Here is an 89,065-nt window from a genome sequence, read left to right as displayed (position 1 = left end):
GTGCCTCGACGCCGCGGGGGCCGGTACCGCCAACGGCACCCTGATCCAGCTCTACACCTGCTCGAACAGCAGCAACCAGCGCTGGACCCGCACCTGATGAGCCCTGCGGCACACGGAAGGGCAGCCATGACGGCCTGACGTGAGCCTCTCTGCGCCCTCGGGAACACTCCTTTCCCCCCGGGAGTACAGCGCAGGTCTGCGCCGGGGCGCCGTCGTGACGACGGCGCCCCGGCCGGCCGCACCAGCCGTACTGGCCAACGACTCCAACGGACAGTTGGGCAACTATGACGTTGCGGTGCGGCGGATCCGGAACCTGCTCACGCCTGCTCCTTGACGGGGACCGGTGTGATGCCGAGGCGCCCGGCGAGTTCGTCGGCGCCGATGCCGTACGTTTCCCGGATCCGGACGCCCTCCGGGCCGACGTCGAAGACACCGTGGTCGGTGTAGACGCGGCTGACGCAGCCGACGCCGGTGAGCGGGTAGGTGCAGCGCGGTACGAGCTTGGGTTCGCCGGAGCGGGTGAAGAGGGTCATCATCACGTAGACGTCCTTGGCGCCGATGGCGAGGTCCATGGCGCCGCCGACGGCGGGGATGTCGTCGGGTCTGCCGGTGGTCCAGTTGGCGAGGTCGCCGTCGAAGGCGACCTGGTAGGCGCCGAGGACGCAGACGTCGAGGTGGCCGCCGCGCATCATGGCGAAGGAGTCGGCGTGGTGGAAGTACGCCGCCCCCGGCAGCTCGGTCACCGGGACCTTGCCGGCATTGGTCAGGTCGGGGTCGATCGCGTCGGCCTCCGCCTTCGGGCCCATGTTGAGCATGCCGTTCTCGGTGTGCAGCACCACTCCGGAGTCGGCGGGCAGATGGTCGGCGATCTTGGTGGGCTGCCCGATGCCGAGGTTGACGAAGGAGCCGGCCGGGATGTCACGGGCGATGACGGCGGCGAGTTCGTCCATGGAGAGCCGGTGGTCGGCGGCCACCTGGGCGGTTGAGGTCGTGGTCATCGTGCCCCCTGCACGGTGTAGTGACGGGCCGTCACCTGAACGATCCGGTCGACGTAGATGGACGGGGTGACGACGGCCTCGGGGTCGAGCTTGCCGGCGTCGACGACCTGCTCGACCTGGACGATGGTCGTCGTCGCGGCCGTGGCCATGACGGGGCCGAAGTTACGGGCGGTCTTGCGGTAGACGAGGTTGCCCAGCGTGTCCGCGACATGGGCGCCGATCAGCGCGTAGTCGCCCTTGATCGGGTATTCCAGCAGGTAGGTGCGGCCGTCGATCTCACGGACCTCCTTGCCCTCGGCCAGCGGGGTGCCGACCGCCGTCGGGCAGTAGAAGGCGCCGATGCCGGCCCCCGCGGCGCGCATCCGCTCGGCGAGGTTGCCTTGGGGTACGACCTCCAGCTCGATCTTGCCTGCGCGGTAGAGGTCGTCGAAGACCCAGGAGTCGGCCTGGCGCGGAAAGGAACACAGCACCTTGCGCACCCGGTCGGCGGCGAGCAGTGCGGCCAGGCCGACGTCGCCGTTGCCGGCGTTGTTGGACACGATGGTGAGGTCCTTGGCGCCTTGCCGGATGAGCGCGTCGATCAGGTCGAACGGCATTCCGGCCAGGCCGAACCCGCCGACCAGGACGGTGGAGCCGTCCTCGATCCCGGCGACCGCGGCATCGGCGCTCTCGACGATCTCCGCCCGGCTCATCGGGTGGCCTCCGTGGTGTCGCAGTTCTCCAGTACGACGGCCAGGCCCTGGCCGACGCCGATGCAGATCGCGGCGACGCCGTAGCGCTGCCCCGTCTCGCGCAGCACCTTGGCCAGCGTGGCGAGGATGCGTCCGCCCGAGGCGCCGAGCGGGTGGCCGATCGCGATGGCACCGCCCTTCTGGTTGACGAGGGCGGGGTCGATCTTCCACGCGTCGACGCAGGCCAGCGACTGCACGGCGAAGGCCTCGTTGAGCTCGACCGCGCCCACCTGGTCCCAGCCGATCCCGGCCCGTGCCAGCGCCCGGTTCGCCGCCTCCACGGGGGCGTAGCCGAAGGCCTGCGGCTCAAGTGCCTTCACGCCGCGACCGGCGATACGGGCGATCGGGTCGGCCCCGATCGTGGCCGCCGCCTTCTCGCTGCCCAACAGCACCGCTGAGGCACCGTCGTTGAGCGGGCTGGCGTTGCCCGCGGTGATGGTGCCGCCCTGCTCCGGGGTGCGGAAGACCGGCTTGAGCCTGGCCAGCACCTCCGGCGTGGATGTAGGCCTGATGCCTTCGTCGCGGGTCAGCTCGACGCCGTCGACCGGCGCCACCAGGTCGTCGTAGAAGCCCGACTCCCAGGCGGCGTGGGCGAGTTGGTGGGAGCGGGCGGCGAACTCGTCCTGCCGCTCGCGGGAGATGCCGAAGCGCTCCTGGAGCTGCTCGTTGGCCTCGCCGAGGCTGACCGTCCACTCCTTCGGCATCCGCGGGTTGACCAGCCGCCAGCCCAGGGTGGTGGAGACCGCGGTGACGTCACCGGCGGGGAACGGCTTCGCGGGCTTGGGCAGCACCCACGGTGCCCGTGTCATCGACTCCACGCCACCGGTCAGCACCACTTCCGCGTCGCCGGACTCGATGGTCCGGCTGGCCGTCATCGCCGCGTCGAGGCTGGAGCCGCACAGGCGGTTCACCGTGGTGCCGGGCACGCTCACCGGGAGGCCGGCGAGCAGCGCCGCCATGCGGCCGACGTTGCGGTTCTCCTCCCCGGCGCCGTTGGCGTTGCCCCACACCACGTCGTCGATGGCGGTGGGGTCGAGGCCCGGCACCGTCGCGAGCGTGGATGTGATCGCGGCGGCGGCGAGGTCGTCGGGGCGGACGCCGGCCAGCGCGCCGTTGAAGCGGCCGAACGGTGTCCGGGTCGCGGCATAGAGGAAAGCGCTCATGGCAATGACGCTAATTCCTGGCCGCGATATTCTGAAGTACGTATATGGCGGCTGATTGATATGGGCAGGATATGGATCTGCGGCACCTGCGGTACTTCGTGGCGGTGGCCGAGGAGCGTCACTTCGGCCGCGCCGCCGAACGGCTGCACATGGCGCAGCCACCGCTGTCCCAGCAGATCCGTCAGCTGGAGACGGAACTCGGCGTCGAGCTGCTGCACCGCACCACCCGGCGCGTGGATCTGACCGAGGCCGGCCGGGCCTACCTGGAGCGGGCGCGCGCGATCCTCGCCGAGGTCGACGAAGCCGCCCACCACGCACGGCTCGTGGCGGCCGGCTCGGTGGGCCACCTCGTGATCGGGTGTGTCGGCTCGGTGACCTACAGCCTTCTGCCCGCGCTCTCGCGCCGGCTCACGGAGGAACTCCCGGGTGTCGACTTCTCCTTCCGCGGCGAGATGCTCGCACCCGACCAGGTCGAGGCGCTGCGCACCGGCGCGATCGACGTCGCGCTGCTGCGCCCGCCCGCGGCCGACCTCTCCCTCACCGTGCACACCCTGCGCCGTGACCGTCTCGTCGTCGCCGTGCCGGTCGACCATCCGCTCGCCCGCCGGAAACGGCTGCGGGTCACAGACCTCGCCGGTGCCGACCTGATCGTGCACTCCGCCGACCGCCGGTCGGTGATGTACGACGTGGTGCTGGGCCTGCTGCGCGACGCCGGCATCGAGCCGCGCATCCGCCACGAGGTCGGCGAGACCTCGACCCTCATCACGCTCGTGGCGGGCGGCCTCGGAGTCGCCGTCGTACCGGAGCCGGTCACCGCGCTGGCGCTCGACGGTGTGGCCTACCTTCCACTGGCCGGGGCCGGCGCACGGGTGGAGCTGGCCGTCGCCCACCGAGCCGATCGCGCCGAGCCGCATCTGGTACGCACAGTGGGCATCATCCGGGCGACGATGAAAGAGCCGCGTCCCCCCGGTGCCGGCGGAATCGCGTCGCCTACGCGACGATCTTCGTGACGGAATCCCGGGCCTGCTGCGCGATGCGGTCGTCGGTCACGGGAGCACGCGCCGCCAGGACGGGGAACGGCCAGGGTCAGCCGCCTGTCCGTCCCTGTGCTTCGTCCGTCCACGAACGGAACACGGCGGCCTGACCGTGGTGGGTGCCGTCGGCGTCCACCAGATTCCACATGGTGACGTCCTCGATCCAGAAGCGTCGGCCGGACTTGGCGATCCTGAGACCTCGGTATCCGGACGCGTAGCCGTGTTCCGTCACCGATCGCACGAACTCCTCCCGGTCGTTCTGTCCGTCCGCCGCCGCGGACAGTCGGGACGGGAGCCCCATGAACTCCGACCAGGAGTATTCGAAGCACTGTTGGGCGGTTCTGTTCGCATAGATGAAGACCGGGTCTGCGCCGGTGCCGTGCGCGAGCAGTCCGAAGGGAGCGTCCTCGTAGAGCCGGCGGGCCGTGTCACCGCCGGGCTCCAAGGGCCACAAAGGGGTGCCGGTCAAACGTCGGTGACTGGACAGGAGGAGTTCGGCGAAGGCGTCGTTGTGGAGGAGCGTGGTCATCGAGGCATGCCTCTCGTCCGTCCGGGGGAGGGGAGTGGATCACGGGTGCACGGCTGCCGCCCAGTATGCGATCGCGCAAATCCGCCGCCTGCACCAGGGGCCGGATCCGCACCCACGACCCCGCACCGACGGCCAAGGCGGCGCTCTTCGGCTTCGCCCGCTCCCTCGCCCGCGAACTGGGTCCTTCCGGTGTGACCGTGAACTCCGTGGCGCCTGGCCTGATCGACACCGACATCACGCAGGGCAAGCTGGACGAGGAGCGCAGGGCGGCCATGATCGCGGACGTTCCGGTCCGCCGGATCGGGAGCGTGGGGGACGTGGCAGGACATCGCGCCGACCCTCCAGCGCATGGTGCCCGGCATCGAACGCCTCGTCACCGCCGAACGCACGGCGCCCATCCCGCTGGACGTCCTGTTCTTCGCCGTCATCCCGCCCGTCTCGGGGATGCTGGACGCGCCCAGCGCTGCATGCCGGTTCGCGGCAAGGCGGCGGCGGGCGGAAAGGTGCCTGTGCCGTCCAACTTCCTTACCGAAGCCGGTTTATGACGGAGAACGGCATGGCAGGTACATGACCTAAAGGTCTTCGGGGGCATACCATCGCAAGGCTTCGGAGGGGCGGTCGACGGTGTGTCCGGCCGGAACGGACTGCCTGTGCCGCTCCTTCGCGTACCCGGCCCCGCCGGGGCCGGAATCCCCCCACGGATGAAGGAGCAGCGATGCCCCTCGGCACATGGTTCAAGTCAGGCACCTCGGCCGCGGCGCTCGTTCTCGCCATGGCGAGCGCCGCGACTGCCGCCCCCGCGACTGCCACCGCCGCGAGTGAACCGCCCACCGCCCAGGCGGCGGTGACCCTGCGCTACGACGACAGTCGCGCCGGAGGCTGGGAGACCGCGATCGCGGCCGGAGTCGCCTCGTGGAACGCGAACGTGAGCAACGTCAGACTGGTCGAAGCGGCACCCGGCACCAGTGCCGAAATCGTGATCGTCGCCACCACGGGCTGGCCGCAGGCCACCCTCGGCCCCGTTCGTCCCGGCCGGCAGGTCCGCGTCGAGCTCGGCAGCCAGGCCGTGAGCCAGGGGTACGACAAGACCCGGATCGCCGCCCACGAGCTGGGCCACAGCCTCGGCCTGCCGGACACCAAACCCGGCCCCTGCTCACAGCTGATGTCGGGATCGAGCGCCGGCACGGCCTGCACCAACGCCGTACCCGACGCGGCCGAACGGTCCCGCGTCGAGTCCGCCTACGCAAACGGCGTCACCGCCCTTGTACCCACCGCGGGCCGGAACCTCATCGACGCACCCTGAGCACACTCCCAAGAAGCGCCGGCACTTCCGGGGGTCTCGACGAGACCCCCGGGACGTCGTCCCTTGAGGTGACCGCGGCCGGAAAGCCGGGACTCGCCGGAAATCCGGGACTTGGAGGGGGAAGCCGCCCCTGCGGTCCTGCTGATCGCCGTCAGGGACGGAGGCGGCGTGGTACGTGCCGTAGGCGGGTGTCGCGATCCGGTCGCTCTCGGCTCAAGGATCGGATCGGAGACGGTGATGGTGGCCCTCCGCTGGCGCAGACCGGGATCGCGCACGGCGGCGCCGCCGGAGAAGTGAAGCAGGGCCGGCACGTTGACCTGTCGGCCTCCGGCGCCGAGCGCGCCGCGACACCCGGGACGCGACGGATCGCGAACTGCCCACCGACAGAACGCTGTCGGTGGGCAGTGGCACCCCGCACGGGCCGGACCACCCTGGTGCTCCACATCCCGTGAGCACAGGACTGCCCTTGGCGGCCGCAGCGCTCAACGCCGGACGCAGCATCGGCGGTGCCTTCCTCGACACCGATCTGGACGACGAACTCTCCCTGGTCTCCCTGAACGTCACCTCCGTCGTCCACCTCGCCACGTACGCCGCCCGCCAGATGGCCACCCACCACACGGGCAAGATCCTCATCACCTCGTCGCTGTCCGCGACCCTGCCCACCCCCTACGAGACGGTGTACGGCCCCTCCCGCGCCTTCACCCGGATGTTCGCGCTCGGTCTGCGCGAAGAACTCAAGGAACACGGCGTCACCGTCACCACCCTCATGCCCGGAGCCACCGACAGCGACTTCCACACCAGCGCCGGCATGGACGACACCGCCTTCGGTACCGGAGCGAAGAAGAACAGCCGCAAGGAAGTCGCCCGCCACGCCACGAAGGCCAAACCGCGTCCGTAGGGTTCCTGACGTCGTTGCCCCTTGCCGTCTGGAGCTTCGGCCCGCTGAAGGCAGCGGAACGACCGGTAGGGCTGGACCGCCATCATGAGCAGCATCGCGGACATGGTCCCGCCCATCCCGTGGTGAGCCGCGAGAGCGGCTCCGCGGTGGCTCCGGTCCTGCGCCGTCGGCTGGCGCGGTGATCTTTCTTCGGCGCACGGGCCCTGTCCCAGACGGCGAGGCTCAATGACGTCAGGAACACGACGATCGTGTGCGGCATCGTGAGCAGCCAACGGCCCCAGCCGCGCCGCCGGCCTTCGCGGCCGCCGGCGAGACCGTTCCGACCGTTTCGGTCGGTGCTGCGGACGCGTGCTCTCACCGACGCGGCGATCGACAGCGGGAAATAGACGGCGAGCGTGGCGATCACGAAGCGTCACAGCGAGGACGACGCCGCCTCGCTGTCGACGGCGGCCGTGTGGGCGCCCATGCCGGTCATGCCGTTCGCGTTGTCCATCCCGGCCATCCCGGCTATCCCGGGCATTGCGGCCATGGCGGGGCCGTGACCGTGGTCGAGCGCGAGCACCGGACCGGACGATGTCGTGGTCATCGCCAATGTCATGATCACCATGCCGGCGCTGCCCACGATGAGGTGGATCCAGTGGCGACCCTGCTTCCAGCCTCGTGTGCGCGTGTTCCCGCGCCTGCGCGCTCCCTTCAGTCATGGCTGTTCCCCTGGCTGATGCGGCAGCGAGCGCATGGAGGACTCTGCGTCCCCCTACTCCCGTACGTCCGCGTCTGCCTGGCCCAGGTGGGGCCGGTCGCGAGGCGGACGTCGTATCGCTGTCGCAGAGGACGCACCGGCAGGGCCGCGCCGGTCGTCCCCGGCGCACACGAACTGCGGCGCCGGGTGGAGAGTCTGGAACCTCATGCTCCGGTTCTTCCGGCACCTGCGCCATGCCTCGGGGCGCGGGCGACCGACCGGGTACCTGCCGCCCCGGAGTCGGGACAGCGTCCACATGTGCTCTCGTCCGTCATTCAGTGGAACGCAGGTGCTGGGACACGGCGTCGGCCGTGGCGGACACCGGGGGGAGCAGCTTCGCCAGGTGGAACGTGGCCGCCGGGGCCACCACAGCCACCGCTGCCAGCACGGCCCCGTCGGCGGAGCGCACGGGGAACGCGACGCTGCTGATGTCCGGTTGCAGCGTGCGCTGGGCCACCGCGTAGCCCTCGCGTCTGACCTTTGCGAGGGTCTGCCGCAGGGCGGCGCCCTGGTTCAGGGTCGCCGACGTGTACGCGCGCAGCGGCCCGGCGCAGACCTCGTTCTGGACGGATTCCTCGGCATGGGCGAGCAGCACCAGTCCCGCGGCGCAGGCGTGCAGGGGCATGCGGTCCCCGGACTCGATCCAACTCATCAGGGTGTCGCTGCCGTTGACCACGAACGAGAGACAGACCCCTTCGACACGGTCGCGGATCATGAGGTACGCCCCGGCCGATGTGCGCGTGTGAAGTTCCATCAGGTACGGCTGCGCCGCCTCGGCGAGCGGTGAGCAACGGGGTGCCAGCGTTCCCGTCTCCCAGAGTCTTAAGCCGATGCTGTAGCTGCCGTCCCCGTTTCTGTCCAGCGCTCCCCAGCTGTGCAGCTTGTTCACGATGCGATGTGCTGTGGCGAGTGGGAGGCCCGACCGCCGACTGATGTCACTCAAAGTCAGAGTGCGGTTCTGTCGGTCGAACGCTCCCAGAACGCTCAAAGCGCGGTCGACGACCGAACGCTCCGGCGTGCCGGAATGAGGCATGGTCATCCCGTCTTGTTCCTTTCGTGTGCGCACAAGGCGAGTGAACTCGACTCGTGCGAACGCCAGATGGGATCTGGCGACGGGCGGCCACCTCTATGATTAAACCTTCAAGAGATGCGAGAAAGGTTGATTCCGGAAGTCCTATGGTCGATTTCGACTCCTTGCCGATCCCTGTTGTGCCCTACGCCCCGGTGTGCCGACCGGGATCCGGTATCACGGTGACCTCTTTCCAGGAACTGCTGAGCTCGGTTCCCCGGGAGTTCCTCGCCTCCCCGCACCGGTTGGAATTCCATCAGCTCCTGCTGGTCACCCAGGGGACCGGTACTTTCTCGCTCGACTCCACGCGCTTCGAGTGCCGTCCGGGAAGCCTGCTGTGGATCCGGCCGAACCAGGTGGTCCAAGCCGCGCCGCAGCATGATCTGGCGGGCGAGCTCATCATGTTCACCGAGGCGTTTCCCCCGCGCATGAGTGCGCGCTTCGGGATGCTCGACGATGTGCTGCGGCCCTCGCACTGGCGGCTGGGCGAGAGTGAACTGGCCGACCTCGGACGGATCCTGTCCCTCCTGCGAGAGGAATTCCGGCGGCCCGAACGGGGGTGGGGTGAGGACGTCCTCAAACACCTGCTGGCGGTCTTACTGTTGAGTATCGATCAGATTTGCAGGTCGAACCGTGAGCACGGAACCCCGCTCGTCCCTGTTGGCGACAACGTCTGGGGGGAGCTGTTCGTGCGGTTCCGGAAGGAGCTGGAGCGCTCCTACCGCGTCTCGCGCCAGGTGGAGGACTATGCCGCCGCGCTGAATTGCACGACCCGCGCCCTGTCCCGTGCGTGCCGGGCGGTCGCCGGCACCACCGCCAAGAACATCATCGATGCCCGGGTGGCACTCGAAGCGCGTCGCCTGCTGATGCATACGCGTCTGCCCATCGGAGCCGTGGCCCGTCAGCTGGGGTTCACCGAGGTTACGAACTTCACCAAGTTCTTCATCCGTCGGGTGAATATGACGCCGGGGGCTTTTCGGCGGAGCAGCGGCACGCTGATTGGGCCACCGGCAAACGTCACCGATGGCCCTGAGGTGGTGTTACCGCCCAGTTCTAAACCGGGCGGTAACCAATTCGAAGAGAGTTGTACCGAGAGTCAATTGCGATCGGCTTTCCACTCTCCGGAAGGGTAGTTGATCTAGTTCAGTCTTCTGGAGACACTGGCGTTCGAGTGCGTCGGGCGGCCACTCCCGACAGCAGACCGGTCAGGCGGCTTCCGCGGATCACACCGTGCGGAAGGCGAGCACCACGTTGTGACCACCGAAGCCGAACGAATTGTTGAGGGCGGCGATCGGCCCGTCGGGCAGCGCCCGTGGTTCGTCGCGCACGATGTCGGCCTCGACCTCCGGGTCGAGGTCGTCGAGGTTGATGGTCGGCGGGGCGAGCCGGTGATGCAGGGCCAGGACCGTCGCCACGGTCTCGACACCGCCGGCTCCGCCGAGGAGATGCCCGGTCATGGACTTCGTGGCCGACACCGCCACGTGGTCCATGGCGTCGCCGAGGACCTTGCGCAGGGCCTTCACCTCGGCCACATCGCCCCGGGGTGTCGACGTCGCGTGTGCGTTGACGTGCACGACCTCGGCCGCGGTGAGGTCGCTGGAGTCCAGCAGCGCGGTGAGCGCGGCGGCGATGCCCCGGCCCGTCGGTTCGGGCTGGGTGATGTGGTGGCTGTCGGCGGAGAGTCCCTGGCCGACGGCCTCGGCGTAGACGCGCGCGCCGCGCCGTCTGGCATGCTCCGCCGACTCCAGGACGACCACACCGGCACCCTCGCCGATGACGAAGCCGTCGCGGGCCGAGTCGTACGGCCGTGAGGCGGCGGCCGGATCGTCGTTGCGCTTGGACATGGCCATCATGTTGCCGAAGCCGGCCATGTTCAGGGGATGGATCGCCGCCTCCGTGCCGCCGGCCACGACGATGTCGGCCCGGCCGGCGCGGATCATGTCGATGGCGTATCCGACCGACTCGGCGCCCGAGGCGCAGGCGCTGACGGGCGAGTGCACTCCGGCCCGGGCGTTGAGGGCCAGTCCGACGTTGGCGCCCTGTGTGTTCGGCAGCATCATCGGGATGGTGTGGGGAGACACCTTGCGGAATCCCTGGTCCCGGAGGATGTCGTACTGCTGGAGCAGGGAGGTCACGCCGCCGATGGCGGAGGCGACGACCACGCCGAGCCGGTCCGGGTTGACGGAGGTGTCGACACCCGCCGGTGCGGTGAAGCCGGCGTCGGCCCACGCCTCGCGTGCCGCGATCAGCGCGAACTGGGCGGAGCGGTCGAGCTTGCGGGCCTCGGTTCTGGAGAGGCACTCGGAGGGTTCCACCGCTATCTCCGCGCCTATCTTCACGGGGGTGTCGGCGGCCCAGGCGTGCGTCAGCAGCCGCACGGCGGAGCGGCCCGCCGTGAGTCCGTGCCATGTGGTGGCGCTGTCACCGCCCAGCGGTGTGGTCGCTCCGACGCCGGTCACGACCACCTTGCGATCAGTCGGTTGCATGAGGATGACTCCCAAGTCGTCAGTGGTGGGCGAGGATGTAGTCGATGGCGTCGCTCACGGTCTTCAGACGGCCGGCCGCCTCGTCCGGGATGGTCACCCCGAACCGCTCCTCCGCCGCGACCACGACCTCGACCATGGACAGGGAGTCGACGTCGAGGTCGTCGGCGAAGTACTTGTGGGGGAGCACCTCCTCGTGCGGGACCCCGGTGATCTCGTTGACGATGTCGGCCAGACCGCTGCGGACTTCTTCCTGTACGGCGTTCATGTGCGTCTCCTCGTGCGCGTGACGGCGTTGCTGTCGGCAAGCCGGTGTCCGGGGGAGGGGCAAGGGGCGTGCGTGGGATGACGGAGGTCGCCTTCGCGGGCGTCCGGCGATGCCGGCTGCCGGGTTCTATGCGCAGGCGCCCTGGGGTCGTTGAGCGCGGGAGCTCGCCCTGCGTGGGGGCGGCACCGCGCCGCCACGCGGTGTCCGGCGGTCGGCGAGGGACCGGGAGATTCGCCGGGCGGCCGCCAGCAGGGGACCGACGGCGTCCGGGACACGGGCGGTCGCCGTACCGACGGTGATCAGGCCGATTGCGCCCAGGACGGCTCCGTCGCCGTCGTGGATCGGCGCGGCGATCTCCACCACGCCGTCCAGCAACTCGCCGTCGGACACGGCGTATCCCTGCCGCCGGGTGTGTTCGACGAGGTCACGCAGGACGGTGGGGGTGTGGACGGTGCGCTTCGTGTACGTCCGCAGGTCGCCGCGGTAGAGCTCCTCGTGGACGGTGGTGTCGGCGGCGGCGAGCAGGACCCTGCCGCAGGCCGTGGCGTGGAGGGGGAAGCGGTGTCCTCGGGACCACGAGCGGTGCAGGGGCCGGGCGGTGCCCGAGACGCTTTCCAGGCAGATTCCCTCGGTGCCGTCCCGTGCGGAGAGCAGGACGGCGCAGTGGGTCATGGAGCGCAGTTGGAACATGGCGGGGACGGCCGCTGCGCGGAGATCGCCGTGCCGGGGAGCCAGGAGGGCGACCTCCCACAGACGAAGGCCGATCGTGTATTTGTTGTCCTCCGCGCGTTCCAGCGCCCCCCAGGAAACGAGTTTCGAGACGATGCGGTAGGTCGTGGCCACCGGTAATCGTGACCGCTTGCTGATCTGGCTCACCGTCAGACTCACATGAGCGGTGTCGAAGGCGCCCAGGACGCCCAGAGTACGTTCGACGACGGAACGGTCCGCCGGGGTGTGCGACGTGGACATTCGACAGGATCCCCTTTCTGTTCGCGAAACGGTGCTTGTCGTTCAGGCGGTGCGGTATTGCGGTCGGGGATCTCCCATGGGTTTCTGTGCTGCCGAATTAACTGATCGGCGTCACCGGGAATTTCACATTCGGTCCGCCCGGCGCGGTGCCGGGCGGACGGGAGGAATTCAGGAGGATGTCGCCGCCGGCTGCGCGCGGCGCGGGTGGCGGGGCCGTGCCGCGGGATCGACGGTGGGATAGCCGACCCGGAAGAAGACCAGGGGCCGCTCTTTGCCTTCGGCTCCGCACAGGCGGGTCAGTTCGCCGACCGTGTCGGGGCAGTCGATGACGTGGCTCTGCGGATGGACGTAGATCCCGTCGTGGAACAGGTCCAGCCACAGCCGTGTCACCAGCCGGCCGGCCTCGACCTCGCCGGCCGGGTCGTTGCCCCGGCCGAGGACAACCATGACGATGCCGTCACCGCTGGTGGCGCTGGAGGACAGGGTGGTCAGCAGCCGGACCAGCCCCAGCGGCCGCAGCGCCCGGTACACCGCGGGGGCGAAGAACGTCCGCATGGCGGCGGCCTCGGCCTTGTTCAGGACCAGCATCACGTCGTTGAGTCCGTCTTGCCGGTAGTCGGGGTGGCGGGGGGAGAGCCTGGCCCAGGCCAGCAGCTCCCGGGCGATCCCGGCGTGGCCGAAGAACCAGTGGTAGGCGCGGATCAGGAGCGGCCGGGCGGCGTCCGTGGGGACGACGGCCACCCGGAATCCGGCTTCCTCGGCGGTCTTGAGGCAGCGGTCGACCACCGCCTGGGGCACCTGTTGCGAGGTCCAGGCGCCTCGCCACACGCGTCGGGCCTCGATGTCGGCCACCGACCGGGAGTTCTGTTCCGGCCATCCGCCGGGCACGATCCGCCCCACGCGAGCGGCGGCGGCGTCGTAGTCGGGCTCGAAGCGCATAGCCATCCCGGCCTCGGCGGCGCTGATCAGCAGGGTCTCGAGGTAGGTGCCCAGCGACAGCCTGAGGTCGCGGTGCGAGGGGTCGCTGGGGCCCAGCGCGTACTCGGTGCGCCAGCCCAGCTCGACATGATCGGGGCGGAAACGCAGGTCCCAGGGCTGGGTGTTGTGGGCGTTGGCCGCCCGGGCCGCCGTCTCGGCGACTCTGCGCAGGCGGTCGAGGGGGTAGGTGGGGGTGCTCTCGGTCTCGGTCACGGCCGTGATCCCGTCGTCTGGGGCTCGGTGGCGGAAGTGAGGTGCTGGGGCGCTGCCGGTGCGGGCTCCACCTCGGCGGATTCCTTGATGCCGAACCGGCGGTGGAGTGCCTTGAGAGGGGCCGGGGCCCACCAGTTGTAGGGGCCGACGGCCCGCATGAAGGCCGGCACCAGCACCCCTCGCACCAGGACCGCGTCGAGCACGATGGCGAGGCCGGTGGCCATGCCGTACATCTTGATCAGGGAGACGCCCGAGGTGAGCATGGCGAAGAAGGACACCGCGAGGATGGCTGCGGCGGCGGTGATGACGGGGCCGCTGGCGCCGAGTCCCTCCCGTACGGAACTCTCCAGCTGGCCGGTGCGGTCGTAGCGTTCCTTGATGCGGGCGACGAGGAAGACCTCGTAGTCCATGGACAGGCCGAAAGCGATGCAGAACACCAGGACCGGCATCGACACGGCGAGCGGCGACGGGGTGAAGCCGAGCAGGCCGGAGAGGTGGCCGTCGACGAAGACCCAGACCGCGACGCCGAGGATGCCGACGAGGCTCAGGCCGTTGAACAGCAGCGCCTTGAGGGGCATCAGCACACTGCCCGTCAGCAGGAACAGGAACAGCAGGCTCAGGACGCTGATCAGGACCATGGCCAGGGGCAGCTTGCCGGCGATGGAGTGGGTGATGTCGACCAGCTGGGCCGCCTGACCGCCGACCAGGACCTCGCTGCCGGCGGGCGGATCGACCGCACGGACGGCGCGGGCCAGGTCACCGCCCTGGTCGGAGTACGGGACCACGTCCGTCTGCACCTGGAGGCGGACCGCGTCACCGTCCCGGAAGGCAGCGGCCGTGCGCGGGTCCAGCGGGGTCAGACGGGAGCCGTCGCGGAACACCCCGGCGGCGCTGACGACCCTGGTGACCGCGTCGGTCTCGGAGAGGTCCGCGGAGTAGCGTGCGAGATCGGCGTCGGTCCCCTTCCACTGCTCGGAGACCACGTTCAGCGCGCGGTCGTCGCCGACGCCGAAGTCGTCGCGCACGGCCTCCGTCACCATGCGGCTCTCGGTGTCCGTGGGCAGCACCCGCTCGTCCGGTACACCGAACTGGGCGCCGGCGAAGGGCACCGCCATGAACAGCAGCAGGGCGATCACGGGGGTGGCGAGCAGGGCGGGGCGCCGGAAAGCGAGGCCGGCCATCCGGCCCCAGAAGGTCTCGGCGGCCGGGGCACGCCGAGTGCGCCGGCGGCGGCCGAGGGCGTCGATCCGGTCGCCGAGCACGACCAGGGACGCCGGCAGCAGGTACAGCGAGCCGAGGACGGCCCACAGCACCACGGCGATGCCCGCCAGCGCGAAGGAGCGCAGGAAGTACTGGTCGAAGACCAGGAGCGTAGCGAGGGCGGCACCGACCACGGCACCACTGACGGCCACGGTGCGCCCGGCGGTCGCGCGGGTGACGCGCAGGGCGTCGGCGTTGTCGCGGCCGGCCTCGCGTTCCTCCCGGTAGCGCGTGACGATCAGCAGGCTGTAGTCGACGGAGAGACCCAGTCCCAGCGCGGTGATCAGGTTGACGGCGAACACGGACACGTCGGTGAACTGCGCGGCGACGTTGACGGCCGCGAGCGCTCCGACGATGGTGAGGACGGCCAGGAGCATCGGCAGCAGGGCGGCGATCAGACCGCGGAAGACGATCACGAGCAGCAGCAGGGTGATCGGGATGGCGATGCTTTCCGCCGCGATGATGTCCTTCTCGACCTGCTTGTTCATGTCGTTGTTGATGGCGGTGATGCCGCCGAAGGAGACCGAGACGGCACCGTCCGGGTCCGACAGCTTCTCGTGCAGCGTGTCGGCGGTTCGCATGCTCTCGTTCTCGTCGCCGTCGACCCGGACGAGGATCAAAGCCGCGTTCCCGGAGCGCAGGCTCTTGTCGCCGCTGTCGAAGTAGGAGGCGACGACCCTGGTGCCGGCGGTGCCGGAGACCGTTTTGTCGATGGTTTCGGCCTCGGTGCGGGCCGCGGCGCTGCCGGGTCCGCCCTTGGCGTCCTTCACCAGGATGACGAGGTTGGGCTGGCTGCCGGGGAACGAGCGTTCCAGCGCCTCGGCGGCGGCCACGGAGTCGGAGGCGGGGTCGTCGAACCCGCCCGACTTGAGACGGTCCAGCACCCCGGAGGTCGCGGCGCCGGCGACCAGTAGGAGGAGGAGTCCGGCGAGAAGGGTGAACCAGGGGCCGCGACGTTTCTTTCGGTCGCTCCCGGACGGCACCGAAGTGACCATCACGCTGAGGTCCTTTCTTCAGCTGTGCCCACGGGCCTGCCAGCGGTCGGCCGGGGCTGGATGGGTGGAACGGGGAGAGCGGTGGTGCGGGGCGGGACAGTGCAGCCGCTGACCTGGGCAAACACAAACGTGACACGTGCTCTGGTTTGAGAGCGGTGCTCTTGCCGGATGTAGTTTTACAGCGAGCACCGCTTCAGCGCAAGAGCACTGCTCTCAACTGGAGAGCAGTGCTCTGATACTTGGACAGTGCTCTCGGCAGTGGCAGACTGTCGTCATGGATGTCATCCAAGGAGCCAAGGAGAGAGTCCGCGCCGAGGTCGCCGCCGCGATCAAAGGCGAGGCCCGCAGGCAGCTCGCCGCCGAGGGTGCGGCGCGCCTGTCGCTGCGCGCCGTGGCCCGCGAACTGGGCATGGTCTCGTCGGCGCTTTATCGCTACTTCCCCAGCCGGGACGACCTGCTCACGGCGCTCATCGTCGATGCCTACGACGCCCTCGGGCAGGCCGCCGAGGGCGCCTTCGCCGCCGCGGGCAACGCCGACCCGCTGCAGGCCTGGAGGGATGTCTGCCGTGCCGTGCGCGCCTGGGCGCTCGAGCATCCGCACGAGTACGCGCTGATCTACGGTTCACCCGTGCCCGGCTACGCCGCCCCGCAGGACACCGTGGTCCCGGCGTCCCGGGTCGCGCTGGTCCTGCTCGCGGTGGCGGAGACGGCCCATGATGCCGGCGCCCTCGCCGAGTCGGACCTCGCAGCGGCGGACTGTGACTCGGTCGTCGCCGAGGAGATCCGCCTGCTGATGGAGCAGCCCGACCGCACCCTCCCGGGGTCGGTCGCGCCCCGCCTGGCCGCCGCCTGGGCGCAGCTCTTCGGTCTGATCAGCTTCGAGGTCTTCGGGCAGTTCAACGGGGTCATCGACGACCGCGACACCCTCTTCGGGAAGGCGGTCGTCGCCCTCGCCCAGCAGGTGGGCCTGCGTCCCGCGGGGAGCAGCGCACAGGCCTGACGCAGACGGCCGCCCGGTCGGCGACGCTTGTTCGCGCGCCCGGTTCGCTCGCGTGTCCTCGCGAGGGGACCGGGCGGCGGCATGAAGGGGCGATTTCGCGTTCTGTTCGTCTCTTCAAAACCTGCATTCTCACTGACCGGAAAGCGTCAGGTCAATCGAATCTCCAGGTTTCGTCATGCTCTCCACAAGCCGTTCACAGGTTTTCTTCCACTGGTTGAGAAGGTCGCTTGCGTACGCTCCGCAGTCGCGGTCAAGCTCTCCGTTGTCGACGTCAGTGGCGGACACACATACTTTTACCGCCGCCTTCATCTCCTGGCGTCGAGCCATTTTCGCAATCGATGTCGGATCGAGGTAGCGTTCGTGGCTGATATGGCTATCGTCGGCATGTCGTGCCGATTTCCCGGGGCCGCCGATATCGGCGAGTTCTGGAGAATGCTGGTAAATGCCGAGTCGCAGTTCTCGGCGGTCCCCGCGAGTCGCTGGGACCATTCCGCCTACTATCGGCCGGGCGATTTCAGGGAGCCGCACGGCGTCTACACCGACCAGGTAGCGTTCCTGCCCGAGGTCGATCGCTTCGCCCCCGCCCACTATGGGATCCCGCCACGCCGGGCCCGCACGATGGACCCGCAGGCCAAGCTGTTCGTGGACCTGGCGCGCGAGGCGCTCCAGGACGCCGGCTGGGAGCGCACCGGCTTCGACCGGTCCCGCACCGGCGTCTTCGCCGGGGTGACCTCGCTCGATCACCGGGACATCAGCGTCTCCCGCATCACCGCGAACCTGCTGGCGGACGGATCCTTCCATGACGGGCAGAGCGACCCGGAGTTGCTGGACCGGCTGCACGAGGCGACCGACTCGTCGCTGATGCCCATGAACTCCTTCACCATCCCCGGGGCTCTGGCGAACATGGTTCCCTGTACCGTCAGCGAGGTCCTCGACCTCGGCGGTCCCTCCATCTCGCTGGACGCGGCCTGCTCCTCGGCGCTCGTGGCCCTGGACGCGGCGGTGCGCAGCCTGCGCTCGGGCGCCTGTTCCATCGCCCTCGTGGGAGGCGTGTACATCGGCCTGTCCCCGACGGCCCTGGTCGGCTTCGCCCGGTCCGGCGCACTGTCCCGGCACGGGGTGTGCCGACCGTTCGACGAGCGCGCCGACGGATTCGTGCTCGGCGAGGGGGGCGCCATCCTGGTGCTGCGTCCGGTGGAGGACGCCGTCGCGGCCGGGGACCGCATCTACGCCGTGGTCAGCGGGGTCGGCTCCGCCAACGACGGCCGGGGCGGCGGCCCGATGACACCGCAGGCGCAGGGCCAGCTCGCCGCGCTGCGCGCCGCCTACCGTGACGCCGGGATCGACCCCGGGCAGATCGACCTGCTGGAGGCCCACGGCACGGGCACGCCGGTCGGCGACCGGACCGAGATCGAGGCCATCGGGCTGCTGCGCTCGGAGTCCGGCTCGACCCAACCGTGCTATGTCTCCTCCTCCAAGGCGCTGATCGGGCACACCCTGTCCGCGGCCGGGGCGGCAGGGCTGGTGAAGGCCGCGCTCGCTGTGCACCACGGTGTCGTACCGCCGCAGCCCGCGGAGATGCAGGTCAACGGTGCCCTGGACCTGGAGGTCGCGGGGCTGCGCGTGACCACTGCCGCGCAGCAGTGGCCGCACGAGGGCGTGCGTCGGGCGGGCGTCAGCTCCTTCGGTTTCGGCGGCACCAACGTGCACGCGGTCCTGGAAGGCGCTCCGGCTGCCGAGCCGGATCCGGCCGACGGTCAACTCCCCGACGAGCCCTGGCTGTTCCTGCTGTCCGCGGGATCCGTGGCGGATCTGGCCCGGCACGCGCAGGACATCCGCGCATCGGTCGCAGCGGACCCGGACGCCACGCCCGCCGAGGTGGCCCACACCCTGGCCCTGCGCGATCTGCTCACCGCCCGCCTCGCGTTCGCCGCCGCCACCCGGGAGGAACTCCTCGACCGGCTCCAGCTCGCCGCACAGCGACTGGCGGACGGCGCCGTCGGGGAACTGGCCCCCGGCATCCACGCGGCGGCGAAGCCGTTGCCGGAGCATGAGCGCCGGATCGCCTTCGCCTTCCCCGGGCAGGGCTCGCAGCGGCCCGGCATGCTGGCGGACCTGGTCCGGCGGTTCCCCTCGTCCGCCCACCGCGCGGCCGAGCTGGCCGCTGTGACCGCTGAGGAGTCCGACACGGTGCCCGGCACGCTGCCCGGACTGCTGTGGGAGGCGCACGACGCCGACGACAGCGACGCGCAGGCGGCCCTGATGGTGACCGACATGTGCCAGCCCGGCCTGGGCGTCACGGGTGCCACCACCGTCGAACTGCTCGCCGCCTGCGGCATCCGCCCCGATGTCGCGGTCGGCCACAGCGTCGGCGAGTTCCCCGCCGCGGTCGCGGCCGGGGCGTTCACCGCATCCGATGCTGTCAGGTTCATGACGCGCAGGGGTGCGGCGCTGGCCGCCGCCGTACCGTCCGGCACCGGCGCCATGCTCGCGGTCCAGGCCCCCGCCGCCGAGGCCGAACGCCTCGCCCTGGCCGTCGAAGGTGTCTGGCCCGCCTGCTACAACCACGAGGGCCAACTCGTCTTCAGCGGCGGCATCGAGAACGTGGAGGCACTCCGCACCCACTGCGCCGCGCAGGGGGTGGCCGCCGTCCGGCTGCGGGTGTCGCACGCCTTCCACTCACCCCTGGTCGCGGCCGCCGACGAGGTGATGGCGGAGACGATCGCGGGCCTGCCGCTGACCGAGCCCGCATGCACCTTCATCTCCGGCGTCAGCGGTCGGGAATGCCGGGAACCCCAGGACATCAAGGACCTGTGGGCCCGTCACAACACCGCCCCCGTACGGTTCACCGACGCGGTGCAGTCGCTCGCCGCGACCGGCACCCGCTTCCTCGTACAGATCTACGGCGGCGACACCCTCCTGCGCATGGCCCGGCGCAGCGTCGCGGGAGCGGACCTGGAACTCGTACCCCTGACGACGAACCGGTCCGACGACGGCCGCGCCTTCCTCACCGCGCTCGGCCGGCTGGCCGTGGCCGGGGCGCCGCTGAACCCGGCCGCGCTGTTCCCCGCCGACGCGGGCCGGCTGCTGTCCCTGCCGCCGTCGCCGCTGCACACGGCGGTGTACACCGTCCGTACCGGCACCGGCCGCTCCCAGCACCGCACGGTGATCTCCAGCCCGGCCGCGACGGCCGCACCCGAACCGTCCGTGGCCCGCGCCCCCGAGCCGAGCCTGCGCACGGTCATTCCCTCCCCCCACGCCACCACCCCGATCGGAGAGCCGAGGATGAGCGGTCTCATCGAGTTCCTGCACGCCCAGGTGTCCCTGCTGCAGTCCTTCGACCCGGCCGGCAAGCCCCTGCCGTACGCAGCCGTCCCGACGATCACCGGCTCCGTCCAGGAGCCGCGGCAGGAGCAGCTGCCCGAAGCCGCCCGTGCGGGACACGTGGCGCAGGCCCCCGCCCTCGCACCGGCCGTATCACCGGCGGGTGTCGGGACCGAAGAGGTGCGGGCGGCCGTGTACGCCGGTATATCCAAGGTCAGCGCCTACCCCGAGGACTTCCTGCAGCCCGAGCACGTCTTCGCCACCGACCTCGGATTCGACTCGATCATGCTGGTCGAGCTGGCCGCCCGGCTGCGCGGCAGGTGGCCGCAGCTGGAGATGAAGGCCGCCGAGATGATGCGCATCGCCACGATCGGCGACCTCATCACCACCCTCGGGGACCGCCTCGGCCCAGCAGCGGCGGCGCACCCCACCGCACCGCCGCCGGTCGCGGAACCGGCGCCGGCGCCCACCGCCGTCGCTCCGGTACCCGCCGAACAGCCCCGCAGCACCCAGGACCGCCGTGCAGCCGCCGACGTCCGGGTGTTCCCCGAGGTCCTGGCCTCGCTGGAGCGCAAGCGGAGCATCGAGTCCTCCGGCGTCGTCAACCCCTACTTCCTGCCGCACGAGGGCACCATCCGCGACACCACCCGGGTGGCCGACCGCGAGCTGATCTCCTTCTCCAGCTACAACTACCTCGGGCTGTCCGGACACCCGGCGGTCGCCGCGGCCGTCCAGGAAGCCGTCGAGCGCTACGGCTCCTCGGTGTCCGCCGCCCGCATCCTGTCCGGCAACCGTCCGCTGCACGTGGAACTCGACCGGGGCCTCGCCGACCTCGTCGGCGCCGAGGACGCCGTGAGCCTGGTCAGCGGGCACGCCACCAACGTCACCGTCATCGGGCACCTGATGGGCCCCGAGGACCTGATCCTGCACGACGCCCTCGCGCACGACAGCATCATCCAGGGGTGCCGTCAGTCCGGCGCCGCCCGCCAGCCCTTCCCGCACAACGACCTGGTGGCCCTCGACCGCATCCTCAGCCATGTGCGCGACGGCTACCGCAGGGTGCTGATCGTGGTGGAGGGCGTGTACAGCATGGACGGCGACACCGCGGACCTGCCCGCGCTCATCGCCGTCAAGCAGCGGCACGACGCCCTGCTCATGGTGGACGAGGCCCACAGCATCGGTGTGATGGGCAAGACCGGCGGCGGCATGGCCCAGTTCTCCGGCGTCAACCCCGACGACGTGGACGTGTGGATGGGCACCCTGTCCAAGTCCCTCGCCAGCTGCGGAGGTTACGTGGCCGGCCGGCACGAGCTCATCGAGCACTTCCGGTACACCCTGCCGGGCTTCGTGTTCAGCGCGGGACTGCCGCCGGCGTCCGCAGCCGCCGCTCTCACCGCCCTCCGGCTGATCCGCGAGGAACCCGAGCGCGTCACCCGGCTGCACGACAACGCGGCCCTGTTCCTGCGGCTCGCGGCCGAGGCCGGCGTCGACGTGGGCACCAGCGAGGGCACCCCGGTCGTGCCCGCCATCACCGGCGACTCCGCGAAGGCACTGCTCCTCGCCGACCGCCTCTACGCCCGCGGCGTCAGCGCCAACCCGATCCTGCACCCGGCGGTCGAGGAACGCCTCGCCCGGCTGCGGTTCTTCATCACCTCCGAGCACACCGAGGAGCAGATCACGACCGCGGTCCGCATCCTCGGCGAGGAACTGGCCGCACTGTCCTCCTGATCCCACCCCGCACGGCACCGGGGCGGAACCGGTCAGTTCCCCCGTCGACGGCTCCGCCCCGGTGCGCCCCGCACCCGCACCCGCACCCGCCCCCCGTCCCTCCCCAGACGAGGAAGAACCATGACCGAACCGATTCGTGTAGGTGTCATCGGCGCCGGTACCGAACGGGGCTGGGCCAAGACGGCCCACCTGCCGGCCCTCACAGCCCTGCCGGAGTACAAGGTGACGGCGGTCGCAACGACCCGCGCCGGCAGCGCCCGCCGCGCCGCCGAACACTACGGCGCCGCCCATGCCTTCACCGACCCGGCCCGGCTCAGCGGCCATCCCGAGGTGGACCTGGTGGTCGTCGCCGTGAAGACACCGGACCACGCCGACCTGGTGCTGCCCGCCCTGGAGGCCGGCAAGCACGTCTACTGCGAATGGCCGCTCGGCCGCACCACCAAGGAAGCCGAGGTGATGGCCGAGGCCGCCCGGCAGGCAGGTGTCCACGCGGCCGTCGGCCTCCAGGCACGGCACGCGCCCGCCGCCCGCCACGCCCGCCGGCTGCTCACCTCCGGCGCCATCGGCCGGGTCACGGCGGTCAACGTCTTCGCCACCCGCGCCAAGGGAGCCGGCGGCACCATCACCTCCGACGCCGTCTACACCCTGGACCGGCGCAACGGCGCCGGAACCCTGGAGGTCGCCGGCGGGCACACCCTGGACCTGCTGGAGTTCCTGTGCGGATCCGTCGGCAGGCTCGCGGCGTCCCTCTCCGTCCAGCAGCCCCGGCTGACCGTCTCCGACACCGCGGAGAGCGTCGGCGTCACCAGCGCCGACCACATCGTCATCGGCGCCTTCCTGGTCACCGGTATCCCCGTGTCGGTCCATCTCCACGACGGCAAGGCCGGACACGCCCGCACCCGCCTGGAGTTCTCCGGCACCCGCGGCACCCTGACCCTCGTCTCCGAAGGGCCCGCCGCGGGACACGGCATCCAGATCAGCGACATCCGCCTGTACGAGGACAAGAGCGCCGCCACCGGCGGCCGCCGGGAGGTGGCGGTGCCGCCGGACTGCCGGACCGCCGTGGACGTGCCCGACACCGCCGTGCGCAATGTGGCGGAGCTCTACGCCGCGCTGTCCCGCGACATCCGCAGCGGCTCGCGCACCGTGCCCGACTTCGAGACCGGCCTGCGCCTGCACCGGCTCCTCGACACCGTCCGCTCCGCCGACCAAGCCGCGGCGAGCCAGGTCCGGGAGGCATGAGATGACCGTCCAAGTCTTCGCGCAGCGCCCCACGACGCAGCCCTTGACGCAGCCCACGAAGCAGGTCGCGACGCAGCCCGCGGCGGCCTTCCTGACCGCCCTGACCGGCGGCGCCCCGTCCTGGGACACCTGGCGTGACGCGTTGGCGCCCGAGCGCGTCGAGCAACCGGCCGAGGTGGCGCGGCTCCTGGCCTTCCTCGACACCGAGGTCGACCCCGACGCCATCGACCGGGAGGGAGAGATCCCGCCGTTCGTGATCGCGCGGCTGCGCGACCTCGGCGCCTTCCGGCTCGCGACGGGCGAGGACCTCGGCGGGCTCGGACTGACGCCGTACGCGCTGTTCCGGACCGTGGAGGCGGTGGCCTCCCGCTCCGTGGCGATCGGCTTCATGCTCGCCGTCCACAACGGCATCGGGGTCGCCACCTCGCTGCTGCCGACGCTGCCGCACGGCTCACTGCGCGACCTGATCCGGCGCCGCAGCCGCGAGGGCATGATCTCCGGCTTCGCCGACGCCGAGCCCGCCGGACAGGGCAACCAGTGGCCGCGGACGAAGGCTGTCCCGACTCCCGACGGCTCGGCGTACGTCCTCACCGGCGACAAGCTGTTCATCAGCAACGGACCCGTCGCCGACCTCCTGGGCGTCACCGTGACCGTCCGCGACGAGGACGGCCCCCGCGTCGGTCTCGCCGTCGTGGACACCCGCAGCCCCGGCTTCGAGGTGCGAGCCGGCCTGGAGTACCTGGGCGTACGGGGTCTGCCCAACGGCTGGCTGCGCCTGAACGGGGTGACGGTCCCCAGGGACCACGTGGTCACGTCCGCCCAGGGCGACCCCCGCCGCACCCCGGAACGGACCTCGGCCTTCCTGACCGCGCGGATGCTCATCCAGGCGGCCCCGGCCCTCGCCCTCGCCCGCAACTGCCTGCGCTGGTCAAGGGAGTTCACCGCCCGCCGACGCATCGACGGCATCGGGCTGGGGGAGTACGACCTCATCCAGCGCACCCTCGCCGCCAACGCGGCGGACGTACGCGCCATGGACGCCGTGGTGCGCTGGAGCCTCGGCGGCCCGGCCCCCGGCGACCGCTGGTTCGAGCGCATGATCGCCCGCAACTTCTGCACCGAGGCGGCCACCAGGGTCGTGGACCGTACGGTCTCCCTCCTGGGCGCCGAAGGGCTGGAGACCGACCGCTCCAAACGCCGCCGCGGGGCACCGTCCGTACCGCTGGAGCGGGCCTACCGGGACATCAGGATGCTGCGCACCGCCGGCGGCGTGGACGACCTGATCGACGTCCAGGCGGCCCAGGCCCTCCTCACGCACTGCGCGGACACCGCGCCGACCGGCCTCCTGGACAACGGCCTGCCCGGCGCCCTCCCGGCCACCGAGAACTTCTTCCCGCGCAACGCCCGTCATCTGTACGACCTGCACGAGGACCTGGCCCGCTTCGCCGCCGTCTGCCATGACGTCGCCGCCCGCCCGGCGGGGGAGCGGCAGCGACGCTCCGGGCAGTACCCGCTGCTGCTGCTCGGCCGTATCGCCCGCGAACTGCTGGGCGCCGCGGCCGTCCTCGCCACGGCCGAACAGGACGGCCACCAGCGGCTCACCGACGTCCACTGCACGGCCGCCCGGTCCCGGCTGCGTGACCTGTGGGCACAGCTGGACGCCCCGGACCAGCCGGACCACGCCGGCATCGCCCGCGCCGTGCTGTCCCGGGACCGGCACGTCGACGACCTGCTCGGCCTGTGACCCCGACCACGGACCTGACAGGAGGCCCGTCATGCACACCGCCGCCCCACACCCCGATCCGTACTTCGCCCCGCTGTCCCCGCCCGCAGACCCCGATCGCACGGCAGCCCTGCTTCCGCCTGCGCTCCTGCTCGCCTCGCACGAGATGTTCCACCGGATGATGGCCGCTCCCTGGGCGAACCGCCCGCCCGCCCGTGGCGACGCCACGAGCTGCCCGTGACGGCTCCGGCCGGAACCCGGCGGATCGTCGCCACCATCGACGACTGCCTCGGGCCCGGCGAGGACCGCTATTTCGGTGCCGGCTTCCGCCGCGTGCGGCACCGGCTGGAGGCCATCCAGGTCTCCCGCCGGCCCGACTCCACCGAGGCGACCGCCCGCGCGTCCGTGACGTACCCCGCCCACTGGTCCGCGAAGGGCACCGGTCAACTCGTCCCTCACCTCAGCAGCATCGACAGTCTGGCCCTGGTCGCGCAGCTCGCCGAGATCCTGCTGGGCCAGGCCTACGGCCTCGACGCAGGTGCCCGCTCACGCATGTGGCTGCGCGCGGTGCACCTGCGGGCCGGCGTCCATCCACAGGAGGACCTCGACCACATCCCGGTGCACGGCGTCGTCCGCCCCGCCGAGTCGACGCACGTCGCCGACGGCCTGCTGGCCTCCTCCCTGCACACCCGCATCGGCTCGATGGAGGTCCGGTGCGACATCCAGCACGAGGCGGCGGGCGGATACCGGCCCGGCCGTGCCGGAGCCCGTCACCGAAGCGCCGAGGACGTTCTGGGCGAGCCGCACCGGCGGTACTTCGCCGACCTCTTCCGCCACCGCGACCAGCAGGTCACCCACCTCATCGTCGACCGGGACGCCGGACGCGTGGACGCCACCGTCCACATCACGCCCGCGCCCGGCGAGAGCCACCTGCGGCCCACCGGACTGGAGTCCGCCTATCTGCCCAGCGCCTCCATGATCGACGCGATCACCGTGACGGGCCAGCTCGCCCAGGTCCTGCTGTACGAAATCGACGGCATCGACCGCGGTGACAGCGACACGCTCTGGCTGCGCAAGGCGGCCCTGTCCACCCGTATGCCGCTGAGGACGCTGGAGCACCCGTTCTCCGCGCATGTGCGCATCGAGGACAGCCGCCTGCTGATCATCGCCGACGACACCTGGCGGGTCTGCGATTTCGGCTACGCCTTCCACGGCATCACCGGAGGGTTCTCCGTGGCACACCGACTACCCGACCAAGGACCGCGATGACGACCACAGTCCCCACGCCCGCGCGCGCGGAACGGAACCGCACGTCCATGCGGCGCCTGGCCATCTCCGGTACGTACAGCACGGGCAAGACCACGACGACCATCGCCCTCGCCCACCTCACGGGAGTACCGCGCACCCATGCCCGGACCATGCGCGAGATCCTGGCCGACGTCCTGCCGGGCAAACGCCTGGAGGAGTGCACGGCCGCCGAACTGATCCAGCTGGGCGTCCACCGGTTCACCGAGCGGGCTGTGCACGAGTCACACCTGCCCGACGGCTTCGTCTCCGACGGCTCCTCCCTGCACGAGTGGGTGTACGGCAAGGTGCGCGTGCGAGCCGGTATCCATCCCACCGACGGCTACGAGGCCGGCGGGTCGGCGCCGGACTTCTACGAGGAGGTGATCGACGCCATGGGAGCGGTACTGAAGGATCACGCGCGCCGCGCCTACGACGTCTTCATCCATCTGCCCGTGGAGTTCGACCTGGTCGCCGACGGGCACCGCCCGGTCTCCGAGCGTTTTAGGGGCATGTCCGACGAGTTGCTGCGCGGCACACTCGATGAGCTGCGCATTCCGTACCACGTCGTCGGCGGCAGCCTTGAACACCGCCTGGCCACCATCGTGGACATCTTCGGCCTGCCCGCGCGCATGAGCCTGGAACACGCGGTGGAACTGGCCCGCCGGGACATCGCCGACGCCTACCGGCGGACCGCGCAGGCCGCCGAGCGCCACTCCGCCTGAGAGCCCGCCGGGGGAGCGGCCCGACCGTGTGGCTCCGGACCCCGGCTCATTGATCGTGCGCTCCAGGCCACGCAGCCCCGCCCCTTGACTTCTGATGACCTCCGCACCCGAGGGAGCCCTCCATGCCCGCCACCCCCGTCCCGGCCCCCCGAACGACCACTTTCACGCCCGGCTCCGTCCCCGACGTGGCCCCCCTGTTCCGCCCCTTCACAGTCGGCGGGCTGCATCTGCCCAACCGCGTCCTCATGGCACCGATGACGCGGAATTTCTCGCCGAACGGCGTTCCCGGCCCCGAGGTCGCCGAGTACTACGCGCGACGGGCCCGGGGCGGCGTCGGCCTCATCGTCACCGAGGGCACCGTCGTAGGCCACCCCGCGGCGGCCCCCGCCACCACCGTGCCGCGCTTTCACGGCGAGGACGCCCTCGCGGGCTGGGCCCGGGTCGTGGAGGCGGTCCACGCCGAAGGCGGTCGCGTGATCCCGCAGTTGTGGCACGCCGGCCTGGAACGCAAGGGCGACGCCGTGCCCGACCCGCAGGTGCCCGCCGCCGGGCCCGCCACGCTCTCCGAGTCCGACATCGCCGAGGTGGTCGACTCGTTCGCCCGGGCCGCCGCGGACGCCAAGCGCCTGGGCTTCGACGGTCTCGAGCTGCACGGCGGACACGGCTACCTGATCGACCAGTTCCTCCGCCCCGAGACCAACACACGCACCGACGGATACGGCGGTGACCTCGGCGGCCGCACCCGCTTCCCGGCCGAGCTGGTGGCGGCGTGCCGGGCCGCGGTCGGCTACGACTTCCCCATCTTCCTGCGGATCTCCCAGTGGACCGTCGGTGACTTCGGCGCCCGGCTGGCGGCCACCCCCGACGAGCTGGAACTGATGCTGGGCCCGCTGATCGCGGCGGGCGTCGACGTCATCGACTGCTCGACCAGGCGCTTCTGGCTGCCGGAGTTCCCGGGCTCGGACCTTTCACTGGCGGGCTGGGTGAAGAAGCTGACCGGCCTCCCGACGGTCGCCGTCGGCTCGGTCGGGCTCGACGACAGCGAGTTCCTGAGCGCGCTCATCGAGGGCAAGGGCGCGGCGAACGGTTCTCTGGACCGCTTGGTGGAGTGCATGGAGCGGGACGAGTTCGATCTCGTGGCCCTCGGGCGCCTGCTGCTCTCGGACCCGGAATGGGTGGCCAAGATCCGCGACGGCCGTCAGGGCGAACTGCGCCCGTTCTCCGCCGAGGCCTTGCTCAGCCTGGACTGAGTGGCGGACACCGAGTCGGGACAACCGCCTTGCGGCGCTCAGGGCTGATCACTACTCGGCCTCGCGGGAGAGGGCTGGATCATCGCGCGAGTGTCTCCGCCACCGGGTGGGGGTGGTGCCGTAGGTCTGCTGGAAGCGGCGGGAGAAGTGCGCGGGATTGCCGAAGCCCCAGGAGCGGGCGATGGATTCGTTGGTCCGGTGGTCCTGATCGGTGGCGGCCAGGTCGTCGCGGGCACCTTCCAGACGGTGGCGGATGATCCACTGTTCGAGGCTGAGCCCGTTCTCCTCGCACAGCCGGTACAGGGTTCGCACGGAGATGCCGTGTGCCCGGGCGACCCGTTGCGGTGTGAGCTCCGGTTCGGTCAGGTGGGCGTGAAGGTAGGCCAGGACTCGGGTGAGAAGCGTTTCATGGGCCACTGCCCGTCGCGTGGTGTCGTTGCCGGCGACCGAGACGATCAGGGCGCGGGTGAGTTGTACGGTGGCGGCGGCAAGTGCTTCGGCCTCGGGTCCGGTGCTGAGCCGGTCCGCTTGCAGCCGCAGTCCGCGGATGTGCTGCAGCAACAAGGATTCGACGGGACTGTGCTGCAGCAGTGGGACCGCCGCGCGCACCGTGTCGACCGGTAGGGCGAGATGGGCGATGTCGACGCTGAACGCCAGCGAGCTGCCGGCCCCCGCCCATCCGTACTCGTGCGACGCGACCATGTGCGGCGTCAGCCCGATACCGTCCGCTCCCAGCTGCCGCTGGTATCCGTCGCAGCCGAAGGCGGCCGTGCCGAACCCTTCGGCCTGCGCCATGACCGAAACGTTGTCCAGCAGTTCCCGACGCGCCTTGCGGAACGAACGCACGAAGCGCACGCCCGTGCCACGCGTGTCGAACAGGGTGACGGGCCCGAAGTGCCAGACTTCGAGCCGCTTCCACATGTCGGCTGCAGGTTCGTGTTCCTCGGCCGAGGAGATGCCTCCTTCCTGGGCGACCACCGCGTGCAGTGCCTCGAGCCGGTCGGCGGCGGGAAGGTCGTTCGTGTCGAGCACCAGCACAGCGCCTCCTCGTCTGCGGCAGCGGCTCGTCGCCGTTGCTTCCCCGATGGGCAGTGTCCGTGGCCGCAGATATTCATGACAAAGGTGTGTGTAGCGGTCATGCGGTTCGGCCGCGTCGGCGCGGGGCTCGGTCCGTCGTGCGAAGACGCCTTGGACAGCCGTGGCACACAGGGTTCGGACTTTGGCACGCACAGCAAAGGCGGCGGTGTCCGCCCATGCCATGCTCCCTTGCACAAATCGCTGCATAACGGCTGGTCATGGCAAGGGCGAAGGTCCGTTGACGCGGCCCTTGCGTGCCCGTTGCACGGCGGGGGGTGTTCCGAATGCGTCCGAAAGGCCGATCCCGAGAGCACGGACAACTCGATCGCCTTCTGGCCGATCTGCGCCGGGGGCTGAGTGGTGTCGTGCTCTTCAGGGGCGACGCCGGTATCGGCAAGACCGCACTGCTCGACCACGCGGCCGGCGAGGCCGCCGATCTGCGGGTGCTGCGGGTGGCGGGCGTGGAGGCGGAGGCCGGTTTCGCGTTCGCCGCGCTGCAGCGGTTGCTCGTGCCCTTCCTCGACGACCTCAAAGAACCCGGCGTCCTGCCCCCGGCCCAGCATCAGGCGCTGCGGGTGGCCTGCGGGCTGGCCGACGGTCCGCCCGCGGACCGGTTTCTCGTGGGGCTCGCGGTCCTCACCGTGCTGGCAGAGGCCGCAAAGCAACGCCCCTTGCTGGCGTGCGTCGACGACCTGCAGTGGCTGGACAGGGATTCCCTCGACGTGCTGGCCTTCGTCGGCCGCCGGGTGCACGCCGAGAGCATCGGTCTCGTCCTCGCCCTGCGCACGGGGTTCGACGCTCCGGCGGGCCTGCCGGTCACCGAGGTCGCCGGCCTGACAGAGCCGCACGCGCTGGAGCTGCTGCGCTCGGTGGCCGTCGGGCCACTGGACACGAGGGTCGGGCTGCGGATCGTGGCCGCGACCGGCGGCAACCCGCTGGCGCTGACCGACCTCGGGCGGGAACTGTCCGCGTGGCAGCTCTCCGGTGCGCTCGCGCTGCCCGAGCCCCTCCCCGTCGGCAGCCGCCTGGAGGAGCACTATCTCCACCAGGTACGCGGACTTCCCGCGCCCACGCACACCTGGCTGCTGCTCGCGGCGGCCGAACCGGCCGGCGCTCTGGGCTACATCGTGGCGGCGGCCGAGCGTCTCGGGATCGGCCTCGACGCGTCAGGACCGGCCGAGGCGGCGCGGCTGGTGGTGGTCCGTGCCCGTGCCGAGTTCCGGCACCCACTGGTGCGCTCCGCGGTGTACGCGGGCGCCACCAGCGTCGCGCGACGACGTGTGCACCGCGCCCTCGCCGAGGTGACCGATCACCCGGCCGACAGCGACCGGCGCGCCTGGCATCGCGCCGCGGCCGCACCCGGCCCCGATGCCGCCGTCGCCGACCAGGTGGAACAGGCGGCCGACCGGGCGGGTGCGCGCGGCGGCCACGCGGCCCGGGCCACCTTCCTGACCCGGGCGGCCGAGCTGACGCCCGACGACGGGGTACGCGCCGGACGGCTGCTCGCGGCGGCGGAGGCGGCCTTCACCGCCGGCGCGCCGCTGCAGACGAAGGCGCTGCTGGACGCCGTGGACACCGCCTTGCTGGACGGTGTGGCCACCGGCCGCGCCCTGCTGGTGCGCGCCGGTGTCCTCAACAGCCTGGGTGAGCCCCGTTCTCACGCCAGGGCAGCGGCCCTGTGCCTGGCCGCCTCGTCGGCCATCGGGGCACAGGACCCGGAGCTGACCCGCGAGGCACTGCTGCGAGCGGCGCAGTGGACACTGACCGCGCGGCACCGGGCTCCGGCGGCGACGGCGGCCCAGATCGCGAACGCGATACTGACCCGGTCTCCGGCCCCCGGCCCGTCGACACCACTGGACCATCTCCTGCGCGGATTCGCCGTCCTCGCCTCCGGCGGCTACGAACAGGCTGTTCCTCAACTGCGCAAGGCACTCGACGCACTGCTCGCGCCGGACACCCCTGACGACGTGGTCCTGCGCGGCTACCAGCTCGGAGTCTGGTACTCCACCCTCGTGTGGGACCACCGGGCCCGCAGCCGTCTGCTCCGGCGCGCCGCCGCCGTCGCCCGCCGCAGCGGAGCCCTGTGGCACCTCAACACCATCCTCTTCTGCGCCGCCATGGCCGAGACCACGCTCGGCCACCTCGCCACAGCGGACAGCCTGGTGGCCGAGAACCAGCAGATCCGTACGGCGATGGGTCTCAGCGCCGCGCAATGGGAGATCTGCCAGAACCCCGAGCTGCTCGCCTGGCACGCGGACGGAGACGAACCAGGCGACAGGCTTCGCCAGTCGCTGAAGACGGCGTGCGCGCTCGGCAACGGCGCGATGGAGTCCCTCGCGCAGAGCGGCGAGGTGGTTCTGGCGCTCGGCAACGGCGACTACGCCAGGGCCCAGCCCGTCGCGCACGAGCTGATCCGGCACGATGCGCTGGGGCTGCACTCCCGCCTCCTGCCGTCCTTGATCGAGGTGGGCGTCCGCGGCGGCGACCGCGTACTGGCCACCGCGACCCTGCGTACGCTCGCCCGCCGCGCGACGGCCGCCGGCACTCCTTGGGCACTGGGTGTGCTGGCACGCTCCCAGGCCCTGCTCGCTCCGGCAGACGGCGCCGAGGCACTGTACCGCCGGGCGATCGAGCTGCTGTCCGGTGCGGACACCGATTCCGACCTCGCCGTCGCGCACCTGCTCTACGGCGAGTGGCTGCGCCGCCGAAAGCGCCGCAAGGACGCTCGCGAGCAGCTGCGGAGCGCCCTGACCATGTTCCGTGAGATGCGGGCCGCGGCCTTTGCGGCACGCGCCGCCCAGGAACTGGCCGCCACCGGCGAACACGCCGGTCCGGCACGAGCCGGGGCCAAGAGCCCACTGACCCCCCAGGAACTGACGATCGCCCGGCTCGCCGCAGACGGTGCGACCAACGCCGAGATCGCCGCCCAGCTGTTCATCAGTGCCAACACCGTCGACTACCACCTGCGGAAAGTGTTCCGGAAGCTGGACGTGACTTCCCGCCGACAGCTCGCCCGCGCCCTGGAGCGGTGGGAACGGTGACGTGGATCGGAGGCGGAAGCTACGGTTTGTGGGTGACCCAGAGCAGTTCCGCCGGCCAGCGGTGTGCCCAGTCGGGTGGGTCGGTTTCGTTGTAGCCGTTGGGTGTTGCGGGTTCGGGCCGCGGCTCGATGAGGTCGTCGATGACGAGACCCGCGCCGCGCAGGACCCTTACCCAGTCGCCGTAGGTGAGCTGATAGCTGGTCGCGCCGTCGTCTTCGGCGATGGTGTCGAGCCCGAAGTAGTCCTGCTGCAAGGTCGTGGTCACGCGGCCGGCGGCTTCGTCGTAGCAGGCTTCGAACCACGGGCTGGCGACGTTGAAGACCAGGCGCCCGCCTCGGCGCAGGACGCGGGCGGCCTGTGGAACGGCCAGCTGCGGGGGTGCCCAGCTGAGCCCGCCGAAATCGCAGAACACCAGGTCGAAGCTGTCGGCGGCGAAGGGGAGGTGTTCGGCGGCGCCTTGCACCAGCGGGTAGCGGGATGCTCCCATCGCGCGGGCCGCCGCGGCGAGTTGGGCTTCGGACAGATCGACCCCGACCACGGCGGCCCCCTCGGCGGCGAGCGCCCTGGACCACTGCCCGGCGCCGCAGCCGAGTTCGAGGACGCGCTTGCCGGTGACGTCGCCGAGAGCGCGCAGGTGCGCGTCGGGGATGGAGTACATGCCCCACAGCCGGGGTGCGGCGCCGATGTGCGGGTCGTGCTCGTGCTGGTAGGCGCTGCTGATCCGGTTCCAGAACCGCCGGTTGGCGGGGATGCTGTCCACGTGCCGACTCCAGCACTGCCCGCCGGGCGCGGTCAACATGATTAGGGTTGCCTGGGGCCGGCTGCACGGCCGTTGCGTACACCGTCTCGCCGGCGGACTGACGGTGCGACGCCGGCACCGTACCCGGCGCAACGCGGGCCTGTCGTCGGTCAGCCGACCGTCGGCGGGAGGGAGACCTGGGCGGCGAGGAACTTCGGAGCCATCTCGCGGTAGCTGTCGGTGATCAGTTCGCTGATCTCGGTCCAGTCGGTGTGGTCACCGAGCACGGCGGCGACAACGTTGTGCCCCCAACCGGCTCGCAGGAACGGGAATCCGGCGGAGGTCAGGCCGAGCAGGTCGTCGACGGGTACCCGAAAGCTCATCACGACGAGTTCCTGATCCGCCGTCGCATACGGGGCGTAGACCGGGAAGCGCTCCACGTCCGGCGCGTAGACGTGGGCAAAGGTCCGCGTGCGGATCCGCCAGCGCACACCGATCCAGGCTGGTTCCTCGTAAGACTCGGGCAGCTGCCGGCAGATCGGCCGCAGCCGGTTCAGGATCTCCGGCGGCACGTCTCCAGGACTCGACATAGGTCGACACTAGCGACCGCCGGTGGAGCGGCAGGACCGCGTGCGTGATTTCACCTCGGTGGTGCTCGGACAGGTCTCCGGTCGTAGGGCACCGGCGCGGAGCCGGGCGTCGCTGAGCCTGGGCGGAGAACCCCTCGCACGGCAGGCACCTACTAGGTACCATCGAGCGCATGCCATCCCTGAACGTGTCGTTCACCGACGAGGAGCTCGAAGGCGTGCGCGCGGCCGCGGCCGCCGAGGGCAAGAGCCTCAAGCAGTACCTGCATGATCTCGGCGTCCGAGAGATGCAGCGCAAGGAGTTCATCGCGGGTGCGAGCCAGTGGGCCGACCGGCTGCGCGCGGAGTTCGACGACGCCTTCCCCGACGAAGTGCCCCCTGCCGAACGTCCGGGTGGAGCCGCGGCCGCCTGATGCACCTGCACATCGACGTCTCCTGGCTCCTCGACGTCCAGGAGGCCGCCCTCGGCACCGGCGAGGACATGTCCGTCGCGGACTATTCCGCCCTGGTCGCCGCGGTCGCCCGGCACAAGACCAAGCTGCCCACCCTTCACGCCGCCGACCCCGATGTCGCATGGCGTGCCGCGGCGCTCATGCACACCATCGTCCGCCTGGAGCCCCTCCCGTACCGCAACGGCCTGTTCGCCGCGTTCGTCACCGCCCAGTACATGAGCCAGTCCGGCGAGGGCATCGACCCGCCGTACGGCGCCCTGTCCGATCTCGTTCGCAAGATCCGCGACACCCGCCTGCGCGTTCCCGAGGTCGCCGACCAGCTGCGCTCCTGGAAGATCTGACCGGTCCATGGGCCCCTCACTGGAACGGGCAGGGTCGGACGGCCGCGTCGCTGTGCCGCCCGTTGAGGATCATGGGCGCAGGACTGATCGAGCCGCCTGAAGTCGGATGCGTGCCTCGTACCGCGGTACGACGTCCGCACCGCAGTTCAGCCCTCGGTGCGACCGGATCCGGGCTTCTCCCTTCCTAACGTTGCCGGTGAGGCACCCGACGGGTGTCCGAGGCCGAGGGAAGGCACGCGCTGATGATCGAGGCACAGCTACTGACCAAGAGGTACGGGGAGAAGACCGCGGTGGACGGGCTGGACTTCACCGTGAAGCCGGGCACCGTGACCGGCTTCCTGGGACCCAACGGCGCGGGGAAGTCCACCACGATGCGCATGATCGTCGGACTGGACGCCCCGACGAACGGCTCCGTGACCGTCAACGGCCGCCGCTACGCCCGCCACCGGGCTCCGCTCCAGGAGGTCGGCGCTCTGCTGGAGGCGAAGTCGATCCACCCGGGCCGCTCGGCCTTCAACCACCTCAACGCACTCGCCCTGACGCACGGCGTCCCCCGCAGCCGCGTCGAGGAGGTCATCGACCTCGCGGGCCTCGGCAGTGTGGCCAAGAAGCGGGCCGGGGCCTTCTCCCTCGGCATGGGGCAGCGGCTGGGCATCGCGGCGGCGCTGCTCGCCGATCCGCAGACGGTGATGCTGGACGAGCCGGTCAACGGCCTCGACCCGGAGGGCGTGCTGTGGATCCGCAACCTGCTGACCTCGCTCGCGGCCGAGGGCCGGACGGTGTTCATCTCCTCGCATCTGATGAGTGAGATGGCGCTGGTGGCGGACCATCTGATCATCGTCGGTCGAGGGCGGCTGCTGGCCGACACCACCGTGGCGGATCTGGTCCGCGAGGCGGGCGGCGACACGGTGAAGGTGGCGACCCAGGATCCGACGCGGCTGCGGGACGTCCTTGCGGGACCGGGCATCGACATCACCGGCCAGGTCGGCTCGGAGGAACTGCATGTCACCGGGATCACCGCACGCGAGATCGGGCTGAAGGCCGCTGACCACGGGATCCCGTTGTTCGAACTGACCCAGCGGACGGTGTCGTTGGAAGAGGCGTTCATGGACCTGACCAGGGACGCGGTGGAGTACCACGGCGCCACCGGCATCGACACCCTCGGGAGCGCGGCATGAGCACCCTCACCACGATCGCGGAATCCCGGCAGGAGCCGACCGCTCCGTCTCGCCCCGACTACAGGGTGAGCGGATGGCGCGTCCTGCGCTCGGAGTGGGCCAAACTGTGGTCGCTCCGCTCGACGTGGATCACGCTGGCCCTCGGCCTGCTGTTCCTGCTGGTGTTCGGCCTGATCACTTCCTGGCAGTTCGGCGCAGGCAATCTGGACGGGGACTTCGACGGCTCCAAGGCCGTGGACCTGTCCCTGTTCGGTGTGTCCTTCGCACAGCTGGCGCTCGGTGTCCTCGGCGTGCTGGTGATGGCGGGGGAGTACTCGACCGGAATGATCCGCTCAACGCTTGCCGCGGTGCCGCGCCGGCTGCCGGTGCTGTGGTCCAAAGCGGGGCTGTACGGGCTGGTGGCGGCGCTGGTCGGCACAGTCGGCGCGTTCGCGACCTTCCTGATCGGCAACCAGATGGTCTCCGGCACCTCGGCGGCCCAGAGCCTCTCGGACGCGGGCGTCGCCAGGAGCCTGCTGGGAGCGGGGCTCTACCTCGGCCTGATCGGGGTGATCAGTGTGGGACTGGGTGCGTTGCTGCGGTCGGTGGCGGGCGCCATCTCGGTGCTCGTCGGCGTGCTCATCCTGGCACCCGGGCTGACCTCGCTGCTGCCCAGCTCCTGGGAGAGCAACATCAGCCCCTACATGCCGAGCAACGCGGGCGAGTCGATGTTCGCCCTGACCCACGATTCCTCCACGCTGTCCCCGGGGGCAGGTCTCGCCGTCTTCCTCGGATGGACCATCCTGACACTGGCGGGAGCGGCGTACCGGCTCAAGCGCAACGACGTCTGACCGCCTGGACCACAGACAGGTGACATCCGTGAGCATCGACGACACCGGCAGCATGGGCGTCCTGGTCGCCCGGCTGACCCGCGGCGGCCAGCGGCTGCGGCAGGCCGACCGGGCCCATCCCTGGGTACTGGACATCACCGTGGTCGTGGCGGTCGTCGCGATGTTCTGCCTGCCGGACCTCCTGCCCGAGGGCTCGGACCACGAGGACGGCCCGCGCAAGCTGATTCTCTCGCTCACCCGACTGCCCCTGGCGGCGACGATGGCGCTCCAGGCCGGACTCGTGCTGCCCCTGCTGTGGCGACGGCGCAAACCGCTGATGGCCTTCGGCGCCATCACGGCCGTGTTCGTTCTCCAGTGGTCACTGGGTGCCGGGCTGCGCGCGGACATCGCCCTCTTCATCGCCCTGTACAGCGTGGCCCTGCACGGAAGGCTTCCGCAGTTGCCGTGGGCCTGCGGCGTCATGGCGGGCGCGATGGTCCTGGTCGCGCTCCGCGTGTCCGGGGCCGTGTCCTTCTGGGCCGCGCTGTTCTTCCTCCTGAGCACGGCGACCGCGGCCCTGGCGCTCGGTCTCATGATCAGGATCCGCCGGGCCCAGCTCGCCGTGCTGCGGGAGCGGACCGCCCAGCTGGAGATCGAGCGCGACCAGCGCACCAGGCTGGCGACCGCCACCGAACGGGCCCGGATGGCCCGCGAGATGCACGACATCGTCGGACACAACCTGGCCGTCATCATCTCGCTCGCCGACGCGGGCGCGTACGCCTCCGACACCGCACCCCGACGCGCGAAGGAGACTCTGAACCTGATCGGCGACACCGGCCGCCAGGCCCTGCGCGAGCTGCGCAGGGTGCTCGGCGTGCTGCGCGAGGCGGCCGACACCACCTCCTCCGGCCCCCTGCTCACCCCACAGCCCGGCATCGTGGACATCGGCCTGTTGTGCGCGGGCGTACGGGCCGCAGGACCTGAGGTCGTCTACCGTACGGTCGGCGACATGGACACCCTGGACACCGGCGTGCAGCTGACGGCGTACCGCATCGTCCAGGAAGCCCTCACCAACACCCTCAAGCACGCCGGCGCCGACACGCGGGTGACCCTGTCGCTCACCGTCGACGAGACCCGACTGGAGATCCGGGTGCAGGACACCGGCCCGCCCGGCCGGACGGCAAAGCCACACGAGGAAGGACACGGCCTGGTGGGCATGCGGGAAAGAGCGGCACTGCACGGCGGCACGGTCAGCGCGGGACCCGCGCCCGACGGAGGCTGGAACGTGGAGGTCACCCTCGACCTCGCTCCGCAGGGAGGCGACTGGTGACCACCGTACTCATCGTGGACGACCAGCAGCTCCAGCGCTATGCCTTCCGCCTCCTGCTGGAGTCCGCCCCCGAGACCACGGTTCTCGGTGAGGCCGCGCACGGCACCGAAGCGGTCCGCCTGACGGCGGAACTGCGCCCCGACGTGGTCCTCATGGACATCCGCATGCCCGGCATGGACGGCATCGAGGCCACCCGGCGCATCGTCGCCGCGGGCGACCGCTCCCGCATCCTCGTGCTGACCACCTTCGACCTCGACGAATACGTTCACTCCGCCCTCCGGGCGGGTGCCAGCGGCTTCCTCCTGAAGGACGTGCGTCCCGAAGAGCTCCTGGCCGGTATCCGGGCCGTCGCCGCCGGCGACGCCGTCATCGCCCCCGCCCTCACCCGTCGCCTGCTGGACGAGTACGCCCAGCACGTCCCGCAACCCGTCGACGCCACGGCCCAGGAAGCGAGACTGAAGGCGCTCACCGAACGGGAGCGGGAGATCCTCGTCGCCATCGGCAGAGGCTGGACCAACAGCGAGATCGCCGCCCACTTCGTCGTGGCCGAGTCCACCGTCAAGAGCCATGTCCGCAGCATCCTGGCCAAGATCGGCGCCCGCGACCGCATCCAGGCCGTGATCTTCGCCTACGATCTCGGACTCGCCCGCCCCAAGACCGGTTGAGCCGTCCCGGGACGGCTTTCTTGCGTCGAATCCAGGAGCTTGAGCTCCGGCATCGACGTCAGGGCCCTGTCAGCCACCGGACCGGGCGAGCCCGGCTCTCGGGCGACCACGAGACACACACCGCCGCGCTGTCGAGCCCACCCGCACCTCGTTGACGACGCTCACCAGCCAGGCGGCCTCACCGTGCCCATCACGCGGGTCACGGTGATCTCGATGACCACACGCTCTGGGTTGGGGCGGGGCTGCCGGTAGCGCTCGGCGTAGCGCCGTACGGCCTCGGCGACGGACCGGGGGTCGTCCTTGACTCGGGCGGTGCCTTCGAGGGTGCACCAGCGTCGTCCATCGACCTGGCTGACCGCGACCTGCGCACCGGGGCCGGCCGCCCGGACGTTGCGGACCTTCTTGCTTCCGGCGCTGCTGATGACACGTGCGATGCCGGCCTCGGGATCAAAGGTGACACCCACCGGGACAAGGTGCGGACTGCCGTCCGGACGGTGGGTGGTGAGGAAGCAGATCCGGCGCTCCTGCCAGAAAAGGTCGTCCTGCGCCCCGGGCGGAGGTACGTCGACTGTCATGTTGGTCCTTCGTGGCACAGGGCGAGCACTGTCTGATGCGGAACCCTACGTCTGCGCGCCGCCGCGAGCAGCGTCGGGCACGTCTTCGCACAGGCGGTCGGGAAACGGGACGAGCAAGGCCGGTTGCCGCCGTTCTCCCTGAGCGGGGAGGCCAACCGCCGGTTCACCCGGACCCGTTGAAAGCCTCGCTCATTCATCCTGTGGGAAGATCGCGGGATGCTACGACTCACCGACTTCATCATCGATTGCCCGGACACGATGAAGCTGGCAGCCTTCTACTCCGAGGTGCTGGGGCTCCCGGTCAAGGAGGGCAGCGACGAGAACTGGGCCGGCATCAAGTTCGGCGAGCTCGAACTGGCCTTCATCCGGGTGGATGACTACCGCGCCCCGCAGTGGCCCGACAGCGAGCACCCCAAGCAGTTCCACCTCGACTTCGAGGTCGACGACGTCGAGGCCGAACAGCGCCGCGTACTGGCCCTCGGCGCGACCCTGAAACGGGACTGCATCGGCCCCAACGGCTACGGCTTCCGCGTCTACGTCGACCCCGTCGGCCACCCGTTCTGTCTGTGCCGCAACAAGGGTGTCGTCTGGACCGACCAGGGGCTCATCTGGCCCAAGGGCGACTAGCGGTCCGTGTGTCGAAGCAGCGGGAATCATTCCTTGATGCGCAGGAAACGCCGCCTCTCAGCTCGCTTCGGCACACGTCCTGTCACTCCGGTGCCCCGCAGTCATCGAATCGCCGTCACCACGGCGAAGCCGGTCAGGAGAGGGCGCCCTGTTCGCAGACACGGCGGGCGACCTCGCGGAGCTTGATGTTGTTGGCCTGGGAGTAGCGGCGCAGCACGCTGAACGCCTCTTCCTCACTGAGGCGGTGGCTGCCCATGAGGATGCCCATGGCCTCGCCGATGGCATGGCGGGTGGTGACGGCCTGTTCCATCTGGGCGTGGGTGCGGGCGGCGGAGAATGCGACCGCCGCGTGGGAGGCGAGCAGCCACCCGGCGGTCTCGCTGTCGGGAGTGAAGGCGCCGGGCTTGCGCGAGTAGAAGTTCAGCGCGCCGAGGTCCTCGTCGTCGGTGAACAGCAGGAAGCCCATCATGCTGCCCACCCCCAGCTGGTGGGCGCGGGGAGCGTAGGCGGGCCAGCGCTGGTGCTCGGTGGTGAGGTCGGCGATGCGGAAGACGCGGTCGCCCTGCGAACTCCGGGCGGCGTCAAAACAGGGTCCTTCGCCCATCCGCTGCTGCAACTCGTCACTTTCGGTGACGAAAGGGTCGGTGGGTGCGAGGGATTCCACCTCCGTGCCGTGCAGGACGAGGATGCCGGCGGCATCGCAGCCCTCGACCAGCTCGGTGGCCGATGCGGTGATCCGCTCCATCGTCGCGTCCACCGAGTCCTGAGCCAGCAGGTCCCGTGCCATCGACGCCATCTGCTGCGCGAACCGTGCCCAGTCCACCTTCGCCCTCCACTGCTCTCATCCGGCCTGGACAAGCCTCATACCCAGCTTTTCACGCGACCTTCACCAAGCCCAAGGGGAGCTGATCCGGACGACGGCCGGGCGAAGGGCACCCGCCACGCGGATCTCGTCCGGCGCGCTCGCACACCATTGCGGGCGGCGGAACTGGGCCGTGACTCGTCAGGACCGGAGAACGGCAAGAACATGCTCGGGCGGATTCTGGTGCGCACCCGTAGCCAGTCGCGTGCTGAACTCGCCGAAGCGTGTCCGACGAGCCACGTAGCCGTTGTCCGGGGTGCGCAGTTCCTGGGTGAAGCGCGCCCCCCTTCGCCCTAATGGCCAGACGGTGCAGGGCTTTAGCCTCGGCATATGGACACGGACAAGGACCCCGCAGCAGAGAACGCTCTGGGAGGCTTCCTCCGCGCACGGCGTGCCCGGTTGCGCCCCGAAGACGTCGGAATTCCGGCCTCGCACCGACTACTACATGCGCCTGGAACAGGGCCGTGAACGGCACCCGTCGCGGCAGATACTCGAGGCCGTCGCGCGGGTTCTGCAACTGGATGACGAAGCGGTGGCCCACCTGCATCGCGTGGCCGGACCGAGCACCCGCCGTACGCGCCGCGTGCCGCGTGCGGAAAGCATCGCCCCGCACCTGCGGCTCCTCGACACGTGGGGCGACACTCCTGCCTTCGTCCTGGGTTCCGCCTTGGACATCCTGGCCCGCAACCGGCTCGCGAGCGCCCTCCACGCCGGCTTCGCCCACTCCGACAACCTGCTGCGCATGATGTTCCTGGACCCGGCCGCGCCGAACTTCTACCGCGACTGGGACCGGGCCGCGGAGTCGACCGTGGCCACATTGCGGCGGGCGGCCGGGATCGACCCCGAGGACCCGCGGCTGAGCCGGCTCGTAGGCGAACTGTCCATGAAAAGCACTGCCTTCCGCGTTCTGTGGGCGCGCCACGACGTACGCGGCAAGACGCGCGAGTCCAAGCTCTTCCACCACGCCCAGGTCGGAGACCTGGAACTGCACTACGAGTCCTTCACCGTCAACAGTGCTCGCACCCAGCAGCTGGTCGTCTACCAGGCCGAACCGGGCACCGCCTCCGCCGATGCTCTCGCCCTGCTCGGCTCGCTCAGTGCCCGTCCCCTGCTCGGGCAGCATGCGGCGTCGGATGCTGTCTCCGGCTGAGAGAGGTGTGCCGAAGGGTTTGCGGCGGCGTGCCGGGACCTTCCGGTGAGGCAGCGACCACGCTGCACAGCTCGGACCGGGCCCCCGCGACCTCGATCCCGTAAACGGCGGACTGCGCGGGCGCGGCATGGCCGAACACGGGGAGAGCTTCGTCCACCGACGGCCGGCTTTCCTCTGCACTAGGTTGGGGTCATGAGCGGCAGCACTCCTTTGGGAGACTTCCTCAGAGCACGGCGCGAAGCCCTCAAGCCGCAGGACGTAGGCCTGTCGGAGCACGGCCGCAGGCGGGTGCCGGGGCTGCGCCGTGAGGAGGTCGCCATGCTCGCGGGGGTGAGCGCCGACTACTACATGCGCCTGGAACAGGGCCGGGAGACCAGTCCGTCGCCCCAGGTGATCGACGCGATCGCCGCCGCCCTCCACCTCGACGACGAGGCGCACGACCACCTGCGCAGACTCACCAGGGCGCCCCAGGAGGGCCGGAGCGTTCCCGCCGCTCACGACAGGATCAGTCCCCAGCTTCTGCAGCTGATCGACAGCTGGCCCGACACCCCCGCCTTCATCCTGGGACGGGCCCTGGACATCCTGGCGCACAACGCGCTTGCCGCAGCCTTGCACAGCGGATTCCAGCGGTTCGACAACCTGGCCCGCATGGTCTTCCTGGACCCGGCCGGGCATACCTTCTACCGGGACTGGGACAAGGCCGCGAACTCGTGCGTGGCCGAATTGCGCGCGGCCTATGGATACGACCCGGATTCCCCGCGGATCACCGAAGTCGTCGACACGCTCTGCGTGAAGAGCTCCGAATTCGCAGAACTGTGGACGCGGCACGAGGTGAAGGGCAAGACCCAGCAGGCGAAGAGCCTCGCACACCCCGAGGTCGGCGCTCTGGAGGTCCAGTTCTCGGCCTTCACCGTCAACGGTGCCCCGCACCAGCAGCTGGTCGTCTACCAGGCCGAGCCGGCGAGTGCCACCGCAGCTGCCTTCGTTGAACTCCGCTCCCGTTCCGATCAAGGAGAGTCCCCGCGAGTGGTGGAGGAGGAATTCGGCGGGACTTTCAGCGACACCTGACTTCTCAAGTCCTGTCCCACAACAGCCGTCCAGCCGTCTCATCGACGGCTTCGTCTTCCTCGTCAGGCAGTACGACCATTCCTTCTCGGCTCACTCAAGAATGTCTGTGTGCCCTTCGCGGTCATGTGCCTCCCTGCCCGGCGTGCTTGTTGCCCTCGCGGTAGAGCACCAGGTGCTCGTGGAAGAGGACGCCGTCGCGGATGTCGCCGGTGGCGGTGAAGCCGGTGTCGTCGACGTAGTCGATGTGGTTGCCGGTGACGGTGTAGCGGCCGGTGTAGGCGCTTTGACGGTTTCCGCGGGCCTCGTCGTAGCGGCCGTTCGGGAGTAGCTCCTGGCGGATGAATCCGTCCGCGGTCACCCACATGCCGACGTACGGGTGAGCGGCGCGGCGCGTGTCGTTGCTGGTCATGGATCCATGGTCGGCCGGGAGACCGATGGGAACCAGGCCGCCGTCTCCCCAGGTGTGGGTGTCCTGGGTGCGGTGCACCCACCGTCCCGAGCGGAACAGCGCGGGGAGATCAGGGTTCGGAGCGGTCTTCGGGTGCGGTGAACCCGGAACGTCCGAGGGCCGTGCCCGCCCTCTGCCCGCTGGTGGCGGTGCACCTGGGACACGGCGGCCTGGTGGCGATTGCGCCGCGCGACGAGCCTGAGGGGCACGCAACTGCTGGACGCAGAGCGGCTGTTGTCTTGAGTCACGGTGGTTGTTGTGTCCTGTCCGCCAGCGCCGGGAGCGTGACGATGGACCCGCCGGTCGACAGATGTCGTGTGGGCACCCCAGCGCCTCGGCCCGATCTCCGCGCATGCAGCCCACGGACGACCTGCTCCAGAACCGCGCGTCGTGGATGTCCCGCTCCTGGGTGCGTGACACCTGGGGAAACGGCGGCCTGGTTGTCGTGGCCGGGGCGACCAAGCCTTGAAGCGGAGCAGCACTGGCGTCATCCGCAGCTCACCACCCCTCCCCGACGTACGGAAAGAAGAACCCTCATGAACGTCCGCGACACCACCAGCGCCACCGTCCTCGAACAGCTGCGGCGCCGCCCCGCGGAGGAACGGCGCATCCTGTTCACCGGCGCGACCATCGTCACCATGGACCCCGACCTCGGCGTCATCGACCGCGGTGACCTCCTCGTCGAGGGCGACACCCTCACCGCTGTCGGCCCTCACCTCAGTGCCGGTGACGCAGTGGTCGTCGACGCAACCGGCACCATCCTCAGCCCCGGCTTCGTCGACACCCACCGGCACGCCTGGGAGACTCAGCTGCGCCGGATCATGCCGGACGTCGACGACCTCGGCGGCTACGTCATGGCCACGCTGGCCGGCTACGCCACGGTCTACCGGCCCGAGGACATGTACATCGGTACGAGACTGGCCGCCCTCACAGCGATCGACAGCGGCATCACGACCATGCTCGACTTCTCGCACAACTCCCGTACCCGCGCGCACACCGATGCCGCTGTCGAGGCCCTTCGTGATACCGGCATCCGCGGTGTGCATGCTTCGATGGGCCCGCACTTCGGTGACTGGGACCGGCAGTGGCCCGGTGACCTGACACGGGTCAAGGACCAGTACTTCAGCAGCGACGACCAGCTGCTGACGCTGCGCCTGGCGACGCTCGCCACCGACGAGATCGCCGGGCCGGGGCTTGCCTACGGTCCTGAACTTGCCCGCGTTGCCAAGGACTTGGGTGTCGGTGTGAGCGTCGACGCCGTCTTCGGCACCTCCTCCTCCGAGGCCGTCCTGCGCTGGGCCAAGGACGGCGTCCTCGGCCCCGACGTCACCCTCATCCACGCCACCGGGCTGACCCCGGAGGCATGGAAGGCGATGGGGGAGACCGGCACCAGCGTCGCGCTCGCCCCCACCTCCGACGCCCAGATCGGCCTGGAGACCGCGATCCCCGCCGTCGACGAGGCCCTGTCCGTCGGTATCCGCCCCGGACTGAGCATCGACGTCGAAGTCGCCCTGGCCAGCGACATGTTCACGCAGATGCGGGCCCTGCACGCCATCCAGCGGATGCGCGCCGTCAACGCCGCCTACGGCACCGACCGGCAGCCCCACCGCATCACCACTCGGGACGTCCTGGACTTCGCCACCCTCCAGGGCGCCCGCACCAACGGCCTGGCCGCCGTCACCGGCTCACTCACCCCGGGCAAGAAGGCCGATCTGCTGGTCATCCAGGCCGAGGACCTCAACAACATGCCGCTCAACGACCCGATCGGCACTGTCGTACTGGGTTCCGACGCCCGCAACATCAGCGCCGTCCTCATCAACGGCGAGCCCCGCAAATGGAACGGCCACGTCCTCGACGTCGACCTGTCCGCCCTGCGCCGCGATGTCCACGCCTCGCGTGAGCACGTGCTGAACACACCGGCTGCCTGAGCCCTCCACGTCATCCCCAGCCGACCCCGCCCCGGCCGAGGGCGCCCATTACCGATGGTGGTCATGAGCGCTGCCTCTGCATGCGGCGTCGTGCTCCGTCCGCACGGAGTTCCGGCGAGGTCAGCGGGCGGTGACGTTCTCCGCGGCCCCGGTCTCGGGTGCTGCCTCGGCCTCGGACGGGAGGGGCGCGGGGTTCTTCTGGCCGCGCAGGGCCACGTAGAGGAGCAGGGCGGCCATGACGGCGGCGCCGACCCACATGGATCGCTGCCAGCCGTCGACGAACGACTGCTGCGCGGCGTGGATCAGGTCCCGGGCGTGCCTGCCGGTGGTGGGGGCGACCTCGATGGCGTTGGCGATGCCTTCGCGGGCGGTGTCCGCGGCTCCGTTGGGGATGCCGTCGAGCTTGCCGTCGATGGCGCTGCGGTAGCCGTTGGCCAGGAGCGCGCCGAGCAAGGCGACGCCCAGGGCGGTGCCGAACTCACGGGTGACGTCGTTGAGTGCGGAGGCGACGCCTTGCTTGGTGCGGGGCAGGGAGCCGGTGATGGCCTCGGTGGCGGGTGTCATGGACAGCCCCATGCCGATGCCCATGGCGAGCATGCCGGCCAGGATGGACAGGTAGCCGCCGTCGACGGATACGAACAGGGCCATCAGGACCAGGCCGAGCGTGGCCAGGGCGACGCCGACGGCCATGGTGGAGCGGGCGCCGATCTCGGCGGCCATCTTGGGGGCCAGTCCGGAGGCCATCATCATCATGACGGCCATGGGCATCATCGCCACGGTGGACAGCAGTCCGGACCAGCCGAGTACGGCCTGGAAGAAGGGGAAGAGAACGACGGCGATGCCGGCTTGGACGCCGAAGACGACGAGCAGGGTGAGGGAGCCGGAGGCCATACCGCGCTCCCGGAAGAGGCGTACGTCCAGCAGGGATGCGTCGCGGCGGCGTAGTTCCCAGGCCACGAAGGCGATGGCGGCGACCATGCCGACGGCCAGGCTGGTCAGGGTGATGGGGGCGGTCCAGCCGCGCTCAGGGCCTTCCTGCAGGACGAAGATGAGACCGGTCACGGCGATGGTGGAGACCAGTGCTCCGACAGTGTCGAACGAATGCGGGGAGCGTTCGTGGGAGTTGGGCACCGACTTCAGTGTCATCGTCAGCGCGACGACGACCAGGACCACCGGAAGGACGAACAGCAGGCGCCAGTCGGCGACGTCGACCAGCAGGGCGGAGAGGAACATGCCGAGGATGCCGCCGCCTCCGGCGACTCCGGTCCACACGCCGATCGCCTTGCCGCGCTCCTCCTCGGGGAAGGTGGAAGTGATGACAGCGAGAGTGATCGGCATGATCACGGCGGCACTGATGCCGGCGGTCACGCGCGCGGCGATCATCACCCCGGCGGACGGGGCGAGTCCTGCGAGGACACTGGCGGCGCCGAAGATGACCAGGCCGGTGATCAGCATGGGCTTACGGCCCAGCCGGTCACCGATCGCGCCGAGCGGCAGCAGCAGCGCGGCCAGGGCGAGGGTGTAGACATTGATGATCCACAGGACGGTGTTCTGCGAGGCGCCGAACTCGACGGCCATGTGGGTCTGGGCGACGTTCAGCCCGGACACGGAGGCGATGACAGCCATCAGCGCGATCGAGACGGTGATCAGGATCGCGCGCAGCTGACGCGCATCCGGCGCGCCCTCGCCGCTTGCGTGCGCGGCCGCCGCCTGAGGAAGCTGATTGGTACTCATGGTTTCCTTCCGGAAAGGGCATGCAGGATCGGCGCCGGTACAGGGCCGGTCGCCAGGTCAGTGAGACAGGGGCTTGCTCACCGCGCGACCCGCTGGATGGCGGTCGCGTGGTTCTTCGGTTGCGGGACTGATGTGTCAGCCGGTGGTCTTCTGTGCGGCGGCGAGCGCGGCGTCGGTGTCCGCAGCGGCGAGCAGGGCGTTGATGCGGGAGCCGGCCAGGGCTCCGGCAGCAGCAGAGGCTCCGGCCTGGGCGGTGAGGTCGGTGGCGTTGCCGGCCCCCCCCCCACGCCCGGGATCTCGGTGGTGTCGGAGATGGCAGGGGTGAAGCGGAGACCCATGTGGTCGGGCAGGACCTCCATCGGCAGCTTCAGCCCGTCCAGGCCCTCGGTACGGGCCTGCATCGGTGTGGCCACAGCCGGAATCCGCCGTCCCGAAAGGGCCGTTGGTCAGGCGGACGCCTGCGAGGGCGCCGTCGTCGCGTCATTGACGACTTCGCTGACGTCGGTCTCGACGATGCGGATGTTGCAACCAGCAACGCGGGGTGGACGGAGGCCGGACCGGTCGCGAGGATGCCGATCGGCTCATCGCGACCTCATGGCCATGGCAGATGCTGAACCGCAGGTCGCCGTCCGTGGAGGGCGCGGCGGGTTCGGCCGTGGGCACTTCCCGGAAGATGTTCCGGCCGCCGTGCTGGCGTACCTGCCGGCGTCTGTGCTCGAGGATCTCGGGACGCGGGGCGCCGTCCGGGACGATGAAGGCGTGCATGGCCGCTGCGGGGGCATTGCGCGGGGTGCCGCTGTCGATCACGACGACAGCGCGGCGCGAGTGGGCCGGCATCGGCACGTCGTTCCGGCCCGGGGGCGCCGCCGCCGAGCACCACTACATCCTCGGTCTCGGTGGGAGGCGGGTCGCTCTCATAGCGGGAAGTCTGCGCAGGCATGTCGAGCCCTTTCGTCGTACGTGGCCCGTGCTGGACCGTCTCCGTTCGACGCTAAGCCCACGTTGCGCAGAAGGCATACCATGTTGCCTATGACGCAAGAAGATGGGCAGCTGGACAGCCTCGTACGCAAACGGATCCGCGCCCTGCGCGTCGCACAGGGCTGGTCCCTGGAGGAACTGGCCACCCGAGCCAACCTCAGCCAGTCCTCACTGAGCCGCATCGAGAACGGGCAGCGCCGCCTGGCCCTGGACCAGCTCGTCACCCTCGCCCGCGCCCTGGACACCACCTTGGACCAGCTCGTGGAGAACGCCGCCGACGACGTCGTCATCAGGCCGATGATCGACGGCGCCCACGGTCTGATGCGCTGGCCCGTAAAGGGCGACCCCGGCATGAGTGTGATGCGTCAGCGCATCACCGACCCGCCGCCCGACAACCCCGCCCGCATGCGCGCCCACCCCGGCCGCGAATGGCTCGTCGTACTGTCCGGCACCGCCGTCCTCATGCTCGGCCACCGGCGCTTTCGCATCGAGACCAACCAGGCCGCGGAATTCCCGACCATGATGCCGCACGCCATCGGCGCCGAGGGCGGCCCCTGCGAGATCATGGGCATCTTCGACCGCGACGCCCGCCGCGGCCACCAGAAGGGCGCCGGCACCGAGGACTCCGAAGCCGGCCGTGGAGGCGCTTAGGGTCCCTGCGAACAGCGGGGCGGAGATCCTCGATCCGGACGCCGAGGTACTCGCCGAGGACATGGCGTCGATCACCGCCTGGCTGCTGCTGAAGAGCGAGCAGTGCCAAAATCATGGACCTGGGCTGCGGCACCCGGTGTGGGAAGCTTCGTGCTCCTCGCCTTCGACCTGGCCGCCCTCAGCACCGCCGCGGCAGCTGCCCCCGTCGTCGAGAGCATCAACGCAGGCGCATTGCTCTCACCGGTCTGGGCTCATCCGCATCCATCTCGTCGTCCCGGCAGTGCTCGTCCCGGGATCCTCCTCGCGCCGCCGATTCGATCTTGGAGGGCTTGCCCCCTACGGCTTGGCCGCGGGCGGTGCAGCCTCCCACACGAATCCGTCCGCGTCGGTGAAGCCGTCGGTGGCGCCGCTGAGGACGACGCGATGCGAGCCGGAGCCCTCGGCCGGGACACCGAGGTCCTTGGCCAGGGCTCCGCGCTTGTACAGTGCCAGCTTCACGAGGCCGTGCCGGCCGGGTGCGAACTCGGCGTACTTGCCGCCGAAGCTCTTGGCCACGGTCAGGCCCTGGCCGACGTAGTACTGCCGGGTGGCCTTCACGTCCTCGACGCCGAGGAGGAGGACCACCTCGTCGACCGTGCGGGACGCGGGGCCGGTGTCCTTCTTCGCCGAGGTCGCGATCTTCCAGATCGTGCCGTCGGGGGCCTGGACGACGCCGCCATAGCCCCAGAACGACTTCGAGGGGGACTTGAGCACGACGGCACCGGCATCGACGGCGTCGCCGACGAAGCCGTCGACGGTGGCCGGTTGGGCGACCGTGAGCGCGACCGTGAAGCCGCGGAACCCGGTGGAAGGAGCCTCGGACGCCTGGAGGCGTACGTATGCGTTCACGCCGAACGCGCGGTAAAAGGCGTCGGCGGCGGCGAGGTCGGTCACCTCCAGAGTGACGGACGTGAGGGAGATGCCGGCTGCGGTGGAAGTCTTGGTTGCCATGGCCATCACGCTAGGCCCGGCGTGGGGACCGGGGCTTCTCCGATCCTGACCGGTCCGACAGACACCGCGCACCGACCACATCCGCGTGCCCGGCCCACCCTTGAAGGCCCCCTGTGTCTCTGCTGCAGTCGTTGCCTTCTCGATGACGGCTGCGGAGCGACGACTGCCACAGTTGGTGGCTACAGGAGGTGGCTTCTCCAGCCGATCGGGCATGCTGTGCATCCTGAACTGCAGGAACTCGCACCCGTCGAGCCGCATGACACGAAGATCACGAGGCGACGCCTCGCGTCAGGCACCTTTGAATGAGGTCAGTGGTGGAGACACCCGCCGTGTACTCCACGAGCTGCAGCTTCCCCGCAGCGGCCACCGGACCGAAGACCTCTTGGATGACGTCCGGTGAGATGTCGTCTCCGTGCACCACCACCGCGATGTCGTGATCGTCCAGGAACTCGGTGGTCACGCATGCCGGAGCGTTCGGTATCACCGCATCGACGTAGCGGCACGCCTCGATCACCGTGACCCGCTCGGCCAGGGTCATGATGGGCCTTCGCTTGTACTCGGTCACGGCCTCGTCCGAGAGGACGCCGACGATCAGCCGGTCTCCGAAGGTTCGTGCGGCCCTGAGAAGCGCCACGTGGCCCGGGTGGAAGAGATCCCCGACCATGTCGACGTAGACGTTTCTCCGGTTGCTCGTCTCAGCATGGTTGGCCATGGCCGCTGTTCCCTGGTCCGTTCCCGGTGGCCGTCACCGGGGATGATCCCAATGTGTCGGTAGGCTGCTGAGAGGGGCATGAGTGCTTCTCAGCAAGCGTCAAGCTTGCAGGCGCACGGCATTCCGTGGGCGGAGCGGGGTCCCGCCCGTTTTCTGGTGTTGCAGGACCCCGCCGCGCTCAGATCACCTCAGTGACCCGTGTATTCGAAGATGTAGAGCCCGTAATCCCGGTCGGACGCCGCCACGTACTCCTTTCCGAACCGGTTGAAGGTCTGGACGCCCCAGAAGTTGTTGCCGCCCTCGTCGATGAAGCGGCCGACCTCCACGAGCTTGTCGTTCTTGATCTTGGTGACCCGGAAGCCGCCCGCGTAGTAGGCGAAGTACGCCAGGTCGGGCCGGACGCCGGAGGTCGCCACCTCGTGGACGGACAGGTCACCGAAGCCGGAGGCGTACGCAGGGTCCTGACTCTCAGGGATGGCGTAGGTGGCCAGCTCGGTCATCTTCCCGTTCTTGTTCCGGAACAGGTGCGCGTAGCCCCAGCCGTCGAAGCGCGACGAGAAAGTGAGCTGGTCGCCCTTGGTGCCGATGGCCACCGGCAAGGTGGCGGGGCCGGTGCCGGCCAGGCAGTCTGCGTTGCTGTACGGCTGGTCGAAGGCGGCGAAGCCCTGGCCGCGCGGGGCGACGCCGAAGGTCGGCACGGTGCCCTCGACGGTCATGCCGCTCTGCACGTCGCAGGCGTCCGAGCCGGTGCGGTTGAAGACGAGCACGGCGTCGTAGCCGCCTGCGGCCTCGACGTTGGCGACCTTCTCGGTGAAGGTGCAGGTCCCGCGCTCGACGACGGCGATGTCCACGGTGGCCGGGTCGCCTGCGGGGACGGCGGGGCCGCCGTTGCACGCCAGGCCGACGTAGACCGAGCCGCCGGTGATGGTCTTGCCCGCCTCCAGGGGGACGCCCTGTCCCGCGGTGATGGCCGTGTTGTCGTCGAGGTTGCGGGCCGACAGGGCGTACGGGCCGAAGTCCTCGTCGGCGCCTATGACATAGCGGTTGTCAAGGGTGAACTCGGCCTCGTGGCCGTTGCCTTCGGGGGCAACCGTGCGTCCCCTCTTGGCCCCTTCGGGGTCGGGGTTCGTGAAGTCGGTGTCGCCTATGTACTTGATGTTCTTGGGGTCGGTGACGTCGAGCGCGACGTAGCCCGCGTCCCAGTACGAGGCGAGCATGACCTGGCGGCCACGGATGTTCTTGACGACCATGTCGTGCAGGAAGACCTCGGTGAGGTTCTCCGGGGCCGCCTGGAGGATCTGCGGGAAGGTCTCGTCGAGGTCGTACTCGGCGACGAGTTGCGCGTTGGCCGGGTCGGTGATGTCCATGATGTCGACGTCGGTGCCCTCTTCGTTGTCGACGATCACGGCGTACGCCTTGCGGCCCGCGTCCCACGCGAAGACGCTGTGGATCTGGCGGGCGATCGCCGTCGGCTCGGCCTCGAGGGTGAAGTCGCCGACGCCCTCGGCCAATGTCTTCGGCTTGGTCGGGTCGGTGACGTCGTAGATGTTCATGCCGCCGACACCCGTGTCGCCGCAGATCTCGTTGTTGCTGACCAGGATGTCGCCGTTGAAGGATGGCGTGGAGATGTGCACGGTCTGGATGCCTTCACCCGGGGCACTGCCCGCCGGGGCCGGGATGAAGCCGACTTCCTTGGGTTTGCTGGGCTTGCGTATGTCGACGACGTACACGCCGGTGTTGTCGCAGCCGACGCCGCCCCAGGAGGCGAGGTAGGCGTAGCCCTTGTAGACGCCGACGTCGGCGATCTTGCCTTCGACGACATTGCTCAGCTTGAGTTTGCTGACCAGTCGGACGTTCTTCTGGGTGGCCGGCAGATGTCCTTCGTTGCCGCCGTGCTGGTCGTGGCCGTGGGTGGCCGCCGCGTTGTCGATGGCGCCGTCGGTCGATGAGGTGCCGTCGTGTGCCTGTGCGGAACCGGCGAGAGCTGTCGTGGCGAAGAGCATTGCCGCGAACACGCCCACGCCGGTCCGTCTGTGGGCCTTGCGCATGCTGGACCTCCACTCGTGCGGCCGGGGCGACCGGCCCGTGACGAGGTGATGCCGGTCACCAACTGACCGCATCGGGAAGGTACTTGGTGGATTCTGTGACCGATAGGGCTTTAACAGAATCGTATTTTGCCGGGACTTGGAGGGCGTGATGCGATGGCCGCGGCGTGATCGTCTGTGAGCGCTGGGGGCGGTGGCGGTCGCCGGATCGGCGTCTTCACCGGTCGGATTCCGGGATGTGCCGGCTGTCGCCTCTGGCGCGGAGAGGCTCGAACTTCTCGCGGCGTCGCATCCGCCCAGGATGCGGATGGGTCTCCTCGGACGGTGCAGCAGATGCAGCCGTTGTTCATCTCGAGGATCTCCTCTTCGGCGTCGAGGACGAGGGTGTCGTCGATGCCGATCTCGCCGAACTCGTTCTCGATGACGGCGATCCGCATGCCGTGGTGTTCGGTGAGGATGCGGTTGAGGAGGGTGGTCTTGCCGGAGCCGAGGAAGCCGGTCAGGACGGTGACGGGTACTTGCTCGTCGCGAGGCGCGTTGGTCGCGGGCGCTTCGGTGGTCGTCATCAGGGTCAGGTTCCTTCGGGTGCAGTGGTGACCAGGGCGGCCCTGAGGTCGTCCTCGGTGACTTCGTCGGTGGGCTGGTGCAGGGTCCAGCGGCGGGCCGGTCCGTTCATGGGCAGGACGGCGACCACCGTCTCCAGGGGCGGGCAGCCCGGTTCGGTGCAGGCAAGCTGGCGGATCATGACGGCGATGTCGTCGTCGAGGTCCAGGAGGGTGCGTACGGTTTCCTTCAGCTCGCGCAGATGCGGGCTTGGTGTGGCGGGGTTTCCCGGCCCGAATCCCAGGGGCATGGCGGCAGTGCTCCTCACTTGGTGGTGGGTTGGCAGTCGGCGCAGACGCCGGTGAGTTCGACGGTGTGCTCCACTGCGGCGAATCCGGAGTCGGAGACGATCCGTCCGGCCCACTCCTCGACGACTTCGGAGTCCACCGGTCGGCTGCTTCCGCAGGCGCGGCAGATCAGGTAGTGGCGGTGGCCGCCGCTCGGCCGCCATCTGTAAAGCCGTTCACCGGCGTTGGCCTGGATGACATCGACCGCGTTTGCGGCCTCCAGGTCGCGCAGTCCTCGGTAGACGGTGGTCAGGCCGATCCGTGTGCCGTCGGCGGTCATGCGCGCGTACAGCTCCTGCGCGGAGATGAAGTCGTGACAGTTCGCGAGGGCTGCCACAAGGGCCGAGCGTTGCCGGGTGGGCCGCTGTCGGGTCGTCAGGTCGCTCACACCACTTTCCCCCTGCCGTGCCGAATCCAGGTCATATGAAAATGATAGCCATATCCATATGAACAATAGCTCATGTGTGGGTGAGCGGTGGGCAAGGCCGACTGGGGGCCCGGTGAGGGCTTCGACGGGTGGCCCGTGTCGAAGTGGAGGTCGTCCGTCCTGCGGTCGGGCTCGTCGACCGACGGCGTGCTCGGATCAGCGCACGCGCCGCTCCTCCAGCGCGCGTCCCGCAGCCGCGCGGCGGCGTCGCTCGGCAGAAGCGGAGCGAGAGTTGTTGCTGCCGTCGCCGACCATGGCGACACTGTGGCATTCCGATGAGTCTGTCCTCGTGGGCGAGGCAGGTGGCGGTCTCGCCGGCGGCACAACGCATTGCCGTTCTGAACCGGTATTTCTCCCACAGGGATGCACTACGGCCCCGGACTCGTCGTCCGGGGCCGTTTGCGTGAGCGGTGCGTGAGCGGATGGAGGGCCGATCTCCGGAATTTCCCCGACGCATCGGCACATCTGGTGTGGATGCCCCCTGGAATCCGCCTGCCGGTCAGGGGGCTCGGCGGGTTCACCTCACGGGTAGTACGGCGTGTGGGTGATGGAGGAGATCTTGAGGTACCGGGCGCCGTCAGAGGTGGCCCAGGTCGAGGAGTCCGGGTTGCCGGGCCAGTCACCGCCGACCGCGATGTTGGCGATGAAGCGCAGGCCCGTCCCGGACGGGGTCCTGTACCAGGTGGTGCCCGTGATGTTGCCGTCCACGGCGAAGTCGATGTGGTCCGGGAACCAGCTGAACGAGTACGTGTGGTACGAGTTCGTCCAGCCGGAGGAGTTCGTCCTCGAGAACTGCTGCTGGGCGTTGTTGACGTCGTGCGACGTCTGGTAGACGACACCCGGGTTCTGTCCCACGATCTCAGCGGCGTCGAACTCGGGCAGCCACGGGTTCAGGTACGCCGCCCATACCGCCGGCAGCAGTCCCCGTCCGTTGGGCATGTTTGCGGTGAAGCTGTAGGTGCCGTACCCGTACAGCGCCGTCGACTCCACACGGCCCGAGTGGTAGACCCCGCCGCCGGCGTTGTACGCCTTGATCACCAGAGTGTTGCCCTCGTACCAGACGCAGTCCGGCCGGTACGTCTGCAGCTCGTTGTTGGCGGTCCATCTCGCGTTGATCTTGTTCCAGGAGTTGACGGTCACCGGGGCGCCCCAAGATGCGGCCCGTGCGGTCTGCGCACCCAGCATCAGCGCGGGAGGCACGGCCAGCGCGGCACCGAGTATGCGTCTGCGGCTCGGCCTGGGAGATGGAGGGGTCATCACTGCTCCATGGCTTGGATGAACGAGGGGGGTTGGGAGCGGTCCCACGCTCCACTTGTTGCTGGACTGTAAGAGTCCGTTTGACCTTTGACAAGATCTGCCGCACAGATCGATGTATTCCTTTGGTAGTTGAACGATCCGGGCGGGCAACCGACCCTCCGTCAGCGCTGCCTTGCTGATTCAGTCGCGGACAGTCCCTCGAGTGCCGCGCCCTCGGTGACACTCAGATCCTGGGCCCCTATGACGGACAGCAGTTCCAGCTGCTCGGCTCCCCGGCTTCCGGGCGGCGCGGTGAACCACAGCAGGCGTTGGCGTCCGTCCTCACTGAGCAGGTTGTAGCAGTCGAGTTCGATGATGCCGAGCGTGGGGTGGACGATCTTCTTGTGGTCCTTGCGGCGCACCGCGACGTCGTGGGTGTCCCAGAGAGCTGCGAACTCCTGGCTGCGGCGGCGCAGTACGGCGATCATCTTGGTGACCTCCGCGTCCCGGCCGCGGCGGGCGGCCGCTGCCTGGAGGTCGGCCACGAACACCCGGGAGTGGTGCGGGTGATCCTCGGACGGGTACCTCTCGCGCGCCTGCGGATCGGTGAACCAGCGGTACACGAAGCTCGCCGTCGGACCGCGGTGTGCCGGGGACTCGCCGAGCAGATTACGGGCCAGGTCGTTCTCCACCAGGGTTTCGTGCAGATCGGTGATGACACGCGCGGGGGTGTTGGACAGCCGGTCCAACAGTCCGAGAAGCGCGGGCTGCACATGCGCGGACGGTCCGTGTGCCGACGGGGGGACCGGCCGTTCGGCCAGGTGGAACAGGTGGTCGCGCTCGTCGTCGTTCAGGCGCAGGGCCCGGGCGAGGGCGGCCAGGGTCTGGGCCGAGGGCTGCACGCCGTTCTTCGCGCTGCCGCGTTCCAGCTCGGTGTAGTAGTCGGCTGACAGCCCTGCCAGCTGGGCGACTTCCTCACGGCGCAGCCCGGGGACGCGCCGGCGCGGGCCTTGGGGGAGACCGACCTCGGCGGGGCGGATGCGGTCGCGGCGTGTCCTGAGGAAGGCGCCGAGTTCTGGAAGGTTCACCCCTGCATGGTCGCTCGCGTGCCGAGCCGTAGCCAGGGGGTGGCATCCCCTGGGTAGACGCAGCCCTGGCTAGGGGTGGGGGACCGGCAGATCGTGGAGGGCGCAGCAGGGCGACGGCGAGACCGCGGCCCGACCCGCATTCACCACAGGAGTCAGTCATGCCTGTCCCCACTTCCCCCGACGGGCTCGCGGCCCCGGACCAGCCCTCCGGCTCACCCCGTGTCGCGATCGTCACCGGCGGCTCGCGCGGCATCGGCCGCCAGACCGTCGGCCGGCTGGCCGCCGACGGGTACGACGTCGTGGTCGGCTACGCCGGCAACCAGGACGAGGCCGAAGCAGCCGTGAAGGAGGCTGTCACCGCCGGCGTCCGGGCGATCGCGGTACGCGCCGACGTCGCCGACGAGTACGCCGTGGAGGCTCTGTTCGACGCGGCCGAGGCGGAGTTCGGCGGTGTCGATGTCGTCGTGCACGCGGCCGGTCGGGCACACATGGCGCCGATCGCCGAGCTGGACCTGGCCGTCCTGGACGACCTGCACCGCACCAATATTCGCGGCACGTTCGTCGTCGTCCAGCAGGCGGCCCGTCGGGTGCGCCGCGGCGGTGCGATCGTGACGTTCTCCACGTCTGTGGTGGGGCTGGCCTTCCCGAACTACGGCGCGTACTCCGCCAGCAAGGGTGCGGTCGAGGCGCTGACGCTGATCCTGGCCCGGGAGTTGCGGGGCCGGGACGTCACCGCCAACGCCGTCGCGCCCGGCCCCACGGCCACCGACCTGTTCCTGGACGGCAAGGACGAGGAGACCATCGCCCGTCTGGCCGTCCAGCCCCCGCTGGAGCGACTCGGTACCCCGGCCGACATCGCCGAGGTCGTCGCCTTCCTGGCCTCCCCGGCCGGCCACTGGATCAACGGACAGGTCGTCCGCGCCAACGGCGGAATCATCTGAACCGCCGCAGCCACCCCATCGATCAAGAAAGTATCGATCAAGAAAGTAGGGCCCTGTCATGAGGAACGACGACACCGCAAAGGTCATCCTGGTCACCGGGGCCTCCAGCGGCATCGGGGCGCTGTCGGTGCGTGCGCTGGCCCTCGCCGGTCACACCGTGTACGCGGGCATCCGCCGGACGGCGACCCGCAACGCGGCCGCGGTGGCCGACCTGACGCGCTACGGCACCGACCACCAGGTCGACGTACAGGCCGTCGAGCTGGACGTCACCTCTCAGGACTCCGCCGACGCCGCAATCGACCGGATCCTCGCCGAGCGCGGCCGACTGGACGTGGTCGTGCACAACGCCGGACACATGGTTCTGGGCGCCGCCGAGGCGTTCACCACCGAGCAACTCGCGGACCTGTACGACGTGAACGTCCTGGGCACGCAGCGCGTCAACCGCGCCGCCCTGCCGACGTTGCGTGGGCAGGGCTCGGGGCTGCTGGTGTGGATCGGCAGCTCCAGCACCCGCGGTGGCTGCCCCCCGTTCCTGGCCCCGTACTTCGCAGCCAAGGCCGCGATGGACGCGCTGGCCGTCAGCTACGCCGCCGAGGTGCTCCCGTTCGGCATCGACACCGCGATCGTGGTGCCCGGTGCGTTCACCACCGGCACCAACCACTTCGCCAACGCCGGCACCCCCGCGGACCGTGCTCGTGCCGAAGCCTACGACCGGCGTCACCAACCCGTGACGGACGACCTGGGCAAGCGTCTGGCCGCGCTCATCCCTCCGGACGCCGATGTGTCCGAGGTCGCTGAAGCCGTCGTGCGCCTGGTCGCGATGCCACACGGCACCCGGCCCCTGCGCACCCACCTGGACCCCAGCCGAGACGGCAGCGAAGTCGTCTCCGCGGTCGCCGATCGCGTCCGCGCCGACTTCTTCCGCCGCATCGGACTGGACAGCCTGCTCACCGCAGGCAGCTCCCTGTGACACCGCAATGAGAGAAGGACCAACCAGCCATGCCATTCGCGAACTTCAAGGTCCCCGAGAAGACCCTCACCCCGAAGCAGAAGGAGGAGATCGTCACCCGCACCACCGAGCTGTACGTCGAGATCTACGGCGAGCGCGCCCGCGCCAGCACCATGGTGCTGGTCGAAGAGGTCGCAGACGGAGGCTGGGGCGTCTCCGGCAACGTGCTGACCCTCGCCATGCTCGGTGAGGCGACACCGACCGACACCGGCGACGCCTGACCGCACTGGCCGCCATTCGGCCGGGACAGCACCTTGAAACCGAGGGCCGCCGACGATCACACCCGGCGGCCCTCGGCTGAGCCCAGCAGCCGGACGGGTCCGCCCAGGTGCAGGAAGGAGTGCGCCGACGGCATCGGCACCGCATCAAGGACAGGGCGGTACGGCCCGTTCGGTGCCGTACCGCCCTTCCGTGGTGGGTCAGACGGCGGGTTCGGCGGCCGGCGCGGCCGCGGTTGCCTCTGTCTGTGCCGCGGCGGGCCGGCCGGGCAGGGTGAGCACGGCCAGGAATCCGGCGACGGCCACGGCGGCGAAGAAGTAGAAGCCCCAGGGGTGGCCGATGCCTGACGCCACGAGGGCGCCGGTGATCGACGGGCCGACGATGGAGCCGATACGGCCGATGCCCGAGGCCGAGCCGAGGGCGGTGCCGCGGACCGAGGCGGGATAGAAGTTCGTCACGTACGCGTAGATCAGCACCTGGGCGGAGAAGACGAACACGCCGGTGAGGAAGACGACGGTGTTGAGGAGCAGGTTGCTGTCCATCCTGATGCTGAGGCAGGCCAGCATGGCCACCGATATCGCGAACCAGCCGAGCGTGGTGGGCTTGATGCCCCGCCGGTCGGCCACGAAGCCGCCCAGGACCAGGCCGGCGACTCCGCCGACGTTGAGGATGAGCAGTTGGGTGACCGCCGTGGGGATGGGATAGCCGGCGTCGTTCATGAGCTTGGGCAGCCAGGTGTTGAGGCCGTAGACCAGGAGCAGGCCCATGAAGGATGCGACCCAGATGCCGATGCCGGCGCGGAGGTAGGCCGGCTTGAGGAGTTCGCCGAATGCGACGCGCTGGGAGGCGGGCGCTTTTTTGGCATGGACGAACGCCTCCGACTCCGGCAGGCGGAACCACTGGATGACCGCGACGACGAGTCCGGAGATGCCGAGGACGTAGAAGAGGACCTGCCAGTTGTCGGTGACCTGCAGGGCCAGCAGGGACGTGATCACGGCACCGGTGTGGTAGCCGGTCATGGTCAGGGTGCTGGCGCGCGCCCGGCGTGAGGCGGGCATGTTCTCGGCCATCATGGTCAGCGACGCCGGCATGCAGGCGCCGAGACCGATACCGGCGAGGAGCCTGAGTGCGGCGAACATCTCGACGGAGGTGGCCAGGGGCAGCACGAGGGTGAAGACGGAGAACTCCACCACCGAGGCGATGAGCAGCAGGCGTCGTCCGAAGCGGTCGGCGAGCGGGCCGACCAGGAGGGCGCCGATGGCGACGCCTACGAGGGAGAGCGTGGCGACCGTGGTGGCGTCCGCGGCCGTCATGCCCAGGTGCTGGGTCTTGAGCAGGGTGGGGATGATGGCGCCGAGGACGACGAGGTCGTACCCCTCGAGCATGACGGTGATCCAGCACAGGACCACGGTCCAGACGTTGCGGTTGGACGTGCCTGTACTCGAGACGGCGCCGGTGGTGTTCGGTGAGGTGGTGGGTGTCATGGCTGCGTTCCCTCTGTAGCGGCTGCGGGGACGGGATGGGGACGGGGGAGCGGGGATCAGAACGGGTAGTCGGCGATGTCCGGGCGGACGGTGACCCACTGGGTCTCGGTGAAGGCCTCGACGTTGGCGGCGGCTCCACCGAAGCGGGACCCGGTGCCGGAGGCCTTGACGCCGCCGAACGGGGCGTTGGGCTCGTCGTTGACGGTCTGCTCGTTGATGTGGACCTTGCCGGAGTCGATCTGGTCGGCGAGCTTCATCGCCGTACCGACGTCGCCGAGGATGCCGACGGACAGGCCGTACTCGCAGTCGTTGACTATCCGGGCGGCCTCCTCGAGCGTGGAGAACCCGATGACGGGTGCGACGGGGCCGAAGATCTCCTCGCGCCACGCCCGCATGTCGGTGGTGAGGCCGGTCAGGACGGTGGCCGGGTAGCCGGCGCCGTCGATCTCGCCGCCCGCGGCCAGCGTGGCGCCCGCCGCGACGCTGTCGGTGACTATGCCGTGCACCCGCTCCAGTTGCCGCCGGTCAATGATCGGGCCGAGCGCCACGTCCTCGCGGGCGGGGTCCCCGACGGGCAGCGCCCGGGCCTTCGCGGCCAGCGCGGCGCTGTACTCGTCGAGCAGCGACTCGTGCACGATGTGGCGACCGGTGGTCATGCAGATCTGCCCCTGATGCAGATACGAGCCGAACGCACCGGCGGAGGCCGCCTTCTGCACATCCGCGCCCGGCAGCACCACCAGCGCGTTGTTCCCGCCGAGTTCGAGGTGGGCGCGCTTGAGCAGACGGCCCGCCTGCTCACCGATCGCCCGGCCGACCGGAGTGGAGCCGGTGAAGGAGATGACCCGTACCTCGGGTGCTTCGACGACCGCCTGACCCACCGCGCCGTCGCCCGGCAGCAGGTGCAGCACTCCGGAGGGCAGCCCGGCCTCCTCGAAGATCCGGGCGATGACCACGCCACCGCTCACCGCCGTACGCGGATCGGGCTTCAGCAGGACCGCGTTGCCGAGCGCCAGAGCGGGTGCCACCGAACGCAGTCCGAGGGCGAGCGGGAAGTTGAACGGCGCGATCACGCTCACGACGCCGGCAGGGCGGCGCCGGGCGAACGACCAGCGCACCTCCTCGGACGTCAGTACTTCTCCCTGAGGGTGCGTGGGCAGTGCCGCGCACTCGAACGACTCGCCGATCGCCAGCTGCGCCTCGAACGCCGCCTTGGCCCGTACCGAGCCCGCCTCACGTATCAGCCAGTCCTCGATCTCGGCGGCGTGCTCGGTGAACAGCTCGCCCGCGCGGCGCAGTACAGCCGCCCGCTGCTGCGGGGGAGTTGCCGCCCAGGTCCGCTGCGCCTCGGCGGCCCGGGTGGCGGCGCGGCGCACGTCCTCGGGCGTGGCCAGGCCGGCGGTGCCGAGCTGCGCGCCGGTCGCCGGCTCGGTGACCTGGTGCTCGCGGGTGGCGTCCTGCCAGCCGTCGCTGAGGATCTTCTTGCTCCAGACGTCGTTGTCCAGGAGTGTCATCGGTCTTCCTTCCGTCATCCGAGGGGGATGACTTCCGTGAGGTGTGTTCGTGGGGTGGGCATCGTGGTCAGGACGGTGTCGTGAGCACGGTGTCGACCTGGACGAGCCGGGGTCCGTCCGGGCGCCGGGAGAGCACCGCCCTTAATTCGTCCACGCTCTCGACGTGCTGGGCGGACACGCCGTAGCCCTCCGCGATGCGGGTGAAGTCCAGGCCCGGGATGTCCATGCCCGGTGCGTCCGGGACACCCAGCAGGCCGCTGAACCAGCGCAGAGCGCCATAGGTTCCGTTGCGCAGCAGCACCACGGTCACGGGCAGGCGTTGCTGGGCTGCCGTCCACAGGGCGGTGATGCCGTAGTTGGCCGAGCCGTCCCCGATCACTCCGACGACCGGCCGGTCGGGCTGGGCCATGGCGACCCCGACGGCGCCGGGCAGTCCGAAGCCGAGTCCGCCGGCTGCCGGAAAGTAGTAGGAGCCGGGCCGCCGCAGGTCCATCTGGCGCCACCACGAGGAGTTCGTCGAGGTCGACTCCACCACGTACGCCGTGTCGTCGGGCAGTTCGTCCCGGAGGGAGGCGAAGACCTCCTCGGGATGCAGCCGCGTCCCCTGCCCGGTGGCCGGCGCGGGGGTGGGCCGGTAGTCCCCCGGCGGCTCGGTCGCCGCGTCGAGTTCCTTGAGCAGCAGGTCGATGACGGCGGCCGGGTCGGCGACCAGAGCCTCGCCCATCGGCGCGCGGGCGGCGGCGGAGGCGTCCTCCGTGACCTGGATCAACCGGGTGCCCTCGGGCAGATACCGGCCGGGCAGGTACTCGTGATAGCGGAAGACCGGTGCCCCGAGCACCAGTACGAGGTCATGACCCTCGAAAGCCCGGGAGACGGGTTCGATCCCCGCCGGCAGCACCCCGCGAAACTGCGGGTGGCGGTTGGGGAAGGGCAGCCGGAACAGCGACGGTGCCGCCCACACCGCAGCGCCGAGCCGCTCCGCCAGCCGCACCGCGTCGTCGAAGAGACCGGCGGAGTCGATGTCACCGCCCAGCACCAGCGCGGGCCTGCGCGCGTCGGCCACCGCACCGGCCAGCCGGCGTCCCTGCTCCGCGCCGGGCACCGCGGCGCGGTGCACCTGCCGGTCCAGCACGGCTGACGCGTTCTCGCCCGCGTCCACCGCCCAGTCGTCGTAGGGGACGGAGAGGTAGGTGGGCCGGCGCTGCAACTGCGCCTCGAAGACGGCCTGGGCGAGGGCCCGGGGCACGTCCTGGGCACAGGCCGGTTCGGCGGCCCAGCCGACGAGCGGCTTCATCAGCGACGGGGCGTCGACGTTGGAGAGGTTGGCCTCCGGTCCGATGGCCGGCCGCACCTGCTGGCCGGCCACGACGACCAGCGGAGTGCGCGAGGCCACGGCGTTGGTGAGCGCGCCCATCGCGTTGCCGGAGCCGGACGCGGCATGCAGGTTGACGAGCACCGGACGTCCCGTGGCCTGCGCGTAACCGTCCGCCATGCCCACCACGGCACCCTCGTGCAGCCCCAGGACGTACCGGAAGCCGTCCGGCAGGTCGGCGAGGAACGGCAGCTCGTTGGAGCCGGGATTCCCGAAGACGGTGGTGAGCTCCTGCCGTTGGAGGAACTCATGGCAGACACGGCGCACGGAGGGCACAGACGTTCCTTTCACTGCGACGTCGAAGTGACGCAGGCCACGCTAGGCACCGCACGACATTCGGACTAATAAATGTTGGCGGGATGCGATATAGGCTCGATCGATATGAGCAGCTTCGATCTCAACCTCGCCCGCGTCTTCGTGCTGCTCTACGAGACCGGCAGTGTCACGGCGACGGCGGAGACGCTGCACGTCACCCAGCCCACGGTGAGCTACAGCCTGGCCAAGTTGCGCCGGCACTTCGACGACGAGCTCTTCCGGCGCACCGGCCGCGGCCTGACCCCGACGGCCGGTGCCCAGCGCCTCTACGAGCCCTTGCAGCGCGCGCTGGCCGGCATGGACGCCGTGATCCGCCAGGACGACCACTTCGACCTGACCGCCATGTCAGGGCGTTTCACCGTGGCCCTCTCCGACCTGGGCCAGGCCACCCTGCTGCCCCGGCTGGCCGCGGCGGCCCGCGAGCGGGCTCCCGGTGTGTCCTTCACCATCCGCCCGCTGGACGTGGACGCCGCCGAGAGCCAGCTGCGCCGCGGTGAACTCGACGCCTTCGTCGCCACCCCGGTCCTCACGTCCCACCGCACCGTGCGCATCCCGCTCTTCCACGAGCGCTACGTAGGCATGGTCGCCGCCGACCACCCCCGCATCCGCGGCGCCTCCGTCACGCTGGCGGACCTCGCGGCCGAGCACCATGCGACGGTGTACGGCCCCCACGGCCACGTCGTGCCCCGCCTGCTCCTCGCCACGCACGGCCTCCTGGATCGCGTCGCCGTCGACGCCACCCGCTTCACGGTGCTGCCCTACCTGCTGGAACACACCGACCTCTTCGCGATCGTCCCCGAATACGTCGGCGAGGTGTTCACCGCCTCCCACCGCCTGCGCCTCGTGAGGCTCCCGTTCGACACGGAACCGATCGAAGTGGCGCTGTACGCCCGGCACGAGGCATCACGCAGCCCGTCCCAGCGGTGGCTGGTGCAGTTCATGGCTGATGTTCTGGGGGAGCTGGTCAGCCCTGCACAGCTGCCGCCGAGCGCGGGCTGAGCGGTCGGCCGCGCTGTGAGGTATGGGTTGCACGCCCGGACACGGTGACGCGCCCGACCTGCACCTTTCTGGAGGGCGACGCCGGAGAGGGGGGCGGTGGGCTCGGCGACGCTCTGTATCGTGCGGCACCTTCCGCCTGGACATCAAGTACGAGGACGCGGTGGCCGGCTGTGGCACTACGGCATGTAGTGACTGGCCTGTGTTCCCAGGACATTCAGCAGGGCCAGGGCCTCGGCCCCGGGGGATCCCGGTGGCGCGGTGTAGAGCACGAGGTACTGGTCGCGGTCGGTGAGGGTGAGCGTGTCGCAGTCGACGGTGACATCCCCGACGGCCGGGTGGCGAAAGGTCTTCCTGAGCACCGGCGCGGTCTGTACGTCGTGCCGTTCCCACAGGCGGGCGAAGTCGGGGCTGGTATCGCGGAGTTCACCGACGAGGCCGGTCACCGCGGGATCGGTGGGGTAGCGGGCGAGGGTGGTGCGCAGCTGCGTCACGACGCTCAGCCGGAACTCGGCGGCGTCGGAGATCCCGTACAGCGTCGCATCACCTCGCTGCGGCCCGAGAAAGGACCGGCGCGCGAGATTGCGGTCCTCGGGGGCGAGCGGGGCGAAGTCCTCCATGAGCGCGGCCGCGAGGTCGTTCCAGGCGAGAACCTCGAACGCGGCGGACATCACGAAGCCGGCCGTCTGCGGCAGCCGCTCCAGAAGCGCGAGGATGCTCGGGCGGACGTCGCGCCGGTGCAGCTGGGTACGGTTGGGCGCGGTGCCCGCGAGGACGTGGAGGTGGTCGGACTCCGTGTCGGTGAGCCGCAGGGCGCCGGCGATCGCGGCCAGGACGTCGCCCGAGGGGCGTGGCGCCCTGCCCTGCTCGAGGCGGACGTAGTACTCCGTGGAGATGTGCGCGAGGACCGCTACTTCCTCGCGGCGAAGACCTGGTGTGCGCCGGCGCGGGCCGGAGGGAAGGCCGACGTCCTGCGGGCGAAGCCGCTCGCGGCGGCTGCGGAGGAACGCCCCGAGCTCCTGCTTGTCCATACGCCCAGTGTGCGCGCCGCCCGGCCGCGGATCCTGGTACAGCCTGTGCCTGTATCCGGCCGGCAGTCGGTCGGACGCTGTTGCCATGACGAACAACACGAACGCCATGAACACCACGAACGTCACCGGCAGCGCACCCGTCGGCCTGCTCGCCGGCAAGGTCCTGTTCATCACCGGTGCCAGTCGCGGCATCGGGGCCGCCGCGGCCCGGCTCTTCGCCTACGAGGGCGCCACGGTCGTGCTCGCCGCACGCAGCACCGACGCCCTCGAGACCATCGTGAAGGAGATCCGCGCCGACGGGGGCGTCGCCGACGCCGTCACCATGGACCTCGCCGACCCCGCGAGCATCCGCGCCGCAGTCGACCACGTCGAAAAGCTGCACGGACGGCTCGATGGCGCCTTCAACAACGGCGCGGTCCCCCAGCAGCAGGTCGGCCCGGTCGAGACCATCAGCGACGACGACATCGACGAGCAGTTCGCCGTCAACTTCCGTTCGCACTGGACCGCCATGACCTCCGAGGCCGCGCTCATGAGGCGGGGCGGCGGCGGGGCGATCGTCAACACCTCCAGCATCGGCAGCCGCCGCGCGAACCCCGCCCTGCCCGCCTACGGCGCCATGAAGCGCGCGCTCAACAGCCTCACCGAGACTGCCGCGGTGAACTGGGCCGGTGACGGTATCCGGGTCAACGGCATCACCCCCGGCGGCACCTCCACGGAGATGATCGACACCTGGGAGGCGGCGACTCCCGGCGTCATCGAGCAGATAACCGCGTCGATCCCGCTGGGTCGGATGGCTGAGCCCCGGCAGATCGCCGAGGCGGCCGCGTGGCTGCTCAGCGACCGGGCCTCGTACGTGACCGGCGCGATCCTGCCGGTCGACGGCGGCGCCGGCGCCTGACAAGAGCGGCCCGGGTCCTGATCCGCGCTCCGGGCGTGTCGAGAACGCCTGCCCGACCTCAGCCATGCAGGCGGAGTGTCACGCCCGGAGGATCTGCTGCTCTCCGACAACGGAGAGCAGCCGAAGTCTCTCGTAGCTTTCACTGCCCGGGACGGCCGTGTAGACCAGAAGCATGTGTGACTGATCGGGGTCGAGAAGCGCCTGGCAACTGAGTTCGAGAGTGCCGATATCGGGGTGTACGAATCGCTTGGTGTCGTTGTACTGGATACCGACTTCGTGTTCGTTCCAGACGGCGCGGAATTCTTCGCTGCGGGCCATCAGCAGCTGCTGGAGGTGAGCGGCCGGCGACTTGGGTCCGCGCAGGGTGACCAGCCGGCGTAGCCCGGAGGCGAAGACGCGGGAGTGCAGCGCGTGATCGTCGGGGTGGTACAGGGCGCGGATGGCCGGGTCGGTGAACCACCGGTAGCCGATGCTGCGGGCCGGGCCGGTGTAGCGGGTGAGGTCGCCGGTGAGGGCGACGGCGAGCGGGGTCTGCCGGAGTGTCTCGCCGAGCTCGGTGACGATTTCGGCGGGGGTGTCGATGAGCCGGTCGAAGATGCGCAGCAGGCCGGGACTGATGTGTTCGCTGGTGGAGCCTCTGGTGGGCGGGTTGTGCCCGGCGAGACGAAACAGGTGGTCGCGTTCGTCGAGGGACAGGTGCAGACCCTGTGCGATCGAGGCGATCATCTGCTCGGACGGGCGCGGTCCGCGCTCCCGCTCCAGCCGACTGTAGTAGTCGGCGGAGATATGGCAGATCGCGGCTACCTCTTCCCGGCGCAGACCGGCTGTCCTGCGTCGCTGGCCGCGCGGAAGGCCGACGTCCTCGGGCTGCAGCGACTCCCGGCGGCGACGCAGGAATTCGGCGAGCCCGCCTCGATCGATCACGGCTGCTTCCTCCCTGAGTGCCGGTGCTCTTTCGTTCTACCACCCGTGCCGGACCGGAGCCTGGGATTGTCGATCCCCCTTTCGGCGGCCCTCCTCGGCCGGGCCGGCCTCGGATCGGGAGGCCGTGGATACCCGCGCTGATCAGGTGCAGCTTTGAAGCGCATTCCCGTTGGGATCGATGTGAGAAGCGAGGAAGACCCATGGCACGTACACGGCCGGACATCACCGTTCCGGACCTTCCCGGGAAGCTTGCCGTCGTCACCGGCGCCAGTGACGGCGTCGGACTGGTCCTGGCCACCCGGCTGGCCGCCGCCGGTGTCGAGGTCGTCATGCCCGTCCGCAACCGCCGCAAGGGTGAGGCGGCGATCGCGAAGGTCAAGCGGCAGCACCCGCAGGCGGTCCTGTCGCTGCGAGACCTCGACCTGTCGTCGCTGAGTTCGGTCGCCGCGTTGGGCGCCGCTCTCGTCGCCGAGAACCGTCCGATCCACATCCTGGTCAACAACGCCGGCGTGATGACGCCACCGGACCGGCAGACCACCGCGGACGGGTTCGAGCTGCAGTTCGGCAGCAATCATCTCGGTCACTTCGCACTGGTCTGCCACCTGCTGCCGCTGCTGCGCGCGGGCCGCGCCCGGGTGACCTGCCAGCTCAGCGTCGCCGCCAACGAGGGCTCCATCAACTGGGACGACCTCAACTGGGACCAGTCCTACAACGGCCGCCGCGCGTACAGCCAGTCGAAGATCGCGTTCGGTCTCTTCGCACTCGAACTGGATCTCCGCAGCCGGGCCGCGGACTGGGGAATCACCAGCAACATCTCCCATCCCGGCATCGCACCGACCAGCCTGCTGGCCGCCCGCCCCGAGGTCGGCCGGACAAGGGACACCAGCGCCGTACGCGTGATCCGCGCGTTGTCCCGCCACGGCATCCTCGGCACGGTGGAGAGCGCGGCACTGCCGGCCCTGTACGCCGCCACCTCCCCGGACGCACGCGGCGGCCGGTTCTACGGGCCCAGCGGCTTCCAACACCTGTCCGGCCCGCCCGCCGAACAGCCCCTCTACTCCCGGCTCCGCAGTCAGGAAGAGGCGCGGCGCGTCTGGCAGATCTCCGAAGACCTCACCCACGCCGGCTTTCCGGCGCTGTCCGGCGCCGATCACAGGGGCGGCAGGTGAGGCGGTGCCGGCCCAGGCGGGAGGACCGAACTGTCTCGTCCTTCCTCGAGTTCGTATTCGTACGCGATCCCAGGCGGCCCGAGGACAGGAGGCGGCTCAGCTGACATACGTCGGTGTATGCAGCACTCGGGCGTGTCCGACCTGGCGGATCGGTCCTGTGAGGTGGACGGTGCCGGTGAGCCGGATGTCGGCGCTGGAGGTGCCGAGCCGGACGGTGATCGCACCGGGTTCGACGATGCGGCGCAGCTCGGGGCCCGTGTAGGCGAGGCGGTCCGCGTGCAGTCGGAAGGTGACCCTGCGCTCTTCTCCGGGGGCCAGGAGGACGCGCGTGAACCCCGTCAACTGGGTGACCGGGCGGGGAAGTTGGGCGACCGGGTCTGCGGTGTAGAGCTGGACGACTTCTGAGCCGGGGAGGTCGCCGGTGTTGCGGACCAGGCAACTGATCTCGACCTCGCCGTCGGTGGCGATCTCCCCGGCGCTCATCTCGAACCCGTCGTAGGCGAACGTCGTATAGGACCGTCCGTGCCCGAAGGGGTAGGCCGGGGTGGGGTCGAGGTTGCTCACGCCCTGGGTGTTGCCGCCGAGCGGGGCGTGCAGATAGGTGCCGGGCTGGCCGCCTGCCGTCCGCGGCACCTGCACCGGCAGCTTGCCGGAGGGGTTGATCCGTCCGGAGAGCACCCCGGCAAGAGCGGGGCCGCCCTCCTCGCCGGGGAAGAAGGCCTGGACGACAGCGGCGGCGCGGTCGGCGTAGGGACCCAGCGCATACGGGCGCCCGGAGACGACCAGCAGGACGAGAGGTGTGCCGGTGGCCAGCAGGGCCTCGACCAGTTCGTCCTGGACGCCGGGCAGGGAGAGGTCCTCGGCGTCGCAGCCCTCGCCGGAGGTGCCGAGGCCGAAGAGGGCGGCGCGGTCGCCGACGACGGCTATGCAGACGTCCGCTTGCCGGGCCGCGTCCACGGCCGCGTCGATGCCGCTGCGGTCGACGTCCTTGACGGGGCAGCCCTGTTCGTACGCGATGAGGGTGCGGGGCAGTTCGGTGGCCAGGGCGTCCAGCAGGGTGCGGGCCTCGATGCCGTTGTCGTGGCCGGGGTGGTGGGGCAGGACGTGGTTGGGGAAGGAGTAGCAGCCGAAGAAGGCGTTGGCGTCGTCGGCGCACGGGCCGATGAGGGCGATGGATGGGGTGTCCGCGGCCAGGGGGAGGAGTCCGTCGCGGTTGTCCAGCAGCACGATGCTCTGCTCGGCCAGCTCCCGGGCGATGGCCCGGTGGGCGGGCGGGTCGAGGTCGATGGGGTCCTCGCCCGTTGTCTCCGGGGCGAAGTCGGCGTCGAGCAGCCCCAGTTCGGCCTTCTGACGCAGCACGCGCCGTACCGCCCGGTCGACCAGGCCCTCGGAGACGGTTCCCGCGCGGACGAGTTGGGCGAGGGGTTCGCCGTAGCAGAGCGTGTCGGGCAGTTCCACGTCGATTCCCGCGGTGAGTGCTCGTGCGCCGGCCTCGCCGTCGGTGGCGGCGATGCGGTGCATGGTGCGCAGGAAGGCGATGGACCAGTAGTCGGAGACGACCGTGCCCCCGAATCCCCAGTCCTCGCGCAGCAGTTGCGTGAGCAGCGAGGGGTCGGCGCCGGCCGGCACGCCGTCCACGTCGGCGTAGGAGTTCATGACCGAGCGGGCGCCGCCCTCGCGGATCGCCGTCTCGAACGGCGGCAGGATCACGTCGGCGAACTCCCGGGGCCCCATGGACACGGGGGCGTGGTTGCGGGCGGCCTTCGAGGCCGAGTACCCGGCGAAGTGCTTGAGGGTGGCGATGACGCCGGCGCCCTCCAGACCGCGGACGTATGCCGTGCCGGTGGTCGCGACGAGATACGGGTCCTCGCCCAGGGTCTCCTCGACACGGCCCCAGCGGTAGTCGCGTACGACGTCGAGGACGGGGGAGAGGCCCTGGTGGACGCCGACTCGGCGCATGCTCGTGCCGATGGCGCGGGCCATGCGCTCGACGAGCTCCGGGTTGAAGGCGGCGGCCCAGGCAAGGGGCGTGGGGAAGACGCTGGCGTGGTGGGTGGTGAACCCTGTCAGGCACTCCTCGTGCGCGAGGGCGGGGATGCCGAGCCGGGTGTTGTCCATCAACTCACGCTGCAGAGAAGCGAGGTGCCGTGCACCCTCGTGCGGCTCGACCGGCTTGGTGCCGAACGGGCGGGTGAGGTGGCCGAGTCCGTCCTTGCTGGCCTGGTCGAAATCGGTGTGGGAGGCGAAGACGTCCTGCATGGGGGCGACGTTGCCGCTGACCCGCTCGACTCCGGGCCACGCGCTGCCGAGCTGGGCGAGCTTCTCCTCCAGGGTCATCTCCGCGAGCAGGGCCTCGACCCTGTCGTCACGAGGGCAGGCCGGATCGGCCCAAGGTGTGGTCATGGTGCGTTCCTCGGGGTGGTTGGGGCGCGGCGGATTCAGGAAGGGCCGGTCGGGTTCACGACCCGGTGGCCGGCGGCGGGGCGGTGGAGCCCCGGACGACCAGCTGGGTGGCCAGCTCCACCCGGTGGCTGTCCAGGCGCTCGCCGGCGGCCAGACGGAGCAGCGTGCGCAGCGCGGCCCGGCCGATCTCGACGAACGGTTGCCGGACGGTGGTCAGGGGAGGGGCCGAAGTGCCTGCGGCGGCGGTGTCGTCGAAGCCGACGACGCTGACGTCGTCCGGCACCCGCAGGCCGTTGACCCGGGCGGCTTCGATGACGCCGAAGGCCTCCAGGTCGTTGCCGGCGAAGACGGCGGTCGGGGGCTCGTCGAGGGCGAAGAGCTCCAGGGCGGCCTGGTAGGCGGGCTTGAACCGGAAGGCCCCCTGCTTGATGAGCCGGGGGTCGGGCGTGATCCCGGCGCCGCTGAGAGCGGCCTGATAGCCGTGCAGGCGGGCGGTGTTGCAGACGGCGTCGTGCCGGCCCTCGATCATCGCGATCCGGCGGTGGCCGAGCTTCAGCAGGTGCTCGGTGGCCGCCATGCCACCGCTGAAGTTCGTCGCGCCGATGCTCGGCACACTCTCGTCCGGCACGTTCATCGGGTCAATGAGCACGAGCGGGATGTCGTGCTGGGCGAACTGCGCCCGCTGCCGGGCGGTCAGTTCGGACGTCACCAGGATGAGGCCCTCCCGGCCGGCGCCCGCGATCTTGCGGGCCCAGGCGGCACCGAGCGGGTCGTCGGGCGCCGTGCCGATGACGACGTCGACGCCGGCTTCGGCCGCGGCCTCCGTGACACCCTGCGTGATCACCAGGTTGTTGGGGTTGACCAGCTCGTCGAAGGTCAGGTCGATCGCGCGCACCGGGGACTGTGCGCCGCCCGGCCCGCGGGCCACGTAGTCGTGCTCGACCAGCAGCCGCTCGATGCGTGCCCGGGTCTCGGGCGAGACGTCACTGCGGCCGTTGACCACCTTGGAGACGGTGGCCACGGAGACCCCGGCGGCCTCGGCGATGCCGGTCAGTGTCGTCCGCTCGACGGCTCTCTTCGCCATGCTGGTCCTTTCGCTCTTTTACGGGGACGGTAGCGCAATCTTTCGCAGGGTTCCAAGGGGTCATGGCGATGAAAAATGCTCGCTTCCGGCCTCTTGACCCTCGGCTATGACGCACCTAACTTGTCGGCCAGAAAACGCAGAGGTTTCGAAAATTTTCGAGCCGTGCTTCACCGCATCCGACGAGCCGACGAGCCGTCCGGCGTGATCGAACCTCTGAAGAGCCGAAGGAGCTCAAGATGACCCCGAGAATGCCTCGCCGCGCCCTCATCACCGCATCGGCGGTAACACTCACGCTCACCATCGCCGCCTGCGGCAGCAGCGGACGTGCCGTCGGCGGGGCCGGCGGAGACGGAACGCTGGCCTGGGCGCTGACCCAGGGCTCCGAGGCCACCTTCCGAGCCTCGGCCACGCAGTGGAACAAGGACCGGCCGGACAGCAAGATCACCTACCAGTTCTTCCAGAACGACCCCTACAAGCAGAAGCTGCGCACGGCCGTCGGTGCGGGCAACGGCCCCATCCTGTTCGAGAACTGGGGCGGCGGCGGGCTGAAGAGCTACGTCGACGCCGGGAAGGTCGCCGACCTCACTCCGGATCTCGACGCCGACCCCGCCTGGAAGAACCGCATCTTCCCCTCGGTGCTCAAGTCCGCGACCTTCGGCGGCCAGGTCTACGGCGTTCCCGTCAACGGCGTGCAGCCCGTGGTCCTGTACTACAACAAGGACCTCTTGCAGAAGGCGGGCGCTCAGCCGCCGAAGACCTGGGACGACCTGCTCGCGCTGGTGAAGAAGCTGAAAGCCCAGGGCATCGCTCCGATCTCCATGGGCGGTGCGTCCAAGTGGCCGGACCTGATGTGGCTGGAGTACCTCGTCGACCGCGTCGGCGGACCCGACACCTTCGCGGACATCGCGGCCGGCAAGAAGGGCGCCTGGTCCGCCCCCGCCGTCCTCGAAGCCACTCGTATGATCGAGCAGCTCGTCGACGCGGGCGGCTTCGCCAAGGGCTTCGCCTCGGTCTCCGCCGACACCGGCCAGGCCGAGGCCCAGCTGTACACCGGCAAGGCCGCGATGATCCTCCAGGGCAGCTGGGGCTACGGCACCATCAACACAGGCTCCCCGGCGTTCGTCTCCGAGGGCAAGCTCGGCTGGACCGGCTTCCCGGCCGTCACCGGAGGCAAGGGCGACCCGACGAACATCGTCGGCAACACGGCCAACTTCTTCTCCGTGTCCGCGCAGGCGAGCGCGAAGGAACGCAAGACGGCGGTGTCGTATCTCAAGGACGGCGTCTACAACGACACCTACGTCGACAACCTCCTCAAGAACGGTGACGTGCCGCCGGTCAAGGACCTGGACGCCAAGATCAAGGCGTCGGCCAACGCGGACTGGTCGTCGTACGTCTACAACCTGACCCGTGACGCGAAGAACTTCCAGCTCTCCTGGGACCAGGCGCTCAGCCCCGAACTCGGCAACGAGCTGCTCACCCACCTCGACCAGCTCTTCCTCGGCCAGATCAGCCCGGAGCAGTTCTGCGCACAGATGGACAAGGCGGCGGCGAAGTGAGCACCGCCAAGGTCTCCGTGCCCGCCCGGCGGGACGGCGCGCCCTTCCTCATGGCCCTGCCCGCACTGCTGCTCTTCGCCCTCTTCGCGCTCGTGCCGATGGGGATCGTCGTCTACCTCAGCTTCACCCACTGGGACGGACTGGGCGGCCCCGCCTGGGCCGAAACCGACAACTGGCACGAGGCACTGACCAGTTCGGTCACCCGGAACGCCCTCTGGCTCACCGCGAAGCTCATGGTGTTCTCCTGGGTCGTCCAGACCCCGATCAGTCTCCTGCTGGGCGTCTTCGTGGCAGGCAAACAGCGCTACCGCTCCCTGTTCGCCGTCCTGTACTTCGTCCCGCTGCTGATCTCCACGGCCGCCGTCGCCGTCATCTTCAAGAACCTCCTCGACCCCAACTTCGGCCTGGGCGCGGCCCTCAACCTGCCGATCCTCGGTCAGGACTGGCTCGGCAACCCCCAACTCGCCTTCTACGCGGTGGTGTTCGTCATCGCCTGGCAGTTCGTGCCCTTCCACACACTGCTCTACCAGGCGGGCGCCCGGCAGATCCCGGCATCCCTCTACGAGGCGGCGTCGATCGACGGCGCGGGCCGCATCAAACAGTTCTGGCACATCACCCTGCCCCAACTGCGCTACACCATCGTCACCTCCTCGACCCTGATGGTGGTCGGCTCGCTCACCTACTTCGACCTGGTCTTCGTCCTCACCGGCGGCGGCCCCGGCTACGCCACCCGCATCCTGCCGCTGGACATGTACATCACCGGCTTCCAGAGCAACGAGATGGGCCTGGCCAGCGCCATCTCGGTCGTGCTCGTGGTGGCAGGCCTTCTCCTCTCCCTCGCCCTTCTCCGCTTCTCCGGCTTCAACCGGATGCGCAGCCAGCAGGCAGGTATGTGATGTCCACGCTCTCCCACGCCCCGACCGCCGATCCCGCGTCACGTGTGACACCGGCGCCCGCGGCGGCCCCCGGCCGTCTTGCCCGGCTGCGGCGCACGAACCCCCTCGGCGCCCTGGGCGGCGCGCTCTGGCTGGTGATCGTCCTCGTCCCGGTCTACTGGGTCGTCGTCACCAGCCTGCGCACCCGCGAGGGCTTCTTCGACGCCAACCCGCTCGCCCTGCCGACCAGCCCGACCCTGGACAACTACCGCCTGGTCTGGGACAACGGGTTCACCCACTACCTCCTCAACAGCCTCCTGGTCACCGTCGGCGCGACACTGCTGACCCTCGGGGTGTCCTTCCTGGCCGCGTACGCCATCGTCCGTGGCACCAGCCGGGCCCTGCGCTGGGCCTTCAGCGTCTTCCTGCTGGGCCTCGCCATCCCGCTGCAGGCCACGATCATCCCGGTGTACTACCTGATCGCCAAGGCGCAGATGTACGACACCCTCCTCGCCATCGTGCTGCCCTCGGCGGCGTTCGCCATCCCGCTCACGGTGATCATCCTCGTCAACTTCCTGCGGGACATCCCCGACGAGCTGTACGAGTCCATGCGCGCCGACGGCGCGGGCCACTGGAGGATGCTGCTCAGTCTGGCGCTGCCGTTGTCGCGCCCCGCCCTGATCACGGTCACGATCTATGACGCCCTGAACGTGTGGAACGGCTTCCTCTTCCCGCTGATCCTCACCCAGAGCCCCGACAAGCGGGTCCTGCCGCTGTTCGTGTGGAGCTTCCAGGGCGAGTTCACCATCAACATCCCCGCGATCCTCGCCGCGGTCGTCCTGTCCACACTGCCGATCCTGGCGCTCTACGTCCTCGGCCGCCGCCAGCTCATCGGCGGACTCACGGCGGGCTTCGGCAAGTGAAGGGAGACGAGATCACGCGAGGGGGAGCAGAGGGGACGGCCGCGCAGCGTGGGAATGGTTGCCTCCGACGTCAGGTTGTGCCGACATGAGCGAAGTGCAAGCGGTCGTGGCAAGTGCGTACGGCGGTCCCGAGGTGCTGTCGGTGATCGACGAGGCCGTTCCGGATGCCGGGCGGGGGCAGGTGCGCATCGCGGTCCGTGCCGCGGGCGTCAACCCGTTCGACACCAAGGTGTACAGCGGCGCCTTCGGAACCGATCCGGCGAACCTGCCGATGCGGCTCGGCGTCGAGGCGGCCGGTGTGGTGACCGCGGTCGGCGCCGACGCGACCGGTCCCGCAGGTCCGATCGAGGTCGGCGATGAGGTGATCGCCTATCGCGCGTCCGGCGCGTATGCCGCCGAACTCGTCGTCCCGGGCTCAGCGGTGGTCCCGAAGCCTGCCAACCTGTCCTGGGAGCAGGCCGGCGGGCTGATGGCCGCCGGTGTCACCGCTGTGCACGTGCTTGAGGCGATCGGCCTGGGCAAGGACGAGACGGTGCTGATCCACGGCGCGGCCGGAGGAGTCGGCTTGATGGCCGTTCAGCTGGCGGCGGCCCGCGGTGCCACGGTCCTGGGCACGGCCGGCCCCGCCAAGCACGACCTGTTGCGTGAGCTGGGAGCGATCCCGATCGCCTACGGGGCGGGCCTGGCTGACCGGGTTCGCGCGGTGGCGCCGGAGGGCCTCGACGCGGCGGCCGATCTGGTGGGCACCGACGAGGCGGTGGATGTCTCCGTGGAACTCGTCGCCGACCGTTCCCGCATCGCGACCATCGCCGGTTTCGCCCGCGGGGCGCAGGTCGGCATCAAGCTCCTCGGCGGCGCTCCCGGCGCGGATCCGGGCACGGACATCCGCGACGCCGCCCGCCTGCAACTCACCGAGGCCGCGCGGGCCGAGCGACTGCGCGTCCTGGTCGCCGGCAGCTATCCGCTTCGGGAAGCCGCAGCCGCCCATCACCAGATCAGGACCGGCCACACGACCGGAAAGATCGTCCTGGTGCCGTAGCCCGAGGGGCCAGGTACCTCTTCGACGTCTCATTCTGCTGACGTTCCCGTAGGGGTCACTCGGAGGCCGCGCGGCCGTGCTTTCCGCCAGCCGAGAACGGCTTGTCCCAAGTGGCCGCAGCCCGGTCCTGTGGCACTGGCTGCCCGGCCTCTGGCCGATATCAGCACCGTCACCGGACACCGCGGTCACAGAAGGATCCAAGTGGCGAGCTGACGGCGCGTCTTCCAGGCTGCGAGGCGGGAAGCGTACGGGGGCTCACGCGAATCCGGGCCCCCGCAACCGAACACCTTCTCCGACCGTGAACCACTGGGGTGTCACCCCGGTGCGAGTGCGGCGGGGGTTCGGGTTTCGTGGGCGCATGCCGGGTCAGCACACCCACACAAGAGAGGCCCAGCCATGACCGTCCCGCTTCCCGTGGTCTTCATCCACGGCCTTTGGCTGCACAGCACCTCCTGGCGACCGTGGATCGATCTGTTCCGCGCGGAGGGCTACGACCCTTCCGCGCCCGGGTGGCCCGGTGACCCCGACACCGTCGAGGAGGCGCGCCAGAACCCCGAGAGCGTCGCCGGATACGGCATCGATGACGTCGTGGAGCACTACGCGGCCCTCATCGAGACCCTGCCCGCCCGGCCCATCGTGATCGGTCACTCCTTCGGCGGGATGATCGCCCAGAAGCTGCTCGGCCAGGACCGGGCCGCCGCCGCGGTCGCGATCGACGCCGCACAGATCAAGGGCGTTCTGCCTCTGCCGCTGTCCGCACTGAAGGCGACGCTCCCGGTCTTCAAGAACCCGGCCAACAAGCGCCGGTCGGTCTCCCTGACCCCGGAGCAGTTCCGGTTCGCTTTCGGCAACGCCATCGCGGAGGAGGAATCGGCGGCCCTGTACGAGCGCTGGACCATCCCCGCGCCGGGCAAGCCGCTCTACGAGGCCGCCGCCGCCAACTTCAACCCCCACTCGCCCGCGAAGGTCGACACGGACAACAACGGACGCGGCCCCCTGCTGCTCATCTCCGGCGGCAAGGATCACACGGTCCCCGAGGTCGTCACCCGGGCCACCCTCAAGCAGTACCGGCACTCCGAGGCCGTCACCGACATCATCAACTTCCCCGACCGCGGGCACTCCCTGACGGTCGACGGCGGCTGGCAGGAGGTCGCGGACACCGTGCTGACCTGGCTGCGGCAGCGCAGTCCGGAGACGGCACGATGACATCGACCTCCCCGGGCACCGCAGACCCCGGTGCCGGCGCGGGTCTCGCCGGACGGACCGTCGTGGTCACCGGTGCCGGGCGCGGCATCGGACTCGCCGTGGTCGAGGCTTTCCTCGCAGCCGGCTCCCGCGTCGTCGCCGGATCGAGGGAACGTACCGAAGCCCTCGACGCACTGGTGAAGCAGGGTGCCGAACTCACCGTCGTGGAAGTCGACCTGGCGACCTCCGACGGTCCGGCGGCGCTGGTCGCCGAAGCCGTAGCGGTCCACGGCGGTGTCGACGTCCTGGTGAACAACGTCGGCGCGGTCCGGCCCAGGGTCGACGGCTTCCTGAGTGTGACGGACGAGGACTGGGAGTGGACGTTCACGGTCAACCTCATGGCCGCCGTCCGCACCACCCGGGCCGTCCTGCCCCACCTGCTCGCCACCGGCGCAGGACGCATCGTCACCGTCTCCTCCGTCAACGCCAGGCTGCCGGACCCGCTGGTCATCGACTACGGCGCGGCCAAGGCAGCGCTGACCAACTTCTGCAAGGCCCTGTCCAAGGAAGTGGGGCCGCACGGTGTGCGGGTGAACACCATCGGTCCCGGCCCGGTGGAGACGGCGCTGTGGCAGGGCGCCGGCGGTGTCGCCGCCACGGTCGCCGCGTCCCGGGGCGTCGATCCCGGTGAGGTGGCCCGCGGTGCGGCAGGCCAGTCGCTGACCGGCCGCTTCACCCGTCCGTCCGAAGTGGCCGACCTCGTCGTCTACCTCGCCGGTCCGGCGGCGGCGAACATCACCGGCGCCGACTTCATCATCGACGGCGGCCTCGTCGAGTCCCTCTGACCCGCCGTCAGGGCACGGGCCGCCACCGGCATCGCTGCTTGTCGATTACCCGCCCACACCCCTTGGAGGGGCCAGTGAGATTCCGCCTGCCCGGATCCCGCCGTCTGGCGGCCGCGGTCCTCGCGCTGACCGTCGGCCTCGGTACGACCACCCTCATAGCCGATGCCTCCGCCAGACCGGCATCGTCGGCCGGCGAGCAGATGCCCGCCGGTTTCAGCGAACACAAGACCCAGGTCGCCGGAACCGGCATCAACTACGTGATCGGCGGCCACGGCCCGACCCTGCTCCTGATCCACGGCTACCCCCAGACCTGGTACGAGTGGCACGGCATCATGCCCGCGCTCGCCGAGCACTACACCGTCATCGCCCCGGACCTGCCCGGCGCGGGCCACAGCGACACCCCGGCGTCCGGCTACGACAAGAAGACCATGGCCGCCAAGCTGCACGCACTGCTCGCGTCACTCGGCAAGGACCACGACGTGAACGTCGTCGGCCACGACATCGGCACGATGGTCGCCTACGCCTACGCCGCGCAATACCCGCACAACGTCAGGAAGCTCGTCCTCAGCGAGGCCCCGATCCCCGACCAGGGCATCTACCGGTTCCCCTCGCTCACGGCCGACGGCCCCGGCGTATGGAACTTCGGCTTCTTCTCCCTGCAGACCGGCCTCCCGGAGAGCCTGATCCGGGGCCGCGAGCTGACCTGGACATCGGGCTTCATGCGGGGCCTCGCCGTACACAAGGACGCCCTGACCCCGCACGACCTCCAGGTCTTCGCCTCCTACCTGCGCGACCCGGCACGCCTCGAAGCGAGCTTCGCGTGGTTCAGGACCTTCCCGCAGGACATCGCCGACAACGCACGGTTCCAGAAGAAGCCCCTCTCCATGCCGGTGCTCGCGATCGGCGCCTCCGGCAGCCTCGGTACGTCCGTCGCGAAGCAGGTGCGCCACTACGCCACCCACGTCACCCCGGCCGTCGTACCCGACTCCGGCCACTGGATCTACGAGGAGCACCCCGAAGAAATGACCGACCTGCTGCTGCACTTCCTGGAGGACCACCGATGACGTCAGGAGCGAAGGTGACCCGGTTCTTCCCGACCCTCGCCCCTACGGCCGAACGCGAACCCTTCTGGTTCCTCGGCGGCCAGGCCAGGATCCTGCTGCCCGGTACCGCGACCGACAACCGGCTCAGCCTGATGGAGTTCGCCGACCCTGTCGGCCACGCGCCCCCGCACCATGTCCACGAGGACGAGGAGGAGGTCTGGTTCCTCCTCGACGGCGAGGTGACGTTCTTCATCGGCGACCAGCGGCACGACCTGGTGCCCGGGCAGGTCGCGTACGGACCGCGCGGCGTCCCGCACAGCCATCTGGTGCGCTCGCCGGAAGGGGCGCGGATCGCGGTGCTGTTCAGCCCGGCCTGCATCGAGGAGTACTTCAGGGCCAACGGCACCCCCGTCGCCGAAGCGGGGGACCTGCCGCCGGAGTTCGATCTCGCGGCGGTCGTGGCCTCCGCCAACGCCTTCCATCTGCGGGTCACCGGACCACCGCCGTCCTTGTGAGTCAGACCGCCCCGCGAGAGCGGGAAAGACGAGGAGAACAGCCATGACAGGCACCGAACCCGTCCCCGTCCGTCCTTCCGCCCGCGCCGCGCACCGCAGGAAGCCGATGCTCCCGGCGATGGTCGCCGCAGCGCTGCTCACGATCCCGGCACTGACCGCCGCCACGCCCACCGGCGCCGCAACCGCCGCCAAGGCGGTCACGGAGTCAACCGCACCGAGCACCCCAAGGCCCACCGTGGTCCTCGTCCACGGCGCGTTCGCCGATTCGTCGAGCTGGGACGCGGTCACGTCACGACTCCAGCGGCAGGGCTACCCGGTCATCGGTGTCGCGAACCCGCTCCGCGGTCTGGCCGGCGACTCGGCCTACGTATCGAGTGTCCTGGACACCATCGCGGGGCCGGTCGTGCTGGTCGGCCACTCCTACGGAGGCGCCGTCATCACCGACGCCGCGGTCGGCCACCCCAATGTCAAAGCCCTGGTGTACATCGCCGCGTTCGCACCCGACCAGGGCGAGTCCGGCCTGGCGATCCTCGGAAAGTACCCGGGCAGCCAGCTTCCACCGGCGCTCACGGTCCGGCCCTTCCCGGGCGGCCAGGACGCCTACGTCACCCCCACGGACTTCCGCCAGGTCTTCGCCGCCGACGTACCGGCCGGCAAGGCCCGCCTGATGGCGGCCGGGCAACGGCCCGTGGCGCTGGCCGCCTTCGAGGAACCCAGCAGCACGCCGGCATGGAAGACCATTCCTTCCTGGTTCCTGGTCGCGGGCGCCGACCACGCCATCCCACCCGCCGCCGAGCAGGCGATGGCCCAGCGCGCGGGGTCTCACACCGAGGTGATCCGCACCGCCTCGCACGCGGTCCTCGTCTCCCACCCCCACGCGACCGCGCACCTCATCGCAACCGCCGCCCGCGCCACTTCTTGACCCGGCACCACTCTCATCCGTCAATCTCCGAAGGGAACCGACATGCCCTACATCACGGTCGGACAGGAGAACTCCACCGACATCGAGCTGTACTACGAGGATCAAGGAAGCGGACAACCCGTCGTCCTGATTCACGGCTACCCGCTCGACGGCCACTCCTGGGAGAAACAGCTCCCGGCCCTGCTCGACGCCGGCCACCGGGTCATCACCTACGACCGGCGCGGCTTCGGCCGGTCCTCGCAGCCGACCACGGGTTACGACTACGGCACCTTCGCCGCCGACCTCGACACACTGCTGACCGAGCTCGACCTCACCGACGCGGTACTCGTCGGATTCTCCATGGGCACGGGAGAAGTCGGCCGCTACCTCGGCACGTACGGCTCACAGCGCATCTCCAAGGCCGCCTTCCTGGCCTCCCTCGAACCCTTTCTGCTCAAGACCGACGACAACCCAGGCGGCGTCGACCAGTCGGTTTTCGACGGAATCCTGGCGGCGGTCACCAAAGACCGCTACGCCTACTTCACCAGCTTCTACGAGGCGTTCTACAACCTCGACGAGACGCTCGGCAGCCGCATCAGCGAAGAGGCCGTGCGGGCCAGCTGGAACGTGGCGGCGGGGGCGTCGGCGTACGCGTCGGTGGCGTGCGTGCCCACCTGGCTCACCGACTTCCGCGCTGACGTCGCCGAGATCGACGTACCGACGTTGATCCTGCACGGCACGGCAGACCGGATCCTGCCGGTCGACGCCACCGGGCGGCCCTTCCACGCGCTGCTGCCTTCGGCGCAGTACGTCGAGGTCGAGGGCGCCCCGCACGGTCTGCTGTGGACGCACGCCGAGGAGGTGAACGCGGCGCTGCTGGCCTTCCTGAGCAAGTGACGCCAGTCGATGTGACCAGCGTGAAGCAGAGTCAGCCTTCGGTCGCCGAGCCCTGTTCGCCGATCGTGCGGGGGATCTGCCTGCGGGAGGTGATGCCGAGCTTGCGGAACACCCTGCTCAGATGGAACTCGACGGTCGACGCCGTGACGAACAACCTGGTCGCGATCTCCGAGTTGGTCAGCCCGGCGGCCGCCATGGAGGCCACCTGCCGTTCCCGCGAAGTGAGATCGAACCTGGTCTCCTCGGACCGCCTGCGGGCCCTCGCCCCGGTGGCGAGCAGCTCCAGCCGGGCACGCTCGGTGTACGGCGTCGCACCGAAGGCGTCGAAGCTCTCGTACGCGGCACGCAGCTGCGTCCTGGCGTCGGAGCGTCGCCTGCAGCGGCGCAGCCACTCGCCGAACAGGAGTCGCGCGCGGGCCTGTTCCAGGGCCAGTGGACTCTGATGCAACAGGTCGAGCGACTCCTGGTAGAACTTCTCCGCGTCGTCGCCGTCGGCTGTCAGCGCCCGGCCCAGGGCCAGGCTGCCCAGTGCCCAAGGGGTGGCGGCGAGCGGGGCGCGTTCCTCCAGCCGGGCCAGGGCTTCGCTCGCGCCGGCTCGGTCCCCGGTGCGGACACAGGCCTCGACGAGCTGCGTCAGGATGAGGTTGCCGCAGGCCGGTGGGTCCTTCTCGAAGACCGTGCGCGCGTGTTTCAGCGCCTGCCCGTAGCGGCCCTGGCCCAGCTCGAACAGGGTCAGGGCGTGCTGCGCCAGGAGTTGGAGCACGCCGTGGCCCAGGCTGCCCATCTCCGCGGTCCGCCGCACTGCCGAGCGCAGCTCCTCCTCGTGGCCGGTGAGGGCGAACAGGTGGAGCCGGTTGATGTCCCCGCCGCCGGGGAAGCCGGTGTCGGCGGCGATGTCGTCGAACTCGGCGTAGCGGACCTCCGCCTCCCCGAACCGCCCGTCCCACAGGTCGTAGCGCGCCTGGACGAGCAGCGTGATGCTCAGCGCGTACAGTGCGCCGGTGCCGCGGTCGGCCGCCGCCAGGCGGTCGGTGAGGTCACGCCCGGCCTGGACCTCCCACAGATCGTCACAGGCCATGGACAGCATCACCGCGAAGGGACTGCGCGCGTCACGGATCGTGCGGCCGCGCCGCAATCCGTCCAGTGCGGTGCGCAGCGCCGGCGCGCCGTGCTCGTACCCTTCGGCCACGCGACGCGCCAGACCCTCCATCAGAAGGTCGCGGCCGTCCGCGGTGTGCTGCCGCGCGGCGATGGCCGCCGCCGCGACCTCGGCAGGCGACGTGCCCTGCGTGCAGTCGTGGGCGACCAGTGCGGCGTGGAGCGCCTCGCAGAGCAGCTCCCAGGACAGCCCTGGGTCCCGGGAGCCGAGCCTGGTCACGGCGGCCATGAGCATCGCGGGGACGTCGGCCACAGCGATCCTGAACATCTGCGCGGTCGCCCGTATCCGCAGCTCGCGTGCGCCCAGCACCGGGCCACGGATGTCGGCGGACGCGAGATCCAGAGCGGTCTGCGCCGCCGACGGGTCGCCGGACATCAGATGGGCCTGCGCCGCGTCGAGCAGGCGCTCGGCTCGTGTGTCCGGGGCTTTGGTGAAGGCCGCGGCGCGGGACAGGAACAGGGCTTGCTGGGAGTAGCCGCCGCGGGAGCGGGCTCGCTCGGAGGCTGCTTCAAGATCGTCGGCCACGTCGTCGTCCACGCCCTCGGCTGCCTCGGCCAGGTGCCAGGCGCGGCGGTCGGCATCGCGTACGGGGTCGCAGGCCGCGGCGAGTGCCGCGTGCGCCCGGCGCCGTTCCTCGGGTGGGCCTGCCGCGTACAGCGTCGAGCGGATCAGGGGATGGCGGAAGGCCGGCGGGGTGCCCCGGCCGAGGATTCCGGCGGCGATCGCCGGTTGCACGGCGCGGGCCGACAGCCCCAGCCGCCCGGCGGCTCGCCACATCATCGCCGTGTCGCCCGCGGGGACCGTGGCGAGGAGCAGCAACAGGGTCGTGGTCTCGGGCGGCATGGCGTGGACCAGGCGTCGGAAATGGCCTTCGAGCAGTCGGCTGGCCGGCAGGGGATCGGGCAACGGCGTGATGCCGGCCAGTTGTTCGGCGGCGAGGGCGTCGGTCAGTTCCAGCAAGGCGAGCGGATTGCCGCCGGTGCCGACGACGATCCGCTCGGCCACCGCCGTATCCACCCGGCGGGTGGTGAAGGAAAGCAGGGACTTGGCCTCCCTTTCCGGCAGACCGGTCACGCAGTGCACGCTCAATGCCTCGAACAGTCCGGTGTCCTCGGGCCCGTCCCGAAGAGCGATGATCATGCCCAGGGAGTCGGCGTGCAGTCGGCGAGCGGTGAAGGCGAGCGCCTCGGCCGATTCCCGGTCCAGCCAGTGAGCGTCGTCCACCAGCAACAACAGCGGCTGCTCCGCGGTGGCGTCCGACAACAGCGTCAGCGTCGCGAGCCCGACCAGGTAGCGGTCCGCGGGCGGCCCCGCCACCAGGCCCAGGGCCGTGTCCAGCGCGGCCCGCTGCGGCCCGGGCAGCCGGTCCTTCCGGTTCAGGAACGGCCGCAGCAACCGGTGCAGCGCGCCGAAGCCGAGACTGGTCTCGGTCTCGACCGGGGTCAGGCGGATCACACGCAGTTCGGCGGCGTGATCTGCGGCGTACTCCAAGAGCCGGGTCTTGCCGATCCCGGCCTCGCCGGTCAGCACGAGGACGGCACTGAGGCCGTCGCGCACGGTGTCGAGCAGACGCCCGATGGCTTCGCGTTCGCTGTGGCGGCCGACTATCGGCGGCCCGGGTGCCTGGTGGGCGTCGTTCCACGCCATGGGACGGATCCCCCCTGTCGACGTTCTGACGTGGGGAACGCTAGGAGCGACGTGCGGGCGGTATCGAGCGTCATGTGACGGTGCTCAGTGCAGTGTGCTGACCACCGTTCGCAGCTCGGCGCGCGAGACGACGCCCAGTTTGGGGAAGATCCGGTGGAGATGTGAGCTGACGGTCCGGTGCGACAGGTAGAGCCGCTGCCCTATCTCGCGGTTGGTCAGACCGTCGGCGGCGAGCTGGACGATCTGGAGTTCGTGGGCGGTCAACTGGTCCCGGGCGTCCGGGGCCCGGCGGCGGCTGGTCTCGCCCGAGGCGCGCAGTTCGCGGCGGGCCCTCTCGCCCCAGGGGATCGCGCCGAGCGCGTCGAACATGTCCCGGGCGGCCCGGAGATGGTCGCGGGACTCGACACTGCGCCGTCTGCGCCGCAGCCATTCGCCGTACGCCAGGTGGGTACGGGCTCTGATCAGGGGCCAGGCGCCGAGGTCGGCGCTCAACGCGTCCCCGAAGAGCGGGTCGGCGTCCTCGTCGGCGGCCAGCAGCGCCCGGACCAGGCGCAGTTCGGCATGCAGGACCGGCGCGGAGGTCACCGTGGCGACCTCCTCCAGTTCCGTGACGATCGCCGGCACGGTCTCCAGCCGCCCGCAGTGCGTGGCCGCGTCGACGAGGTCGCCGACGACCGTCAGCCGCAGGGCGACCTGGTACGCGGGGTCCACCGGATCGTGCAGGCGGCGGAAATGGGCCAGGGCTTCCTCGAAGCGCCCCGCGCCGAGCGCGGCCAGCCCGCGCGCCATCGACGCGGTGGCCAGCACCGGACGCGCCCCGGCCGGCAGCGCGATCTCCTCCGCCTCCTCCGCCAGCTCCAGGGCGGAGTCCACCTCACCGCGCAGCGCGGCCAGCTTGGCCGCGGTGGCGGTCATCAACGCGTACATCATCGTCTGGCTGGTTTCGCGCGCCAGCCGTCGTGACTCCTCGGTCGCGGCGATCGCCGCGCCGAGATCGCCGACCACGAGAGCGCTCCAGGCGTCCGCGCCCACCGTCCGGGCCAGCAGCCCCAGGCGTCCCTGGGCGCGCAGCGGAGCGCCGCCGGCCGTCGAGAACGCCCGCGCCAGGTCGAAACCGCCGACGAGGAGCGAGGCGGTGCTGAGCATGCGGTAGGCGCGGCCGTCATCGCCCTCCTTCAGGGCGACGTGCCGGGCCCGTTCCAGGACGAAGGTCCCGCGTTCGACCGGCGCGGCGTAGGCACAGATGGCCAGGCGCCACGGGTCGAGTTCGTCGAGCCCCATGCGCTCCACGGCCTCCAGTACCGCACGGCGCCCCTCCGGGCCCGGATCGGACCAGAAGCACAACTGCGCGGCGCTCCACAGGATCCGCAACGCAAGCGCACGGTCCTCCATGGCCATCTCCTCGGCGAGGGCCGTCAGCGAGTGGGCGCCCGAGGCGTGGCTGTGCAGTCCCTCGTCGAAGCTGCCGCGCAGCCAGACGACCGTGGCGTGCTGCCGCCGCGACAAGGGCCCGGTAAGTGCCTGGTCCAGCAGCCGGTTCACCGTCTCGGGCCGGCCGAGTTCGACGGCGAAGTCGGCGGCGTGCAGCAGCCGTTCCGCCCTGCGCCCGGTGTCCTCGCTGAGTGCGGCCGCCTGTTCGAGTGCGGTGACGGCCGCCGCGATGCCGCCACGGTGTGCGGCCCGATGAGCTGCGTCCTCCAACGCCACGGCGACGCTCTCGTCCGGGTCGTCGGCCGCGGCGGCCCGGTGCCGCAACTGCCGGTCGGGTTGTTCGTCGAGTACGGCGGCGAGCGCGGCATGAGCGGCGTGGCGGACCTCAGCGGGCATGGTCTGGTGGATCGCCGACCGCATCAGCGGATGCCCGAAGCGAAGCTCCGCGCCCACGACGTGGACGAGCCGGGAGCGTACGGCAGGGTCGAGTTCCGCGGTTCCTGCCGCCACGCCGGTGAACTGCCGGGTCGCGCGGTAGATCTCGGGGAGCGACGGGCTGTCGTCGAGGGCTGCGATCCGCAGCAGACTGCGGGTGATCTCGGGCAGGGATTCCAGACGGTCGGTGAAGGCCCGTTCGAGGCGCTCGGTGAGCGGCAGCTGGGACAGGTGGGGATCGGCCGACGCACCTAGGGTGCGGGAGAGTTCGGTCAGTGCCAGGGGGTTCCCGGCCGCCTCGGCCAGCAGGCGGCGATGCGCGGTCGGCCGCAGCTTCGGTGCATGGTCCGCCAGAAGCTGCGTGGCCTGGGCGTCCGTGAGCGGGGTCAGGGGTACGGAGGTGAGTTCGTCCGAGCTGAGACGTGACCGGTAGCCGTCGCGGGCGGCTCCCACCAGGACCACCGGCTCCGCGCCGACCCTTCGCGCCACGAAGGCGAGGACGCTGACGGTGGCGTCGTCGAGCCACTGAGCATCGTCGACCAGGACCAGCACAGGTGCGGCCGCGGCGGCGTCGGCCAGGAGGTTGAGAACCGCCAGACCCACCAGGAAGACGTCGGGGACACCGGTCTCGGCGTGTCCGAGAGCGGTGTCCAATGCCTGCCGGTGCGATACGGCGAGGTCGGCGGCTCCTGTGACGAGCGGCCGCAGGATGAGCTGCAGACCGGCGTAGGGGATGTCGCTCTCGGCCTCGACCCCGCTGGTGCGCAGGATCTGGTAGCCGAGTTCCTCGGCGAGTGCGGCGGTCCGGGTGAGCAGTGCCGTCTTCCCGATACCGGGCGCACCCTGGACGAGCACCGCGGCTCCGTGGCTGCGCGGCTCGGCCAGCAGCCGGCGCAACAACTGCAACTGGTCGTCGCGACCGATGAGCTCCACGTTCCCCCCATCAGACCAGGTCGCCGGACCCGGTCTGTCCGAAGGTCAGGGTACTGTGCCGCGTCCGACGACCTGAAGAACGGCCCGGGCCGCGACAGACCCGTTTCCCTGCCCGGCAGCGCTGCTGCCACCGGCCTGGACCAGCGGTCCGAGTGCTGAGGTTTTCGTCCTGGGTGAAGGTGAAGTGGTGTGGTTCAACCGTCCGTTCAAGGCATGTCCACGGAAGGCGGATACGAGCCGGTCCGGTAGCGGCTGCGGAATTCGGCGAGGACTTGGTCGCTCGCTTCGGCGCCGGCGCTCACGGCGGCATGGACGTCGCGGAAGTAGTTCTCGTAGCCGGCCGGGGTGTACAGGCACAGGGCTCGCGCGGTAGCCGGGCCTTTGTTGCGGAAGCCGTGAGGGGTGCCGCGGGTCGCGGCGAGGAGAGACCCGGGGCCGGCGGTCACCTCGCCGTCCCCGGTGTGGAGGGTCAACTCGCCTTCCAGCACGTAGAAGTACTCGTCATGTGCTTCGTGTACGTGGGGTCTGGCTCCGATGGTGCCCGGTGCGAGGCTGAACTCCTCGAAGGCGAGACGTCCCTCCGTCTGCTCGCTGGTGAGTCGGAAGAAGTGCGCGACACCGGCGACGTCTATGAGCTCGCCCTCCGAGGGGCGGCGCAGAAGCGGACGAGGCGCTTTGGGGGAAGGACTGTCGGTCATGGGGTCATTGTGGCCCGGCGATTCCGCTTGATCGCTTCAGGTTGTGGAGGCTGCACCGGAGCACACGTCGACGTCGGACTCGGGAGCGCCGCGTGAACTCGGCGTGGCGGCATGCCGCCGCAGTGGCAGCTCCGGCGGCACGCGTCGTTGCCCGGTGCCCCCTTCGCCACGGCTCTGGCGAAGGAGAGGTGAGGTGAGGTTGCGTGCGATGGGTCAGAGGGTCGTGCAGGTGTTGCTGTTGAGGGTGTACGTGGTCGGCGCGGCCGTGTTGCCGGTGTGGACGGCCTGGAAGCCGATGGTCACGGAAGCGCCCGGCGCGATGGTCGCGTTGTGGGAGACGTTCTTGGCGGTCACCTGGCCGGAGGTGGGGGAGTAGTCGGCGTTCCAGCCGGAGGTGATGGCCTGGCCGGCGGGCAGGGTGAAGGCCAGTGACCAGCCGTTGATCGTGGTGGTGCCGGTGTTGGTGATGGTGATGTTCGAGGTCAGACCGCTGTTCCAGGCACTGATGGTGTCGGTGACGCGGCAGGAGGCGGTTCCTGGTGACGGGTCGGAGGTCTGGAACTGCGTGAAGAACTTCCACACCTCGCCCGGCAGCCAGCTCCGGCCGCTGTCACCGGGGGCTCCGTCCTGCGGGGCGGCGATGTGTCCTTCGTCGAACGCGGCCCAGGCGACCGGGTGTCCGGCCGAGCATCCCGTGTAGGTGGTGATCCGGTGGGTGAGGCTGCCCTGCGCGGGTTCGGGCGGGTTCTGGGGAGTGCAGCCGTTGTTCTGGACGAACCTGTCGCGCATCGCCCGTCCGCCGGAGATGCCGAGGACGTTGTCCCTGAGTCCGTGCACCCCGAGGTAGGCGATGGGCTGGGTGCCGCCGCTGCAACCGCTGAGCTGTCCGCCGCTCTGGACCGCGACGGCGCGGAAGACGGTGGCGCGGGAGCACGCGAGGGAGTACGACATGGCGGCGCCGTAGCTGAAGCCGAGGGCGAAGCGCTGCGTGGTGTCGACGCAGAGGTCCGCCTCGATCCGGCGGATCATGTCGTCGACGAAGGTGATGTCCTCGCCGCCGGAGTTGGCCCAGCCGTTGTTGAGGCCTTGCGGGGCGACGAAGATGGCGCTGTTGTTCGCCAGCCGCTGGAGTCCGTAGTAGGCCCAGGTGCCCGTCTCCACGGTGCGGCCCGTGGCCACGTCCGTGGAGGTGCCGCCCAGCCAGTGGAACCCGAAGATCAGTCGGTGGGCGTGGTTGCGGTCGTAGCCGTCCGGGATGCGCAGGATGAAGGTGCGGTTCTTGCCACCACTCTGGATCGTGTAGGTGCCGCTCGTCAGGGTGGGCGCCTTGCCGCAGCCCGGGCTCGCGGCCGCGGCGCGCAGGGGCGCGGTGTCCGTGCCGGCGGCGGTGGGCCGGGTGCTCTCGGTCTGGCCGCGGCCCAGTGCGGTGCCGCCCAGGCTCAGGACGACCAGGACCGCGACCACGGCGGACCGTAAGAGAGTTCTTGTGCTCGTCATGAAGCTCCTCCTCGTGAAGCGTCGTTGCTCATGCGCGGGACCACTTCTGGTTGGCCTGGCCGTTGCAGGTCCACAGGACCAGCGGGGTCCCGTTGGCGGTGGCGGCTCCGTTGGCGTCGAGGCACAGCCCGGCGTTGACGTTGCGGATCGTCCCGTCGGAGCCGACGGTCCATTTCTGGTTGTTCTGGCCGTTGCAGGGCCAGGTGATGACGCGGGTGCCGTTGGCGGTGCCCTGGTTGTAGGCGTCCAGGCACTTGTCGCCGTAGACGCGGATCTCGCCGCCCGTCCAGGTGGTCCACAGCTGGTTGGCTGCGGTGTGGCAGTCCCAGAGCAGCGCCGTGGCCCCGGCGGCGGTGGAGGCGTTGTCGACGTCCACGCAGCGGCCGGAGGCGGTGCCGCGCAGGCGTGAGGTGGTGGCGGTCAGCGGGCTGCCCCCGGTCACTCGGAACGCGGCGACACCGTGCGCCGGGACGCTCGCCGAGATCTGGCCGGAGGTGCTCGACGTCCCGCCGGTCCACAGGTCGGTGAGGGTGAACGATCCGCCGGTGAGGCCGACCTGCGCGGCGTTGGTGGTGATCGTCGCGGTGCTGTCGCCCCGG

Annotated in this window: 80 protein-coding genes and 1 pseudogene; 42 read left to right on the top strand and 39 right to left on the bottom strand. The window is 70.2% G+C overall.

What is annotated here, in order from left to right:
- The coding region (locus tag PH203_RS45940; protein ID WP_289928527.1) for an RICIN domain-containing protein at positions 1-97 on the top strand (97 nt) is incomplete at its 5' end.
- Between the two features lie 220 nt (positions 98-317).
- Here the strand turns inward: PH203_RS45940 and PH203_RS45935 are convergent.
- Genes PH203_RS45935 through PH203_RS45925 form a run of 3 tightly spaced genes read right to left on the bottom strand, consistent with a single transcriptional unit; the run spans position 318 to position 2,892 of the window.
- Positions 318-998 (bottom strand): 3-oxoacid CoA-transferase subunit B, encoded by a 681-nt coding sequence (locus tag PH203_RS45935; protein ID WP_289928519.1) that lies wholly within the window; start codon positions 996-998, stop codon positions 318-320.
- Positions 995-1,690: a 3-oxoacid CoA-transferase subunit A gene (locus PH203_RS45930; RefSeq protein ID WP_289928517.1), complete on the bottom strand. Its 696-nt coding sequence runs from the start codon at positions 1,688-1,690 to the stop codon at positions 995-997. The genes PH203_RS45935 and PH203_RS45930 overlap by 4 nt, the downstream gene beginning before the upstream one ends.
- On the bottom strand, positions 1,687-2,892 hold the full coding sequence (locus tag PH203_RS45925) for a thiolase family protein (protein ID WP_289928515.1): 1,206 nt from the start codon (positions 2,890-2,892) through the stop codon (positions 1,687-1,689). The genes PH203_RS45930 and PH203_RS45925 overlap by 4 nt, the downstream gene beginning before the upstream one ends.
- 71 nt (positions 2,893-2,963) lie before the next feature.
- Between PH203_RS45925 and PH203_RS45920 the strand changes: the two genes are divergently transcribed.
- The gene (locus tag PH203_RS45920; RefSeq protein ID WP_289928514.1) at positions 2,964-3,902 is read left to right on the top strand and encodes a LysR substrate-binding domain-containing protein; all 939 of its coding nucleotides are present in this window, start codon (positions 2,964-2,966) and stop codon (positions 3,900-3,902) included.
- 76 nt (positions 3,903-3,978) lie between these two features.
- Here the strand turns inward: PH203_RS45920 and PH203_RS45915 are convergent, their stop codons facing one another.
- Positions 3,979-4,455 carry an MEKHLA domain-containing protein gene (locus PH203_RS45915; protein ID WP_289928513.1) on the bottom strand — a complete coding sequence of 159 codons (477 nt, stop codon included), beginning with the start codon at positions 4,453-4,455 and terminating at the stop codon, positions 3,979-3,981.
- 65 nt (positions 4,456-4,520) lie between these two features.
- Here PH203_RS45915 and PH203_RS45910 point away from each other — a divergent pair, with 65 nt between their 5' ends.
- From PH203_RS45910 to PH203_RS45900, 3 genes are all read left to right on the top strand, one after another.
- The gene (locus PH203_RS45910) at positions 4,521-5,000 is read left to right on the top strand and encodes an SDR family oxidoreductase (RefSeq protein WP_289928512.1); all 480 of its coding nucleotides are present in this window, start codon (positions 4,521-4,523) and stop codon (positions 4,998-5,000) included.
- 170 nt (positions 5,001-5,170) lie between these two features.
- Complete coding sequence (locus tag PH203_RS45905; RefSeq protein ID WP_289928510.1) at positions 5,171-5,758, top strand: snapalysin family zinc-dependent metalloprotease; 588 nt, start codon at positions 5,171-5,173, stop codon at positions 5,756-5,758.
- 448 nt (positions 5,759-6,206) lie between these two features.
- Positions 6,207-6,656 carry an SDR family NAD(P)-dependent oxidoreductase gene (locus PH203_RS45900; protein ID WP_289928509.1) on the top strand — a complete coding sequence of 150 codons (450 nt, stop codon included), beginning with the start codon at positions 6,207-6,209 and terminating at the stop codon, positions 6,654-6,656.
- An 82-nt stretch (positions 6,657-6,738) separates the two neighbouring features.
- Here PH203_RS45900 and PH203_RS45895 read toward each other — a convergent pair whose 3' ends face one another.
- From PH203_RS45895 to PH203_RS45885, 3 genes are all read right to left on the bottom strand, one after another.
- Positions 6,739-7,062, bottom strand: coding sequence for a hypothetical protein (locus PH203_RS45895; RefSeq protein ID WP_289928507.1), 324 nt, complete (start codon positions 7,060-7,062; stop codon positions 6,739-6,741).
- A gap of 6 nt (positions 7,063-7,068) precedes the next feature.
- Positions 7,069-7,242, bottom strand: a complete 174-nt coding sequence (locus tag PH203_RS45890) for a hypothetical protein (protein WP_289928505.1) — start codon at positions 7,240-7,242, stop codon at positions 7,069-7,071.
- 424 nt (positions 7,243-7,666) lie between these two features.
- On the bottom strand, positions 7,667-8,428 hold the full coding sequence (locus PH203_RS45885; RefSeq protein WP_289928526.1) for an IclR family transcriptional regulator: 762 nt from the start codon (positions 8,426-8,428) through the stop codon (positions 7,667-7,669).
- Positions 8,429-8,571: 143 nt separating this feature from the next.
- On the opposite strand from PH203_RS45885, the gene PH203_RS45880 reads away from it, so the two are divergent.
- The gene (locus tag PH203_RS45880) at positions 8,572-9,597 is read left to right on the top strand and encodes an AraC family transcriptional regulator (protein WP_289928504.1); all 1,026 of its coding nucleotides are present in this window, start codon (positions 8,572-8,574) and stop codon (positions 9,595-9,597) included.
- Between the two features lie 90 nt (positions 9,598-9,687).
- Here PH203_RS45880 and fabF read toward each other — a convergent pair whose 3' ends face one another.
- From fabF to PH203_RS45855, 5 genes are all read right to left on the bottom strand, one after another.
- Positions 9,688-10,950: a beta-ketoacyl-ACP synthase II gene (gene fabF, locus PH203_RS45875; RefSeq protein ID WP_289928503.1), complete on the bottom strand. Its 1,263-nt coding sequence runs from the start codon at positions 10,948-10,950 to the stop codon at positions 9,688-9,690.
- Between the two features lie 19 nt (positions 10,951-10,969).
- Complete coding sequence (locus PH203_RS45870) at positions 10,970-11,215, bottom strand: acyl carrier protein (RefSeq protein ID WP_289928501.1); 246 nt, start codon at positions 11,213-11,215, stop codon at positions 10,970-10,972.
- A 126-nt stretch (positions 11,216-11,341) separates the two neighbouring features.
- Complete coding sequence (locus PH203_RS45865) at positions 11,342-12,184, bottom strand: IclR family transcriptional regulator (RefSeq protein ID WP_289928500.1); 843 nt, start codon at positions 12,182-12,184, stop codon at positions 11,342-11,344.
- 168 nt (positions 12,185-12,352) lie between these two features.
- Positions 12,353-13,375: a hypothetical protein gene (locus tag PH203_RS45860; RefSeq protein ID WP_289928498.1), complete on the bottom strand. Its 1,023-nt coding sequence runs from the start codon at positions 13,373-13,375 to the stop codon at positions 12,353-12,355.
- Complete coding sequence (locus PH203_RS45855; RefSeq protein WP_289928524.1) at positions 13,372-15,630, bottom strand: MMPL family transporter; 2,259 nt, start codon at positions 15,628-15,630, stop codon at positions 13,372-13,374. The genes PH203_RS45860 and PH203_RS45855 overlap by 4 nt, the downstream gene beginning before the upstream one ends.
- A gap of 274 nt (positions 15,631-15,904) precedes the next feature.
- Between PH203_RS45855 and PH203_RS45850 the strand changes: the two genes are divergently transcribed.
- From PH203_RS45850 to PH203_RS45815, 8 genes are all read left to right on the top strand, one after another.
- Complete coding sequence (locus tag PH203_RS45850; RefSeq protein ID WP_289928496.1) at positions 15,905-16,630, top strand: TetR/AcrR family transcriptional regulator; 726 nt, start codon at positions 15,905-15,907, stop codon at positions 16,628-16,630.
- Positions 16,631-16,711: 81 nt separating this feature from the next.
- Positions 16,712-21,682, top strand: a complete 4,971-nt coding sequence (locus PH203_RS45845) for an aminotransferase class I/II-fold pyridoxal phosphate-dependent enzyme (protein ID WP_354671322.1) — start codon at positions 16,712-16,714, stop codon at positions 21,680-21,682.
- Between the two features lie 120 nt (positions 21,683-21,802).
- Positions 21,803-22,924: a Gfo/Idh/MocA family oxidoreductase gene (locus PH203_RS45840; protein WP_289928493.1), complete on the top strand. Its 1,122-nt coding sequence runs from the start codon at positions 21,803-21,805 to the stop codon at positions 22,922-22,924.
- Position 22,925: 1 nt separating this feature from the next.
- Complete coding sequence (locus PH203_RS45835) at positions 22,926-24,665, top strand: acyl-CoA dehydrogenase family protein (protein WP_289928492.1); 1,740 nt, start codon at positions 22,926-22,928, stop codon at positions 24,663-24,665.
- 31 nt (positions 24,666-24,696) lie between these two features.
- Positions 24,697-24,885 carry a hypothetical protein gene (locus PH203_RS45830; RefSeq protein ID WP_289928491.1) on the top strand — a complete coding sequence of 63 codons (189 nt, stop codon included), beginning with the start codon at positions 24,697-24,699 and terminating at the stop codon, positions 24,883-24,885.
- Complete coding sequence (locus tag PH203_RS45825; RefSeq protein ID WP_289928490.1) at positions 24,882-25,913, top strand: AvrD family protein; 1,032 nt, start codon at positions 24,882-24,884, stop codon at positions 25,911-25,913. Before PH203_RS45830 ends, PH203_RS45825 begins: the two co-directional genes overlap by 4 nt.
- Entirely contained in the window at positions 25,910-26,653 is a 744-nt protein-coding gene (locus tag PH203_RS45820) for an AAA family ATPase (protein ID WP_289928488.1), read from the top strand. Before PH203_RS45825 ends, PH203_RS45820 begins: the two co-directional genes overlap by 4 nt.
- Positions 26,654-26,775: 122 nt before the next feature.
- Positions 26,776-27,903, top strand: coding sequence for an NADH:flavin oxidoreductase (locus PH203_RS45815; protein WP_289928486.1), 1,128 nt, complete (start codon positions 26,776-26,778; stop codon positions 27,901-27,903).
- A gap of 51 nt (positions 27,904-27,954) precedes the next feature.
- On the opposite strand, the gene PH203_RS45810 is transcribed toward PH203_RS45815, so the two are convergent.
- Positions 27,955-29,163 (bottom strand): helix-turn-helix domain-containing protein, encoded by a 1,209-nt coding sequence (locus tag PH203_RS45810; RefSeq protein WP_289928484.1) that lies wholly within the window; start codon positions 29,161-29,163, stop codon positions 27,955-27,957.
- Positions 29,164-29,264: 101 nt separating this feature from the next.
- Between PH203_RS45810 and PH203_RS45805 the strand changes: the two genes are divergently transcribed.
- The gene (locus tag PH203_RS45805; protein WP_289928483.1) at positions 29,265-32,021 is read left to right on the top strand and encodes a LuxR family transcriptional regulator; all 2,757 of its coding nucleotides are present in this window, start codon (positions 29,265-29,267) and stop codon (positions 32,019-32,021) included.
- Positions 32,022-32,040: 19 nt separating this feature from the next.
- Here PH203_RS45805 and PH203_RS45800 read toward each other — a convergent pair whose 3' ends face one another.
- Both PH203_RS45800 and PH203_RS45795 read right to left on the bottom strand, forming a co-directional pair.
- The gene (locus PH203_RS45800) at positions 32,041-32,781 is read right to left on the bottom strand and encodes a class I SAM-dependent methyltransferase (RefSeq protein ID WP_289928482.1); all 741 of its coding nucleotides are present in this window, start codon (positions 32,779-32,781) and stop codon (positions 32,041-32,043) included.
- 149 nt (positions 32,782-32,930) lie between these two features.
- The gene (locus tag PH203_RS45795; protein WP_289928481.1) at positions 32,931-33,350 is read right to left on the bottom strand and encodes an MmcQ/YjbR family DNA-binding protein; all 420 of its coding nucleotides are present in this window, start codon (positions 33,348-33,350) and stop codon (positions 32,931-32,933) included.
- Between the two features lie 170 nt (positions 33,351-33,520).
- On the opposite strand from PH203_RS45795, the gene PH203_RS45790 reads away from it, so the two are divergent.
- The 6 genes from PH203_RS45790 (at position 33,521) to PH203_RS45765 (ending at position 38,122) form a co-directional block, all read left to right on the top strand.
- Positions 33,521-33,760, top strand: a complete 240-nt coding sequence (locus PH203_RS45790) for a hypothetical protein (RefSeq protein ID WP_289928480.1) — start codon at positions 33,521-33,523, stop codon at positions 33,758-33,760.
- Complete coding sequence (locus PH203_RS45785) at positions 33,760-34,140, top strand: toxin Doc (protein WP_289928478.1); 381 nt, start codon at positions 33,760-33,762, stop codon at positions 34,138-34,140. The genes PH203_RS45790 and PH203_RS45785 overlap by 1 nt, the downstream gene beginning before the upstream one ends.
- A gap of 242 nt (positions 34,141-34,382) precedes the next feature.
- Positions 34,383-35,318: an ATP-binding cassette domain-containing protein gene (locus PH203_RS45780; RefSeq protein ID WP_289928477.1), complete on the top strand. Its 936-nt coding sequence runs from the start codon at positions 34,383-34,385 to the stop codon at positions 35,316-35,318.
- A complete protein-coding gene (locus PH203_RS45775) occupies positions 35,315-36,148 on the top strand; it encodes an ABC transporter permease (protein ID WP_289928476.1) in 834 nt (277 codons plus the stop codon). The genes PH203_RS45780 and PH203_RS45775 overlap by 4 nt, the downstream gene beginning before the upstream one ends.
- 28 nt (positions 36,149-36,176) lie before the next feature.
- Positions 36,177-37,457, top strand: a complete 1,281-nt coding sequence (locus PH203_RS45770) for a sensor histidine kinase (protein ID WP_289928474.1) — start codon at positions 36,177-36,179, stop codon at positions 37,455-37,457.
- Positions 37,454-38,122, top strand: coding sequence for a response regulator transcription factor (locus PH203_RS45765; RefSeq protein WP_289928472.1), 669 nt, complete (start codon positions 37,454-37,456; stop codon positions 38,120-38,122). The genes PH203_RS45770 and PH203_RS45765 overlap by 4 nt, the downstream gene beginning before the upstream one ends.
- Before the next feature lie 161 nt (positions 38,123-38,283).
- On the opposite strand, the gene PH203_RS45760 is transcribed toward PH203_RS45765, so the two are convergent.
- Positions 38,284-38,697 carry a PPOX class F420-dependent oxidoreductase gene (locus PH203_RS45760; protein ID WP_289928471.1) on the bottom strand — a complete coding sequence of 138 codons (414 nt, stop codon included), beginning with the start codon at positions 38,695-38,697 and terminating at the stop codon, positions 38,284-38,286.
- A 216-nt stretch (positions 38,698-38,913) separates the two neighbouring features.
- Here PH203_RS45760 and PH203_RS45755 point away from each other — a divergent pair, with 216 nt between their 5' ends.
- Positions 38,914-39,324 (top strand): VOC family protein, encoded by a 411-nt coding sequence (locus PH203_RS45755; RefSeq protein ID WP_289928469.1) that lies wholly within the window; start codon positions 38,914-38,916, stop codon positions 39,322-39,324.
- A gap of 133 nt (positions 39,325-39,457) precedes the next feature.
- On the opposite strand, the gene PH203_RS45750 is transcribed toward PH203_RS45755, so the two are convergent.
- Positions 39,458-40,147, bottom strand: a complete 690-nt coding sequence (locus tag PH203_RS45750; RefSeq protein ID WP_289928467.1) for a GAF and ANTAR domain-containing protein — start codon at positions 40,145-40,147, stop codon at positions 39,458-39,460.
- A gap of 369 nt (positions 40,148-40,516) precedes the next feature.
- On the opposite strand from PH203_RS45750, the pseudogene PH203_RS45745 reads away from it, so the two are divergent.
- Together PH203_RS45745 and PH203_RS45740 are read left to right on the top strand one after the other, a co-directional pair.
- A pseudogene (locus tag PH203_RS45745) lies at positions 40,517-41,336 on the top strand (helix-turn-helix domain-containing protein).
- Positions 41,337-41,528: 192 nt separating this feature from the next.
- Positions 41,529-42,404, top strand: a complete 876-nt coding sequence (locus PH203_RS45740; protein ID WP_289928465.1) for a helix-turn-helix transcriptional regulator — start codon at positions 41,529-41,531, stop codon at positions 42,402-42,404.
- Between the two features lie 121 nt (positions 42,405-42,525).
- Here PH203_RS45740 and PH203_RS45735 read toward each other — a convergent pair whose 3' ends face one another.
- Positions 42,526-42,813 carry an Atu4866 domain-containing protein gene (locus PH203_RS45735; RefSeq protein WP_289928464.1) on the bottom strand — a complete coding sequence of 96 codons (288 nt, stop codon included), beginning with the start codon at positions 42,811-42,813 and terminating at the stop codon, positions 42,526-42,528.
- Positions 42,814-43,388: 575 nt separating this feature from the next.
- Between PH203_RS45735 and PH203_RS45730 the strand changes: the two genes are divergently transcribed.
- A complete protein-coding gene (locus tag PH203_RS45730; RefSeq protein ID WP_289928463.1) occupies positions 43,389-44,780 on the top strand; it encodes an amidohydrolase family protein in 1,392 nt (463 codons plus the stop codon).
- 120 nt (positions 44,781-44,900) lie between these two features.
- Here the strand turns inward: PH203_RS45730 and PH203_RS45725 are convergent, their stop codons facing one another.
- On the bottom strand, positions 44,901-46,514 hold the full coding sequence (locus PH203_RS45725) for an MFS transporter (protein ID WP_289928462.1): 1,614 nt from the start codon (positions 46,512-46,514) through the stop codon (positions 44,901-44,903).
- A gap of 1,029 nt (positions 46,515-47,543) precedes the next feature.
- On the opposite strand from PH203_RS45725, the gene PH203_RS45720 reads away from it, so the two are divergent.
- Complete coding sequence (locus PH203_RS45720) at positions 47,544-48,143, top strand: XRE family transcriptional regulator (protein WP_289928461.1); 600 nt, start codon at positions 47,544-47,546, stop codon at positions 48,141-48,143.
- A gap of 336 nt (positions 48,144-48,479) precedes the next feature.
- Here the strand turns inward: PH203_RS45720 and PH203_RS45715 are convergent, their stop codons facing one another.
- The 8 genes from PH203_RS45715 to PH203_RS45680 form a co-directional block, all read right to left on the bottom strand.
- Complete coding sequence (locus PH203_RS45715) at positions 48,480-49,139, bottom strand: glyoxalase (protein ID WP_289928459.1); 660 nt, start codon at positions 49,137-49,139, stop codon at positions 48,480-48,482.
- Positions 49,140-49,401: 262 nt separating this feature from the next.
- Positions 49,402-49,845 carry an adenylyltransferase/cytidyltransferase family protein gene (locus PH203_RS45710; protein WP_289928457.1) on the bottom strand — a complete coding sequence of 148 codons (444 nt, stop codon included), beginning with the start codon at positions 49,843-49,845 and terminating at the stop codon, positions 49,402-49,404.
- 188 nt (positions 49,846-50,033) lie between these two features.
- Positions 50,034-51,893, bottom strand: coding sequence for a PA domain-containing protein (locus PH203_RS45705; RefSeq protein ID WP_289928455.1), 1,860 nt, complete (start codon positions 51,891-51,893; stop codon positions 50,034-50,036).
- A gap of 110 nt (positions 51,894-52,003) precedes the next feature.
- Positions 52,004-52,456, bottom strand: coding sequence for a GTP-binding protein (locus PH203_RS49870; RefSeq protein WP_354671321.1), 453 nt, complete (start codon positions 52,454-52,456; stop codon positions 52,004-52,006).
- A 5-nt stretch (positions 52,457-52,461) separates the two neighbouring features.
- Positions 52,462-52,743 (bottom strand): hypothetical protein, encoded by a 282-nt coding sequence (locus PH203_RS45695; RefSeq protein WP_289928454.1) that lies wholly within the window; start codon positions 52,741-52,743, stop codon positions 52,462-52,464.
- A gap of 14 nt (positions 52,744-52,757) precedes the next feature.
- Positions 52,758-53,168: a Fur family transcriptional regulator gene (locus tag PH203_RS45690; RefSeq protein ID WP_289928453.1), complete on the bottom strand. Its 411-nt coding sequence runs from the start codon at positions 53,166-53,168 to the stop codon at positions 52,758-52,760.
- A 561-nt stretch (positions 53,169-53,729) separates the two neighbouring features.
- Entirely contained in the window at positions 53,730-54,464 is a 735-nt protein-coding gene (locus PH203_RS45685) for a glycoside hydrolase family 16 protein (RefSeq protein WP_289928451.1), read from the bottom strand.
- Between the two features lie 161 nt (positions 54,465-54,625).
- Complete coding sequence (locus tag PH203_RS45680) at positions 54,626-55,531, bottom strand: helix-turn-helix transcriptional regulator (protein ID WP_289928449.1); 906 nt, start codon at positions 55,529-55,531, stop codon at positions 54,626-54,628.
- A 158-nt stretch (positions 55,532-55,689) separates the two neighbouring features.
- Here PH203_RS45680 and PH203_RS45675 point away from each other — a divergent pair, with 158 nt between their 5' ends.
- The 3 genes from PH203_RS45675 to PH203_RS45665 are packed head-to-tail and all read left to right on the top strand — an operon-like array spanning position 55,690 to position 57,702.
- Entirely contained in the window at positions 55,690-56,472 is a 783-nt protein-coding gene (locus tag PH203_RS45675) for an SDR family oxidoreductase (RefSeq protein ID WP_289928448.1), read from the top strand.
- Positions 56,473-56,530: 58 nt separating this feature from the next.
- Positions 56,531-57,442 (top strand): SDR family oxidoreductase, encoded by a 912-nt coding sequence (locus PH203_RS45670; protein ID WP_289928447.1) that lies wholly within the window; start codon positions 56,531-56,533, stop codon positions 57,440-57,442.
- 29 nt (positions 57,443-57,471) lie between these two features.
- Positions 57,472-57,702 carry a 4-oxalocrotonate tautomerase family protein gene (locus tag PH203_RS45665; protein ID WP_289928445.1) on the top strand — a complete coding sequence of 77 codons (231 nt, stop codon included), beginning with the start codon at positions 57,472-57,474 and terminating at the stop codon, positions 57,700-57,702.
- A gap of 198 nt (positions 57,703-57,900) precedes the next feature.
- On the opposite strand, the gene PH203_RS45660 is transcribed toward PH203_RS45665, so the two are convergent.
- The 3 genes from PH203_RS45660 to mdlC all read right to left on the bottom strand — a co-directional run bounded on the left by PH203_RS45660 (position 57,901) and on the right by mdlC (position 62,343).
- The gene (locus PH203_RS45660) at positions 57,901-59,184 is read right to left on the bottom strand and encodes an aromatic acid/H+ symport family MFS transporter (RefSeq protein WP_289928444.1); all 1,284 of its coding nucleotides are present in this window, start codon (positions 59,182-59,184) and stop codon (positions 57,901-57,903) included.
- A 56-nt stretch (positions 59,185-59,240) separates the two neighbouring features.
- On the bottom strand, positions 59,241-60,695 hold the full coding sequence (locus PH203_RS45655; RefSeq protein WP_289928442.1) for a benzaldehyde dehydrogenase: 1,455 nt from the start codon (positions 60,693-60,695) through the stop codon (positions 59,241-59,243).
- A 67-nt stretch (positions 60,696-60,762) separates the two neighbouring features.
- Entirely contained in the window at positions 60,763-62,343 is a 1,581-nt protein-coding gene (gene mdlC / locus PH203_RS45650; RefSeq protein ID WP_289928440.1) for a benzoylformate decarboxylase, read from the bottom strand.
- Positions 62,344-62,448: 105 nt separating this feature from the next.
- On the opposite strand from mdlC, the gene PH203_RS45645 reads away from it, so the two are divergent.
- Positions 62,449-63,381, top strand: a complete 933-nt coding sequence (locus tag PH203_RS45645; protein WP_289928438.1) for a LysR family transcriptional regulator — start codon at positions 62,449-62,451, stop codon at positions 63,379-63,381.
- A 176-nt stretch (positions 63,382-63,557) separates the two neighbouring features.
- Here the strand turns inward: PH203_RS45645 and PH203_RS45640 are convergent, their stop codons facing one another.
- Positions 63,558-64,409 (bottom strand): helix-turn-helix transcriptional regulator, encoded by an 852-nt coding sequence (locus PH203_RS45640; RefSeq protein WP_289928436.1) that lies wholly within the window; start codon positions 64,407-64,409, stop codon positions 63,558-63,560.
- 85 nt (positions 64,410-64,494) lie between these two features.
- Here PH203_RS45640 and PH203_RS45635 point away from each other — a divergent pair, with 85 nt between their 5' ends.
- Positions 64,495-65,307 (top strand): SDR family oxidoreductase, encoded by an 813-nt coding sequence (locus PH203_RS45635; RefSeq protein WP_289928434.1) that lies wholly within the window; start codon positions 64,495-64,497, stop codon positions 65,305-65,307.
- A 78-nt stretch (positions 65,308-65,385) separates the two neighbouring features.
- Here the strand turns inward: PH203_RS45635 and PH203_RS45630 are convergent, their stop codons facing one another.
- Positions 65,386-66,231: a helix-turn-helix transcriptional regulator gene (locus tag PH203_RS45630; RefSeq protein ID WP_289928432.1), complete on the bottom strand. Its 846-nt coding sequence runs from the start codon at positions 66,229-66,231 to the stop codon at positions 65,386-65,388.
- Positions 66,232-66,431: 200 nt separating this feature from the next.
- Here PH203_RS45630 and PH203_RS45625 point away from each other — a divergent pair, with 200 nt between their 5' ends.
- Entirely contained in the window at positions 66,432-67,400 is a 969-nt protein-coding gene (locus tag PH203_RS45625; protein WP_289928430.1) for an SDR family oxidoreductase, read from the top strand.
- A 96-nt stretch (positions 67,401-67,496) separates the two neighbouring features.
- Here the strand turns inward: PH203_RS45625 and PH203_RS45620 are convergent, their stop codons facing one another.
- Both PH203_RS45620 and PH203_RS45615 read right to left on the bottom strand, forming a co-directional pair.
- A complete protein-coding gene (locus PH203_RS45620; protein ID WP_289928429.1) occupies positions 67,497-69,803 on the bottom strand; it encodes a glycoside hydrolase family 3 N-terminal domain-containing protein in 2,307 nt (768 codons plus the stop codon).
- Positions 69,804-69,858: 55 nt separating this feature from the next.
- Positions 69,859-70,887, bottom strand: coding sequence for a LacI family DNA-binding transcriptional regulator (locus PH203_RS45615; RefSeq protein WP_289928427.1), 1,029 nt, complete (start codon positions 70,885-70,887; stop codon positions 69,859-69,861).
- 236 nt (positions 70,888-71,123) lie between these two features.
- Here PH203_RS45615 and PH203_RS45610 point away from each other — a divergent pair, with 236 nt between their 5' ends.
- The 10 genes from PH203_RS45610 to PH203_RS45565 all read left to right on the top strand — a co-directional run bounded on the left by PH203_RS45610 (position 71,124) and on the right by PH203_RS45565 (position 80,666).
- The gene (locus PH203_RS45610) at positions 71,124-72,443 is read left to right on the top strand and encodes an extracellular solute-binding protein (protein ID WP_289928425.1); all 1,320 of its coding nucleotides are present in this window, start codon (positions 71,124-71,126) and stop codon (positions 72,441-72,443) included.
- A gap of 50 nt (positions 72,444-72,493) precedes the next feature.
- Positions 72,494-73,339 carry a sugar ABC transporter permease gene (locus PH203_RS45605; protein ID WP_289928521.1) on the top strand — a complete coding sequence of 282 codons (846 nt, stop codon included), beginning with the start codon at positions 72,494-72,496 and terminating at the stop codon, positions 73,337-73,339.
- Entirely contained in the window at positions 73,339-74,241 is a 903-nt protein-coding gene (locus PH203_RS45600) for a carbohydrate ABC transporter permease (protein ID WP_289928423.1), read from the top strand. Before PH203_RS45605 ends, PH203_RS45600 begins: the two co-directional genes overlap by 1 nt.
- Positions 74,242-74,347: 106 nt before the next feature.
- The gene (locus tag PH203_RS45595) at positions 74,348-75,280 is read left to right on the top strand and encodes an NADP-dependent oxidoreductase (protein WP_289928520.1); all 933 of its coding nucleotides are present in this window, start codon (positions 74,348-74,350) and stop codon (positions 75,278-75,280) included.
- A 396-nt stretch (positions 75,281-75,676) separates the two neighbouring features.
- Complete coding sequence (locus PH203_RS45590) at positions 75,677-76,486, top strand: alpha/beta hydrolase (protein ID WP_289928421.1); 810 nt, start codon at positions 75,677-75,679, stop codon at positions 76,484-76,486.
- On the top strand, positions 76,483-77,310 hold the full coding sequence (locus PH203_RS45585) for an SDR family NAD(P)-dependent oxidoreductase (RefSeq protein WP_289928420.1): 828 nt from the start codon (positions 76,483-76,485) through the stop codon (positions 77,308-77,310). Before PH203_RS45590 ends, PH203_RS45585 begins: the two co-directional genes overlap by 4 nt.
- Before the next feature lie 74 nt (positions 77,311-77,384).
- Positions 77,385-78,374, top strand: a complete 990-nt coding sequence (locus PH203_RS45580) for an alpha/beta hydrolase (RefSeq protein WP_289928418.1) — start codon at positions 77,385-77,387, stop codon at positions 78,372-78,374.
- The gene (locus PH203_RS45575) at positions 78,371-78,868 is read left to right on the top strand and encodes a cupin domain-containing protein (protein ID WP_289928416.1); all 498 of its coding nucleotides are present in this window, start codon (positions 78,371-78,373) and stop codon (positions 78,866-78,868) included. Before PH203_RS45580 ends, PH203_RS45575 begins: the two co-directional genes overlap by 4 nt.
- A gap of 43 nt (positions 78,869-78,911) precedes the next feature.
- On the top strand, positions 78,912-79,790 hold the full coding sequence (locus tag PH203_RS45570) for an alpha/beta hydrolase (RefSeq protein WP_289928415.1): 879 nt from the start codon (positions 78,912-78,914) through the stop codon (positions 79,788-79,790).
- 42 nt (positions 79,791-79,832) lie between these two features.
- Entirely contained in the window at positions 79,833-80,666 is an 834-nt protein-coding gene (locus tag PH203_RS45565) for an alpha/beta hydrolase (RefSeq protein WP_289928414.1), read from the top strand.
- A 31-nt stretch (positions 80,667-80,697) separates the two neighbouring features.
- Here the strand turns inward: PH203_RS45565 and PH203_RS45560 are convergent, their stop codons facing one another.
- The 5 genes from PH203_RS45560 to PH203_RS45540 form a co-directional block, all read right to left on the bottom strand.
- Positions 80,698-83,472, bottom strand: a complete 2,775-nt coding sequence (locus PH203_RS45560; protein WP_289928412.1) for a LuxR family transcriptional regulator — start codon at positions 83,470-83,472, stop codon at positions 80,698-80,700.
- Positions 83,473-83,556: 84 nt separating this feature from the next.
- Positions 83,557-86,271 carry an AAA family ATPase gene (locus tag PH203_RS45555; protein WP_289928411.1) on the bottom strand — a complete coding sequence of 905 codons (2,715 nt, stop codon included), beginning with the start codon at positions 86,269-86,271 and terminating at the stop codon, positions 83,557-83,559.
- Between the two features lie 206 nt (positions 86,272-86,477).
- A complete protein-coding gene (locus PH203_RS45550) occupies positions 86,478-86,969 on the bottom strand; it encodes a cupin domain-containing protein (protein WP_289928410.1) in 492 nt (163 codons plus the stop codon).
- A 213-nt stretch (positions 86,970-87,182) separates the two neighbouring features.
- Positions 87,183-88,466, bottom strand: a complete 1,284-nt coding sequence (locus tag PH203_RS45545) for a cellulose binding domain-containing protein (RefSeq protein WP_289928408.1) — start codon at positions 88,464-88,466, stop codon at positions 87,183-87,185.
- Positions 88,467-88,494: 28 nt separating this feature from the next.
- The coding region (locus PH203_RS45540; RefSeq protein WP_289928406.1) for an RICIN domain-containing protein at positions 88,495-89,065 on the bottom strand (571 nt) is incomplete at its 5' end.

Origin of the sequence: Streptomyces sp. S.PB5, from assembly GCF_030403745.1 — a bacterium.
In the GTDB taxonomy this organism is placed as follows: domain Bacteria; phylum Actinomycetota; class Actinomycetes; order Streptomycetales; family Streptomycetaceae; genus Streptomyces.
Note: the sequence above shows the minus strand (reverse complement) of the source record. Positions and strands in the feature narration are given on the sequence as shown.

What these genes read in the sequence shown, in the direction of transcription:
- PH203_RS45935 (WP_289928519.1), bottom strand. Translation starts at nt 998, where the DNA reads ATGACCACGACCTCAACCGCCCAGGTGGCCGCCGACCACCGGCTCTCC.
- PH203_RS45930 (WP_289928517.1), bottom strand. Translation starts at nt 1,690, where the DNA reads ATGAGCCGGGCGGAGATCGTCGAGAGCGCCGATGCCGCGGTCGCCGGG.
- PH203_RS45925 (WP_289928515.1), bottom strand. Translation starts at nt 2,892, where the DNA reads ATGAGCGCTTTCCTCTATGCCGCGACCCGGACACCGTTCGGCCGCTTC.
- PH203_RS45920 (WP_289928514.1), top strand. Translation starts at nt 2,964, where the DNA reads ATGGATCTGCGGCACCTGCGGTACTTCGTGGCGGTGGCCGAGGAGCGT.
- PH203_RS45915 (WP_289928513.1), bottom strand. Translation starts at nt 4,455, where the DNA reads ATGACCACGCTCCTCCACAACGACGCCTTCGCCGAACTCCTCCTGTCC.
- PH203_RS45910 (WP_289928512.1), top strand. Translation starts at nt 4,521, where the DNA reads ATGCGATCGCGCAAATCCGCCGCCTGCACCAGGGGCCGGATCCGCACC.
- PH203_RS45905 (WP_289928510.1), top strand. Translation starts at nt 5,171, where the DNA reads ATGCCCCTCGGCACATGGTTCAAGTCAGGCACCTCGGCCGCGGCGCTC.
- PH203_RS45890 (WP_289928505.1), bottom strand. Translation starts at nt 7,242, where the DNA reads ATGACCACGACATCGTCCGGTCCGGTGCTCGCGCTCGACCACGGTCAC.
- PH203_RS45885 (WP_289928526.1), bottom strand. Translation starts at nt 8,428, where the DNA reads ATGCCTCATTCCGGCACGCCGGAGCGTTCGGTCGTCGACCGCGCTTTG.
- PH203_RS45880 (WP_289928504.1), top strand. Translation starts at nt 8,572, where the DNA reads ATGGTCGATTTCGACTCCTTGCCGATCCCTGTTGTGCCCTACGCCCCG.
- fabF (WP_289928503.1), bottom strand. Translation starts at nt 10,950, where the DNA reads ATGCAACCGACTGATCGCAAGGTGGTCGTGACCGGCGTCGGAGCGACC.
- PH203_RS45870 (WP_289928501.1), bottom strand. Translation starts at nt 11,215, where the DNA reads ATGAACGCCGTACAGGAAGAAGTCCGCAGCGGTCTGGCCGACATCGTC.
- PH203_RS45865 (WP_289928500.1), bottom strand. Translation starts at nt 12,184, where the DNA reads ATGTCCACGTCGCACACCCCGGCGGACCGTTCCGTCGTCGAACGTACT.
- PH203_RS45855 (WP_289928524.1), bottom strand. Translation starts at nt 15,630, where the DNA reads ATGGTCACTTCGGTGCCGTCCGGGAGCGACCGAAAGAAACGTCGCGGC.
- PH203_RS45850 (WP_289928496.1), top strand. Translation starts at nt 15,905, where the DNA reads ATGGATGTCATCCAAGGAGCCAAGGAGAGAGTCCGCGCCGAGGTCGCC.
- PH203_RS45845 (WP_354671322.1), top strand. Translation starts at nt 16,712, where the DNA reads ATGAAGGGGCGATTTCGCGTTCTGTTCGTCTCTTCAAAACCTGCATTC.
- PH203_RS45840 (WP_289928493.1), top strand. Translation starts at nt 21,803, where the DNA reads ATGACCGAACCGATTCGTGTAGGTGTCATCGGCGCCGGTACCGAACGG.
- PH203_RS45835 (WP_289928492.1), top strand. Translation starts at nt 22,926, where the DNA reads ATGACCGTCCAAGTCTTCGCGCAGCGCCCCACGACGCAGCCCTTGACG.
- PH203_RS45830 (WP_289928491.1), top strand. Translation starts at nt 24,697, where the DNA reads ATGCACACCGCCGCCCCACACCCCGATCCGTACTTCGCCCCGCTGTCC.
- PH203_RS45820 (WP_289928488.1), top strand. Translation starts at nt 25,910, where the DNA reads ATGACGACCACAGTCCCCACGCCCGCGCGCGCGGAACGGAACCGCACG.
- PH203_RS45815 (WP_289928486.1), top strand. Translation starts at nt 26,776, where the DNA reads ATGCCCGCCACCCCCGTCCCGGCCCCCCGAACGACCACTTTCACGCCC.
- PH203_RS45810 (WP_289928484.1), bottom strand. Translation starts at nt 29,163, where the DNA reads ATGGCATGGGCGGACACCGCCGCCTTTGCTGTGCGTGCCAAAGTCCGA.
- PH203_RS45805 (WP_289928483.1), top strand. Translation starts at nt 29,265, where the DNA reads ATGCGTCCGAAAGGCCGATCCCGAGAGCACGGACAACTCGATCGCCTT.
- PH203_RS45795 (WP_289928481.1), bottom strand. Translation starts at nt 33,350, where the DNA reads ATGTCGAGTCCTGGAGACGTGCCGCCGGAGATCCTGAACCGGCTGCGG.
- PH203_RS45790 (WP_289928480.1), top strand. Translation starts at nt 33,521, where the DNA reads ATGCCATCCCTGAACGTGTCGTTCACCGACGAGGAGCTCGAAGGCGTG.
- PH203_RS45785 (WP_289928478.1), top strand. Translation starts at nt 33,760, where the DNA reads ATGCACCTGCACATCGACGTCTCCTGGCTCCTCGACGTCCAGGAGGCC.
- PH203_RS45780 (WP_289928477.1), top strand. Translation starts at nt 34,383, where the DNA reads ATGATCGAGGCACAGCTACTGACCAAGAGGTACGGGGAGAAGACCGCG.
- PH203_RS45775 (WP_289928476.1), top strand. Translation starts at nt 35,315, where the DNA reads ATGAGCACCCTCACCACGATCGCGGAATCCCGGCAGGAGCCGACCGCT.
- PH203_RS45760 (WP_289928471.1), bottom strand. Translation starts at nt 38,697, where the DNA reads ATGACAGTCGACGTACCTCCGCCCGGGGCGCAGGACGACCTTTTCTGG.
- PH203_RS45755 (WP_289928469.1), top strand. Translation starts at nt 38,914, where the DNA reads ATGCTACGACTCACCGACTTCATCATCGATTGCCCGGACACGATGAAG.
- PH203_RS45740 (WP_289928465.1), top strand. Translation starts at nt 41,529, where the DNA reads ATGAGCGGCAGCACTCCTTTGGGAGACTTCCTCAGAGCACGGCGCGAA.
- PH203_RS45735 (WP_289928464.1), bottom strand. Translation starts at nt 42,813, where the DNA reads ATGACCAGCAACGACACGCGCCGCGCCGCTCACCCGTACGTCGGCATG.
- PH203_RS45730 (WP_289928463.1), top strand. Translation starts at nt 43,389, where the DNA reads ATGAACGTCCGCGACACCACCAGCGCCACCGTCCTCGAACAGCTGCGG.
- PH203_RS45725 (WP_289928462.1), bottom strand. Translation starts at nt 46,514, where the DNA reads ATGAGTACCAATCAGCTTCCTCAGGCGGCGGCCGCGCACGCAAGCGGC.
- PH203_RS45720 (WP_289928461.1), top strand. Translation starts at nt 47,544, where the DNA reads ATGACGCAAGAAGATGGGCAGCTGGACAGCCTCGTACGCAAACGGATC.
- PH203_RS45715 (WP_289928459.1), bottom strand. Translation starts at nt 49,139, where the DNA reads ATGGCCATGGCAACCAAGACTTCCACCGCAGCCGGCATCTCCCTCACG.
- PH203_RS45710 (WP_289928457.1), bottom strand. Translation starts at nt 49,845, where the DNA reads ATGGCCAACCATGCTGAGACGAGCAACCGGAGAAACGTCTACGTCGAC.
- PH203_RS45705 (WP_289928455.1), bottom strand. Translation starts at nt 51,893, where the DNA reads ATGCGCAAGGCCCACAGACGGACCGGCGTGGGCGTGTTCGCGGCAATG.
- PH203_RS49870 (WP_354671321.1), bottom strand. Translation starts at nt 52,456, where the DNA reads ATGACGACCACCGAAGCGCCCGCGACCAACGCGCCTCGCGACGAGCAA.
- PH203_RS45695 (WP_289928454.1), bottom strand. Translation starts at nt 52,743, where the DNA reads ATGCCCCTGGGATTCGGGCCGGGAAACCCCGCCACACCAAGCCCGCAT.
- PH203_RS45685 (WP_289928451.1), bottom strand. Translation starts at nt 54,464, where the DNA reads ATGACCCCTCCATCTCCCAGGCCGAGCCGCAGACGCATACTCGGTGCC.
- PH203_RS45675 (WP_289928448.1), top strand. Translation starts at nt 55,690, where the DNA reads ATGCCTGTCCCCACTTCCCCCGACGGGCTCGCGGCCCCGGACCAGCCC.
- PH203_RS45670 (WP_289928447.1), top strand. Translation starts at nt 56,531, where the DNA reads ATGAGGAACGACGACACCGCAAAGGTCATCCTGGTCACCGGGGCCTCC.
- PH203_RS45665 (WP_289928445.1), top strand. Translation starts at nt 57,472, where the DNA reads ATGCCATTCGCGAACTTCAAGGTCCCCGAGAAGACCCTCACCCCGAAG.
- PH203_RS45660 (WP_289928444.1), bottom strand. Translation starts at nt 59,184, where the DNA reads ATGACACCCACCACCTCACCGAACACCACCGGCGCCGTCTCGAGTACA.
- PH203_RS45655 (WP_289928442.1), bottom strand. Translation starts at nt 60,695, where the DNA reads ATGACACTCCTGGACAACGACGTCTGGAGCAAGAAGATCCTCAGCGAC.
- PH203_RS45645 (WP_289928438.1), top strand. Translation starts at nt 62,449, where the DNA reads ATGAGCAGCTTCGATCTCAACCTCGCCCGCGTCTTCGTGCTGCTCTAC.
- PH203_RS45640 (WP_289928436.1), bottom strand. Translation starts at nt 64,409, where the DNA reads ATGGACAAGCAGGAGCTCGGGGCGTTCCTCCGCAGCCGCCGCGAGCGG.
- PH203_RS45635 (WP_289928434.1), top strand. Translation starts at nt 64,495, where the DNA reads ATGACGAACAACACGAACGCCATGAACACCACGAACGTCACCGGCAGC.
- PH203_RS45625 (WP_289928430.1), top strand. Translation starts at nt 66,432, where the DNA reads ATGGCACGTACACGGCCGGACATCACCGTTCCGGACCTTCCCGGGAAG.
- PH203_RS45620 (WP_289928429.1), bottom strand. Translation starts at nt 69,803, where the DNA reads ATGACCACACCTTGGGCCGATCCGGCCTGCCCTCGTGACGACAGGGTC.
- PH203_RS45615 (WP_289928427.1), bottom strand. Translation starts at nt 70,887, where the DNA reads ATGGCGAAGAGAGCCGTCGAGCGGACGACACTGACCGGCATCGCCGAG.
- PH203_RS45610 (WP_289928425.1), top strand. Translation starts at nt 71,124, where the DNA reads ATGACCCCGAGAATGCCTCGCCGCGCCCTCATCACCGCATCGGCGGTA.
- PH203_RS45605 (WP_289928521.1), top strand. Translation starts at nt 72,494, where the DNA reads ATGGCCCTGCCCGCACTGCTGCTCTTCGCCCTCTTCGCGCTCGTGCCG.
- PH203_RS45600 (WP_289928423.1), top strand. Translation starts at nt 73,339, where the DNA reads ATGTCCACGCTCTCCCACGCCCCGACCGCCGATCCCGCGTCACGTGTG.
- PH203_RS45590 (WP_289928421.1), top strand. Translation starts at nt 75,677, where the DNA reads ATGACCGTCCCGCTTCCCGTGGTCTTCATCCACGGCCTTTGGCTGCAC.
- PH203_RS45585 (WP_289928420.1), top strand. Translation starts at nt 76,483, where the DNA reads ATGACATCGACCTCCCCGGGCACCGCAGACCCCGGTGCCGGCGCGGGT.
- PH203_RS45575 (WP_289928416.1), top strand. Translation starts at nt 78,371, where the DNA reads ATGACGTCAGGAGCGAAGGTGACCCGGTTCTTCCCGACCCTCGCCCCT.
- PH203_RS45570 (WP_289928415.1), top strand. Translation starts at nt 78,912, where the DNA reads ATGACAGGCACCGAACCCGTCCCCGTCCGTCCTTCCGCCCGCGCCGCG.
- PH203_RS45565 (WP_289928414.1), top strand. Translation starts at nt 79,833, where the DNA reads ATGCCCTACATCACGGTCGGACAGGAGAACTCCACCGACATCGAGCTG.
- PH203_RS45560 (WP_289928412.1), bottom strand. Translation starts at nt 83,472, where the DNA reads ATGGCGTGGAACGACGCCCACCAGGCACCCGGGCCGCCGATAGTCGGC.
- PH203_RS45550 (WP_289928410.1), bottom strand. Translation starts at nt 86,969, where the DNA reads ATGACCGACAGTCCTTCCCCCAAAGCGCCTCGTCCGCTTCTGCGCCGC.
- PH203_RS45545 (WP_289928408.1), bottom strand. Translation starts at nt 88,466, where the DNA reads ATGACGAGCACAAGAACTCTCTTACGGTCCGCCGTGGTCGCGGTCCTG.